General features: G+C 73.7%; 108 protein-coding genes and 3 tRNA genes (1 of these 111 running past the window's edge). 44 read left to right on the forward strand and 67 right to left on the reverse strand.

Annotated elements, in window-relative coordinates:
* Nucleotides 1-372 precede the first annotated feature (372 nt).
* On the reverse strand, nt 373-552 hold the full coding sequence (locus Q0858_RS09010; RefSeq protein WP_299052986.1) for a hypothetical protein: 180 nt from the start codon (nt 550-552) through the stop codon (nt 373-375).
* A gap of 52 nt (nt 553-604) precedes the next feature.
* Here Q0858_RS09010 and Q0858_RS09015 point away from each other — a divergent pair, with 52 nt between their 5' ends.
* Nucleotides 605-1252 carry a hypothetical protein gene (locus Q0858_RS09015; RefSeq protein WP_299052988.1) on the forward strand — a complete coding sequence of 216 codons (648 nt, stop codon included), beginning with the start codon at nt 605-607 and terminating at the stop codon, nt 1250-1252.
* A 17-nt stretch (nt 1253-1269) separates the two neighbouring features.
* Here Q0858_RS09015 and Q0858_RS09020 read toward each other — a convergent pair whose 3' ends face one another.
* The 3 genes from Q0858_RS09020 to Q0858_RS09030 are packed head-to-tail and all read right to left on the reverse strand — an operon-like array spanning nt 1270 to nt 4897.
* Nucleotides 1270-2298, reverse strand: coding sequence for a calcium/sodium antiporter (locus tag Q0858_RS09020; protein WP_299052990.1), 1029 nt, complete (start codon nt 2296-2298; stop codon nt 1270-1272).
* Between the two features lie 26 nt (nt 2299-2324).
* Nucleotides 2325-3539 (reverse strand): MFS transporter, encoded by a 1215-nt coding sequence (locus Q0858_RS09025; protein WP_299052992.1) that lies wholly within the window; start codon nt 3537-3539, stop codon nt 2325-2327.
* On the reverse strand, nt 3536-4897 hold the full coding sequence (locus Q0858_RS09030) for an NAD(P)/FAD-dependent oxidoreductase (protein ID WP_299052995.1): 1362 nt from the start codon (nt 4895-4897) through the stop codon (nt 3536-3538). The genes Q0858_RS09025 and Q0858_RS09030 overlap by 4 nt, the downstream gene beginning before the upstream one ends.
* Before the next feature lie 268 nt (nt 4898-5165).
* Here Q0858_RS09030 and Q0858_RS09035 point away from each other — a divergent pair, with 268 nt between their 5' ends.
* The gene (locus tag Q0858_RS09035; RefSeq protein WP_299052997.1) at nt 5166-7328 is read left to right on the forward strand and encodes a DEAD/DEAH box helicase; all 2163 of its coding nucleotides are present in this window, start codon (nt 5166-5168) and stop codon (nt 7326-7328) included.
* A gap of 71 nt (nt 7329-7399) precedes the next feature.
* Nucleotides 7400-8125 (forward strand): hypothetical protein, encoded by a 726-nt coding sequence (locus Q0858_RS09040; RefSeq protein ID WP_299052999.1) that lies wholly within the window; start codon nt 7400-7402, stop codon nt 8123-8125.
* A gap of 180 nt (nt 8126-8305) precedes the next feature.
* On the opposite strand, the gene Q0858_RS09045 is transcribed toward Q0858_RS09040, so the two are convergent.
* The 4 genes from Q0858_RS09045 to Q0858_RS09060 form a co-directional block, all read right to left on the reverse strand.
* Nucleotides 8306-8587 carry a hypothetical protein gene (locus Q0858_RS09045; RefSeq protein WP_299053001.1) on the reverse strand — a complete coding sequence of 94 codons (282 nt, stop codon included), beginning with the start codon at nt 8585-8587 and terminating at the stop codon, nt 8306-8308.
* Nucleotides 8584-9336 carry an aquaporin Z gene (gene aqpZ / locus Q0858_RS09050; protein ID WP_299053002.1) on the reverse strand — a complete coding sequence of 251 codons (753 nt, stop codon included), beginning with the start codon at nt 9334-9336 and terminating at the stop codon, nt 8584-8586. Before aqpZ ends, Q0858_RS09045 begins: the two co-directional genes overlap by 4 nt.
* A gap of 123 nt (nt 9337-9459) precedes the next feature.
* Entirely contained in the window at nt 9460-9903 is a 444-nt protein-coding gene (locus Q0858_RS09055) for a hypothetical protein (protein WP_299053004.1), read from the reverse strand.
* A 350-nt stretch (nt 9904-10253) separates the two neighbouring features.
* Nucleotides 10254-10337: transfer RNA gene (locus tag Q0858_RS09060), tRNA-Leu, on the reverse strand.
* Nucleotides 10338-10521: 184 nt separating this feature from the next.
* Between Q0858_RS09060 and Q0858_RS09065 the strand changes: the two genes are divergently transcribed.
* From Q0858_RS09065 to pknB, 7 genes are read left to right on the forward strand one after another with little or no spacing between them, the layout of a single operon-like run.
* Nucleotides 10522-11310, forward strand: a complete 789-nt coding sequence (locus Q0858_RS09065; protein WP_299053006.1) for a DUF3662 and FHA domain-containing protein — start codon at nt 10522-10524, stop codon at nt 11308-11310.
* The gene (locus Q0858_RS09070) at nt 11303-11791 is read left to right on the forward strand and encodes an FHA domain-containing protein (protein ID WP_299053008.1); all 489 of its coding nucleotides are present in this window, start codon (nt 11303-11305) and stop codon (nt 11789-11791) included. The genes Q0858_RS09065 and Q0858_RS09070 overlap by 8 nt, the downstream gene beginning before the upstream one ends.
* A gap of 7 nt (nt 11792-11798) precedes the next feature.
* Nucleotides 11799-13415, forward strand: a complete 1617-nt coding sequence (locus Q0858_RS09075; protein WP_299053011.1) for a protein phosphatase 2C domain-containing protein — start codon at nt 11799-11801, stop codon at nt 13413-13415.
* A complete protein-coding gene (locus Q0858_RS09080; RefSeq protein WP_299053012.1) occupies nt 13412-14836 on the forward strand; it encodes an FtsW/RodA/SpoVE family cell cycle protein in 1425 nt (474 codons plus the stop codon). The genes Q0858_RS09075 and Q0858_RS09080 overlap by 4 nt, the downstream gene beginning before the upstream one ends.
* Complete coding sequence (locus Q0858_RS09085; RefSeq protein ID WP_299053015.1) at nt 14833-16290, forward strand: penicillin-binding protein 2; 1458 nt, start codon at nt 14833-14835, stop codon at nt 16288-16290. Before Q0858_RS09080 ends, Q0858_RS09085 begins: the two co-directional genes overlap by 4 nt.
* Entirely contained in the window at nt 16287-17972 is a 1686-nt protein-coding gene (locus Q0858_RS09090) for a serine/threonine-protein kinase (protein ID WP_299053017.1), read from the forward strand. Before Q0858_RS09085 ends, Q0858_RS09090 begins: the two co-directional genes overlap by 4 nt.
* Nucleotides 17969-19864, forward strand: a complete 1896-nt coding sequence (gene pknB, locus Q0858_RS09095; protein WP_366916004.1) for a Stk1 family PASTA domain-containing Ser/Thr kinase — start codon at nt 17969-17971, stop codon at nt 19862-19864. The genes Q0858_RS09090 and pknB overlap by 4 nt, the downstream gene beginning before the upstream one ends.
* Before the next feature lie 11 nt (nt 19865-19875).
* On the opposite strand, the gene Q0858_RS09100 is transcribed toward pknB, so the two are convergent.
* Nucleotides 19876-20673 carry a DUF881 domain-containing protein gene (locus Q0858_RS09100; RefSeq protein WP_299053019.1) on the reverse strand — a complete coding sequence of 266 codons (798 nt, stop codon included), beginning with the start codon at nt 20671-20673 and terminating at the stop codon, nt 19876-19878.
* Nucleotides 20674-20774: 101 nt separating this feature from the next.
* Here Q0858_RS09100 and Q0858_RS09105 point away from each other — a divergent pair, with 101 nt between their 5' ends.
* The gene (locus tag Q0858_RS09105) at nt 20775-21452 is read left to right on the forward strand and encodes a cell division protein CrgA (RefSeq protein ID WP_299053024.1); all 678 of its coding nucleotides are present in this window, start codon (nt 20775-20777) and stop codon (nt 21450-21452) included.
* 315 nt (nt 21453-21767) lie between these two features.
* Here Q0858_RS09105 and Q0858_RS09110 read toward each other — a convergent pair whose 3' ends face one another.
* Nucleotides 21768-22601 (reverse strand): rhomboid family intramembrane serine protease, encoded by an 834-nt coding sequence (locus tag Q0858_RS09110; protein ID WP_299053026.1) that lies wholly within the window; start codon nt 22599-22601, stop codon nt 21768-21770.
* A gap of 113 nt (nt 22602-22714) precedes the next feature.
* Nucleotides 22715-23236: a peptidylprolyl isomerase gene (locus Q0858_RS09115; protein WP_299053028.1), complete on the reverse strand. Its 522-nt coding sequence runs from the start codon at nt 23234-23236 to the stop codon at nt 22715-22717.
* Between the two features lie 146 nt (nt 23237-23382).
* On the opposite strand from Q0858_RS09115, the gene Q0858_RS09120 reads away from it, so the two are divergent.
* Nucleotides 23383-24240 (forward strand): hypothetical protein, encoded by an 858-nt coding sequence (locus Q0858_RS09120; RefSeq protein WP_299053030.1) that lies wholly within the window; start codon nt 23383-23385, stop codon nt 24238-24240.
* A gap of 100 nt (nt 24241-24340) precedes the next feature.
* On the opposite strand, the gene Q0858_RS09125 is transcribed toward Q0858_RS09120, so the two are convergent.
* From Q0858_RS09125 to dnaA, 16 genes are all read right to left on the reverse strand, one after another.
* On the reverse strand, nt 24341-25360 hold the full coding sequence (locus Q0858_RS09125) for a 1-acyl-sn-glycerol-3-phosphate acyltransferase (RefSeq protein WP_299053033.1): 1020 nt from the start codon (nt 25358-25360) through the stop codon (nt 24341-24343).
* Nucleotides 25357-26205 carry a patatin-like phospholipase family protein gene (locus tag Q0858_RS09130; protein ID WP_299053035.1) on the reverse strand — a complete coding sequence of 283 codons (849 nt, stop codon included), beginning with the start codon at nt 26203-26205 and terminating at the stop codon, nt 25357-25359. Before Q0858_RS09130 ends, Q0858_RS09125 begins: the two co-directional genes overlap by 4 nt.
* A gap of 4 nt (nt 26206-26209) precedes the next feature.
* Nucleotides 26210-26617, reverse strand: a complete 408-nt coding sequence (locus tag Q0858_RS09135; protein WP_299053037.1) for a DUF3817 domain-containing protein — start codon at nt 26615-26617, stop codon at nt 26210-26212.
* Entirely contained in the window at nt 26614-27447 is an 834-nt protein-coding gene (locus tag Q0858_RS09140) for an SURF1 family protein (protein ID WP_299053038.1), read from the reverse strand. Before Q0858_RS09140 ends, Q0858_RS09135 begins: the two co-directional genes overlap by 4 nt.
* A 34-nt stretch (nt 27448-27481) precedes the next feature.
* Nucleotides 27482-27928, reverse strand: a complete 447-nt coding sequence (locus Q0858_RS09145; protein WP_299053041.1) for a hypothetical protein — start codon at nt 27926-27928, stop codon at nt 27482-27484.
* Nucleotides 27929-28103: 175 nt separating this feature from the next.
* Nucleotides 28104-28176, reverse strand: a tRNA-Ala gene (locus Q0858_RS09150).
* Between the two features lie 26 nt (nt 28177-28202).
* A complete protein-coding gene (locus Q0858_RS09155; RefSeq protein WP_299053043.1) occupies nt 28203-28334 on the reverse strand; it encodes a DLW-39 family protein in 132 nt (43 codons plus the stop codon).
* Between the two features lie 59 nt (nt 28335-28393).
* Nucleotides 28394-28467 (reverse strand) — tRNA-Ile (locus Q0858_RS09160).
* Nucleotides 28468-28587: 120 nt separating this feature from the next.
* Nucleotides 28588-29295: a DUF3566 domain-containing protein gene (locus Q0858_RS09165; RefSeq protein WP_299053045.1), complete on the reverse strand. Its 708-nt coding sequence runs from the start codon at nt 29293-29295 to the stop codon at nt 28588-28590.
* Entirely contained in the window at nt 29295-32039 is a 2745-nt protein-coding gene (gyrA, locus tag Q0858_RS09170; RefSeq protein WP_299053048.1) for a DNA gyrase subunit A, read from the reverse strand. The genes Q0858_RS09165 and gyrA overlap by 1 nt, the downstream gene beginning before the upstream one ends.
* Before the next feature lie 109 nt (nt 32040-32148).
* Nucleotides 32149-34287: a DNA topoisomerase (ATP-hydrolyzing) subunit B gene (gyrB, locus tag Q0858_RS09175; RefSeq protein WP_299053051.1), complete on the reverse strand. Its 2139-nt coding sequence runs from the start codon at nt 34285-34287 to the stop codon at nt 32149-32151.
* Nucleotides 34288-34621: 334 nt separating this feature from the next.
* Nucleotides 34622-35251 (reverse strand): DciA family protein, encoded by a 630-nt coding sequence (locus tag Q0858_RS09180; protein ID WP_299053055.1) that lies wholly within the window; start codon nt 35249-35251, stop codon nt 34622-34624.
* The gene (gene recF, locus Q0858_RS09185; protein ID WP_299053057.1) at nt 35244-36473 is read right to left on the reverse strand and encodes a DNA replication/repair protein RecF; all 1230 of its coding nucleotides are present in this window, start codon (nt 36471-36473) and stop codon (nt 35244-35246) included. The genes Q0858_RS09180 and recF overlap by 8 nt, the downstream gene beginning before the upstream one ends.
* 26 nt (nt 36474-36499) lie before the next feature.
* Nucleotides 36500-37417, reverse strand: coding sequence for a phosphogluconate dehydrogenase (NAD(+)-dependent, decarboxylating) (gnd, locus tag Q0858_RS09190; RefSeq protein ID WP_299053060.1), 918 nt, complete (start codon nt 37415-37417; stop codon nt 36500-36502).
* 80 nt (nt 37418-37497) lie between these two features.
* Nucleotides 37498-38664 (reverse strand): DNA polymerase III subunit beta, encoded by a 1167-nt coding sequence (gene dnaN / locus Q0858_RS09195; protein WP_299053062.1) that lies wholly within the window; start codon nt 38662-38664, stop codon nt 37498-37500.
* Between the two features lie 381 nt (nt 38665-39045).
* Complete coding sequence (gene dnaA / locus Q0858_RS09200; RefSeq protein WP_366916011.1) at nt 39046-41163, reverse strand: chromosomal replication initiator protein DnaA; 2118 nt, start codon at nt 41161-41163, stop codon at nt 39046-39048.
* A 48-nt stretch (nt 41164-41211) separates the two neighbouring features.
* Between dnaA and rpmH the strand changes: the two genes are divergently transcribed.
* From rpmH to Q0858_RS09240, 8 genes are all read left to right on the forward strand, one after another.
* The gene (gene rpmH, locus Q0858_RS09205; RefSeq protein ID WP_299053066.1) at nt 41212-41349 is read left to right on the forward strand and encodes a 50S ribosomal protein L34; all 138 of its coding nucleotides are present in this window, start codon (nt 41212-41214) and stop codon (nt 41347-41349) included.
* Nucleotides 41350-41700, forward strand: coding sequence for a ribonuclease P protein component (rnpA, locus tag Q0858_RS09210; RefSeq protein WP_299053069.1), 351 nt, complete (start codon nt 41350-41352; stop codon nt 41698-41700). It abuts the gene before it with no gap.
* Nucleotides 41697-41948 carry a membrane protein insertion efficiency factor YidD gene (gene yidD / locus Q0858_RS09215; protein WP_299053071.1) on the forward strand — a complete coding sequence of 84 codons (252 nt, stop codon included), beginning with the start codon at nt 41697-41699 and terminating at the stop codon, nt 41946-41948. The genes rnpA and yidD overlap by 4 nt, the downstream gene beginning before the upstream one ends.
* A 1-nt stretch (nt 41949) precedes the next feature.
* Complete coding sequence (yidC, locus tag Q0858_RS09220) at nt 41950-42999, forward strand: membrane protein insertase YidC (RefSeq protein WP_299053073.1); 1050 nt, start codon at nt 41950-41952, stop codon at nt 42997-42999.
* Between the two features lie 86 nt (nt 43000-43085).
* Nucleotides 43086-43658 carry a R3H domain-containing nucleic acid-binding protein gene (locus Q0858_RS09225; protein ID WP_299053075.1) on the forward strand — a complete coding sequence of 191 codons (573 nt, stop codon included), beginning with the start codon at nt 43086-43088 and terminating at the stop codon, nt 43656-43658.
* A gap of 10 nt (nt 43659-43668) precedes the next feature.
* Entirely contained in the window at nt 43669-44343 is a 675-nt protein-coding gene (gene rsmG / locus Q0858_RS09230) for a 16S rRNA (guanine(527)-N(7))-methyltransferase RsmG (protein WP_299053077.1), read from the forward strand.
* A 53-nt stretch (nt 44344-44396) separates the two neighbouring features.
* Nucleotides 44397-45371, forward strand: coding sequence for a ParA family protein (locus Q0858_RS09235; RefSeq protein WP_366916005.1), 975 nt, complete (start codon nt 44397-44399; stop codon nt 45369-45371).
* Between the two features lie 194 nt (nt 45372-45565).
* Nucleotides 45566-46408 (forward strand): ParB/RepB/Spo0J family partition protein, encoded by an 843-nt coding sequence (locus Q0858_RS09240; protein ID WP_366916006.1) that lies wholly within the window; start codon nt 45566-45568, stop codon nt 46406-46408.
* A 254-nt stretch (nt 46409-46662) separates the two neighbouring features.
* On the opposite strand, the gene Q0858_RS09245 is transcribed toward Q0858_RS09240, so the two are convergent.
* From Q0858_RS09245 to Q0858_RS09255, 3 genes are read right to left on the reverse strand one after another with little or no spacing between them, the layout of a single operon-like run.
* Nucleotides 46663-47430, reverse strand: a complete 768-nt coding sequence (locus Q0858_RS09245; RefSeq protein ID WP_299053081.1) for a lysophospholipid acyltransferase family protein — start codon at nt 47428-47430, stop codon at nt 46663-46665.
* Complete coding sequence (locus tag Q0858_RS09250; protein ID WP_299053083.1) at nt 47423-48424, reverse strand: D-alanine--D-alanine ligase; 1002 nt, start codon at nt 48422-48424, stop codon at nt 47423-47425. The genes Q0858_RS09245 and Q0858_RS09250 overlap by 8 nt, the downstream gene beginning before the upstream one ends.
* A gap of 9 nt (nt 48425-48433) precedes the next feature.
* The gene (locus Q0858_RS09255; RefSeq protein WP_299053086.1) at nt 48434-49753 is read right to left on the reverse strand and encodes a PLP-dependent aminotransferase family protein; all 1320 of its coding nucleotides are present in this window, start codon (nt 49751-49753) and stop codon (nt 48434-48436) included.
* 76 nt (nt 49754-49829) lie between these two features.
* Here Q0858_RS09255 and Q0858_RS09260 point away from each other — a divergent pair, with 76 nt between their 5' ends.
* Nucleotides 49830-50507 (forward strand): GNAT family N-acetyltransferase, encoded by a 678-nt coding sequence (locus tag Q0858_RS09260; RefSeq protein ID WP_299053088.1) that lies wholly within the window; start codon nt 49830-49832, stop codon nt 50505-50507.
* Between the two features lie 9 nt (nt 50508-50516).
* On the opposite strand, the gene trxA is transcribed toward Q0858_RS09260, so the two are convergent.
* The 7 genes from trxA to Q0858_RS09295 form a co-directional block, all read right to left on the reverse strand.
* Nucleotides 50517-50843 carry a thioredoxin gene (trxA, locus tag Q0858_RS09265; protein ID WP_299053091.1) on the reverse strand — a complete coding sequence of 109 codons (327 nt, stop codon included), beginning with the start codon at nt 50841-50843 and terminating at the stop codon, nt 50517-50519.
* Between the two features lie 75 nt (nt 50844-50918).
* Nucleotides 50919-51932 (reverse strand): thioredoxin-disulfide reductase, encoded by a 1014-nt coding sequence (gene trxB / locus Q0858_RS09270; RefSeq protein ID WP_299053094.1) that lies wholly within the window; start codon nt 51930-51932, stop codon nt 50919-50921.
* A 119-nt stretch (nt 51933-52051) separates the two neighbouring features.
* Nucleotides 52052-52810, reverse strand: coding sequence for a hypothetical protein (locus Q0858_RS09275; protein WP_299053097.1), 759 nt, complete (start codon nt 52808-52810; stop codon nt 52052-52054).
* The gene (gene sigM, locus Q0858_RS09280) at nt 52807-53487 is read right to left on the reverse strand and encodes an RNA polymerase sigma factor SigM (RefSeq protein WP_299053100.1); all 681 of its coding nucleotides are present in this window, start codon (nt 53485-53487) and stop codon (nt 52807-52809) included. Before sigM ends, Q0858_RS09275 begins: the two co-directional genes overlap by 4 nt.
* Nucleotides 53484-55583, reverse strand: a complete 2100-nt coding sequence (locus Q0858_RS09285) for a hypothetical protein (protein WP_299053103.1) — start codon at nt 55581-55583, stop codon at nt 53484-53486. Before Q0858_RS09285 ends, sigM begins: the two co-directional genes overlap by 4 nt.
* 152 nt (nt 55584-55735) lie before the next feature.
* A complete protein-coding gene (gene murJ / locus Q0858_RS09290; protein WP_299053107.1) occupies nt 55736-57505 on the reverse strand; it encodes a murein biosynthesis integral membrane protein MurJ in 1770 nt (589 codons plus the stop codon).
* Entirely contained in the window at nt 57502-59823 is a 2322-nt protein-coding gene (locus Q0858_RS09295; RefSeq protein ID WP_299053109.1) for a DUF6049 family protein, read from the reverse strand. The genes murJ and Q0858_RS09295 overlap by 4 nt, the downstream gene beginning before the upstream one ends.
* Nucleotides 59824-59957: 134 nt before the next feature.
* Here Q0858_RS09295 and Q0858_RS09300 point away from each other — a divergent pair, with 134 nt between their 5' ends.
* The 4 genes from Q0858_RS09300 (at nt 59958) to Q0858_RS09315 (ending at nt 64093) form a co-directional block, all read left to right on the forward strand.
* Nucleotides 59958-61376 (forward strand): CCA tRNA nucleotidyltransferase, encoded by a 1419-nt coding sequence (locus tag Q0858_RS09300; RefSeq protein ID WP_299054521.1) that lies wholly within the window; start codon nt 59958-59960, stop codon nt 61374-61376.
* 320 nt (nt 61377-61696) lie between these two features.
* Nucleotides 61697-62191: an SRPBCC family protein gene (locus Q0858_RS09305; RefSeq protein ID WP_299053111.1), complete on the forward strand. Its 495-nt coding sequence runs from the start codon at nt 61697-61699 to the stop codon at nt 62189-62191.
* A gap of 41 nt (nt 62192-62232) precedes the next feature.
* Nucleotides 62233-62901, forward strand: coding sequence for an AIM24 family protein (locus tag Q0858_RS09310; RefSeq protein WP_299053113.1), 669 nt, complete (start codon nt 62233-62235; stop codon nt 62899-62901).
* Nucleotides 62902-63025: 124 nt separating this feature from the next.
* Entirely contained in the window at nt 63026-64093 is a 1068-nt protein-coding gene (locus Q0858_RS09315; RefSeq protein ID WP_299053115.1) for a MerR family transcriptional regulator, read from the forward strand.
* A gap of 109 nt (nt 64094-64202) precedes the next feature.
* Here Q0858_RS09315 and Q0858_RS09320 read toward each other — a convergent pair whose 3' ends face one another.
* Nucleotides 64203-65291 (reverse strand): inositol-3-phosphate synthase, encoded by a 1089-nt coding sequence (locus tag Q0858_RS09320; RefSeq protein WP_299053118.1) that lies wholly within the window; start codon nt 65289-65291, stop codon nt 64203-64205.
* Nucleotides 65292-65361: 70 nt separating this feature from the next.
* A complete protein-coding gene (locus tag Q0858_RS09325; protein ID WP_299053120.1) occupies nt 65362-65976 on the reverse strand; it encodes a PadR family transcriptional regulator in 615 nt (204 codons plus the stop codon).
* A gap of 152 nt (nt 65977-66128) precedes the next feature.
* On the opposite strand from Q0858_RS09325, the gene Q0858_RS09330 reads away from it, so the two are divergent.
* A complete protein-coding gene (locus Q0858_RS09330; RefSeq protein WP_299053122.1) occupies nt 66129-68444 on the forward strand; it encodes a transglycosylase domain-containing protein in 2316 nt (771 codons plus the stop codon).
* 33 nt (nt 68445-68477) lie between these two features.
* Nucleotides 68478-69860: a glycosyltransferase 87 family protein gene (locus tag Q0858_RS09335; protein WP_299053124.1), complete on the forward strand. Its 1383-nt coding sequence runs from the start codon at nt 68478-68480 to the stop codon at nt 69858-69860.
* Between the two features lie 397 nt (nt 69861-70257).
* Here the strand turns inward: Q0858_RS09335 and Q0858_RS09340 are convergent, their stop codons facing one another.
* The 3 genes from Q0858_RS09340 to Q0858_RS09350 all read right to left on the reverse strand — a co-directional run bounded on the left by Q0858_RS09340 (nt 70258) and on the right by Q0858_RS09350 (nt 72966).
* Nucleotides 70258-71340 carry an alanine racemase gene (locus Q0858_RS09340; protein ID WP_299053126.1) on the reverse strand — a complete coding sequence of 361 codons (1083 nt, stop codon included), beginning with the start codon at nt 71338-71340 and terminating at the stop codon, nt 70258-70260.
* Nucleotides 71341-71353: 13 nt separating this feature from the next.
* Nucleotides 71354-72517, reverse strand: a complete 1164-nt coding sequence (locus Q0858_RS09345) for a peptidoglycan bridge formation glycyltransferase FemA/FemB family protein (RefSeq protein ID WP_299053128.1) — start codon at nt 72515-72517, stop codon at nt 71354-71356.
* A 92-nt stretch (nt 72518-72609) separates the two neighbouring features.
* Nucleotides 72610-72966 (reverse strand): hypothetical protein, encoded by a 357-nt coding sequence (locus Q0858_RS09350; RefSeq protein WP_299053129.1) that lies wholly within the window; start codon nt 72964-72966, stop codon nt 72610-72612.
* 71 nt (nt 72967-73037) lie between these two features.
* Between Q0858_RS09350 and Q0858_RS09355 the strand changes: the two genes are divergently transcribed.
* Nucleotides 73038-73952 (forward strand): LysR family transcriptional regulator, encoded by a 915-nt coding sequence (locus tag Q0858_RS09355; RefSeq protein ID WP_299053131.1) that lies wholly within the window; start codon nt 73038-73040, stop codon nt 73950-73952.
* 40 nt (nt 73953-73992) lie between these two features.
* Here the strand turns inward: Q0858_RS09355 and Q0858_RS09360 are convergent, their stop codons facing one another.
* Both Q0858_RS09360 and Q0858_RS09365 read right to left on the reverse strand, forming a co-directional pair.
* The gene (locus Q0858_RS09360; RefSeq protein ID WP_299053133.1) at nt 73993-74793 is read right to left on the reverse strand and encodes a deoxyribonuclease IV; all 801 of its coding nucleotides are present in this window, start codon (nt 74791-74793) and stop codon (nt 73993-73995) included.
* Nucleotides 74794-74803: 10 nt separating this feature from the next.
* The gene (locus tag Q0858_RS09365; protein ID WP_299053135.1) at nt 74804-76141 is read right to left on the reverse strand and encodes a threonine dehydratase; all 1338 of its coding nucleotides are present in this window, start codon (nt 76139-76141) and stop codon (nt 74804-74806) included.
* Between the two features lie 114 nt (nt 76142-76255).
* Here Q0858_RS09365 and Q0858_RS09370 point away from each other — a divergent pair, with 114 nt between their 5' ends.
* Genes Q0858_RS09370 through Q0858_RS09380 form a run of 3 tightly spaced genes read left to right on the forward strand, consistent with a single transcriptional unit; the run spans nt 76256 to nt 79592 of the window.
* Complete coding sequence (locus Q0858_RS09370) at nt 76256-77581, forward strand: hypothetical protein (protein ID WP_299053138.1); 1326 nt, start codon at nt 76256-76258, stop codon at nt 77579-77581.
* Nucleotides 77578-77703, forward strand: coding sequence for a hypothetical protein (locus Q0858_RS09375; protein WP_299053141.1), 126 nt, complete (start codon nt 77578-77580; stop codon nt 77701-77703). Before Q0858_RS09370 ends, Q0858_RS09375 begins: the two co-directional genes overlap by 4 nt.
* The gene (locus tag Q0858_RS09380) at nt 77700-79592 is read left to right on the forward strand and encodes a hypothetical protein (protein WP_299053144.1); all 1893 of its coding nucleotides are present in this window, start codon (nt 77700-77702) and stop codon (nt 79590-79592) included. Before Q0858_RS09375 ends, Q0858_RS09380 begins: the two co-directional genes overlap by 4 nt.
* A gap of 105 nt (nt 79593-79697) precedes the next feature.
* On the opposite strand, the gene Q0858_RS09385 is transcribed toward Q0858_RS09380, so the two are convergent.
* A complete protein-coding gene (locus Q0858_RS09385) occupies nt 79698-80705 on the reverse strand; it encodes a serine/threonine-protein kinase (protein ID WP_299053147.1) in 1008 nt (335 codons plus the stop codon).
* Nucleotides 80706-80946: 241 nt separating this feature from the next.
* On the opposite strand from Q0858_RS09385, the gene rpsF reads away from it, so the two are divergent.
* From rpsF to rplI, 4 genes are all read left to right on the forward strand, one after another.
* Entirely contained in the window at nt 80947-81258 is a 312-nt protein-coding gene (gene rpsF, locus Q0858_RS09390; protein ID WP_299053150.1) for a 30S ribosomal protein S6, read from the forward strand.
* 111 nt (nt 81259-81369) lie between these two features.
* Nucleotides 81370-81987, forward strand: a complete 618-nt coding sequence (locus Q0858_RS09395) for a single-stranded DNA-binding protein (protein ID WP_299053153.1) — start codon at nt 81370-81372, stop codon at nt 81985-81987.
* A gap of 124 nt (nt 81988-82111) precedes the next feature.
* On the forward strand, nt 82112-82348 hold the full coding sequence (rpsR, locus tag Q0858_RS09400) for a 30S ribosomal protein S18 (RefSeq protein ID WP_240234826.1): 237 nt from the start codon (nt 82112-82114) through the stop codon (nt 82346-82348).
* Between the two features lie 34 nt (nt 82349-82382).
* Nucleotides 82383-82829: a 50S ribosomal protein L9 gene (rplI, locus tag Q0858_RS09405; protein WP_299053160.1), complete on the forward strand. Its 447-nt coding sequence runs from the start codon at nt 82383-82385 to the stop codon at nt 82827-82829.
* Here rplI and Q0858_RS09410 read toward each other — a convergent pair.
* Together Q0858_RS09410 and Q0858_RS09415 are read right to left on the reverse strand one after the other, a co-directional pair.
* Nucleotides 82816-83337 (reverse strand): hypothetical protein, encoded by a 522-nt coding sequence (locus tag Q0858_RS09410; protein WP_299053162.1) that lies wholly within the window; start codon nt 83335-83337, stop codon nt 82816-82818. The two genes, rplI and Q0858_RS09410, sit on opposite strands and share 14 nt — an antisense overlap.
* A 9-nt stretch (nt 83338-83346) precedes the next feature.
* Entirely contained in the window at nt 83347-84774 is a 1428-nt protein-coding gene (locus Q0858_RS09415; protein WP_299053165.1) for an MATE family efflux transporter, read from the reverse strand.
* A 624-nt stretch (nt 84775-85398) separates the two neighbouring features.
* Between Q0858_RS09415 and dnaB the strand changes: the two genes are divergently transcribed.
* The 4 genes from dnaB to Q0858_RS09435 all read left to right on the forward strand — a co-directional run bounded on the left by dnaB (nt 85399) and on the right by Q0858_RS09435 (nt 89883).
* Complete coding sequence (gene dnaB / locus Q0858_RS09420; protein ID WP_299054524.1) at nt 85399-88137, forward strand: replicative DNA helicase; 2739 nt, start codon at nt 85399-85401, stop codon at nt 88135-88137.
* Between the two features lie 239 nt (nt 88138-88376).
* The gene (locus tag Q0858_RS09425) at nt 88377-88694 is read left to right on the forward strand and encodes a hypothetical protein (protein WP_299053167.1); all 318 of its coding nucleotides are present in this window, start codon (nt 88377-88379) and stop codon (nt 88692-88694) included.
* A 779-nt stretch (nt 88695-89473) separates the two neighbouring features.
* Entirely contained in the window at nt 89474-89614 is a 141-nt protein-coding gene (locus Q0858_RS09430) for a hypothetical protein (RefSeq protein ID WP_299053169.1), read from the forward strand.
* A 65-nt stretch (nt 89615-89679) separates the two neighbouring features.
* Nucleotides 89680-89883, forward strand: coding sequence for a zinc-ribbon domain-containing protein (locus Q0858_RS09435; RefSeq protein WP_299053171.1), 204 nt, complete (start codon nt 89680-89682; stop codon nt 89881-89883).
* 130 nt (nt 89884-90013) lie between these two features.
* On the opposite strand, the gene chrA is transcribed toward Q0858_RS09435, so the two are convergent.
* The 6 genes from chrA to Q0858_RS09465 all read right to left on the reverse strand — a co-directional run bounded on the left by chrA (nt 90014) and on the right by Q0858_RS09465 (nt 94264).
* Entirely contained in the window at nt 90014-91387 is a 1374-nt protein-coding gene (chrA, locus tag Q0858_RS09440; RefSeq protein WP_299053173.1) for a chromate efflux transporter, read from the reverse strand.
* Nucleotides 91384-91818, reverse strand: a complete 435-nt coding sequence (locus Q0858_RS09445) for a chromate resistance protein ChrB domain-containing protein (protein ID WP_299053175.1) — start codon at nt 91816-91818, stop codon at nt 91384-91386. Before Q0858_RS09445 ends, chrA begins: the two co-directional genes overlap by 4 nt.
* Entirely contained in the window at nt 91815-92318 is a 504-nt protein-coding gene (locus Q0858_RS09450; RefSeq protein ID WP_299053178.1) for a Chromate resistance protein ChrB, read from the reverse strand. The genes Q0858_RS09445 and Q0858_RS09450 overlap by 4 nt, the downstream gene beginning before the upstream one ends.
* 63 nt (nt 92319-92381) lie before the next feature.
* The gene (locus Q0858_RS09455; RefSeq protein ID WP_299053180.1) at nt 92382-93356 is read right to left on the reverse strand and encodes a YihY/virulence factor BrkB family protein; all 975 of its coding nucleotides are present in this window, start codon (nt 93354-93356) and stop codon (nt 92382-92384) included.
* 24 nt (nt 93357-93380) lie between these two features.
* A complete protein-coding gene (locus tag Q0858_RS09460) occupies nt 93381-93707 on the reverse strand; it encodes a hypothetical protein (protein ID WP_299053183.1) in 327 nt (108 codons plus the stop codon).
* Between the two features lie 5 nt (nt 93708-93712).
* Entirely contained in the window at nt 93713-94264 is a 552-nt protein-coding gene (locus tag Q0858_RS09465) for an AAA family ATPase (RefSeq protein ID WP_299053185.1), read from the reverse strand.
* A 34-nt stretch (nt 94265-94298) separates the two neighbouring features.
* Here Q0858_RS09465 and Q0858_RS09470 point away from each other — a divergent pair, with 34 nt between their 5' ends.
* Nucleotides 94299-94991, forward strand: coding sequence for a class I SAM-dependent methyltransferase (locus tag Q0858_RS09470; RefSeq protein ID WP_299053188.1), 693 nt, complete (start codon nt 94299-94301; stop codon nt 94989-94991).
* Between the two features lie 7 nt (nt 94992-94998).
* Here the strand turns inward: Q0858_RS09470 and Q0858_RS09475 are convergent, their stop codons facing one another.
* The 9 genes from Q0858_RS09475 to Q0858_RS09515 all read right to left on the reverse strand — a co-directional run bounded on the left by Q0858_RS09475 (nt 94999) and on the right by Q0858_RS09515 (nt 104386).
* Entirely contained in the window at nt 94999-96381 is a 1383-nt protein-coding gene (locus Q0858_RS09475) for an FAD-linked oxidase C-terminal domain-containing protein (RefSeq protein ID WP_299053193.1), read from the reverse strand.
* Between the two features lie 56 nt (nt 96382-96437).
* Complete coding sequence (locus tag Q0858_RS09480; protein WP_299053196.1) at nt 96438-97385, reverse strand: hypothetical protein; 948 nt, start codon at nt 97383-97385, stop codon at nt 96438-96440.
* A gap of 134 nt (nt 97386-97519) precedes the next feature.
* Nucleotides 97520-98344: a DUF1295 domain-containing protein gene (locus Q0858_RS09485; RefSeq protein ID WP_299053199.1), complete on the reverse strand. Its 825-nt coding sequence runs from the start codon at nt 98342-98344 to the stop codon at nt 97520-97522.
* A 30-nt stretch (nt 98345-98374) separates the two neighbouring features.
* Nucleotides 98375-99433 (reverse strand): hypothetical protein, encoded by a 1059-nt coding sequence (locus Q0858_RS09490; RefSeq protein WP_299053202.1) that lies wholly within the window; start codon nt 99431-99433, stop codon nt 98375-98377.
* Nucleotides 99426-100775 carry a hypothetical protein gene (locus tag Q0858_RS09495; protein WP_299053204.1) on the reverse strand — a complete coding sequence of 450 codons (1350 nt, stop codon included), beginning with the start codon at nt 100773-100775 and terminating at the stop codon, nt 99426-99428. The genes Q0858_RS09490 and Q0858_RS09495 overlap by 8 nt, the downstream gene beginning before the upstream one ends.
* Complete coding sequence (locus Q0858_RS09500; RefSeq protein WP_299053207.1) at nt 100772-101572, reverse strand: TauD/TfdA family dioxygenase; 801 nt, start codon at nt 101570-101572, stop codon at nt 100772-100774. Before Q0858_RS09500 ends, Q0858_RS09495 begins: the two co-directional genes overlap by 4 nt.
* Entirely contained in the window at nt 101572-102444 is an 873-nt protein-coding gene (locus tag Q0858_RS09505; RefSeq protein ID WP_299053209.1) for a class I SAM-dependent methyltransferase, read from the reverse strand. Before Q0858_RS09505 ends, Q0858_RS09500 begins: the two co-directional genes overlap by 1 nt.
* Nucleotides 102441-103685, reverse strand: a complete 1245-nt coding sequence (locus Q0858_RS09510) for a sedoheptulose 7-phosphate cyclase (RefSeq protein ID WP_299053211.1) — start codon at nt 103683-103685, stop codon at nt 102441-102443. Before Q0858_RS09510 ends, Q0858_RS09505 begins: the two co-directional genes overlap by 4 nt.
* Nucleotides 103686-103720: 35 nt before the next feature.
* Nucleotides 103721-104386, reverse strand: coding sequence for an HAD-IA family hydrolase (locus tag Q0858_RS09515; protein ID WP_299053213.1), 666 nt, complete (start codon nt 104384-104386; stop codon nt 103721-103723).
* Nucleotides 104387-104600: 214 nt separating this feature from the next.
* On the opposite strand from Q0858_RS09515, the gene Q0858_RS09520 reads away from it, so the two are divergent.
* The 3 genes from Q0858_RS09520 (at nt 104601) to Q0858_RS09530 (ending at nt 107592) form a co-directional block, all read left to right on the forward strand.
* Nucleotides 104601-105677 carry an NAD-dependent epimerase/dehydratase family protein gene (locus tag Q0858_RS09520; protein ID WP_299053216.1) on the forward strand — a complete coding sequence of 359 codons (1077 nt, stop codon included), beginning with the start codon at nt 104601-104603 and terminating at the stop codon, nt 105675-105677.
* A gap of 10 nt (nt 105678-105687) precedes the next feature.
* Complete coding sequence (locus Q0858_RS09525; RefSeq protein ID WP_299053219.1) at nt 105688-106317, forward strand: hypothetical protein; 630 nt, start codon at nt 105688-105690, stop codon at nt 106315-106317.
* A 75-nt stretch (nt 106318-106392) separates the two neighbouring features.
* Nucleotides 106393-107592 (forward strand): NAD(P)/FAD-dependent oxidoreductase, encoded by a 1200-nt coding sequence (locus Q0858_RS09530; RefSeq protein WP_299053222.1) that lies wholly within the window; start codon nt 106393-106395, stop codon nt 107590-107592.
* On the opposite strand, the gene Q0858_RS09535 is transcribed toward Q0858_RS09530, so the two are convergent.
* The 3 genes from Q0858_RS09535 to Q0858_RS09545 all read right to left on the reverse strand — a co-directional run bounded on the left by Q0858_RS09535 (nt 107570) and on the right by Q0858_RS09545 (nt 109941).
* Nucleotides 107570-108367 (reverse strand): alpha/beta hydrolase, encoded by a 798-nt coding sequence (locus tag Q0858_RS09535; protein ID WP_299053224.1) that lies wholly within the window; start codon nt 108365-108367, stop codon nt 107570-107572. The two genes, Q0858_RS09530 and Q0858_RS09535, sit on opposite strands and share 23 nt — an antisense overlap.
* Nucleotide 108368: 1 nt before the next feature.
* A complete protein-coding gene (locus Q0858_RS09540; RefSeq protein ID WP_299053226.1) occupies nt 108369-109166 on the reverse strand; it encodes an SDR family oxidoreductase in 798 nt (265 codons plus the stop codon).
* Between the two features lie 136 nt (nt 109167-109302).
* On the reverse strand, nt 109303-109941 hold the full coding sequence (locus Q0858_RS09545; protein WP_299053228.1) for a fasciclin domain-containing protein: 639 nt from the start codon (nt 109939-109941) through the stop codon (nt 109303-109305).
* 186 nt (nt 109942-110127) lie between these two features.
* Here Q0858_RS09545 and Q0858_RS09550 point away from each other — a divergent pair, with 186 nt between their 5' ends.
* Nucleotides 110128-111258: a 5-methyltetrahydropteroyltriglutamate--homocysteine S-methyltransferase gene (locus Q0858_RS09550; RefSeq protein WP_299053231.1), complete on the forward strand. Its 1131-nt coding sequence runs from the start codon at nt 110128-110130 to the stop codon at nt 111256-111258.
* A 9-nt stretch (nt 111259-111267) separates the two neighbouring features.
* On the opposite strand, the gene Q0858_RS09555 is transcribed toward Q0858_RS09550, so the two are convergent.
* Both Q0858_RS09555 and Q0858_RS09560 read right to left on the reverse strand, forming a co-directional pair.
* Nucleotides 111268-111903, reverse strand: a complete 636-nt coding sequence (locus tag Q0858_RS09555; RefSeq protein WP_299053233.1) for a fasciclin domain-containing protein — start codon at nt 111901-111903, stop codon at nt 111268-111270.
* Nucleotides 111904-112130: 227 nt separating this feature from the next.
* Nucleotides 112131-113432, reverse strand: the 3' portion of a protein-coding gene (locus Q0858_RS09560) for a CocE/NonD family hydrolase (RefSeq protein WP_299053236.1). It continues 585 nt past the right edge of the window; the window shows 1302 of its 1887 coding nt (coding positions 586-1887); its start codon lies beyond the right edge, outside the window — the gene reads right to left on this strand; it ends in the stop codon at nt 112131-112133.

Here is a 113432-nt window from a genome sequence, read left to right on the forward strand (position 1 = left end):
GGTCTCGAGGCTCGGGCCTGGCGGCCCTCACACCTCGACCACCGACCGGCACCGGAGGTCGAGGTGCGACGAGCCCCGGCGAGGAGCCACGAGACCCCGCGACGGTGTCGACAAGCCCGACCACCGACGGTACGAACCGACGTCCACCCACCGGGTCTCGAGGCTCGGGCCTGGCGGCCCTCACACCTCGACCACCGACCGGCACCGGAGGTCGAGGTGCGACGAGCCCCAGCGAGGAGCCACGAGACCCCGCGACGGTGTCGACAAGCCCGACCACCGACGGTACGAACCGACGTACGACCCACCGGGTCTCGTGGCTCGGGCCTGGCGGCCCTCACACCTCGACCACCGGTGATGCCGGGCGCGCGGGAGCTACTCGTCCTGCGGAGGGGTCTGCGCCTCGGCCTGCTGCGCGGCGAGGCGCTCGTGCAGGCGCTCGCGGACCTCGTCGGGGGTGAGGTGCGAGCGCCGCCGCTGGTCGCGCGCCACGACTGCGCCCGTGGCCGCCACCCCTGCCAGGCCCGCGAGACCGAGCCACCTCCACGCCTTCACGCGCGCCAACCTACGCCCGCGCCGCCGGCGTCCGCACTGCTTGACTGGCCTGGTGACGCAGCGCCTGTTCCGCCCGGAGGGCCTCGAGCTCGACGAGGCCCTCGACCTCACCCGCACCGGGGACCTCTGGCTCTTCCGCGGCTCCAGCGGCGCCGACCACGCCATCCGCATGCTGACGAACGCGCCGGTGAACCACGTCGGGATGTCCGTCGTCCTCGACGACATGCCGCCGATGATGTGGCACGCCGAGCTCGGCAGGGGTCTGGTCGACCTGTGGACCGGCAGCCACCACCGCGGCGTCCAGCTCCACGACCTCGGCGCCGCCGTCCGGCGCTGGCACGACGACTACGGCCAGCGGGCCTGGCTGCGCCAGCTGCAGCCCGAGGCCACCGGGGCGATGGAGGCCGCGGTGCTCTCGACCATCGCCCGGCTGGACGGCACCCCGTTCCCCCACACCGCCTCGCTGCTGGGCCGCTGGGTCCGCGGTCGCGTACGACGGCCCGCCGGGGTCGAGGAGACCTACTGCGCCGAGGTGGTCGCCGCGACGTACACCGCGATGGGACTGCTGGACGGCGCCCGGCCGACCAACTACTACGACCCGGGCCGGTTCTGGTCCGGCGACGAGCTGGAGCTCGTGGGCGCGGAGCTCGGCTGGGAGGTCGACGTCCGGGTGCCCCCCTCCGGAGAGGCTCGTTCCTAGGGCGTGTCCCTCCCTGCCTAGAGCACCTCGCGCAGCAGGTAGGTCAGGTAGACGAGGTAGGTCACGACGAACACGCCGCCCTCGGCCCGGCTGAGCCGCCGCCCGGTGACGAACGCCGGGACGGCGAGCAGGCTGACGGCGACGAGCAGCACCAGGTCGACGGCGAGGATCTCCCCCGGCACGGTGATACGGCCCGGGGCGAGCAGCACGGTGGGCCCGAGCACGAGCGCGACGTTGATGATGCTGGAGCCGACCAGGTTGCCGATCGCGAGGTCGCGCTCGCCTCGCAGGGTCCCGACGACGGTGGTCACCAGCTCGGGCGCCGAGGTGCCGATCGCGACGACGGTCAGCCCGACGAGGACGTCGCTGGCGCCCAGGGTGGTGGCGATCTCGACGGCCCCGCCGACGAGCATCTCCGAGCCGACGACCACCACGACGAGACCGGCGACCAGCACCAGCACCCGGCGCCCCGGCCTGCCCTCCGCCCTGGTGTCGGCGTCGGCCTCGGTGTGGGTGCCCGGGTCCGCGCCCGCGTCCTCCGACCCGAGGGCGGCCGCGAGACGCGGACCCACGAGCTGCGGGGCCACGGTCGGGACGACGACGACGGCGAGGTAGGCCACGCCGTACCCGGTGAGCAGCAGGCCGTCGAGGCTCGACAGCTCACCGTCGAGGCACAGCACGAGGAGCAGCACCGCCGCGCCGATCATCGCGGGGAGGTCGACGCGCAGGGTCCGGCCGTCGACGTCGACGGGCACCAGCAGCGCGGCGAGCCCGAGCACCAGCAGCAGGTTCACCAGGTTGGTGCCGACGATGTTGCCGACCGCGAGACCGGCGGTGTCGGCCAGCGCCGCGTTCACCCCGACCGCCAGCTCGGGCAGGCTCGTCCCGACCGACACGATCGTCACCCCCACCACGAACGGCGAGATGCCCCAGCGGGTGGCGAGGGCGGACCCCTCCCGCACGACCAGCTCCGCACCGACGACGAGCAGCGCGAGCCCGAGCACGAGCACCACGCCGGCGGCGACCGGCGAGAGGGCGGGCAGCATGGCGGGAGTCGACCACACCGGAGCCCTCAGGCGGTCCCCGACCCGCGCTCGCGGACACCGACCACGACCACGGCGACGAGCGCGAGGACGACGAGCGCGCCGACCCCCGCGGCCACGCCCGGCCAGGCTGCCGACTCCCAGGCGAGGCCGAGCAGGGCGCCGAGGACGCTCGACCCGCCGTAGTAGGCCATGACGTAGAGGGCGCTGGCCCGGTCGGGCCGCTCGCCACCGACGACCTGGGTCCAACCGCTGGCCGTGGCGTGGGCGGCGAAGAACCCCCCGGTGAGCACCAGGACGCCGAGCACGACCAGGCCGAGGACATCGGGCAACGTCAGCGCGACGCCGAGGCCCATCACCACCACGCCCGCCAGCAGCACCGGGGCGCGGCCGTAGGTGTCGGCGAGGCGGCCCGCCCACGTGGAGGTGACGGTGCCGACGAGGTAGGCGAGGAAGACCAGCCCCGCCAGCGCGGCGGGGAGCGAGAACGGCGCGGACTGCAACCGGTAGGTGAGGAAGTTGTAGACGCCGACGAAGCCACCCATCACCAGGAACGGGACGGCGACCAGCGCGAGCACGGACGGGTCCCGCAGCAGCCGCAGGGTGCTCGCCGCGGCCGGGGCGTCGGGTGGCCTCGCCGGGGTCGGCACCGCCGCCGGGAGCGCCCACCAGAACAGCGCGGTCGTGAGCGCAGCGAGCACCGCCACCGCGAGGGTGGCCCACCGCCAGCCCGCGAGGTCGACCACCGCCGAGCCGACCAGACGGCCGGTGACGCCACCGATGGAGTTGCCGGCGACGTACATGCCCATCGCGGCGCCCAGCCCGGCCGGGTGCACCTGGGTGCCGACGTGGCTCATCGCGACGGCGACGATCGCGGCCAGCGCGAGCCCGGCGGCGCCGCGCGCCCCGACCAGCACGCCGTACGTCGGGGCGAGGGCGCCCAGGGCGGTCAGCACCGTCGCGACGACCAGGGCCCCGCGCATCGCGCGCACGGGTCCGAGCCGCACCGCGAGGGCCGTGGCGGGGACGACGGCGAGCGCCACGGCGCCGGTGGCGGCGGAGACGCTGAGGCTGGCGGTCTCGGCCCCGATCCCGAAGTCCGCCGACAGCGCCGGCAGGAGCGGCTGGGAGGAGTAGAGGATCCCGAACGCCGCGAGCCCGGCGCACACCATCGCGGCGTTGAGCCGCCGGTAGCCGGGGGTGCCGGGCCGGTGCCGCGGGTCGTCCCCGGCGGGGGACGTCACCCGGCCGTGCCGCGCGGGGCCCCCAGCTCGGCGAGGACCGCGCGGGCCACGCGGTCGCCGCTGACCAGGGCGCCCTGGATCGAGGCGGTGTCGCGGTGGTCGCCCGCGAGGTGCAGGCCGCGGCGTCCCGGGACGGCGGTCGGCCGGTGCGTCGACAGCGGCGCCGGCTGCGCGGGCAGCGCGAGGTCGACGACGTGGCGGACCACGAGCTCCCAGCGGTCCTCCGCGCCGGGCCGGGCGCCGAGCAGCCGTGCCGCGTGCCGTCGTACGTCGGCCTCGGCGGGCTCGCGACCGGCCCGGCGGTCCGCGAGGGCCGAGGCCTGCACCAGGTGCCGGCCGGGCGGGGCGTAGCTGGGGGCGGCGTGGCTGACGACGGCGGTGTTCACGACCGGGCCCGACGCGGGCTCCCCGCCGTCGACGTGCAGCAGCGCGCTGTCGGTGGGGGCCTCGTCGGTGGCCCACCAGCAGGTGACGACGCCGCGGGTACGCGGGGCGGGAACACCGGTGAGGGTCCCGGCGGTCCTCGGGTCCGTGGCGACGACGACCGCCCGGGCGCGCAGGGCGCCGCCGGCGGTGCGGACCAGCGGCCCGGCGCCGCCGCGGTCCTCGAGGGCCGCGACCGAGCACCCCAGCCGCACCCGCTCGCCGAGCGGTGCCGCGAGCTGCGCGGGCAGCGCCGCCATGCCGTCGCGGGGCAGCGAGGGCCGGCCGGTCAGGAACGAGCGGAGCAGGAGCAGGACGAACTGCGACGACGTCGCGCCCGAGTCGTCGAGGACCACCCCGGACAGGAAGCGCTCCAGCACCCGCCGCAGCTCGCCGCGGGCGCCGGCGGCGTCGAGGGCCTCGGCCAGCGGGCGGTCCCGGGCCGGGTCGAGGCGGGAGGCCAGCGGCCGGCCGCCGGGGGCGCCGCGGGACACCAGCTCGCGAGCGGTGTGACGCAGGAGGGGCGCGGCCCAGCGCGCGAGGGCGACCGCGTCGCGGGGCGCGCGGCCGGCGCCGAGGGCGCCCCACAGCGTCGAGGGGAGGGTGCCGGGCTCGCGCAGCGGGTCACCGAGGGTGAGGGAACGGCCCGTGGCCGCGTCGCGGGCGACGACGGCCGCGCCGAAGGGCTGCACGCCGAGCGCGTCGACGTCGACCCACCGTCGTACGGCGGGGTAGGCGGGGTTCAGCAGCTGGAAGCCCCGGTCGGCGAGGAACCCGTCCACCCGGTCGGTGGCCACCCGCCCGCCGACCACCTCGCCCGCCTCGAGGACGAGGACGTCCCGCCCCGCGTCCTGCAGGGCCCGGGCGCAGCGCAGGCCCGCCAGCCCGGCCCCCACGACGACGACCTCGGCGTCCGCGCCGCTCGTTCGCTCCACGCCCCCATGCTCCCCCATGGCTCGTCGTCGCGACCCGCAGGACGGGCGGGACGGGTGATATCGTCGGTGGTGGTCGACGGTTCGCCGTCGGCCGAGGCCGCCCGAGCAGCGGGCGTGCCGCCAGGGGGAAGCACATCGCGGGCCCACGTGCCCAGTCCTCCCCGCGAGGAACAGGCGTCGGCTCGGCGCCGCGACCAGACCCGCGCACGACGGCCCGTCCGAGGGAGCACCTCGGGGACGGACCGGGCGTACGCGGAGGAGGAGCCAGGTGGCTCGGACACAGGAGAACCGTGCGGGTGGCGGTGCGCGGTCGAACACCCGCAGCAACGGCAACGGCAACGGCAACAACGGCAAGCAGCGCCGCAACGGCAAGCCCCGCGACGAGGAGGGCATCCTCCCCGTCCTCGCCCGCGCCGTGCGCGAGGTCGAGTCCCGGGCGCAGCGCCGGCACCTGAACTCGGACCAGCGGACGACGTTCCAGGTCGTCGCCCTGCTGGCCCGCGAGGAGCGGACCCGCGTCAAGGCCGACACCGAGCTGACCGAGGCCCGCCGCGCCGAGCAGCTCAAGCGCCTCGACGGGATCGCCACGATCCTGGCCAAGACCGCCACGACCGACAGCACGCTGTTCACCCTGCTCGGCGACGACGCCGAGATCACCGCCGACGCCCGGGCCCTGCGTCGCGAGATGCTCGAGTCCGCCGGCCTCGCCGTGGCCGACGACCGCCCTGCCGTCGACGCCTCCGGCGACCCCGACGCCCTCGTCGACCGTCAGGTCGTGCCGCGCTCGGTGGTGCGCCGCCAGCTCGCGAACCCGTTCCAGACCCCCGAGTACATCGACGTCACGGACCTCCCGACCCCCGCCCGCCGCCTGGCGTCGTGGGAGCTGCTCGGACCCCTCTTCGAGTCCTTCGAGCGCGCCACCGACGGCCGGGCGTCGTCGATGGAGCTGCCCGAGGACGCCTCCCGCCGTACGCCGGCCGGCCCGGAGCTCATGGAGCACCAGGCCGCGCTCGTGGCCGCCGCCGACGCCGGTCACCGCACCTTCCTCCTCGCCGACGAGCCGGGCCTGGGCAAGACCGCGCAGGCGCTGCTGGCCGCGCGGGCCGCGAAGGCCTTCCCCCTGCTGGTCGTCGTCCCGAACGTCGTGAAGTCCAGCTGGGTCCGTGAGGCCCGGCGCTGGACCCCGGGACACCCGGTGACCGCGATCCACGGCGACGGCCACGACCTCGACGCGTTCGCCGACATCGTGGTCGTCAACTACGACGTCCTCGACCGGCACGTCGGCTGGCTCGGCGAGTTCGGGTTCCGCGGGATGGTCGTCGACGAGGCCCACTTCATCAAGAACCGCTCCTCCCAGCGCTCGCGCAACGTGCTGAGGCTCTCCGAGCGCATCCGCGAGCGCCGCGCCCGGCCGCTGCTGATGGCGCTGACCGGCACGCCGCTGATCAACGACATCGAGGACTTCCGGGCGATCTGGCAGTTCCTCGGCTGGATCGGCGAGAAGGCGCCCACGCCGTACCTGCTGGGCAAGCTCGAGGACACCGGCCTCACCCCGATCGACCACCAGTTCTCCGGAGCGGCCCGCCGCTGCGTCATCGACATGGGCATCGTGCGTCGCCGCAAGGTCGACGTCGCCAGCGACATCCCGGCGCGCCGGGTCGCGGACCTGCCGGTCGAGCTGGACGGCGAGGTCGGTCGCTCCATCGCCGCTGCCGAGCGCGAGCTGGCGACCCGCATGGTCGGCCGCTACGACGCCGCCATGGCGGCGCGCGGCACCCCGTCGGCCGAGATGGACCTCGACCTGGTCCACGCCATCGCGGTCAGCGAGCGCAAGGACTCCGAGGGCTCGAAGACCGGCGAGAACGTGTTCGGCATGATGCGCCGCATCGGCCGTGCCAAGGCCGGCCTGGCGGCGGACTACACCGCCCAGCTGGCGCGCAGCGTCGGCAAGGTCGTGTTCTTCGCCAAGCACATCGACGTGATGGACGCCGCCGAGGAGGCCCTCGCGTCCCGCGGGATCCGGTACAGCTCGATCCGCGGGGACCAGACCGCGGCGCAGCGCCAGGCCGCCATCGACGGGTTCACCGGCGACCCCGAGGTGCAGGTCGTGGTCTGCTCGCTCATGGCCGCCGGCGTCGGGCTGAACCTGCAGGTCGCCTCGGACGTCGTCCTCGCCGAGCTGTCGTGGACCGACGCCGAGCAGACCCAGGCGATCGACCGCGTCCACCGCATCGGCCAGGACCGTCCCGTCACCGCGTGGCGCATCATCGCCGCGCAGACGGTCGACGCCCGGATCGCCGAGCTGATCGACGCGAAGGCCGGCCTCGCCGCCCGCGCGCTCGACGGCTCGGACACCGAGGCGGGCTCGTCGGCCGACGTCCAGGTCCAGGCGCTGGAGGCCATGCTCGTCGAGGCGCTGCGGGCCCGCTGAGTCCCGACGTCGCGGGCGGGTCACGTGGTTGGATGTGGCCTCGCTGGGACGTCGACTCGGGGGGCTGCCGGATGACCAGGACGACAGGAGCGACGCGCGGGCGTCGTACCGCCGCGGCGGGAGCGCTGCTGGTGCTCACCGGCGTGCTCGCCGCCTGCGGCGGCGGTGACGCCGAGGAGGAGCCCTCCGGGACCGCGTCGAGCGGGTCCGCGGAGAGCCCCGACGCCGAGGCGTCCGACGGGTCCTCGGAGGAGTCGTCGGAGGAGTCGTCCGAGGAGTCGTCCGAGGAGTCCGACGAGCCGAGCGCCGACTCCGAGCCGACGCCGCCGGGCACCGTCCTGGACGCCGACGAGCCCGCGGTGGTGGAGCTGCCCTACACCGGCGGCGGGCGCGGCCTGTACGCCGTCGACCTCGTCTCGGTCGAGGAGCAGCCGCTCTCCCAGCTCCCGCCGGACGTCCCCACGCAGCCCGGCGACACGCTCTACTACGTCACCCAGGACTGGACGATGCTCGACAAGGGCGACGGCTCGGTGACGGGCATGAACCTGCTCAACCACACGTCGGTCTCGGTCGGCGACGACTTCCAGATCACCTCGGTGCTCTTCGCCGACACCTCCGGCTGCGAGGTGAACCAGTTCGTCCCCGCGGACGGCGACTCCGGCAAGACCCGCACCAGCTGCACGGCGTACCTGGTCCCGCGGGGCGAGTCCATCGAGCAGGTCTGGTTCTTCGAGTTCACCTCGAAGTTCGACTACTCCACCGGCGGGAACCCGGTGCGCTGGCGCGTCGACGTCTGAGTCGCGAGGACCCGGGATGACCCGGGATGACCCGGGCGGCCTCGTCGCCGCGGCCGGGCTGAGAACCAGCCCGGCACCCGCGGCACCGGCCGCGGCGACGAGGAGGAGGAAGGGACACCGTCGTCCCCACCTCGTGCTTCCATGATGACGCTGTTGCAACCAATGCGCAACAAGGCGCGCTCAGGCGGTGGCGAGCCGCCGTCCCGGTGCCCCCGGCCGCGCCGCCAGGAGGCACGCGGCCGCGGGGGCGTTCAGCACGGGGACCAGCACCTCGGCCACCGCCTCGACCATGGCCTCCACGACGCCCGGCCGCAGCCGCTCGCGGGCCAGCTCGGCGCGCAGCAGCCGCAGGTCCAGGCGCAGGTCCGCGCTGTCGCGGGCGCTGAGCCCGGTCGCGGTCGCGGCGATCTGGGCGACGTGGGCGAACACCTCCGCCTCGCCCCGCAGCACGTCGTGGGTCACCGGACCGCCTCGGACTCGTCGCCGTCCACGTCCGTGCCCTCGCGGCGCACGCCCGTGACGGCCCCGTACGTCGCCCCGGCCAGCAGGGCGCCCACGACCGGCGCGACGAGGAACAGCCACACCTGGCCGAGCGCGGAGGGGTCGAAGAAGGCCACCGCCAGCGACCGGGCCGGGTTGACCGAGGTGTTCGAGACCGGGATCGAGACCAGGTGGATGGCCGTCAGCGCGAGCCCGATGGCCAGCGGGGCGAAGCCGACGGGGGCGCGGCGGTCGGTCACGCCGAGGATCACGTAGAGGAAGCCGAAGGTCAGCACGGTCTCGACGACGGCCACCGCCAGGAGGCTGTAGCCCGCGGGCGAGTCCGCGCCGAAGCCGTTGGTGGCGAACCCGTCGGCGGTGGTGAAGCCGGAGCGGCCGGAGGCGACGACGTAGAGGACCGCCGCACCGAGCGTGCCCCCGACGACCTGCGCGACGACGTACGCCGGCACGTCGCGCCACGCGAAGCGACGGGCGACGGCCAGGCCGACGGTGACCGCGGGGTTGAAGTGACCGCCGGAGACGTGGCCGACGGCGTACGCCATCGTCACGACCGCGAGGCCGAAGGCCAGCGCGACACCTGCGAAGCCGACCTCGTCCCCGGCAAGCACGGCGGTGCCGCACCCGATCAGGACGAGCCAGCCGGTGCCGACGGCCTCGGCGGCGACGCGGTGGGTGAGACGGGGCGTGGTGGTCGCAGCAGCGCGACTCATCGGGTGTCCTCCTGAGATCCGGCGTCCCGGTGGTCCGGGACGCTCCAGGACATCAGTCGCGCGGCGGGAGGAGATCGGCACGCTCGCGGGGCGGTGACACCCGTCTCACCTGACCCGCCCGCCTCAGGTCAGGCAGGGGGGACCGAGGTCGGGCACCGGGTCGGCGGCGGGGCTGGACCCCGCTCCGGGCTCGGGTCGGGCATCGGAGAGGCTGCGGGCCGCGCTCTCGGGCAGCGCGGGGGTGAGGACCTCGAGGACCGAGTCGACGACGGCGTCGACGACCTGCGGCCGGAGCCGGCCGCGGTCGCACTCCAGGCGGAGGACCGCGAGATCGCTCTGCACCTCGTCGCGGCGGCGCGCGGGAAGGCTCGAGAGCGTCAGGGCGACCTGGGACAGGTGCGCGAACAGGAGGACCCGCGTACGGAGGTCGGGACCCCCGGTGGAGGCCGACTCCGGCCCCCCGGCGGTGCCGTCGGGCTCTGCTCCCGGGCACGGCTGCCGGGTCCGCCGCGTGCGGAGGGCAGGCCTCGAGGACCGACGGTTGTCCCGGCGGTCCGGCTGGTCCATGCGTGCGACGGTGATGGTTCCTCCCTGTCCACAGTTCCGTTCGACACCGGAACCACTCACGGATTGGTCGTGACGGGCTGCGGACTCCTCACAGGTTCCACCCCGTGACCTCGGTCATGCGTGCCTCCCCGCGACCGCCGTCCGTGCCCGGCGCGCGGACCTGGTCGGCGCACGCCCCGGGCCCACGAAACGCCGTCTGGGCGGACGAAACTTCGTGGGCCCGGAGGGGGTTTCACCAGCCGACCGGTGAAACCCGAGGCGGGTGAGGCCCCTGTGACCACGGCCCGACACGCCCCGCCCGCAGGGACGACGAAGGCCCCGGTCCGATGGACCGGGGCCTCCGCACCACGTGCGCGAGGGGGGAGTTGAACCCCCACGCCCTTTCGGGCACACGGACCTGAACCGTGCGCGTCTGCCTATTCCGCCACTCGCGCCAGAAGCCTGGTGAGAGTATCCCAGCGCTTCCGACATGCCCAAACCGGGCCGAGTGCACCCGCGCCGACGACCCGGACCCCGATACGATCGCCCCCGACCCGGCTCGACCCGGGCGCCAGCGTGCTGCCCGACTCACCCGACGGTCGGCACCATGACGCGGAACCAGGACGAGGAGGAGGTGCGATGGGACGCCTGCAGGACTTCGAGAACAAGCTGGAGCAGGCCATCTCGGGCGTCTTCGCCCGCGCCTTCCGCAGCGCGGTGCAGCCGGTGGAGATCTCGGCGGCCCTGCAGCGCGAGGTCGACAACAACGCCCAGATCCTCAGCCGCGACCGCCGACTGGTGCCCAACGACTTCCACGTCGAGCTGTCCGCGACCGACCTGGAGCGTCTCGCGCCGTACGACTCCGCGATGGCCCGCGAGCTGACGGACACGCTGCGCAAGCACGCCGAGCAGCAGAGCTACGTCTTCCCCGGCCCGGTCTCGATCGCGTTCGAGTCGGCCGAGGACCTCACCACCGGCCGGTTCCGCATCCGCAGCCGCGCGCAGGCCAAGGTCACCGGCCGCGACGACTTCCCCGCCGACGGCTACGCCGAGCACGGCCAGGGCGAGGGCGGGTACGGCGGGCACGACCAGGCCCAGGGCGGCCGCCGCGCCACCCGGGCGGTGCTCGAGGTGAACGGCACCCGTCACGCGCTGCGTTCCCCCGGGCTCGTGGTGGGCCGCGGCACCGACGCCGACGTCCGCATCAACGACCCCGGCATCAGCCGCCGCCACATCGAGTTCCGCGTCGGCGAGGGCCGTGCGGACCAGGGCAGCCCGCTCCACCTGTCGGTGCGCGACCTCGGGTCGACCAACGGCATGACGGTCGACGGCGTCCGCGTCGCGCAGTCCCCCCTCGGCCACGGGTCGACGGTGAAGATCGGCAACACCACGATGACCGTCATGGTCGAGGACGGCCCCCGTGTCTGAGCTGACGCTGTTCCTGATCCGCTTCGCCTACCTGGCGATCCTCTGGATCTTCGTGCTCTCCGCGATCTCCGTGATCCGCTCCGACATGTTCGGCGCCCGCGTGCCCGACACCGGCCGCGGCCGGCTCGGCCGCAAGGAGAAGGCGGCGCGTGCGCCGAAGGCGACGAAGGGCCCGTCGCGACGTCGCGGCGCCCCCACCCACCTGCTGGTCGTCGAGGGCAGCAACGCCGGCGAGCGCGCCGAGCTGGCCGACGCGCCGCTGCTGATCGGCCGCGGCAACGACGCGGCGATCCGCCTCGACGACGACTACGCCTCCACCCGCCACGCCCGCGTCGCGGCCTTCGAGGACGACTGGTTCGTCGAGGACCTCGGGTCCACCAACGGCACCTACATCGGCAGCGCCCGGATCACGCAGCCCACCACCATCACGCTCGGCGTGCAGGTGCGGATCGGCAAGACGATCCTCGAGCTGAGGAAGTGACGCCCCGATGACCTCGGTCCCCCCGGGCACCCCCGGCCCGCCGCCCCCGGGCGACGGCGAGCAGGTGGCACCACCCCAGCCCGCACCCCAGCCGACCCAGCCGCTCCCGGCGCAGGCCGCCCCGCAGCCGCGCACGGAGCCGCTCGAGGTGCCGCCGTCCCCCGACGACGACACCGCGCAGTCGGCCGGCGGCCTGGTCACGCCGGGCTCGCTGCGGCTGTCGTTCTCCGCCGTCTCCGACGTCGGGCGCGTCCGCAAGGACAACCAGGACTCCGGGTACGCCGGCGCGTGGCTGCTCGCGGTCTGCGACGGCGTCGGCGGCGGCGCGCGGGGCGACATCGCCTCGTCCACCGCGGTCTCGCAGCTGCGGCGCCTGGACGAGCCCCCCGGCGAGGACCTGCTGGGCCTCGTGGCCGGGGGCCTGCACCGCGCCCACGACCGGATCGCGGAGCTCGTCGACGAGGACCCCGCCCTCAACGGCACCAGCACCACCGCGACCGTCGCCCTGTTCGACGGGACCCGCGTCGGCGTCGCGCACGTCGGGGACAGCCGCGCCTACCTGATGCGCTCGCGGACCCTGACCCAGCTCACCCGCGACCACACCTTCGTGCAGAGCCTCATCGACGAGGGACGCATCACCGAGGCCGAGGCCCGGACCCACCCCCACCGCAACCTGATCCTCAAGGCGCTCGACGGGATGCGGGACCCCGAGCCCGACCTGTTCGTCGTCGACCTCGCGGTCGGCGACCGCCTGCTGCTGTGCAGCGACGGCGCCTGCGGCGTCCTGGACGACGACACGATGCTGGGCATCCTCGCCGACGGCACGCCGGACTCCGCGGCCCTCGAGATGGTGCAGGCCGCGCTCGCGGCGGGCAGCACGGACAACGTGACCTGCGTCGTCGCGGACGTCGTCCCCGTCGACCTGCCACCCGAGCCCGGCTCGGCCGCCGTCGACGAGCACGGCGCGCTGACGCCGCTGCTGGTCGGCGCCGCCGCGGAGCTCCCGCGGCGCGGCGGCGGCCAGACCCGCTCCATCGGGTTGTTCCGCGGCCACCGCTCCGGCGGCGACACGACGACCGAGGAGCGGGACCTCCCGCCCGAGGCCCCCGACGCCATCTCCTCGGACCCCATCGACCCCGAGCGCGCCCGCTACGCCCCGCGACCCCCGCGCCGGTTCCTCTGGCTGCGCCGGCTCCTGGTCGCCGCCGTGGTCGTGGGGCTGCTGTGGGCGGCCGGCGCCGCGCTGTGGTCCTGGAGCCAGTCGCAGTACTACGTCGGGGACTCCGACGGCGTCGTCACGATCTATCGCGGCCTGAACGCCGAGGTCCCCGGCGTGACGCTGTCCAGCCCGCTGGAGGAGAGCGACGTCCCCCTCGACGAGCTGCCCTCCACCGACGCCCAGGCGGTCCGCAACGGCATCGAGGCCGACGACCTGGACGACGCCCGCGCCACCGTGGAGGACCTCGCGACCCGCCGCTCCGACGGCGAGGGCAGCGGCGGTCTCGCGCCGGAGGACGACCCCAGCCAGAACCCGAGCGGCGACCCGAGCCAGGACCCGAGCAGCGACCCCAGCCAGCAGCCCACCGGCCAGCCCTCGGGCGGCCAGCAGGGGGGCACCACGTGAGCCGGACCGACGCCGCCACCGGCACCGGGTCGGGTGAGTTCGTCCACCGCCGCCGGCGAGGAGCGGAGCTGTTCCTCCTGGTCGTGGCCCTCCTGGTCGGCCTCGGCGCGTACGCCGCCGTGGGCCTCGGCATGGAGGGCGAGATCCCGGCGGACATGTTCACCTACGGCGGCGGGCTGACGGTGATGATCGTCGCCTGCCACCTGGTCGTCCGCTTCGTCGCGCCGTACGCCGACCCGGTGCTGCTGCCCGTCGTGGCCGCCCTCAACGGGCTTGGCCTCGCAGTCATCCACCGGCTCGACCTCACGTACGGCGAGATCGGCCAGAAGGACGACTACGCCCAGCAGCAGCTGATCTGGATGGCCCTCGGCGTCGTCCTGTTCCTCGCCACCCTGCTGCTGCTGCGCGACCACCGCACGTTGCAGCGGTTCACCTACACCTCGGGGCTGCTGGCGATCGTCCTGCTGCTGCTGCCCCTGATGCCGATCATCGGCACCGAGATCAACGGTGCCCGGATCTGGATCAACGTCGCCGGCTTCAGCTTCCAGCCCGGCGAGGTCGCCAAGGTGCTGCTGGTCGTCACGTTCGCCGGCTACCTCGTGCTGCACCGCGACGCGCTGGCGCTCGCCGGTCGTCGCCTGCTGTTCGTCGACCTGCCCCGCGGGCGCGACCTCGGCCCGATCCTCGCGATGTGGCTGGTCAGCCTGGGCATCCTGGTCTTCCAGCGCGACCTCGGCTCCTCGCTGCTGTTCTTCGGCCTCTTCCTGGTCATGCTGTACGTCGCCACGGAGCGGCCCGGCTGGCTCGTGGTCGGCGGCACCCTGTTCGCCGCCGGCGCGTTCGCCGGCTACCAGGCGTTCGGCCACGTCCGGCAGCGCTTCGACCTGTGGCTCGACCCGTTCGCGTTCTACGGCGAGGGCACCAACGACCTCGGCCGGCAGTCCGTCGAGACCCAGTTCGGCATGGGCTGGGGCGGTCTCATCGGCCGCGGCTTCGGCAACGGCCGGCCCGAGCTGATCCCGTACGCCAACTCCGACTTCATCTTCGCCGCGATCGGCGAGGAGCTCGGCCTGACGGCGGTCATGGCCATCATCGTCTGCTACGGCCTGATCGTGGAGCGGGGCCTGCGCACCGCCGTGACCTGCCGTGACGGGTTCGGCAAGCTGGCGGCCACCGGCCTGGCGGTCACCTTCGCGCTGCAGGTGTTCGTCGTCGTCGGCGGCGTGACCGGTCTGATCCCGCTGACGGGCCTGACCACCCCGTTCCTGTCGTACGGCGGGTCGTCGCTGGTCGCGAACTGGGTCATCGTGGCGCTGCTGCTGCGGATCTCCGACCAGGCCCGCCGGCCGCTGCCGTCGATGCTGAGCACGGAGCCCGACCCCGAACCCGACGCCGAGGAGACCCAGGTGGTGAAGCTGTGAACCGCCCGATCCGCACCCTGGCCGTCTTCTGCCTGCTGCTCTTCGGCGCGCTGATGGTCAACGCCACCGTCATCCAGTACGTCGAGGCCGGCGAGCTGAACGCGAACCCGTCGAACCGACGCGTCGTCGACGCCACCTTCGCCCGCGAGCGCGGCGACATCCTGGTCGGCCGGGAGCCGATCGCGACGTCGGTGCCGAGCGACGACGAGTTCGAGTACCAGCGCGAGTACCTCGCGCCCTTCCGGTACGCCCACGTCAGCGGCTACTTCTCCTACTTCAGCCAGACCGGCATCGAGCGCACCCAGAACTCGGTGCTCTCCGGCGACGACTCCCGGCTGTTCGTGACCCGGCTGGTCGACATGGTCTCCAACTCCGAGCCCGTGGGCGGGTCCGTCGAGCTCACGCTCGACGACGGCGCGCAGACCGCGGCGTACGAGGGCCTCGAGGCGCTGGGCCCCTCGACGGAGGGCGCGGTCGTGGCGATCGAGCCGTCCACCGGCAAGGTGCTGGCGATGGTCTCCTCCCCCTCGTTCGACACCAACCGCTTCGCCGACCACGACTTCGCCGCGCTGAACGACACCTTCGAGGAGCTGGACGCACGCGAGGACGAGCCGCTGCTGAACCGGGCGATCCAGACCACCCTGCCGCCCGGGTCGACCTTCAAGCTCGTCACCGCGGCCGCGGCGCTGGAGAACGACATCGCCACCTCCGCCGACGACCCGGTGCCGGGCGGGCCGTCGTACCAGCTGCCGCTCACCGACATCTCGGTCGAGAACGGCGGGCGCGACTGCGGGTCGGGGGACATCCCGTTCACGCAGGCGATGGAGCAGTCCTGCAACACCACCTTCCTGGCGCTGGCCGACGAGATCGGCGTCGAGGACATGCAGGAGCAGGCGGAGAAGTTCGGCTTCAACTCCTCCTACCTCGACGACCTGCCGCTGCAGGCCGAGTCCCGCTACCCCGGCGACCTCGACGAGCCGCAGACCGCACTGTCCGGCATCGGCCAGTCCGACGTCGCGGCGACGCCGCTGCAGATGGCGATGGTCGCCGCCGGCATCGCCAACGACGGGACCGTCATGAAGCCGTACGTCGTCGACGAGGTCCGCTCCCCCGACCTCGACGTCCTCGACCGGACCGACCCGAGCGAGCTGTCCGAGGCCACGAGCCCCGAGACCGCCGAGGTGATCACCGAGATGATGGTCAACACCGTCAGCGTGGGGACGGCGACGCCCGCCGCCATCCCCGGCATCGACGTCGCCGGCAAGACCGGCACCGCGGAGAGCGCCCCGGGCCGGCCGCCGTACGCGTGGTTCGTCTCCTTCGCGCCCGCCGAGGACCCGCAGGTCGCCGTCGCCGTGCTGGTGGAGGCGCCCGGCGGCCAGCAGGAGATCGCCGGCGGCACCCTGGGCGGCCCGATCTCCCGCGCGGTCACCGAGGCGGTGATCGACCAGTGAGCGGCTACGACGGCACGGGCGGCCCCGGGGACACCGGCCAGCAGGTCCCCCACCCCTCCGACGGGTACGCCGACGACGCGCACCGCTACCGCCTCGACTCCCGCATCGCCACCGGCGGCATGGGCGAGGTGTGGCTCGCGACCGACGAGACCCTCGGGCGCCGGGTCGCGGTGAAGCTGCTGAAGAACGAGCTCGCCGACGACGCCGGCTTCCGCACCCGGTTCGAGACCGAGGCCCGCAACGCCGCCCGCCTGCAGCACCCGGGCGTGGCCGGCGTCTTCGACTACGGCGAGGGCGCACCCCGGCAGGGGTCGGCGAGCCCCCGGCCCTACCTGGTCATGGAGTACGTCGACGGGCAGCCGCTGTCGGCGCTGCTGCGCCCCGACGCGCCGATGCCCGCGCCCGTGGCGGTCGAGCTGCTGGCGCAGACCGCCGACGCGATCGGCGCCGCGCACGCCGCGGGGATCGTGCACCGCGACGTGAAGCCCGCCAACCTGCTGGTGACGTCGGACCGGAAGATCAAGATCACCGACTTCGGCATCGCCCGCGCCGCCGAGGGGGTGGCGCTGACGCAGACCGGTCAGGTGATGGGCACCCCGCAGTACCTGGCGCCCGAGCAGGCCGAGGGCAAGCAGGCCACGCCCGCCTCCGACGTCTACTCGCTGTCGTGCGTCGCCTTCGAGTGCCTCACCGGACGACGCCCCTTCACCGGGGAGTCCTCGGTGTCGGTCGCGCTCGCGCACCTCCGCGAGCCCGTCCCGTCGCTGCCCGACTTCGTGCCGGCCGACCTCGCGGCCGTGGTGACGCGTGGGCTGTCGAAGAAGCCCGAGGAGCGCTACGCCGACGGGTTCGAGTTCGCCCGCGCGCTGCGCGACCCCGCGTCGTACTCCGGGCCCGCCGGGGCCACTGGTCCTGTGGGGGCCGGTGCCGGGGGCGCCCGGGGCGCCGGGGTCGCGGGGGCCGCCCTCGCCGGAGGCGCCGCCGGGCTCGCCGCCGGTGGGCTGGCCGCAGCGGCCGGTCGGGACGACGGTGCCGGGGGCGACGTCAACGAGCGCACGTCCGTGATGCCCGCGACCGGGGCGAACCCGGCCGCCGGTGGCGCCGGGGGTCCCGGGGCGCCGACCTCGGCGACCCAGGTGGACCCCGACGGTCCCTCGCAGCGACCGGTGCCGCCGCCGCCCTCGGCGTACCGGACGACGACGACCGACGAGCGCGCTCCGGACCGGCGGAGGAAGAAGGTCCCGGCCTGGCTGCCGGTCGCGGTCCTGGTGGCCGCGGCGCTCCTCGCGGTCCTCGTGCTGGCGCTCGTGTTCGGCGGCAACGACGACACGGAGCAGCCCACCGAGCGACCGTCGGACCGGAACACCCAGCAGACGGAGGAGCCGGAGACCCCGGAGCCGAGCTCGGAGGAGCCGCCGCCCACCACCGAGGCGCCCCCGACGACCGAGGCCCCGCCCACCACCGAGGCGCCCCCGACGACCGAGGCCCCGCCCACCACCGAGGCCCCGCCGACGACCGAGGCCCCGCCCACCACCGAGACCCCGCCCGAGGAGCCGACGGAGGACCCGGCGACCGACCCGGAGATCGAGGACCCCGAGGACCTGTCCGAGGACGCGAGCGGCACCACCGGCCCGGGCCAGGGGTCGGGGCCGATCGCCCCGGAGCCGGGCGGCGGGCCGTGACCCCCACCGGGTCCTCCGGCGGTCCCGTCGTCGGCGGGCGCTACGAGCTCGGTGAGCTGCTCGGCCGGGGTGGCATGGCCGAGGTGCGCAAGGGCACGGACTCCCGTCTGGGTCGCGTGGTCGCGGTGAAGCGGCTGCGCACCGACCTGGCGAGCGACGCGACGTTCCAGGCGCGCTTCCGGCGCGAGGCGCAGTCGTCGGCCTCGTTGAACCACCCCGCGATCGTGTCGGTCTACGACACCGGCGAGGAGCTGTCGACCGACGGCAGCGACGTCGCCCAGCCCTACATCGTCATGGAGTACGTCGCGGGCCGGACGCTGCGTGAGGTGCTCTCCGAGGGCCGCAAGATCCTCCCCGAGCGCGCCCTCGAGATCACCTCGGGCGTGCTGTCGGCGCTGGACTACAGCCACCGCGCGGGGATCATCCACCGCGACATCAAGCCCGGTAACGTGATGCTCAACCCCGCCGGCGACGTCAAGGTCATGGACTTCGGCATCGCCCGCGCCGTCTCGGACGCGTCCTCGACGATGACCCAGACCGCGGCCGTCGTCGGCACCGCGCAGTACCTCTCCCCCGAGCAGGCCCGCGGCGAGACCGTCGACTCCCGCTCCGACGTGTACTCCACCGGCTGCCTGGTCTACGAGCTCCTCACCGGACGGCCGCCGTTCGTGGGCGACAGCCCGGTGGCGGTCGCCTACCAGCACGTCCGGGAGCCGGCGACGCCGCCGTCGCAGTTCGAGGAGGACCTCGACCCGGAGATCGACCAGATCGTCATGAAGGCGCTGGCGAAGCGGGTCGAGGACCGCTACCAGAGCGCGGCCGCGATGCGCTCGGACATCGAGCGCTACCTGGCCGGCCGGCCGGTGCAGGCGCCTGCGGTGGTGGTGGCGCCGCCGCCTCCCCCCGTTCAGGACGTCTCCACCGCGAGCATGGCCGCCACCGGCGGACCCCTCGAGGAGAGGGAGGAGAGCTCCCGCGCCCGGACGGCCTGGTTCGTGCTGCTGGCGCTGCTCCTCATCGCCCTCGTGGGGGTCGGCGCCTACTTCGCGCCCCGCCTGTTCGAGCGCGAGCCCGATCCCGTGACCGTCCCCAACGTGGTCGGCATGACCGAGGACCGGGCCCGCCAGGAGCTCGGCAACGCCCAGCTCGGCGTCGCGGAGCCCGACTACCAGCCCGACCCGGACGTGCCGGCCGACCGCGTGATCAGCCAGGACCCCGGTCGCGACGAGGACGTCGAGCTCGGCACGGAGGTCACCCTCGTCATCTCCGAGGGTCCGCCGGACGTCGACGTCCCCAACGTCGTCGGGCAGAGCCGTCAGGCCGCCCGTCAGACCCTGCGCAGCGCGGGCCTCGACCCCACCTTCGTGGTCGTCGACTCCGACGAGGACCAGGGGGAGGTCATCAGCACCGACCCCGAGGCGGACGAGACCGTCACCGAGGGCACGGAGGTGACCGTCAACGTCTCCGACGGGCAGAACCAGATCCCGAACGTCGTGGGCCAGCAGCAGGAGACCGCCCAGCAGGCGGTCGAGGCCGAGGGGTTCACGGTCACGATCGCCATCGACGCCGAGAGCACGGAGCTCGCGGGGACCGTCGTCCGGATGTCCCCGGAGGCCTTCACCCCGGCGCCCCAGGACTCCGAGGTCGTGCTGTTCGTGTCGGCCTACGAGCCGCCCCCCGAGGACGACGAGACCCTCGAGCCGCCCGGCGACGGGAACGGCAACGGCAACGGCGGGGGCAACGGCAACGGCGGAGGAAACGGGAACGGCGGCGGCAACGGCGGCGGCAACGGCGGCGGCAACGGGAACGGGAACGGCGCCAACGGGCCGGGCGCAGACGGTCCGGTCGGCGGCGGTCCCGGTGGTGGGCCCGGAGCGGGGCCCCTCGGCTAGGGCGTGGGGCTCTAGTCCATCGGCTCGGCGTACGAGGTCGTGACGACGCCCTCGTACGGCGGTGCGGTGAGCAGGCTGTCGAGCTGCACGTCGTACCCGACGGCGACGTCCGGTCGTGCGGCGTCGACCCGGAAGGACGTCACGGCGTCGTCGGCGTCGAGCGAGGCGACCATGTCGTAGGCCGGGCCGACAGCCTCGATCGTGTACGGCTCGGGGAAGACGAGCCCCTGCAGCTGGACGACGCTGCCGGCGCACTTGATGCCGGTCGTGGACACGATCCGCCGGCCCTCGAGCGTGATCGCCTCCGCCCCGCCGCGCCACAGCGCGTTGACGACGGCCTGGAGGTCCTGCTGGTGGACGACGAGGCGGTTGGGCTCGATCTCGGAGGTCTCGGCGACCTCGTCGGGTGCGTCGGCGAGCGTCACGGTCACGCCCTCCCCGGTGACCGGCTCGAGGCCGGCGACCCCCCGGACGCGGGCGGAGCGGTCGCGGTAACGACGCGCGGTCCGGTCCCCGCCGGCCCTGCCCAGGTCGGCGACCTCCTCGGTCAGGTCGCGGGCCCGGTCCTGCAGCGCGTCGACCTCCCGGTTCTCGGCGCGCACCACCGACCCGAGGTCGGCGTACCGGCCCGGGCGGAGGTCGGTGCCGTCGCTGTTGGCGGCACTCGTCACCACCAGTCCCCCGCAGACCGCGAGGGCCAGCGGGGTCGCCCAGCGCCAACCCGACCGCCTCGGGGTCGCTGGGCCGTCCGAGAACCCGGAGTCGGGCTCCGGGCCCGTCTTCGGGGGCTTCTCGGGTTCGGCTGGCACGACGACTACGCTAGCCGCACGGGTGTGACGTGCGCCCAGGGCGCCGGAGCGCGCCGCGCCGTACCCCGCCGCCCGCCGCCGCACCGAGGAGTCACCCAGGCATGTCCGACGAGAAGGCCGACAAGACCACCGACGACGAGACCCCCACGGGCTCCACGACCCCGGCGGCCGCGGCGGCCCCCGTGAAGCGCACCACGGCGACCAGCAAGGGCGCCTCCGGCAACCCCGCCAAGGCCGGCCGCACGGCCGGGTCGGACGCACGGGTGGACAAGAAGGCCGACAAGGTGGCGGACAAGAAGGCGGCGCGGTCGGCCCGCCGTCCCCAGCAGGAGAAGCTGAACCTTTCCGGCAACGACCCGCTGAGCGGCCGCGTGTGGCGCTCGCCCCGCTTCGTCCTCGGCACCGTGATGGCGCTCGGCGGGATCGCCTGGCTGGTCTTCTACTACCTCCGGGTCCGCCCGGACGGCACGGGCGCCGAGCCCGGCGGCCCGGCGTTCATGGGTGACCTCGGCCAGTACAACTACCTCATCGGCTTCGGCCTGATCATGGTCGGGCTGGTCGTGCTCGCCCACAAGTCGACCCCGCTCGGCCGCGGCCGCGGCGTCGTGGTGGGGATGCTCGGCTGCTTCCTCGTGGGCCTCCTGTGGATCTGCACGTTCTACGTCATCACCGACGACCTCTCCGCGATCCCGGTCTTCAACGACCTCGGCCAGTTCAACCTCATGGTCGGCATCGCCTTCATGGCCGTGGGCTTCACCTTCGCCACCAAGTGGGAGTGACCCCACCCGCCCGTCTCACAGCGGTGTAGTTCTCCACAGCGGTGGATGAACCTGTGGAGGACTACACCGGTGTAACTCCTCCACAGCGGTGGACAACCCTGTGGACAACTCGCGACGTGCCGAGCTGGGGTTTCACGGGTCGACCCGTGAAACCCCGTCTGGGCTGACGAAGTTTCGTCAGCCCGGAGGGGGTTTCACCAGCCGGCTGGTGAAACCAGAGGCAGCCGGGACGCCCGAGACAGCCGGGGCGCGCGGGGCGGCGGGGACAGCAGAGACCCCAGAGACCCCAGAGGCGCCTGGGAGCAACCGGACCGGTCAGGCCAGCAGCAGGACGCGCGCGACGATCAGCCCGGCGAGGACCAGCGTGACGAGGGCCAGGCCCGCGACCTGGTACGTCGTGCGGCGGGTGCGGGGGGCGTACACGAGGACCGCGGCGACGGCGACGCCGCCGAGCAGACCGCCGAGGTGCCCCTGCCAGGAGATGAAGCTGCTGCCGACGACGGTGATGAGCACGTTGATGCCCAGCAGCGTCAGGATCGGCCGGACGTCGCCGCCCACCTTGAGGCCGACGACCAGCAGGGCGCCGAAGAGCCCGAACACCGCGGTGGAGGCGCCGACGGTGCCTCCGAGCGGGTCGGACAGCCACAGCACCGCGGTCGAGCCCGCGAGGCCGGACAGCAGGAACAGCGCGACGAAGCGCGCCCGGCCGAGCGCGAGCTCGAGCTGGGGGCCGATCACCCACAGCGCCAGCATGTTGAACGCGATGTGCCACCACTCGACGTGGGTGAACATCGACGTCACCAGCTGCCAGGGGGCGCCGCCCGCGACGCCGGCGACCCAGTCGCCGTCCCCGTTCAGCTGGGCGCAGGCACCCGACGACGTGATCGACGGGTAGTAGTCCGACGGGGCGCTCACCGAGCGGCAGAGGCCGTCCGGCATCAGGGCGAGCAGCTCGTAGAGCCGCCCGCCCCGACCGCCGGTCACCAGGAGCGCCAGCCAGACCACGACGTTGATCCCGATCAGGACCGCCGTCGTCAGCGTCGGGTTGCCCGGCCGGGTCCCGCCGTACGGCGTCCGCGCGCTGCGGGTCGCCTTCACGCCCTCACGGACGCAGTCGGGACACTGGAAGCCCACCGACGCGTCGCGCATGCAGTCGGGACAGATGGGCCGGTCGCACCGCTGGCAGCGGATCCAGGTCTCGCGGTCGGGGTGCCGGTAGCAGGCCGGCCCGGCGGGCGCCCCGGGCGAGGGGGTGGGCTCGGTCAGCTGATCTCGACCGACTCGATCACGACTGCGTCCTTCGGGCGGTCCATCGCCCCGGTCGGGGTCGTGGCGATGGCGTCGACGACCTCGCGGGAGGCCTGGTCCGCGACCTCGCCGAAGATCGTGTGCCGGTTGGTCAGGTGGGGGGTGGGCCCCACGGTGACGAAGAACTGCGAGCCGTTGGTGCCGGGCCCGGCGTTCGCCATGGCGAGCAGGTAGGGGCGGTCGAAGGAGAGCTCGGGGTGGAACTCGTCCTTGAACTGGTAGCCCGGACCGCCGGTGCCGGTCCCGAGCGGGCAGCCGCCCTGGATCATGAAGCCGTCGATGACGCGGTGGAAGCCGAGGCCGTCGTAGAACCGGCCGGTCGTCGTCTGGCCGGTCTTCGGGTCCTTGTACTCCTTCGTGCCCGACGCGAGGCCGGTGAAGTTCTCGACCGTGGCCGGGGCGTGGTTCCCGAACAGGTTCACCACGATGTCGCCTTTGTTCGTCCTGAGCGTCGCGGTGGCGGTGCCGTCAACCATGTCGTCCTCTCGATGCGCGGGCCGCGCCCGGTTCGGGGCGCGACGAGTACGCCGCGATCCTCCCACGCACGACAAGGTGCGAGCGTCCGCGGTGCGGTGGGGTACGGCATGATCTAGGCAGCCACCGACGTCACCGAGGAGGGCCCATGGGTCTGCGTACGAAGAAGTCCCCGCTCGAGCAGGCGAAGGGGCAGGCGAGCGACCTCGCCGACGCCGTCCGCCCGAAGCTCGCCGACGCCCGCGAGAAGGCGGTCGAGAAGGCCACCGAGCTGAGCGTGGAGGCCCGCAAGGCCGCCACCCCGGTGCTCGAGGAGGCGCGCCATAAGGCCGCCGACCTGTCGGAGGCCGCGCGTGAGCGGGCCTCCAGCGTCGCCGACGACGCCCGCTCCGCCGCGCAGTCGCGCGTGGACGACGCCCGCTCCGCGGCCGACCCCTACGTGAAGGACGCCCGCAAGAAGGCGAAGAAGGCCCGCAAGTCGGCCAAGAAGAACGTCGGGCCGTACGCCGACCTCGCCCGCGCCAAGGCCGGCCCGCACGTCGAGCACGCCCGCGAGGTCGCGGCGCCGCACGTCGCCGAGGCCAAGGCGTCCGCCGCCGAGCGTGCCGCCGCCGGCGCCGCCTTCCTGGCCACCAAGGCCGACGAGCGCAGCGACCTGGCGGGCAAGACCGCCAAGAAGCTCCGCAAGGAGGCCACCAAGGCGCAGAAGGGCGGCGGCAGCAAGCTCAAGAAGCTGCTCGTCCTCGGCCTCCTCGCCGGCATCGGCGCGGTCGTGTTCAGCAAGCTCCGGAGCTCCGGCGAGGACAACTGGCAGTCGTCGTACACCCCGACGCCCCCGCCGCCCGCCCCGCGCCCGGTGCCGACCCCGGCCGCCGGCACGCAGGACGACACCGCCGGCGCCGACCCTGCCGAGGCCGCCTCGGACTCCGCCGACGCCCCTCACCCGGTGACGGACCCCGACCACCCGGCCACCGAGGTCGACGTGTCGGACCCCGACCAGCGCTGACGCACGACCCGCACCGCTCGCACCACAGCTCCACCCCACGGACGGCCCGCCGCGAACCCGCGGCGGGCCGTTCGTCGTCCCGTGACCCCCGCTCCCCGCGTCAGCGCAGCGGCTCGGGGCGGTGGTCGTCGATCCAGTCGTCGATGCGGTCCCACCAGTCGTAGAGCCAGGTGATGCGCTCGTCGGCGTCGGTCGGCACCTCGTGGCTCGGCACGTGCCACCACCGCATGACCAGCCGCTTGTCCATGGGGAGCTCACGCCACATGTCGGCGACGCCGAGCATGTGGTCGAGGCCGGTGTGCGCGACCCAGACGACGTCCGCGAGGGGGGCGGCGTCCAGCGCGGCCGTCAGCCCGCCGGGGCGGGGCGCCAGCACGTGCTCCATGTCGGCGGCCCGCTGCGCCATCCCGTGGAGCCCGAGCCCCTGCAGGCGCTCGATGGCGCGGGCGCGCCGCTGCGCGGTGAAGTTGCCGCCCTCGGGGAAGATCACGAACGCGTCGTTGGAGTCCAGCCCGTCGACGAGCCCCCGGATCTGCGACTCGAGGTCCGCCCCCGGTGCGGGGTTCGGGGTGATGAACCGGGCGTGCAGCCGGTTCAGGACGACGTCGATCGTGGGGTCCCACGCGAGGGTGTTCTTCAGGACCACGCGCGGCTCGCGGGCGTACCAGTGCATGAGGGCGTACATGAGGATGAACGAGTCCCCCGGCCCCGCGTGGCGGCAGCACACCACCAGCGGCCGCCCCGGGTGCGCGTCGGGCGCCGGGCCCTCGGTGACGACGTCGAGGTGCAGGACCCGCCGCGCGGCGCGGTAGAAGGCCCACAGCAGGCCCTCCACCAGGTCGTAGTGGACGCCCTCCCAGTACGGCGTCCGGATCCGCGCCCCGAAGCCCGCCGCGACCCACCACCCGAACATCACCAGCAGCATCACCGAGGAGCACGTCGCGTAGACGAAGCCCAGCCAGAACAGCCGCAGCGCCCGCCAGTGCCCGGGCACGAACGGTGACACCACGGCCGCGAGGAGCAGCCACAGCGGCAGGGTCACCCACAGCAGCGCGGTGAGGGCGAGCACGAACGGCGCGAGCACCGTCCGTCGTACGACGACCACGAGCGCGGACCTCACGCCCGCACCCCGGCGTCGTCGAGGTAGGCGCCGGCCGCGATGCGGGTGGCCTCGATGCGGTCGGCGACGTCGGTGAAGTCGCGGTGCGACAGCAGCCGGTCGTCCTTCTCGGAGGTGCCGGCGGCGGGGAGGACGTGGACCTCCACCCGGCCCGGCGGGTCCTGCGCCTCGGCGAGCTCGCGGTGGAAGCGGTGGCGCCGGGCGATCTCGAACGACACCCGGGCCACCTCCCACGGCCGTCGCGGCACGGTCAGGGGTCGGTCGATCCGACCGACCTGGAGCACGAAGACCCGGGTGGCGCCCCGCGACACGGCCCGGCCGAGGGGGATCGAGTTGGTGATGCCGCCGTCGAGGAAGTGCTCGTCCCCCACCCGCGCGGGCGGCAGCAGTCCCGGGACGGCGGCGCTGGCGATCACCGCGTCGACGACCGGGCCGGTGGTGAACCAGTGCTCCGCCGCGCGCTCGATGCTGGAGGCGCAGACCTCGAGGGGGACGGGGAGGTCCTCCAGGCGCACGTCGCCGAGCTCGGTGCGCAGGCGCCGGGTCAACGGGTCGGCGGAGTAGAGGTGGGTGCCGGTGACGACCGCGCGGCGCACGGTCGCCAGTGGGCCGTCGCCGTACACGTCGCGGGTGGTGGCGGCCTCCCGCCACAGGGCGGTCAGCCGCTCGACGACCGCCGGGACGGGGTCCTGGGCCAGCAGCGCCCCGTTGAGCGCGCCGACGCTGGTGCCGAGCACCAGGTCGGGGACCACACCGCGGTCGAGCAGGGCGCCGAGCATCCCCACCTCGGCCGCGCCGAGGACCCCGCCGCCGCCGAGGACGAAGGCGGTCCGCGGCGCGGTCACGGGCTCAGGCCACCGGCGGACGGGCGGGCGCCACGAGCTCGTCGGCGTGCTCGTGCCGCACCCGCCGGGTGGCGCGGTGCTCGGCCCAGAAGGACAGCACCGGGACCGTGCCCATCACCAGGGTCACGAGGGTGAAGGTCAGGTCCCAGCCGGCCCTCCGGGCCAGCAGGAACGCGCAGACGAGGAAGATCATGTAGAGCCAGCCGTGCAGCACGCCCAGGATCTCGCTGACCGACGCCCCGAACTCCTGCACCGGGCTGCCGGGGGTCACCCAGTCCGGCGTGGCGGGGATGAATCTCCACATGCTGCTGCCGTCGAAGTTGGACAGAGGGGTGGCGACGAAGAACAGCACGATCAGCAGGACGCCCACGACGGACGCCATCACCCGGTACCTCAGCAGCGCGCCCCTCACGACGACGAACCTACCCGCGCCGTCCCGGGATCGAGCTCGGGGTCGACCTCGGGGCCGACGTCGGGGCCGGCGTCGGAGTCGGCGTCGGGGTCGAGCCGCGCGGCCTGCACGGCGTCCCGGGTGAAGCGCCACCACACGAAGGCGGCGAACCCGCCGAACACCCACCACTCGACGGCGTACAGGAGGTTCTGCAGGCCGGTGAAGGTACCGACCTCCTCGGTGGCCGGCACCTCGACCGGCTCCAGCCCGGCGGTGGGCTCCGCGGCGACCGCGTAGCCGCCGTACAGGTCGGCGGTGGTGAGCTGGACGGCGTCCGCGATCCGCAGCTGGGGCAGCTCCCGGTCGCCCGGGTCGGGATCGACCAGGGCGGCGTCGGCCTGCGAGGGCTGCATGCGGACGACGAGGTCGACCGGCCCGCTCGGCGCCTCGGGCAGGTCCGCGGCCGAGGGCGCCCACCCGCGGACGACGAGCAGCTCGGCCCCGGCGCCGTCCACGGCCACCGGCGTCACCGCCCAGACGCCGTCCCCGGTCTCGTCGCTCGCCGGGCCGCGGCCGGTGATCGTCAGGCTCCCGTCGGGCACCCAGGAGCCGCTCACCTTGAGCGGACGACCCAGGGCGTCGGCCGGGAACCCGTCGTCGGGGCCGACGACGTCCGCGATCGGCTGCGGCGTCTCCTGGGTGAGGTCGACGGCCTGCGCCTCGCGCTCCGCGGTCCACGCGCCGAGCTGCCAGAACCCGAGGGCGACGGCGATCGCGACGAGCACCAGCGCGACGGCGTGGGCGAGCAGCAGCCGGGGGGCGAGGACGCCTCGGAGCACGCTGCTGGACACGTCTCCGAGTCTACGAACGCCCCCCGGCCCGGGCTCAGCGGTCGGAGCGACCCGGCGTGCGGGCGAGCACGACCAGCGCGCCCGTCAGGAACAGGTACAGCGCGGCCGAGGCGAGGGGACGCGTGTCGGCGGCCGGGTGGCTGACCCAGCCGATGAGGAACCACGCCCCCATCACGGCGAAGCAGCCCACCGCGACGCCGTAGCCGAGGCGCACCGTCGTGGGCTGCACGGCCAGGCCGAGCGTGACCGCCCCCGCGGCCGACAGGAGCCACCCGAAGGTCCGCGGGGTGACGAGCTGCAGCGGCAGCAGGGTGCGGGCGGTGCTGACGGGCACGTCCCCGAGCACGTAGCCGAAGACACCCACCGCGAGCATCAGCAGACCGGCGGCGACCAGGACGAACCGGCGCTCCGTGACCGCCCGCTGCACGGTGGCCCCGCGACGGTCCGCCCGGCCGAGGTCGTCCTTGCCGCGCCCGCGCATGTCGCCTCCCCGGTGGGTCCTGGACGCCACGGCGGGTGCCGGACCGGCGTGCACCGGCGTCGTCGCTGGTTCGAGGGTAGGGGAACTTCGGCCCCCACCAGCAGCCTTTCCACAGACCGCTCGGAGCAGGACAGGAGGACGTGAGGACCGCCGGTCAGGAGACCGACCGGGTCGGTGGAGCCTAGGGGACTCGAACCCCTAACCCCCTGCTTGCAAAGCAGGTGCGCTACCAATTGCGCCAAGGCCCCGCAGGGTGCGGTGGGTGGAGGGTACGTCAGCGGCGAGCGGGGGCGACCGGGTCTGTCGCCTCGGCCCACAGGGCCTGCTCGGCGCGGCCGTCGTCGTACTTCTTCTTCGCGAACGCGACCCCGATGCCGGCGAGGACGAGGACCATCAGCTTCTTCACTCGGGCTCCCGGTGCTGGGGTGGTGCTGGCGGTGGTGCGTGGTGCGGACACGACGAGGGTGGGCCTAACAGGACTTGAACCTGTGACCTCTTCCTTATCAGGGAAGCGCTCTAACCGTCTGAGCTATAGGCCCGCCGGGACCGGGCGCGATGCGCCGTCGATCACCAGGCGGTGACACTACCGCACCGTTCCGAGCCGCCCCAAAACGGGCCCGGGGCGGGCCATCTCGGGCTGTGGCGCCGGCCGTGGCGGCCTACTTCTCGTCCTCCGCCAGGGTGACCTCGATGCCGCCGAGCAGGGCGGCGGCGAGGTTGTACATGAACGCGCCGAGGGTCGCGACGGCGGTGATGAGGAAGACGTTGAGGATCGTCACCAGCGTTGTGAAGGCGAGGATCCGGGACGTCCCCACGTAGTTCTCGACGTCGAAGCCGGAGGCGGACTCGCCGTCCAGCACGCTCGCGACCGTGGCGTTGATCGACTCCCACACGCCGGCGGCGCCGAGCACCGACCAGACGATGAGGACGGCGACCAGGGTCACGATCCCGAAGGCGATCGACAGCAGGAACGACGTCTTGGTCACCGACCAGGGATCGACGCGGGTCAGCCGGAGCCGCGCCCGGCGCGGCGCCCGCCCGGGGGCGTTGCGGCGCGGCTGCACCGCACGGTTCTCGCCGGTGACCAGCGCGGCACCCGCGCCGCGGGACTCCCCCTTCTGCGGGGGCCGGGCGGCGCTGCTGACCGCGGCGGCGACGCGCTGGGTGAAGGGGCGCACCGCCGTGTCCTCGCGACCCTCGTCGCGCGCCGGCGTCGGCTGCGTCGGCGCGGACGCCGACGGCTGCTGCGCCGCGGACCGCTGCTGCGGGGCGGGCGTCGGAGTGGGCGCCGGCGGCCGGGGAGGACGCTGCGCCGTCTGCTGTCCCGGCCCGGGCGGGGCCGTCCGGTCGTCGCGACCTGCAGCCATCAGTCCTCATCCTCCACAGTGGCGTCGTCCTCGGTGGCGTCCCCGGTGTCCTGGGTGACGTCGTCGCCGGTCGAGTCACCGATTGTTGCATCCGGGGCCGAGCCGTCCGCATTCGTGAGCTCGTCCGACGCGTCGTCCGCCGGCTCGCCGGTGGCCTCCTCGACGACGGCGGCCTCCACGGAGCGGGCGACCACGGCGACGGCGTCGTTGCCGCGGGGGGTGACGAACCGGACCCCCATGGTCGTCCGGCCGGTCGGCCGCAGGTTCTCGTCGACCGGCGTCCGCACGACCTGCCCGGCCTGGGTGATCGACAGGATCTCGTCACCCTCCTCCACGATGAAGGCGCCCACGAGGGACCCGCGGTCGGAGTCGGAGAGCTGCATCGTCCGGATCCCGAGGCCGCCGCGGGACTGCAGGCGGTAGTCGGTGATGCGGCTCCGCTTCGCGAACCCGCCGTCGGTGATGGTGAAGACGTACTGGGGCTTGACCAGCGCCGGGTCCACGGAGGTCGCCGGGGCGTCGGGCACCTCCGGGGTGTCCTCCGCCGAGGTGTCCTCGTCCAGCCCGGCGGCCACCTCGGCGGCCACCTGCGCCGCGCGGATGACGGACATCGACAGCAGGGTGTCGTCGGCGCGGAACTTCATGCCCGTCACGCCCGACGTCGCCCGGCCCATCGGGCGCAGCTGGGTGTCGTCCGCGCGGAAGCGGATCGCCTGGCCCTTGCGCGAGACGAGCAGGATGTCGTCGGCGCCGTCGACCAGCTCGGCCCCGATCAGCTCGTCGTCGTCCTCGCGGAAGTTGATCGCGATGACGCCGGCCTGACGCGGGGAGTTGTAGTCGGCGAGCCGCGTCTTCTTCACCAGACCGCTGCGCGTCGCCAGCACCAGGTACGGCGCCTGCGCGTAGTCGCGGATCGCCAGCACCTGCGCGATCTGCTCGTCGGGCTGGAAGCTCAGCAGCCCGGCGACGTGGCCGCCCTTCGCGTCGCGCGACGCCTCCGGCAGGTTGTAGGCCTTGGTCCGGTAGACCCGGCCCTGCGTGGTGAAGAACAGCAGCCAGTGGTGGTTCGAGGTCGCGATGAAGTGCTCGACCACGTCGTCGCCGCGCAACGAGGCGCCGCGCACGCCCTTGCCGCCGCGCCGCTGGGTCCGGTACGCCGCCGCGAGCGTCCGCTTGGCGTAGCCACCCCGGGTGATGGAGACGACGAGGGCCTCGTCGGGGATGAGGTCCTCCATCGACATGTCCCCGGCCGCGGCGATGATCTGCGTACGGCGGTCGTTGCCGTACTTCTCGACGATCTCGGACAGCTCCTCGGCGACGATCAGGCGCTGGCGGGAGACGTTGGCCAGGATGTCCTTGAGGTCGGCGATGGTCGCCTCGATCTCGGCGAGCTCGTCGATGATCTTCTGGCGCTGCAGCGCCGCGAGCGAGCGGAGCTGCATGTCGAGGATGGCGGTCGCCTGCAGCTCGTCGATCTCGAGCAGCTCGATCAGGCCGGCCCGCGCCTCCGCCACGTCGGGCGAGCGCCGGATCAGCGCGATGACCTCGTCGAGCGCGTCGAGCGCCTTCACGAGCCCGCGCAGGATGTGCGCCCGCTCCTCGGCCTTGCGCAGCTGGTACTCGGTGCGCCGTCGGATGACCTCGAGCTGGTGCTCGACCCAGTTGGAGATGAACTGGTCGATCGACAGCGTGCGGGGCACACCGTCGACGAGCGCGAGCATGTTGGCGCTGAAGTTGGTCTGGAGCTCGGTGTGCTTGAGGAGGTTGTTCAGCACGACCCGCGCGACGGCGTCCCGCTTGAGGACGACGACGAGGCGCTGACCGGTGCGGTCGGAGGTGTCGTCGCGGACGTCGGCGATGCCCTGGACCTTGCCGGAGTCGGCGAGCTCGGCGATCTTCAGCGCGAGGTTGTCCGGGTTCACCATGTACGGCAGCTCGGTGATGTTGAGCGTCGTACGCCCGCGGGCGTCCTCGTCGACGTCGATCACCGCACGCTGGGTGATGGAGCCGCGGCCGGTGCGGTAGGCCTGCTCGATGCCCTGGGTGCCGACGATCAGGGCGCCGTTGGGGAAGTCCGGCCCCTTGATGCGCTCGATGAGGGCGTCCTGGAGCTCCTCGCGGGTGGCGTCGGGGTGCTCGAGCGCCCAGGTGGCGCCGGCCGCGACCTCGCGGAGGTTGTGCGGCGGGATCGAGGTCGCCATGCCGACCGCGATGCCCGCCGAGCCGTTGACCAGCAGGTTGGGGAACCGGCTGGGCAGGACGACGGGCTCGGAGGAGCGGCCGTCGTAGTTCGGCTGGAAGTCGACGGTCTCCTTGTCGATGTCGCGGACCATCTCCATGGCCAGCGGCGCCATCCGGCACTCGGTGTACCGCATCGCCGCCGCGGCGTCGTTGCCCGGCGAGCCGAAGTTGCCCTGGCCGTTGACCAGCGGCGCCCGCATCACCCAGGGCTGCGCGAGCCGCACGAGGGTGTCGTAGATCGCGGTGTCGCCGTGCGGGTGGTACTGCCCCATGACGTCGCCGACGACGCGCGAGCACTTGGAGAAGCCGCGGTCGGGGCGGTAGCCGCCGTCCCACATGGCGTAGAGGACGCGCCGGTGGACGGGCTTCAGCCCGTCGCGGACGTCGGGCAGCGCGCGACCGACGATGACGGCCATCGCGTAGTCGATGTAGGCGCGCTGCATCGAGGTCTGCAGCTCGACGGGCTCGACGCGTCCGCCGGGCGGGGTCTGGGACTCGGTCATGAAGTGGTCTCTCGTCTCACGGGGTCTCGTGGCTCGTCACTTCGACAAGCTCAGTACAAGCGCACGCTGCTCGCACCTCGACCTCCGGTGGGGTCGGGTGCGGGAAGCGTCAGATGTCGAGGAAGCGGACGTCCTTGGCGTTGCGCTGGATGAAGCCGCGACGCTGCTCGACGTCCTCGCCCATGAGGATTGAGAAGATCTCGTCGGCGTGGGCGGCGTCGTCGAGGGTGACCTGCAGCATGAGCCGCTGGTCGGGGTCCATGGTGGTCTCCCACAGCTCCTTGGCGTTCATCTCGCCGAGGCCCTTGTACCGCTGGACCGGGTTCTCCTTCGGCAGCTTCTTGCCCGCCTCCTGGCCGGCGCGCAGCAGGGCGTCGCGCTCGGAGTCGGAGTAGACGAACTCGTGCTCGTGGGGCTTGTTCCACCGCAGCCGGTAGAGCGGGGGCTGCGCCATGTAGACGTTGCCGTGCTCGATCAGCGGGCGCATGAAGCGGAACAGCAGCGTCAGCAGCAGCGTGTTGATGTGGTGGCCGTCGACGTCGGCGTCCGCCATCAGCACGACCTTGTGGTAGCGCAGCTTGTCGGGGTTGAACTCCTCCTGGATCCCCGTGCCGAGCGCCGAGATGATCGACTGCACCTCGGCGTTGCCGAGGACCTTGTCGATGCGGGCCTTCTCGACGTTCAGGATCTTGCCGCGGATCGGGAGGATCGCCTGGATGCGGGGGTCGCGGCCCTGGCGGGCGGACCCGCCCGCCGAGTCGCCCTCGACGATGAAGACCTCGCACTCCTCGGGCTTCGTCGACTGGCAGTCCGACAGCTTGCCGGGCAGTCCGCCGCCGCCGAGGAGGCCCTTGCGGGACCGGGCCAGGTCGCGGGCCTTGCGCGCCGCGACCCGGGCGTGGGCCGCGGCCTGCGACTTGCGGACGATGTCGCGGCCCTCGTTGGGGTTCTGCTCCAGCCAGGCGCCGAGCTGGTCGTACATGATCTTCTGCACGAACGAGCGGGCCTCGGTGTTGCCGAGCTTGGTCTTGGTCTGGCCCTCGAACTGGGGCTCGCCGAGCTTGACCGAGATGATCGCGGTGAGGCCCTCGCGGACGTCGTCGCCTGAAACCCGCTCACCCTTCTTGATCAGGTTCCAGGTCTCGCCCCAGGTGTTGACCAGGGAGGTCAGCGCGGAGCGGAAGCCCTCCTCGTGGGTGCCGCCCTCGTGGGTGTTGATCGTGTTCGCGAAGGTGTGGACCGACTCGGTGAAGCTGGTGTTCCACTGCATGGCGACCTCGAGGCTCATGTGGTTCTCCACGTCGCCCGGTGTCTCCGCCTCGAAGGAGATGACCGTGGGGTTGGCGTGGTCCTTGCGCTTGTTGAGGTGCTCCACGTAGTCGACGAGGCCGCGGTCGTAGCGGAAGACGAACTCCACGGCGCTGCCGTCGTCGGCCCGCTGGGGGGCGTCGCCGCCCTTCGCGACCGCGTCGGACTCGGCGTCCATCGGCTCCTCGTCGACGACGTCCACGACCTCGGCCGCGGCGGGCCGCTCGTCGCGGACGACGATCTCGAGGCCCTTGTTGAGGAAGGCCATCTCGCGGATGCGCCGCGTGATCGTCTCGCGGTGGTGGACGACGGTCTCGAAGATCTCCTCCGAGGGCCAGTAGGTGACGGTGGTGCCGGTGCCCTCGCCGTCCTCCAGCGCGCGCACCTGCTCGAGGTCGCCGTCGGGGACGCCGAGGCTGAAGGACTGGCGCCACAGGTGGCCGCGGTTCCTCACCTCGACCACGAGGTGCGACGACAGCGCGTTGACGACGGAGACGCCGACGCCGTGCAGACCGCCGGAGACCTTGTAGCCGCCGCCACCGAACTTGCCGCCGGCGTGCAGCATCGTCAGCGCCATCGTCACCGCGGGCATGTCCTGCCCGGGCGCGGTGTCGGTGGGGATGCCCCGGCCGTTGTCCTCGACCCGGACGGCGCCGTCCTCGGTGAGCGTGACGACGATGCGGTCGCAGTGACCGGCGAGCGCCTCGTCGACGGCGTTGTCGACGATCTCCCAGATCAGGTGGTGCAGGCCGCGCTCGCCCGTGGACCCGATGTACATGCCCGGGCGCTTGCGCACCGCCTCGAGGCCCTCCAGCACCTGGATCGCCGAGGCGTCGTAGTCCGCCGTGACGCGGTTGTCCGAGCCCGACGGGACGGGGACGACGGCCTCGTCCGTGGGCTCGTCGGGGGCGTCGTTCGGGACGTCGTCGATCTCGGGCACCTGGGCCGACCTCTTCTCGCTGGGCCGGACCTCGCCTCCGGCACGACAAGAGTCGCGGCACGTCCGCCGCGCCGGGCTCGCCCGGGCGGTCTCGTCACCTGCGACTCCGAAGCGATCCTAGCGCGTCTGAGGGCCTCAGACACGTCACACCGCCTGTGGAGGCAGGGTGGCGCACCGCTCGGATGGCCCTCAGCGGCCCGGAAACGGCTCTGAGGCCGCCGCGGAGCGCCGCCTCCGGCCCCCGGTACGGGTCGACGGCTCTCCGAGCCGTCTGACGGGCTCCCCGGGCGTTCCTGTCAAGACCCTCGCGGGCCGGCCGCCGCGACGGGCCGGCTCAGCCGTACGTGTCGCGGGGCCCCCGGGACCCGCGCACCGAGCGGCGGCCCCGGGTCCACGACGGGAGGTTGGGTCCCTTGACCTCGATCAGGGTCACCGCGCCGTGCCCGAGCTCCTCGTTCAGCCGCCGCAGGATGGTGGGCGCCAGCAGCCGGAGCTGGGTGGCCCAGGCCGTGGAGTCCGTGCCGACCACCAGCGTGCCGTCGGTGAAGGCCTCCGGGCGGCTGTGGGCACCGACCTCCGCGCCCACGATCTCGGACCAGCGCGCGAACGCACCGTGCGCGCGGAGGTCGCCGGCCCAGCCGTGCTCGGCGACGAGCCGCGACAGCGTGGCCTCGACCGTCTGGGGGTCCCGGTCGTCCGGGTGCGCCCCGGTCCCCCGCAGGTCGGCGCCCGGGGACCGGCGTCGGCCCCGGCCCCACGAGCCGCCGCCACCGCCACCGGGACGACGGGGGCCGCCGGTGGCCGGCCGGCCCCGCGTCGTCCGCATCAGCGAGCGGGCCAGGTCGAGACCCGTCACGTCGTGCTCGGGCCCGGAGTCCCGGTCCTGGTCCCGGTCCTCGTCCTCGTCGGGGTCGGGACCGTCGGCCTCGGGGCCGTCGGGGACGTCCTGGTCGTCGTCATCCATCGCCGCCCCCCTCCCCCACCTCGGGTCTCGTGCCGGGACCCACGTCCGGACCAGCCTCGCGAGCCACGCTGACCGTGCCCCCGGCGACGTCGTGCCGGCGGCCCCGCAGGCCCGGGGGCACGTCCTCGGCCACCGCGGCGGTGACGAGCACCTGCTCCGCACCCGCCACCAGGTCAGCCAGCTGCGTGCGCCGCTCGGCGTCGAGCTCGGCGAACACGTCGTCCAGGATCAGGATCGGGTCGTCGCCGTCGTCGCGCAACAGGTCGTAGGAGGCGAGCCGCAGCGCCAGGGCCGTCGACCAGGACTCACCGTGGGAGGCGTACCCGCGCACCGGCAGCCGCACCGCGTCGGGACCCGGGCCGGTGCCGAGGGTGAGCAGCAGCTCGTCGCGGTGCGGACCGACGAGGCTCACGGCACGGTCGATCTCGTCGCGGCGCCGTCGCGCGACCTCCGCGAGCAGCGTCGCCGCCAGGGCGTCGACGTCGGTGGCGCCGTCCAGCTCCAACGAGGGTTGGTAGGTCATCCGTGCGTCCTCGCGGGTCGCCCCCCGCGCCACCGCGGCGTACGCCGCGCCGACGTGGTCCCGCAGGTCCTCGACGAGGCGCAGGCGCGCGGCCAGCAGCTCGGCGCCGGTGCGGGCGAGGTGCTCGTCCCACACCTCGAGGGTCCCGAGCGCGGCGTCCCCCGACGCCGTCCCGGGCCGGTGGCCCCCGGCCCGCAGGTTCTTGAGCAGGGCGTTGCGCTGCTTCAGCACGCGCTCGTAGTCGGAGCGGACGCCCGCGAACCGCGGCGCGCGGAGCACCAGCAGGTCGTCGAGGAACCGCCGGCGCTCGGACGGGTCGCCCTTCACCAGCGCCAGGTCCTCCGGGGAGAACATCACCGTCCGGACGAGGCCGACCAGGTCCCGCGGGCGGGGCAGGGTCGAGCGGTTGACCCGGGCCTTGTTCGCCCGGCCGGGGTGCAGCTCGACCTCGAGGGTCGCCTCCCGGCCGTCCTTCACCACCACCGCGCGGACCAGGGCCCGCTCGGCGCCCGCCCGCACCAGCGCCTGGTCGCTCGAGACGCGGTGGGAGCTGAGCCGGGAGAGGTAGTCGATCGCCTCGACCAGGTTGGTCTTGCCCTGCCCGTTGCGCCCCACGAACGCCGTGGCACCGGGTCCCAGCTCCACCTCGACCTCGGGGTAGGACCGGAAGTCGACGAGGACGAGGCGGACGACGTGCACGGGCGGTCGCGGGGTCGGCGTACGGGCTAGGGGGCGTCGGGCTCGGGCCCGGTGTCGCCACCGGGGTCCACGGAGCCCTTGACGGCGTGGCCGCCGAACTGGTTGCGCATCGCGGCGATCGCCCGCATCGCCGGGGAGTCCTCCTGGCGCGACACGAAGCGCGCGTAGAGCGCCGCGGTGATCGCGGGCGTTGGGACCGCGTTCTCGATGCCCGCCTCGACGGTCCACCGGCCCTCGCCCGAGTCGTCGGCGTACCCCGCGATGGACGACAGGCCCGGGTCGTCGTCGAGCGCCGCGACCATGAGGTCCAGCAGCCACGACCGGACGACGGTGCCGCCGCGCCAGGACCGGAACACCTCGGTGACGTCGTCGACGACGTCGACCTTCTCGAGCAGCTCGAAGCCCTCGGCGTAGGCCTGCATCATCGCGTACTCGATGCCGTTGTGGACCATCTTGGAGAAGTGCCCCGCGCCCACCGCGCCGGCGTGGACGCTGCCGAACTCGCCCTCGGGACGCAGCGCGTCGAGGACCGGCTGGACCTGCGCGATGGCCTCGGCCTCGCCGCCGTACATGAGGGCGTAGCCGTTCTCGCGACCCCAGACGCCGCCCGAGACGCCGCAGTCGACGAACCGGATGCCGCGCTCCGCGAGGTCCGCGGCGTGGGCCTGGTCGTCGGTCCACCGCGAGTTGCCGCCGTCGACGACCAGGTCGCCGTCCGCGAGGAGGTCCTTGAGGGCGGTGACCGTGTCGTGGGTGGGCCCGCCGGCCGGCACCATCACCCACACGGTGCGCGGCGCCTCGAGCCGCTCGACGAGCTCGTCGAGCGAGCCGACGTCCGAGAGGGACGGGTCGCGGTCGTAGCCGACGACGTCGTGGCCGGCGGCGCGCAGCCGCTCGACCATGTTGCCGCCCATCTTGCCGAGGCCGATCATGCCGATCTGCACGCGCGCTCTCCCAGGTGTGTCGGGGTCTGTCGGAGGTGTCTCGGGTGGTGCCGCGGGTGGTGACGTGGCCGCCGGGCGGGTCAGGACAGCAGGCGGCGCGGCATCAGGAGGTAGCGGAAGTCGGACGGGCCGCCCGGGGCCGCCGCGGCCTCCGAACCGTCACCGTCGCGGGGCACCCCGCTCATGACGACCGGCTTCGAGGCCTGGGTGAAGGCGAGCTCCACGACCGGCTCGTCGATCGCGGTCAGCCCGTCGAGGAGGAACTGCGGGTTGAACCCCGTGGTGAGCGGTTCTCCGGTGACGTCGGCCTGGATCGACTCCGAGGCCTGCGCCTCGTCGCCCGACCCGGCGTCCAGCGTGAGGACGCCGTCACCGAAGGCGAGCTGGACCGCGGTGTTGCGCTCCGCCACCAGGGCGACGCGCTTGACCGACTCGACGAGCTCGGCCTTGTCGACGCGGGCGGTCGTGAGGTGCTCGGAGGGGAACAGGCTGCGGACCTTGGGGAACTCCCCGTCCAGCAGTCGGGTCGTCGTCCGGCGGACGCCGCCGGGTCCGGTGCCCTCGAAGCCGATGATCCCCTCCCCCGCGCCGCCGGTGGACAGGGCGATGGTGACCTCGGAGCCGACGGTCAGCGACTTCGCGGTGTCACCGAGGACCTTGGCGGGGACCAGGGCGGCCGCGGACTCGTCCGGGCTGTGGGGGTCCCACCCGAGCTCGCGCTGGGCGAGCCGGAAGCGGTCGGTGGCGAGCAGGGCGATCGAGGAGCCCTCGATCTCCACGCGGACGCCCGTCAGCACGGGCAGCATGTCGTCGCGGCCCGCGGCGGTGACGGCCTGGGCGACGGCGTGCGCGAACGCGTCGCTGGCGACCGTCCCGGTCGCGGAGGGCATCGACGGCAGCGAGGGGTAGTCCTCGACCGGCATCGTCTGGAGGCTGAACCGCGCGGAGCCGCAGGTGAGCTGGACCCGGGAGCCGTCCAGGACCATCTCGACCGGCTTCGCGGGCAGGCTCCGGCAGATGTCGGCGAGGAGCCGGCCGCTCACCAGCGCGGTGCCGGTGTCGCTCACGTCGGCGTCGAGGCTGGCGCGGGCCGAGGTCTCGTAGTCGAACGTCGACAGCAGCAGCCCGTCGTCCGCCGCCTCGATCAGCAGGCCGGCGAGGACCGGGACGCTGGGCCGCACCGGCAGGCTGCGGGCCGCCCACGCCACGGCGTCGGCGAGCACGTCGCGCTCGACACGGAACTTCACGAGTCCTCCTCGGGTGCACTCGCGGACCGTCTCGTGCGGTCGCGGGGCTCACGATCCTGCCATGGCGAGTCGCTTGTCCACAGGGCGCGGTCCGTTCGGGGATTCCGCTCTCGCAGGTCGATGTACGGGGTCTTCGTCGTCATAGCGTCGGTGGAAACTGTGGAGAACTCGCCGGTGCGCCGCAGCACCGGGCCACGTGTCCGTCGGAGCCTGTGGGGGACCCTGTGGATCCGGCCGGGGTGGAACTACACGATCGTGTGGACCCGGAGGCCGTGGGCGTGTGGTTCGTCGGTCCACCACAGGCTCCGGGTCGCGTCGCCCGGCGTGGCGCACAGGTCCCTGTGGAGGACGAGGCGGCCCACGCCGGCGCCGGCTGCTGGCTCAGCTGCTGCGGGCCTGCAGCTTGATGCGGTTGGTGAGCTCGGTGACCTGGTTGTAGACGGAGCGTCGCTCGGCGAGCAGGCGGCCGATCTTGCGCTCGGCGTACATGACCGTGGTGTGGTCGCGCTTGCCGAACTCCTGGCCGATCTGGGGCAGGGACATCGGCGTGAGCTCCCGGCACAGGTACATCGCGATCTGCCGGCCCTGCACCAGGTGGCGGCCGCGGCTGGGGCCGCACAGGTCCTCGATCGAGACGCCGAAGTAGCCGCAGGTCTGCGCGATGATCGTCGCCGCGGTGATCTCGGGCTCCCCACCCTCCGGGATCAGGTCCTTGAGGACGATCTCGGCGAGCGTCAGGTCGGCGGGCTGCCGGTTCAGGTTCGCGAAGGCCGTGACGCGGATGAGGGCGCCCTCGAGCTCGCGGATGTTCGTCTGGATCTTGCTCGCGATGAACTCGAGGACGTCGGCCGGCACCGTGAGGCCCTCGATGGCCGCCTTCTTGCGGAGGATGGCGATCCGGGTCTCGAGGTCGGGCGGCTGGACGTCGGTGATCAGGCCCCACTCGAACCGGTTCCGCAGGCGGTCCTCCAGTGCCTCGAGCCGCTTCGGCGGGCGGTCGGAGGTCAGCACGATCTGCTTGTTGTTGTTGTGGAGCGTGTTGAACGTGTGGAAGAACTCCTCCTGCGTCTGGGTCTTCCCCTCCAGGAACTGGATGTCGTCGATCAGCAGGACGTCGACCTCGCGGTAGCGCCGCTGGAAGCGGTCGGCGCGGTTCTCCCGGATCGCGTTGATGAACTCGTTGGTGAACTCCTCGCTCGACACGTAGCGGACCCGGGTGCGCGGGTAGAGGTTGCGCACGTAGTGGCCGATGGCGTGGAGGAGGTGGGTCTTGCCCAGCCCGGAGTCGCCGTACACGAGCAGCGGGTTGTACGCCCGGCCCGGGGCCTCGGCGACGGCGATGGCGGCGGCGTGGGGGAACCGGTTCGAGGAGCCGATGACGAAGCTCTCGAACGTGTACTTGGGGTTGAGCCGCGTCTCGTGGGCGGCGTTGCGGGCCCGCAGGTCGGCGGCCTCGGTCTGCCGGTCGGCGGCACGCTCCGGCGCGCGGTCTCCGAGGGCGTCGGTCCGGGGCCCGGTCCCGGGCTCGGGGTGGGTGCCGGCGCGCTGCTGGCGGGACTCGTCCAGCGACACCACCACGGCGTCCTGCCCGGCCCGGGCCCGGGCGCGGTCGCGGTCGTCGGCTCGGTGGTCGAACCGGTCGTCGGTCTCCCGGGTGCTGTCGGAGCCCCGGGCGGCCGACGGCCCGGACAGGTCGGCGTGCCGGGAGGTCGGTCGAGATGTCGACATGTCGTCGAAGCCGTTCGTCGACCCGGGGTTGCCGCTCACGACGACGATCGGCTCGTCGCCGTCGCCGTCGTCGTCCCGCTCGAGGTCGGGGTCGACGGTCACCGCGATGCGGATGTCGCGGCCGAGGACGTGCGAGAGCCGCTCCTCCAGGTTGGTGCGCAGGCGGCTCTCGAGCCGGTCGCGCGTGAAGTCGTTCGGGACGGCGACGACGGCGGTGTTCTTCTGCAGCACCACCGGTGCGCTGGCGTGCAGCCAGGCCCGCTGGTTGGGCTCGAGGTCCGCGAGGATGCTGCTCCACACGGTGTCCAGGTCGGCCTCGTCGTCCACGGCTCTCCTCGTCGGGTCTGGCTCCACCCGCGGCTCCGGATCGGGCTCCGCGGTGACCACCTCGGCGTATTCTGCACAACCTTCTCCACAGGCTGTGCAACGACCGTCGAGGGGGCGTCTGACTCTCGAGACAGCCCGTCGTGACGCGGATTCTGGCTGCGTCGGCCGGTGGGTCGGGGGAACCTCGAAGGCGTCGAACCTAACAAGGAGGCTCGACGCGGAGCAAGGCGTCATCCACAGGCTCGGCGCCCGTGCCGGCGACCCGCCGGACGGCTGCCCCGGCACCGGGGCGACGGAGGTTTGACCCTCCTTTCCGCCGCCGCGTACCGTGGTGGACCACGCCCCGTGCCAGGGGTGCCTGCCGTCCTGCTCGGTGCCGGTCCGTCCGCGGTCGTCGTCGCAGTGGTGCGTCCGGGCGCCCGGTGCAGCCAGCACCCAGCCCATCACGGTCGGCGCCCTTCCTCGCACCACGCACCGACAACGGAGATCCTCGTGAGCAAGCGCACGTACCAGCCGAACAACCGCCGCCGCCACCGCGTGCACGGCTTCCGCCTGCGCATGCGGACCCGCGCCGGCCGCTCGATTCTGTCCTCGCGCCGCCGCAAGGGCCGCAAGAGCCTGTCGGTCTGAGTGCTCCCCGCAGCGAACCGCCTGACGAGCTCCGCGGGGTTCGACGCCGCGGTGCGGGGCGGCCGTCGCTGCGGCAGCAGGACCGTCGTCCTCCACGTCGCCCCGGGTGACGGGTCCGGGCCCGTCCGGGTCGGCATGGTCGTCAGCCGAGCCGTCGGCGGGGCCGTGGTGCGCAACCGCGTGCGGCGGCGGCTGCGTCACCTGGTGGGCGAACGCCTCTCCGGCCTGTCCCCCTCGACACGGCTGGTGGTGCGGGCGCTGCCCGCGTCGGCCGCAGCGTCGTACGACGACCTCGGCCGTGACGTCGACCGTTGCCTGCGCCGGGCCGGCGAGGTCGGGGGCTCCGCGTGAGGCACGTGCTCGTCGCCCTGCTGCGCCTCTACCGCGCGGTGATCAGCCCGCTGTACGGGGAGGTGTGCCGCTACCACCCGTCGTGCTCGGCCTACGCGCTCGGCGCCGTGAGCGAGCACGGCAGCCTCCGCGGCACGTGGCTGGCCACCCGCCGTCTGCTGCGCTGCCACCCGTGGGCCGCCGGTGGCTACGACCCCGTCCCCGTCCGCGCCGAGCACGCGGCCGTCCCCCGCACCCCAGGAGCCTGACGTGATCGAGTTCTTCAGTGCCATCGGCGGCTTCATCATGACGCCGCTGTACTACGTCGTCTCGTTCATCATGGTCGGCTTCCACACCGTGCTGAGCACCTTCCTGGACCCCGCGGGCGGTGCCTCCTGGCTGCTGTCGATCGTGGGCCTCACGATCGTGATCCGCGCGGCGCTGATCCCGCTGTTCGTCAAGCAGATCCGCTCGAGCCGGAACATGCAGCTGATCCAGCCGCAGATCCGCGAGCTGCAGAAGAAGTACGGCCACGACCGGGAGCGCTTCGCCCAGGAGTCGATGAAGCTGTACAAGGAGACGGGCACCAACCCGTTCGCCTCCTGCCTGCCGCTCCTGGTGCAGATGCCGATCTTCTTCGCGCTGTTCCGCATGATCGACCGGGCCTCGAAGGGTCAGCCGCGTGGCGTGCTCGACGCTGTCCAGGCCGAGCAGTTCGGCAACGCCGACCTGTTCGGGTCGATCCCGATCGCCGGCACGCTGGTGAACCCGGAACCCGGTGGGATCGAGGTGCGCATCCTCGCCGTGGTCCTCGTGCTGGCGATGACGGCGACGACCTTCCTCACGCAGCGCCAGCTGATGAGCAAGAACATGCCGCCCGAGGCGCTGAACGGCCCGTACGCCCGGCAGCAGAAGATGCTCCTCTACGTGCTCCCGCCCGTCTTCGCCATCGGTGGCGTGGCGTTCCCGATCGGCGTCCTCGTCTACTGGACCACGACGAACCTGTGGACGATGGGCCAGCAGTTCTACATCATCCGTCGCAACCCCGCCCCCGGCACTCCGGCCTTCAAGGCCAAGGAGGAGCGGGAGCGCGAGAAGAAGCTCCGCAAGGGTGGTGTGGTCGACCCGGTCACCGAGACCGGCGGGACGACGACCGCAGTCGTGGAGTCCGACGCGCCGGCGCCCGGCTCCCCCACGGGGCGTCAGCAGCCCAAGCGACAGACGCGCAGCGAGCGGACGCGAACCAGCGCAAACGCTCCCAAACCGTCGGCGTCGACGCCGCCGCGCAAGCACCCCCAGAAGTCCAAGAAGCGGCGCTGAGCGCCGTCCGCCCCCGGGCGGACCCCGTTTCTCCGTCCCGTAACCCGGTCGCCCGTCCCGGCGGCCCTGACAGCGCAGGAGCCCCCATGGCCACGGACCCCTCCCAGGTCGACTCCCCGGTCGACGCCGACCTCGACGCCGGCGACTCCCCCACCCCGGAGCACGACGGCGGCACGGACGCCCCGGGCCGCCCGTCCCGGGCGCAGCGGCTCGAGGCCGAGGGCGACACCGCTGCGGACTACCTCGAGGAGCTCCTCGACATCGTCGACCTGGACGGCGACCTCGTGATCGGCGTCGAGGGGGACCGGGCCGTGGTCTCCATCGTCGGCGAGGGGCTGGAGCACCTGGCCGGCCGCGACGGCGAGGTCCTCGAGGCCCTGCAGGAGCTCACCCGCATGGCGGTCCACCGTGAGAGCGGTGAGCGTTCGCGTCTGATGCTGGACGTGGCGGACTACCGCGCTGAGCGCCGTGCCGCTCTCGTCTCGCTGGCGGAGAAGGAGATCGAGTCCGTCCGCTCCTCGGGCGAAGCCGTGTCGCTCGAGCCCATGTCGGCCTTCGAGCGCAAGGTCGTCCACGACGCCGTGGCCGCTGCGGGGCTGGTCTCGGAGTCCGAGGGTGCCGAGCCGCGTCGCCACGTGGTCATCCTTCCCCCGCGCTGAGTCCCCTGCGGTGACTTCGTCCGCCGGCGGGGACGTGCCCGGGGCCGCGGAACGCCTGTTCGGTGACCGCCTGCCGCTCGCTGCGGCGTACGTCGAGCTGCTGGCGACGGCCGGGGTGGAGAGGGGTCTCATCGGGCCTCGCGAGGCCGATCGGCTCTGGGATCGGCACGTGATGAACTGTGCGGTCCTCACCGAGCTGCTGGCGCCGGGGGTCCACGTCGTCGACGTCGGTAGCGGTGCGGGGCTGCCCGGCATCGTCCTCGCCATCGCCCGCCCCGACCTGCGGGTGACCCTGGTGGAGCCGCTGGAGCGCCGGACGGTCTTCCTGGGCGAGGTGGCGGACTCCCTCGGCCTGACCGGTGTGGTCGTCGCCCGTGGCCGCGCCGAGGATCACGCGCCGGCCAGGGCCGACGTGGTGACGTCGCGCGCCGTCGCCCCACTCCCCCGTCTCATGGGCTGGAGCCTTCCGCTGGCTCGCCTGGGCGGGGAGGTCCTGGCGTTGAAGGGTGCGCGGGCCTCGGAGGAGGTGGAGGCCGTGCGCCCGGCGTCCTGGGCGCGCAGCGGTGCGTCGGAGCCCGAGGTCCTCCAGGTCGGTGTCGGCGTGGTCGATCCGCCGAGCACCGTGGTCCGGGTCGTGCGTCTGCGCGAGTCCCGAGTACGTTTGACCGGCCGCACGTCGGCCTGACCAGGCGCTCCCCCGCGCCCGCTCGTCCCATTCCGACCGGAGGAGATCTCCGCGTGGTTTCACGTGAAACACCGTCCCGCCCGGCGCCCGTCCCGACCGCGGCCGACCTCGCCGCCGGCGTCCCGAGCCTGCACGACGAGACGACGCCGCTCGCACGAGCGGCCGAGCACAGCGTGCTGGCCCGTCAGGACGCGGCGTCCCGCCCCATCGCTGAGCGGCCGACCTCGACCCGGGTGGTCGTGGTGGCGAACCAGAAGGGCGGGGTGGGCAAGACCACCACGTCCGTGAACCTGGCGGCAGCGCTCGCGCAGCTGGGGCAGCGGGTGCTCCTGGTCGATCTCGACCCGCAGGGCAACGCCTCCACCGCCCTGAACGTCGCGCACGCGCGCGGTACCGTCGGCACCTACGACGTCCTGGTGGACGGCGTGGACCTGCAGTCGGTCGAGCAGCAGTGTCCTGACCTCGAGCTCCTCCGGGTGGTCCCGGCGACCATCGACCTGGCGGGCGCCGAGATCGAGCTGGTCTCGTTGGACAGCCGGGAGCGTCGCCTCCGGGCTGCGATCCTGGACCACCCGAGGGTGGGCTCCGAGGAGGCCGTGGGCGAGGAGCGGTACGACTACGTGCTCGTCGACTGTCCCCCGTCGCTCGGTCTGCTCACCCTGAACGCCCTGGTCGCCGGCGCGGAGATGCTGATCCCGATCCAGGCCGAGTACTACGCCCTCGAGGGCCTCGGTCAGCTGCTGGAGACGGTGCGGATGGTGCACGAGCACCTCAACCCGGAGCTGGTGGTGTCCACGATCCTCATCACGATGTACGACGCCCGCACCCGCCTCGCCGCCAACGTCGCGCAGGAGGTGCGGGAGCACTTCGGGCCGCAGGTCCTGAAGACCTCGATCCCCCGGTCGGTCCGGGTGTCGGAGGCGCCGTCGTACGGTCAGTCGGTGATGACCTACGACCCGGGCTCCCCCGGCGCCCTGTCGTACCTGGGTGCTGCCAAGGAGATCGTGGAGCGGGGGGCCCCGGCGTGACCGCGAAGCAGCCGCCCCGCCGCGGCTTGGGCCGTGGACTGGGCTCGCTCATCCCCACGGCACCTGCTGCAGACCCTTCGGATGGCTCCGGGGCCGACGTGACCACTGTTTCACGTGAAACAGAGTCCGAACGGACGGGTAGCGAGCCGCGAGACACCGCCGCTGACGTGGTTTCACGTGAAACGTCGGCCGCCGTGTCCACCGAGCCGGCCCTGGTCGACGACACCGGGGCCTTCTTCGCCGAGCTGCCCATCGGTCAGGTCGTGCCCAACCCTCGTCAGCCGCGTGCGGTGTTCGAGGAGGAGGCCATGGCCGAGCTGGTGCACTCCATCGGTGAGATCGGCCTGCTGCAGCCGGTCGTCGTGCGTCCCACCGGTGACGAGACGTACGAGCTCGTCATGGGGGAGCGCCGCTGGCGCGCCAGCCAGGCCGCCGGTCTGGAGCGCATCCCGGCGATCGTCCGTGAGACCGACGACGACGACATGCTGCGCGACGCGCTGCTGGAGAACCTCCACCGCTCCCAGCTCAACCCCCTCGAGGAGGCCGCGGCGTACGGGCAGCTCCTGGAGGACTTCGGCTGCACCCACGACGAGCTCGCGCAGCGGATCGGCCGGTCCAGGCCCCAGATCAGCAACACCCTCCGGCTGCTCCGTCTCAGCCCGGCGGTCCAGCGCCGCGTCGCTGCCGGCGTGCTGTCCGCCGGCCACGCGCGGTCGCTGCTGTCGGTCGACGACCCCGCCCTCCAGGACCGTCTCGCGTCGCGCGTCGTGGCCGAGGGCATCAGCGTGCGCGCGCTGGAGGAGATCGTCGCCGTGGGGGAGCCGGGAGGGACGACTCGCCGCCCCAGGCGACGTACGGAGCCCGACCCCGACCTGGCCGAGGTGGCCGACCGGCTCGGCGACCGTCTCGAGACCCGGGTCAAGGTCGACATGGGTCGCAGCCACGGCCGCGTCACGATCGAGTTCGCCTCGGTCGACGACCTCCGACGCATCGCGGACGTCATCGACCCCCGCAACCGCACCGACCGCCCGATCTGACCGCTCTCCGGGCGGTCTCGGGCACGGTCGAGGCTTCACGCAGCGCTGCCGTTTTGTGCGAAACGGCAGCGTGGGAGGCCGGAGAGCTGCCGTTTGTGCAGAAACGGCAGTCCAGAGAGCCGTGACCGCTACCGCGTGCGGCCCATCGACAGCGGATGTCGACCAATCCACTCGTCGACGTGTCGACAAAGCGACAGGTCGCCATGACGACAGGGCGACAACGATCCGTGAGCACCCAGGGGAGACGGGGCTGATCAGCCCTTCTTGGCGCGCTTCTCGGCCCGGCGGCGGGCGCGTTCGCGCTTCTCCTCGGCATCGAGACGCAGGGCCTCGTCGGGAGTGGGGGCGCCGCCGCCGTACGACGCGGGGAGCCACCAGGCGCCGGGCGGGCGGCCGTCGGGGTAGGCCTCGATGGTGTCGGCGAGCATCTCCTGCATCCGGGAGCGGAGGGCGGCGGTCTCCCCGGCGGGGTCGGTGCCGTCCGGGTGGAGGGGCTCGCCCACGGTGAGGGCGATCGTCTTGCCGCGCGAGAAGTCCTTCTCGTGGTCCTTCGTCAGCATCCGCTGGGTGCCCCACATGACCACCGGGACCAGCGGGACGCCGGCCTCGGCCGCGAGACGCACGGCTCCGGTCTTCAGCTCCTTGATCTCCATCGACCGCGAGATGGTGGCCTCGGGGAAGATACCCACGACCTCGCCGGCCCGGAGCATGTCGATCGCGGCCTGGTACGACGCCAGGCCCTCGGCGCGGTCCACCTCGATGTGGTGCAACGAGCGCATCAGGGGGCCGCCGACCGGGTGGTCGAAGATCTCCCGCTTGGCCATGAAGCGGACCAGGCGCTTGGACGGTTGCGCGGCGAGGCCACCGTAGATGAAGTCGACGTAGCCGATGTGGTTGTAGGCCACGAGGGCGCCGCCGGTGCGGGGGATGTGCTCGGCGCCGGTGATCACGAACTTCTGCCCGAGCAGGCGGAACGCGGTCTTCGCCGCCACGACGATCGGCGGGTAGGTCAGGTCACGCACGGTGCACCCCCCGGGCGACGGCGGTGTCCACGAACCGGGAGAACAGCGCCCCGAGGTCGAGCCCGTCCGCGCTGACGGCGAGCGGGACCGTCGAGGTCTCGGTGAACCCGGGGGCCACGTTGGCCTCGAGGAACCAGACGGTGCCCTCGTCGTCCACGATCAGGTCGGAGCGGGAGACGTCGCGCAGGCCCAGGGTCTCGTGGACGAGTACGGCGACCCTCGCGCACTCCTCGGCGAGCTCGGGGGACAGGGTCGCGGGGACCTGGAACTCCGTCGAGCCGGCGGTGTAGCGCGCGGTGTAGTCGTAGACGCCGCCGTCGGGGTGGATCGAGACCGGCGACAGCGCCCGCGGTCCGTCACCGGTGTCGACGACGCCGACCGCGACCTCCGTGCCGGAGACGAAGCGCTCGGCGAGGGCCAGCGCGCCGTACGCGAAGGCGTCGACCATCGCGTGGGGCAGGTCGGCGGGGGTGCGGACGACGCTGCAGCCCAGGGCCGAACCGCTGCGGGCCGGCTTGACCATGAGGGGCAGCCCGAGCCGGTCCGTGAGGGCCGACATCACCGCGGCGGCCCCCAGCTCCCGGAAGGTCTCGTGCGGCAGGCAGACCGACGCCGGGGTGTGGACCCCGGCGCGGCTGACCATCGCCTTCGCGGTCGGCTTGTCGAACGCCGCGCGGCAGGCGGTGGGCACGGCGCCGACGTACGGCAGGTCGAGGAGCTCGAGGACCTCGCGGATGGCGCCGTCCTCGCCGGTCTCGCCGTGCAGCATCGGGACGACGCAGGCAGGCGGGTCCTCGGCGAGCCGGGGCAGGAGGGTGGCGTCGGCGTCGAGCTGCTCCACCTCGAGGCCCGCGCTGCGCATGGCGTCGGCGACCCGGCGCCCGGAGCGCAGCGAGACGTCGCGCTCGTGCGACAGACCGCCGGCGACGACGACGACACGGCCGACAGCCGGGGGAGTGGCCGGGGGAGGGGTGCTCGGGGGATCGGTGGTCATGACCGCCTCTCAGGCCTGGTCGCTGCCGGGTCCGTCGTACCGGCTGCGGGTGAGGGCCTCGTGGCTGCCGGTGGCGCCGAAGGTCGCACGGAGCTCCATCTCCTCCTCGAGCACGCCCGCGAGGCGTCGGACGCCCTCCCGGATCCGCTCGGGCGTGGGGTAGCAGAACGACAGCCGCATGGCCGAGGAGCCGAAGCCGTCCGCGAAGAACGCGGTGCCCGGCACGTACGCGACCCGGGCGGTCACGGCGCGCGGCAGCATCGCCTTGGTGTCGACCCCCGGGGGCACCGTGAGCCACACGTAGAAGCCGCCGGACGGCACGGTCCAGCTGCAGCCGGGGGGCATGAGGTCCTCGAGGGCGTCGACCATGGCGTCGCGGCGCTCGCGGTACATCTCCCGGAACGACTTCACCTGGCCCTGCCAGTCGTGCTCCCGCAGGTACGAGGACACCGCCATCTGCGAGAACGACGGCGGGCAGAGCGTCGCGGACTCCTGGGCCAGCACGAGCTTCTCCCGCACCGCGTGCGGCGCGAGCGCCCACCCGACCCGGAACCCCGGGGCGAAGGTCTTGGAGAACGAGCCCAGGTAGATGACGCCCTCGGCCTCGTCGGCCCGCAGGGCGCGCATCGGGGCCTGGTCGAAGCCGAGCAGCCCGTACGGGTTGTCCTCAAGGATCAGGACGTCGGCCTCCCGGCAGATCTCGAGGATCTCCGGGCGCCGCTCGGCCGACAGCGTGACGCCGGCCGGGTTGTGGAAGTTGGGGATCGTGTAGAGGAACTTGATCCGGCGACCGGACGCCTGGACGGCGGCGATCGCGGCGCGCAGGGCGTCCGGACGCAGGCCGTGCTCGTCCATCTCCGCGTGGACGACCTCGCACTCGAACGCCTTGAAGACGCCCAGCGCCCCGACGTACGACGGCGCCTCGCAGATGACGACGTCGCCCGGGTCGCAGAAGATGCGGGTCACGAGGTCGACGGCCTGCTGGGAGCCGACGGTGACCACCACGTCGTCCGGGTGGGCGGAGATGCCCTCGAGCGCCATCACCTCGCAGATCTGCTCCCGCAGCTCCGGGGTGCCCTGGCCCGAGCCGTACTGCAGCGCGGTGGGTCCGGACTCCGAGATCAGGTCGGCGATCGCGCCGCCGACGACGTCGAGGGGCAGGCCCGAGATGTTCGGCATGCCGCCCGCGAGCGAGACCACCTCGGGCCGCGAGGCGACCGAGAACAGCGCGCGGATCTCCGAGGCGGTCATGCCGGCCGTGCGGGCGGCGTAGCGGTCGACGTAGGAGTCGAGGCGCGTACGTCCGGCGGGGGCTGGGGTGTGGTCCATGACCCTCCTAGCATGGACGATGACGGCCCACCCCGCACGCGCGGGTCGCGGGCCGGACCGCGGAGGTGAGAAGCCGGTGGCGCGCAGGACGGTCGACCTGGAGCCTGCGCACGTCGACGCGCTCGCGGCCCTCGCCGGGTGCACGGGCTGGCTCAGGACCCCGGGCGGTGGCGTCGTGGACAAGGCCGCCTGGATCGCCGAGGTCCGGGAGGCCTGGGGTGGCTGCGGGCTCGTCAGCCGTCTCGACGGCGTCCCCGTGGCGTACGTCGTCTACGCCCCGCCGGCCCACCTGCCCGGGCTCGGCCGGGTGCCGACCGCGCCGGTGTCGCGCGACGCCCTCGTCCTGGCCGAGCTGTGGGTCCACCCCGACCACCGCGGGGGAGGGCTGGGCCGGCACCTCGTGCGCTCGATGGCCCGCGAGCTGGTGGACCGTCACGGCCCGCGGGTGCCCGCCGTCGAGACGTTCGCCGGGTCGGCCACCAGGACCGCGGACGCGACCGAGCCGTGCCTGCGGCCGCCGGGCTTCTGCGCGGCGGTGGGCTTCACCGAGCGGCGGGCGCACCCGGTGGTGTCGCGCTGGCGGCTCGAGCTCCGGGCCGCGGTCGACTGGCGCGGCGGTGTCGAGCAGGCCTGGGAGCGACTGCGCGCCGGCGTACGCCCGTTGCCGGGGCGGGCCGCCCCCGCCGGCCGGACGTCGCGGGAGGCCCCACGCAGCACGAAGCCCCGGGAGGCGGACCTCCCGGGGCTGTCGTGACGCTGCGGATCAGGCGATGAAGGAGTCGAGCTCCTTCAGCATCGCGGCCTTGGGCTTGGCGCCGACGATGCTCTTCACGACCTCGCCACCGGAGTAGACGTTGATCGTCGGGATGCCCGTGACGCGGTAGGACGCCGGGGTGACCGGGTTCTCGTCGACGTTCATCTTCAGGAAGGTGATCTTGTCGCCGTGCGCGTCGGCGATCTCGTCGAGGATCGGGGCCACCTGGCGGCAGGGGCCGCACCACTCGGCCCAGAAGTCGACCAGCACGGGCTTGTCGGACTGCAGGACCTGGGTGTCGAACTCGGCGTCGGTGACGGCGGAGATGTTGGCCATCGGATGCTCCTCGGGATGTCTCGGGTGTTGCGGGGTGTGGTGTCAGAACGCCGGGGGTACCCGGTTTCTTCCGCCTCAGGCGTGGAGGCCGACCTGGTCCTCGGTGGTCTGCGCCGAGTCGGTCGCCGGGGCGCCCGCCTGCTCGTGGGCGGCGAGGAAGCGCTCGGCGTCCAGCGCCGCGGCGCACCCCGTGCCGGCGGCCGTGATCGCCTGGCGGTAGCGGTGGTCGACGAGGTCGCCGGAGGCGAAGACGCCCGGGACGTTGGTCGCCGTCGAGTCGGGGGCGACCAGCACGTAGCCCTCGTCGTCCAGGTCGACCTGGCCGGTCAGCAGCTCGGAACGGGGGTCGTGCCCGATCGCGATGAACAGGCCGGTGACGGCGAGGTCACGCTCGGTGCCGTCGGTGGTGGAGCGCAGCGTGAGACCCTCGAGCCGGTCGGCGCCGTTGATGGCGGCCACCTCGGTGTCCCACACGATCTCGAGCTTCGGGTCGGCGAAGGCGCGGTCCTGCATGATCTTGGAGGCGCGCAGCTCGTCACGGCGGTGGAGCAGGTACACCTTCTTCGCGAAGCGCGTCAGGAAGGTGGCCTCCTCGATGGCGGAGTCGCCACCACCGACCACCGCGATCTCCTGGTCACGGAAGAAGAACCCGTCGCAGGTCGCGCACCAGGACACGCCGCGGCCGGAGAGCTCGTCCTCCTTCGGCAGGCCCAGCTTCTTGTACGCCGAGCCGGTGGCGAGGACGACCGCGTGCGCGCGGAACTCGCCGTCGGCGGTCCGGACGACCTTCACGTCGCCGGTCAGGTCGAGGTCGACGACGTCGTCCGCGACCAGCTGGGCGCCGAAGCGCTCCGCCTGGGCGCGCATCTCGTCCATGAGGGCCGGCCCCATGATCCCGTCGCGGAAGCCGGGGAAGTTCTCCACCTCGGTGGTGTTCATCAGCGCGCCGCCGGCGGTGACCGAACCCTCGAAGACGAGGGGCTCGAGGTTCGCCCGGGCGGCGTACACGGCCGCGGTGTAGCCGGCGGGACCGGAGCCGACGACGATCACGTTGCGGGTCTCGGCGGCCTGCGCGGTCTGCTCACTCATGGGGTGCTGCTCCTCGGATCGGGTGCTCGCCGGGCTGTCCTGGCCGGGCGGGAGGGTTCACGGGGCTCAACCGATGCTAGGGCAGCGATGTTCCGCGGCCCCCGGGCCGACGCCGGCGCTCAGCCGGCGGGGACGGTGAGGGTCGCGAGGGGGGTGTCGGCGGTGCCGTCGGTGTCGGCGGCGCAGGAGTAGAGGGCCGCCTCGCGGCGGCCGCCGGACGCGGGGGAGGCCACGAGCTCCGCGCGGGCGCCGTCGGCCCGGACCGCGACGACGTCGACCCCGGCGCCCCCGACCTCGACGCCCGGTGGCGTGCAGCGGACGCCGCCGGCCCCCAGGGCCTCGCCGGTGCGCAAGGCGCGGGTGACGTCGGCGGCGAGGGTCGCGCCGGTCCGGACGGTCGGGAGCGGGGCGCGGGCACCCATCACGTCGGGTGCCGACTCCTCCTGCTGCCGCTGCGCGGGACCCGGCGCCTCGGAGGACGCGCCCGCGTCGGACTCGGCCCCGGAGTCGGCGGCCGAGCCACCGGCGGTGGACTGCTCGCCGCCGCCGTCGAGGGGGAGCCCGCCGTCCAGCCCGACGGCCCCGAGGCCCACCCCGGCCACGACGACCGCGGCGGCCGCCAGCAGGCCCGCACGGCGGCGCCGGCGGCGTCGGGCCGCGAGGTCGACCACCGCGGCCGTGCCCACGGGTCCGTGATCGCTTCCGGGCCCGGGGGCCTCGGCGGGACCCGGCCGCCGGGCGGCCTCGGCCGCGAGGGCGGCGTCGAGGCGCGCGACGACGTCGGGGGGAGCGGGCTCGTCGTGGCGCGCGGCGGCGAGCAGGCGGCGTACCCGTTCCTGCTCCTCGGCGTCCCGGTCGACTCCGGGCTCGTCGGTCACGACGTCGTCCTCCCCTGCTGGTGGTCCCTGTCTGTGACGGCCGGGGCGTCGGTCCGGTTCCCCACGCCCAGCAGGACGGCGAGGCGTGCGCGGCCGCGGGAGCAGCGGGACTTCACCGTCCCGGGGGCGCAGTCGAGGACCTGGGCGGCCTCGGCGACCGAGTAGCCCTCCATGTCGACCAGGACGAGGCTGGCCCGCTGCTCGGGGGGCAGCGTGGCCAGCGCGGCGAGCACGGTCGCCCGCTGCTCGGAGGCCTCGGCGGCGCTCGCGGGGTCCACCGGCGCGGAGCGCCCCTGCGGACCCGCGTCGAGGGGGACGAGGCGGTCGGCGTCCTCGCCGGTGGGCAAGGGGTCGGCGGCACGGACCTTCCGGGCCCGGAGCCGGTCGAGGCAGGCGTTGACGACCACGCGGTGCAACCAGGTCGTCACCGCCGCGTCGCCGCGGTAGGACGCCGCCCGCCGGTACGCCGCGACGAGACCGTCCTGGAGCCCGTCGGCGGCCTCCTCCGGGTCACCGGTGGTGCGCAGCGCCACCGCCCAGAGCCGGTCACGGTGACGGGCGACGAGCACGCCGAACGCGTCGGGGTCACCCGCGACGTGGGCGGCCAGCAGCGCCTTGTCGTCCGTGCGGTCGGTCCCGTCGGCCGGGTCGTCCCCGCTGCCGGGGGTGGGCGTCATCCCAGGACCGTGATCTCGGCGATCTCGGCCCGGAAGCCGTCGTCGACGGGAGGCAGGGCGTCGATCCAGACGACCACGAAGCGGCCCGTGTCCGGCTGGTCGAGCCGCATCTCGACCGTCCCGTCGCCGGTGGCCTCGGCGAGACGCGGGAGGTCGGCCACCCCGGTCGGCTCGGTGTCGGCCACGTACGTCGACAGTGCGGTCTCGCCGACGACCTGGACCCGCACGGCGGAGACGTCGCGGAACTCCCCGAGGTCGACCAGCAGGCCGACGCCGGACTTGAGGCCCGTGGGGCCGAACTGGTCGAAGTACGTCGAGGTGCTCCACACGGTCCCCGGGTCCCCGTCGACGGCGAGCGGCGCCTCCTCCGGGCTCTCCTCCGGCGGGTCGCCCTGCGGGTCGAAGTCGCGGACGCCCTCGATCGGCAGCGGCTCCGCGGACGGCGCGGCCTGCGTCGGGGAGGGCTCGGCACTGGGCTCGTCGTCGCCGTCGCCGCTGCTGCCGACGTCGAAGACGAGGACGCCGCCGACCCCCACGAGGACGGCGAGGATCAGGGCGACCCCCAGCACCAGCCAGCGGCGGCCGGGGACGTCGTCGGTCTCGTCGTGGTCCGCGTCGTCGTCGTACGGCGGCGGGGGGGCGGACGGTCCACCCGACCCCGTGTCCCACGGCCAGAACGTGCCGGTGGCCGGGTTGCGGTAGCCCTCCTCGCGGCGGCCGCGGTGCTTGCGGGCGTCGTCCGGGGGCCCGGGGGCGAACAGGGGACGCTCCGGCGGGTCCTCGAAGGGTGGGGGCGGAGCCGGGGCCTCGGTGTGGTGGCGCAGCCACTCCACCTCGTCGGCCTCGTCGTCGAAGATCGGCATGCCGGCCTCGGTGGGCGGTCCGGGCTCCGCGGCCCGGTCGTACGAGGGGGCGGGCGGGGCAGGGACCGGCTCCTGGCGGACACGGGTCTCGGGCGCGGTCTCGGGCGCGGCCCCAGGGGTGGCCCCGGCGGACGGTGAGGCGGCGTCCCGGCGGTCGGCGACGACGGTGTCGGTGCTGGTCGTCGAGCCCCCGGCCGCGGCCGCGGCGAGGCCCGCCGCGGGGGCGGAGGGGCTGGCGACGGGCCGGACGGCGGTCCCGTCGGTGGTCGGCACCGGCTCGGTCGGCCCGACGGCGAGCGGCGCGGTGGCCGGGCTCGCCGGGCTCGCCGGGGTCCCCGGCTGCAGCGGCGGCTCGTCCGGGTCCGACTCGCGGGTGGCCTCCCTCGCCCGGGTGGCCCAGGCGGGAGCGCCGCGGCCGTCGGGCTGGGCGTCGAGGGCCGTGCGGTGCCGGGCGGCCTCGGCGGCGGCCATGCCGCTGTCGTCGCCGACGACCTCGCCGAGCGCGGCGGCCAGCCGGGCCGCGTCGTAGCCGCCCTCGAGGTGGGTGCCCGCCGGGTTGAGGATCTCGTCGCAGACGGTGTCGAGCGCGCGGGTGATGCCGGCGCGGACCTGTCGTGGTCGCAGGACGGCGTCACCGTCGCGGGGGGCGTCGGGGACCCGGGACGGCGGCGGGCCGGGCCAGCGTCCGGTGAGGGCGGCATACAGGAGCCCGGCGAGGGCCCGGACGTCCGACTCCCGGCTCGCCTCGAGCCCGCGCAGCGCCCCGTCGACGGCGAAGCCGATGAGGCGGACGGCGCCGCTGCGGTCGATCAGCAGGTTCTCGGGGACCAGGTTGCCGTGGGCGACGCCGGCGGCGTGGCCGACCCCGACGCCCTCGGCGGCCTCGCGGACCAGCCAGGCGGCCCGACGGGGGGTGAGGGGGCCCTCGGCGCCGAGGACGATGTCGAGCGAGCGCCCGTGGCCCCACTCGTTGACCACGTAGCAGAGGCCGTCGCGCTGCTCGGCGTCCAGGACGCGGAGCAGGTGGCGGTCCGCCACCGTGGCCGAGCGACGGGCGGCGTCGAGCAGGTCCGGGGCGCGCGGGTCGTCCTCGGCGACGACGTGCATCGCGACGTGGCGGGCGAGGACGCGATCATGGGCCCGCCAGAAGCGACCGCCGCCGCTCTCGGTCAGCAGGTCGACCAGCAGGTAGCGGTCGGCGAGCACGTCGCCGGGCCGGACCCCCTGGTGCACCTCGATGGCCCCTTCTGCTCACACTCGACTCGGACGTGGTGGCCGGCCGACGACCCGGTTCGTCGACCTGCGGCCATGGTAAGGGTCGACGGGGCACGACCGGGCCCGTCCGTGGCGGGTCGGTGGCCCGTCAGGGTCCCGCCAGCGGCCCGTCAGCGGCGGCGCCGGAGCCGTCGGGTGAGCAGGCCGGCGACGTCGGCGAGCTCGGAGACCCGCAGCCACCGCCCGAGCACGAGCAGCAGACCGAGGTCCAGCACCGTGAGGCCCGCGGCGCGCAGCGCGGCGAGCGCCTGGCCGGGGTCGGGGGCCAGGTCGCGCAGCAGCAGCGCCACCCCGAGCGTGACTCCCGTCGAGACCGCCACGGCCGTCCCGAGGCGTACGAGGAAGCCCAGCAGCGCGCGGGTCTCGAGGCCGCCGAGGGTGCGGCGGAGGACCGAGTAGGAGATCAGCGACCCCACGGCGTACGACGCGCCGTAGGCGACCACGAGCGCGGGGGAGGTGTACTCCGCCGGGACGAGGGCGACGCCCGTGACGGCGACGGCGACGTTGGTCGCCGCGACGAAGCACTGGACGAAGAAGACGGTCCGGGTGCGCTCGAGGGCGTAGAAGCCGCGCAGCACCAGGTAGTGGACGGTGAACAGGACGACCGCGGGCCCGAACAGCGCGAGGGTCGGCACGAACAGCTCGTAGGACTCGCTGACGGCGCCGAACGCGGCGGCCCGGGCGGCGTCCGGCGCGAGGACGGGCAGCAGCAGACCAAGGGGCAGCATCAGCGACAGGGCCCGCCGCAGGACCGACGCGAGGGTGGTGGCCACCGACCGCAGGTCGCCGTCCGCCGCGGAGGCCGACAGGGTGGGCAGCGCGGCGGTGGCCAGCGAGACGGTGATGACCGAGTGCGGCACCATCGCGACGAGGAACATCGTCGAGTACACGACGTACCCGGTCCCGGCCCCCTCCGCCCCGGCCCCGGAGCCCACGGAGGCGGCGGAGCCGCTGGAGGCCAGCCGGACGACCATCGTGGCGGTGAGCTGGTTGACCAGGACGAAGAGCACCGTCCAGCTGCCGAGGCGCAGGGTGTGGCCGAGCCCGGAGCCGCGGAAGTCGAAGCGGGGGCGGAAGCGGAAGCCGGCCGCCCGCAGGTAGGGCACCAGGATCAGCAGCTGCGCGACGATGCCGAACGTCGAGCCGACGCCGAGCAGGACCTCCTGCGGGCCGGTGTAGGCGCCGTTGACGGCGTCGCCGCCGGCCGGGCCGTACAGCACCAGGTAGGCCAGCAGCACCCCGATGGCGATGGCGTTGTTGGCGATCGGCGCCCACATCATCGGGCCGAAGCGGCCGCGGGAGTTCAGGATCTGCCCGACGAGGACGAACATCCCGTAGAAGAAGACCTGGGGCAGGCAGTAGCGCGCGAACGCGATCACCGACGCCCGCTGGTCGGCCAGCTCCGGGGTCGACCAGGAGGGGTCGAGGTAGACGGCCATCACCCAGGGGGCGCCGAGCACCAGCAGGACGGTGACCACGCCGAGGAACAGCCCGGCGAGGGTGACGACGCGGTTCGTGTACGCCTCGCCGCCGTCGTCGTGCGAGCGCATCGCCCGCACCAGCTGCGGCACCAGGACGGCGTTGAAGACGCCGCCGGCGAGCAGGATGTAGACCATGTTCGGGATCGTGTTGCCGATCGCGAACTGCTCCGCGAGCAGCTGGTTGCCCAGCGCCGCGGCGAGCAGCAGGGCCCGGATGAGGCCCGACAGGCGGGAGAACACGGTGCCCGCGGCCATGATCGCGCTCGACGCGAGCAGCGAGCGACCCGCGGACTTCGGGGGCGGCGGGGGCGGCGGGGGCGGTTCGGTCGGCGGCGTCGGCGGGGTGGGTGCGGGCTCGGGGGCGGACGGCGGCCGACCGGCGCGGTGCCTGCCGCTCATGCGGCGGAGGTACGTCGCGAGGCGCGGACCCGGCGTACCAGCCGGAGGACGACCGCACCGAGGAGCAGGGCGCCGCCGACGCCCATGATCAGCCAGATCACGTTGCCGATCTGGACCGAGCGCAGCGGCATCTGGTCGGAGGCCCCCAGGGGCCGGCCGCGGCTGTCGACGACCTCGACCTCCACGTCGGAGACCCCGAGGCGGTCGGTGGCGGCCGTGAGCCGGACCGAGGTGCCGGCCTCGGCGGGCACCTCGACGGCGTCGGGACCGGTGATGTCGAGGCCGCCGTCGGTCAGGGCCCGCAGGCGGACGACGACCGGCTCGGGCAGGCCGTTGCTCACCTGGAGCGAGAAGTCGCCGCTCTCCCCGGAGAGGGTCACCGACGGCGGGGCGTCGACCTCGACCCGGCCGAGGAGGTCGCGCACGGCGTCGGCGGCGGCGGAGGCGGTCTCCTCGGCGGCGGCGGGGTCGGTGCGGGCGTCGTACGAGAGGGAGACGAGGGCCTCGTCGAGGGCGTGCCGGGCGACGGTGTCGTTGAGGGGCAGGACGTCCTGGAGGACGGTGGCGGAGTCCACCAGCCCGCGGGCCTCGGCGAAGGCCGACGGGGGGACCTCGGTGGCGCGCAGCTCCTCGGGGTAGTCCACGTCCTCGGGGGCCACCCGGAGCGAGGGCCGGACGCTGGAGGACTCGGTGGCGTCGTCGAGGCCGGTCAGCTCCATCCAGTCGACCTCCGCGATCTCGGCGAAGAAGTCGGTGCCGGCGGCGGGCGACCAGTCCTGGGGGAGCGTCACGACCGACTGGGGGTCGCCGTCGCCGTCGACGAGCGACGGCCCGGACCCCACGTCCTCGGGGGCGAGCAGCAGCAGGGCGGCCTCGCTCAGCAGGCGCTGGCGCAGCGCGAGCGGGGTCAGGGGGTCGTCGGGGCCGGGGCCGCCCTCGGCGGCGCCCGAGTCGGTGAGGACGACCGGGCGGCGTCCCACCTGTCCGAGGGTGCCCGGGTCGCCCTCGTCGGCGGCCGCCCGGACGGCGCGGTCGCTGAGCAGGACGGTGTCGGCGCGCGGCACCTTCGCGATCGTCTCGGGGTCGAGGTAGCCGGACGGCGAGGTGATCACGCGTCCCGCGCCGCGGAGCCCGTACTCGGCGGCGACCGCACGGGCGCGCACGCGGGCCCGCTGCAGCATCCGCGAGCGTCCGCGGAGCGCGGCGTCGGCGTCCACGTCGCCGTACGGGAGCGTGAGCACGGAACCGGCGCCCAGCACGGAGCGCAGCTGTTGCAGCCACTCCCCGCCGTACTGGGTGACGAGGCCCTGGGTGGTCCCGGTCGCGTCGCCGGGCGTCGACCCGCCGCCGGCGCTCGAGCCCTCGTCGTCGCCGTCGGTCGGGGAGGCGTCCGGGCTCGGCGCGTCGTCCCCGCCGTCGTCCTGCTCCTCGTCGTCGCCCTGGCCGTCGCCGTCCTGTCCGCCGGTGGTGCCCTGGCCGGTGGTGGGTCCGATGCTGCGGCCGGGGTTGCCGGCGACGACCTCCGCGACCGTGTCGGGCACGGCGGGGTCGAGCAGCCAGGTGACGGGGACGCCGTCGGCCTCGGCGCCGAAGTCGAGGATGCGGTCGAGGCGTCCGCCGGGGGAGAGGTCGTCGGCCCAGGCCTCGAGGTCGGTGACGCGACCCTGCTCGTCGAGGCGGACCTCGTGGCGCAGGGGCAGGACGAGGGCGGTGTCGACCTGGCGGTCGCGGCCGGCCTCGGAGACGAGGGGGATGAAGGTGCGGGCCCGGCCGTCGGCGGTCCCGTCGCGGCCCGCGTCGGACGCCCCCAGGGCCTGGACGCCGAGCCAGTAGACGCCCTCGGAGCCGTCGATGCTCTCGTCGATCACCCGGCGGGGGAGCGTCACGGTGAAGGAGCGGCTGGCGCCCGGGGTGAGGTCCCCGACGTCCGGGAACGTGCCGGGCTCGGTGATCCGCTCGCCGACCACGAGGTCGTCCGCGGACCCCGCCGCCTCGGCCAGCGCGTCGGCGTCGGTGATCGGGGAGCTCGAGGTCAGGCCGTAGAGCTGGACGTCCTCCCAGGTCTCGATGCTGTCGTTGCTCACCGTGCCGGTGATCCGCAGCGGCCCGCTCTCGGGGATGACCGCGGGGCTGACACCGGTGATGGTCACGTCCAGGGGGTCGTCGGACACCACGGCGGTGGGGGCCGCGGTGGGGCTCGTGGTGGGGCTCAGGGCGGGGCCCGCGGCGGCGGCCCCGGTCGCCGCGCCCAGGGTGGGCACCACGACGGCCGCGACTGCGAGGAGCGCGGCGACGACGCGGGGGTGGGCACGGGACACGGCTCGCAGCCTAGGGCGCGGCCGGGCACCGCCCGGGCACGCCCGCCGAGCCACCACTACGATCATCCGTCGTGCCCGAGCCGTCCTCCGCCCCCGCCGGCGATCCTGCCGAGCCCTCGGCCGACGGCATCGACATGGTGGCGGCGCAGGCGTCGGTGACGGCGGAGCTGGACCGCCTGGGCTCCGTCCTGGAGCCGCTGGGGCGGGCGTTCGTCGACGCCGGGGAGACCCTCGCGCTGGTGGGCGGCCCGGTCCGCGACGCGATGCTCGGACGCCGTCACACCGACCTCGACTTCACCACCTCCGCGCGGCCCGACACCACGGAGCGGATCCTGCGCGCCTGGGGCGACGCGACCTGGGACATGGGGCGCGCCTTCGGCACCATCGGTGCGCGGAAGGGCGACTGGCAGGTCGAGGTCACGACGTACCGCTCGGACGCCTACGACTCCACCTCCCGCAAGCCGGCGGTCGACTTCGGCGACACCCTCGCCGGTGACCTGGGGCGTCGTGACTTCACCGTCAACGCGATGGCGGTGACCCTGCCGGACCGCGCCTTCGAGGACCCGTACGGCGGGGTCGTCGACCTCGCGCACCGGCGCCTGCGGACGCCGTCCTCGCCGGAGCAGTCGTTCTCCGACGACCCGCTGCGGATGCTGCGCGCCGCGCGCTTCGCCGCGCAGCTGGGCTTCACCGTCGACGACGACGTCGCGCGCGCGATGACCGAGATGGCCGACCGGCTGGAGATCGTGTCGGCGGAGCGGGTCCGCGAGGAGCTCGTGAAGCTCGTGTGCGCGCCGTACCCGCGGCGGGGGCTGACGCTGCTGGTCGAGACCGGCCTGGCCGAGCGGGTGCTGCCCGAGCTGCCGGCGCTGCAGCTCGAGCGCGACGAGCACCACGCCCACAAGGACGTCTACGAGCACACCCTGACGGTGCTGGAGCAGACGATCGAGCTGGAGCACCGGCTCGGGCGGGGCCCGGACTTCGTGGCGCGCTTCGCCGCGCTGATGCACGACGTGGGCAAGCCCCGCACCCGGCGCTTCCAGCCCGACGGGTCGGTGACGTTCCACCACCACGACGTGGTCGGCGCGAAGCTGACCCGCAAGCGCATGCAGGCGCTGCGGTTCTCGACCGACACCACCGACGCGGTGAGCTCGCTGGTCGAGCTGCACCTGCGTTTCCACGGCTACGGCACGGGGGAGTGGACCGACTCCGCCGTCCGCCGCTACGTGCGCGACGCGGGCCCGCTGCTGGAGCACCTCCACGTGCTGACCCGCGCCGACTGCACCACCCGCAACCGCCGCAAGGCGGCCCGCCTCGCCGCGACGTACGACGACCTCGAGCAGCGCATCGCCCGCCTCGAGGCCGAGGAGGAGCTCGCCTCCCTCCGCCCGGCGCTCGATGGGAACCAGATCATGGAGACCCTCGGTATCGCCCCCGGCCGCGAGGTCGGGCAGGCGTACGCGTGGTTGCTCGAGCTCCGCCTCGAGGAGGGCCCGCTCGACGAGGACACCGCCCGCACCCGTCTCCGCGCCTGGTGGGCCGACCGCGGCTGAGCGCCCGCCGCGTCGCCGAGCCGCCCTCCGCGTCATGTAACGCGGTGTTACTGCCACTGGAGTGGGCGCTGGCGGCCCCTGACGCGCAGTCTGACCGCGCCAGATCCGCCGGACCGCGGTAGAACGCGCCGATCGCGCCGCCACCACCCGTCGTACGACGCCGCGGCGCCGGGCCGGTCGACGGGCCGGGTCCCGCGGCACCACCGCGGTGAAAGGGCGCCGCACGGGCCGCCAGCGCCCACTCCAGTCGCTGTCACACCGCGTTACATGGGCCACAGCGGGCTGCGCCGGACGGTTACCGACCGGTAACGTCAGGGGGCATGAGTACGACGAGCAGCAACGCCGGCAGCCCGACCGACACCGAGCTGGAGGTGTCGACCGAGATCGCGGCCAGCCCCGCGCAGGTGTGGAAGCTCGTCTCCGACCTGCCGCGGATCGCGGAGTGGAGCCCGCAGGTCGTGCGCACGCTCGCGCGGCGCCCGCTCCGGGTGGGCAGCCGGATGGTCAACCTCAACCACCGCGGCCCCCTGGTGTGGCCCACCACCGCGAAGGTCGTGGACCTCGAGCCCCACCGGCGGGTGGCGTTCCGGGTGACCGAGAACTGGACCGTGTGGTCCTTCACCCTCGAGCCGGTCACGGTCGACGCCGCCGAGGGCACCCGGGTCGTGCACCGCCGCGAGACGCCGAAGGGCATCAGCCCGCTGTCGAACACGCTCGTGGACCGCCTGCTCGGCGGCCGGGCGCAGTTCACCGACGAGCTCCGCGCGGGCATGGGGCAGACCCTGCAGCGGCTGAAGGCGGCCGCTGAGGCCTGATCCTCCCCACGGGGCGTCCCGACAGGGCATCATGCAGCCCCATGAGAAGCGATCTCTTCGCGAGGGAGAACCTCGAGGTCCAGAGCCAGGAGCGCTGGACGCTCCAGAACCCGCAGATGCTCCGCGTGGGCCTCGGCCCCGACGTGCTCGCCACCAAGGGCTCGATGGTGGCCTACCAGGGGCAGGTGCAGTTCCACCACGAGAAGTCCGGCAGCCTCGGCAAGCTTGCGAAGAAGGTGCTGACGAGCGAGAACGTCAGCCTCATGCGCGTCTCGGGCCAGGGCGAGGTGTTCTTCGCCGACGAGGCTGGCTACGTCCACCTGCTGCACCTCGAGGGTGAGGGCGTCAGCATCAACAGCCGCAACATCCTCGCCTTCGACGAGTCCCTGACCTGGGACATCAACCGCACCAAGGGCGCCGGCATCGCGACCGGCGGGCTGTTCAACACCACGATCGGCGGGACCGGCACGGTCGCGATCAACGTGGTCGGCAACCCGGTCGTCCTCGACTGCTCCCAGCAGCCGACCTTCGTCGACCCCCAGGCCGCGGTCTGCTGGTCGGCCAACCTCACCCCCGGCATCCAGAACTCGATGAACGTCGGCTCCGTGCTGCGCGGCGGCTCCGGCGAGGCCATCCAGTACTCGTTCCACGGGCCCGGGTTCGTCGTCGTCCAGGCCTACGAGTGGAAGCCCCCGCCGCCCAACGCCTGAAAGGGGAGGGGTCGGGGGGTCGGCAACCTGGTGGAGCTCCTGCCGGGGACTTGAGTCTCCCCCTGCGGCAAGGCCCAGCGTGATGCGCACCGGCGGACCGACCGCCGGGACGAGGAGGCCGGCCATGACGCTGCTCACCATCGGTGACTTCGCCCGCGCGAGCGGTCTGAGCCCCAAGGCGCTGCGGCTGTACGACGAGACCGGGCTGCTGGAGCCGGCGGAGGTGGACCCGTTCTCGGGCTACCGCCGCTACCACCCCGACCAGCTCGGCCGTGCTCGTCTGGTGGCGCGCCTGCGGCTCGCCGGGATGCCGCTCGCGCGGATCCGGGTGGTCGCGGACGCCGACGCCCGTGGCGCCGAGGCCGAGCTGAGGTCGTACGCGCGCCAGGTCGACGCCGACGCGCGCTCGGCCCGGGCGCTGCTGGCGGACCTCCTCGTCGAGCTCGCCCGACCCGACCGGGAGGAACCACCCATGAGCACGACCACCGCGTCCCGACCGCCCGCCACCGTCGCCGTCCGCGGCGGCCAGGGCGGTCGCGCGACCCAGCAGGACGCCGTCCACCTCGGGAGGCGCCTGTACGCCGTCGCCGACGGCCTCGGCACCGCCGAGGGGCTGTCCGCCGACCTGCTCGCCGGGATCGCCTCGGCGCTGGCGGACGTCGACGACCCCGGGCTGGACGACCTGGACGGCGCCGTCACCCGCGCCGCCGCCGAGGTCGCCACGACGTACGCCGGGCACCCCGACTCCGGCTCGACGCTGACCGCGCTCCTGCTGACCGGCGACCGTGCCCTGGTCGCGCACCTCGGGGACAGCCGCCTGTACCGGGTCCGCGACGGGCACGTCGAGCGGCTGACCCGCGACCACACCGTCACCCAGACCCTCGTCGACGAGGGGCGGCTCACCGCGGAGGAGGCCGCCGCCGACGAGCGCCGCGTGCAGCTGAACCGCGCGGTCGCCGTGCAGTCGCGCGGCGACGTGGCCGACCTCGGCTCGTACGACGTCCGCGCCCGGGACCGCTTCGTGCTCACCACCGACGGGGTCCACGGCCGCCTGGCGCCCGAGGTGCTGGCGGCCCACATGACGACCGCCGCCGACCCGGAGCGGGTGGCGGCGGCGGTCGCTGCTGCGGTGGAGGGGGCCGGGGCCGACGACAACTACCAGGTGGTGGTCGTCGACTCCCCGGCTCGCTAGAGGCCGACTCCCGCCTCACCGGGTCTCGACCCGCCCTCGCGACCTCGTTCCTCGGTCGCGGGCTCGCTCGACCTGCGGGCGGTAGGAGCCCCAGCGCTCGTCCCTCGCGCTAGTGCTCCTCGCCCTTGATGAAGGCCTCGACGCCCTCGCGGCCCTCGTCGTCCGGACGCTGCACCGGCGGGGACTTCATCAGGTACGTCGACGCCGGGTGCACCGGGCCACCGAGGCCGCGGTCCTTGGCGATCTTCGCGGCGCGCAGGGCGTCGATGATGATGCCGGCGGAGTTCGGGGAGTCCCAGACCTCGAGCTTGTACTCGAGGTTTAGCGGGGCGTTGCCGAACGCGCGGCCCTCGAGCCGGACGTAGGCCCACTTGCGGTCGTCGAGCCACTGCACGTAGTCCGAGGGACCGATGTGCACGTTCTTGTCGTGCACCTTGCCCGCCAGGGAGCCGGTGACGTTCGAGGTGACGGCCTGGGTCTTGGAGACCTTCTTGGACTCCAGGCGGTCGCGCTCGAGCATGTTCTTGAAGTCCATGTTGCCGCCGACGTTGAGCTGGTAGGTGCGGTCCAGCGCCACGCCGCGGTCCTCGAACAGCTTGGCCATCACGCGGTGCGTGATGGTCGCGCCGACCTGCGACTTGATGTCGTCGCCGACGATCGGGACACCGGCGGCCTCGAACTTCGCGGCCCACTCGGGGTCGGAGGCGATGAAGACGGGCAGCGCGTTGACGAAGCCGACACCCGCGTCGATCGCGCACTGCGCGTAGAACTTGGCGGCGTCCTCGGACCCGACCGGCAGGTAGCAGACGAGGACGTCGGCCTGCGTCTCGCGCAGGACGGCGGTGACGTCGACCGGCTCGGCGGAGGACTCCTCGATCGTCTCGCGGTAGTACTTGCCGAGGCCGTCCAGCGTCGGTCCGCGCTGGACCTCGATGCCGAGCGTCGGCACGTCGGCGATCTTGATCGTGTTGTTCTCCGAGGCGTTGATGGCCTCGGACAGGTCCTTGCCGACCTTCACGTCGTCGACGTCGAACGCCGCGACGAACTCCACGTCACCGACGTGGTAGTCGCCGAAGCGGACGTGCATGAGACCGGGGACGGTCTCGTTCTCGTCGGCGTCGGCGTAGAAGGTCACTCCCTGGACGAGGGAGCTCGCGCAGTTGCCCACCCCCACGATGGCCACTCGTACCGCACTCATGTGATTCCTCTTCCTGTGTGGATCGCCCCGGTGGGGCTGTCTGTGCCCCGGTGGGGGTCTGTGGTCGTGCTCAGCTCTCGCCGGTCGTGGTGGCGGTCGTGCTGGACCCGGTCTCCCGGGTGGTCTGCTCGTCACGCGGCATCGGCGTCCCGTTCCGCTCCGCGCTGATGAGGTCGGAGAGCCAACGGACCTCGCGCTCCACGGATTCCATCCCGTGGCGCTGCAGCTCCTCGGCGTACCGGTCGACCTCCTTCTGCGTGCGCTCCAGCTGGGTCTGCACCCGCTCGAGCCGCTCCTGCAGCCGCGTACGACGGCCCTCCAGCACCCGCAGCCGGCTCTCGAGGTCGGTGCGGGAGAAGAAGGAGAAGCGGACGCCGAAGCTCTCGTCCTCCCACGCGGTCGGACCGACCTCCGACATCGCCCGCGCGAACTGTGCGCGTCCGTCGTCGGTCAGCCGGTAGACGATGCGCAGGCGCCGCGTCGCCGGGAGCGGCGAGACGACCTCCTCCTCGATCAGGGAGGCGCGCAGCATCCGCTTCAGCGTGGGGTACAGGGAGCCGTACGACAGCACGCGTCCCCATCCCAGCATCAGGTTGAGGCGCTTGCGGAGCTCGTAGCCGTGCATGGGTGACTCGTCCAGCAGCCCCAGGACCGCCAGCTCGGTCGTCTCCGCACGTCGTGACATCACGACCTATCGTAGCGATACATCGGGAACAAGCAGAAACGCGTGTGCTCCGACGACGACGTACGCCTCCGGGTCCGCCTCGTTACCCTGGTTGACCGGCCCGCCCCCGGGGCGCGGTCCGTCATGCCGTCAAGGAAGCCGGAGAGCAACGAGTGACCGGGAAGCGCAAGGCCGCGAGCGCGGGCACCGCCAAGGGCGGGGCCGGCGCGAAGGCCCGTGGGAGGACCGCGAAGAAGAAGCGCGGGATCCTCGCCCGACTGGCCCTCTGGACCGCCGGGGGGACGGCGATCCTCGTGATCATCGGCGCCGTCGCCTTCGTCGTGCTCTACACGACGACCGAGGTGCCCGACCCCAACGCGGACTTCCAGACGGAGACGAGCTTCGTCTACTACCGCAACGGCGACAGCGAGCTCGGGGAGTTCGCGACGCAGAACCGCGACTCGATCGACCTGGCCGACATGCCGGCCGACCTCAAGGACGCCGTCGTCGCCGCGGAGAACCGGACCTTCTGGACCGACAACGGCATCGACCCCCGCGGCATCCTGCGGGCGGCGTTCTCCAACGCCCGGGGCAACTCCACGCAGGGCGCCTCGACCATCACCCAGCAGTACGTGAAGATCCTCTACCTCTCCCAGGAGCAGACCCTGAGCCGCAAGGCGAAGGAGGCGCTGCTGTCGCTGAAGATCCAGCGCCAGCAGAGCAAGGAGGAGATCCTCGAGGGCTACCTCAACACCATCTACTTCGGCCGCGGCGCGTACGGCGTCGAGGCCGCGGCGCAGGCATGGTTCGGGATCCCGGCGGCCGAGCTGAACCTGCGCCAGTCGGCGTTCCTCGCCAGCGTGCTCAACAACCCCGGCAACCTCGACCCGACCACCGGCCGCGACAACAAGCGCGACCTGCGTGAGCGCTACCGCTACACCCTCGACGGGATGGTCGAGATGGGCACCGCGTCGCAGGCCGAGGCCGATGAGGCGTCGTCCTCGCTGCCCGACGTGCCGGAGCAGGAGGCCGAGAGCCAGTACGGCGGCCAGCGCGGCCACATGCTGGAGCTCGTCCGGTCCGAGCTCAACGGGCTGGGCTTCGACGACTCCGACATCGACGGCGGTGGCCTCCGCATCACCACCACGTTCGACCAGCAGGTGATGGACGCCGCCGCCGAGGGCGTCGCGGCCCAGCGGCCCGAGGGGTTCAGCGACAAGGACCTCCACATCGGGGTCGCGAGCGTCGAGCCCGGCACCGGCGCGCTGCGCGGCTTCTACGGCGGCCAGGACTACCTGGAGTCCCAGCTGAACTGGGCCCGCTCCGGCGGCCAGGCCGGCTCGACGATGAAGGCGTTCGCGATCGCGGAGGGCATCGACCAAGGCTTCGCCCTCACCGACGTCTTCGAGGGCAACTCGCCGTTCGTGCTGCCCGACGGCGGCGAGGTCGGCAACCAGGGCGACACCGACTACGGCTCGGCGATCACCCTGGAGCAGGCGGCCGAGGACTCGGTCAACACCGCCTTCATCGACCTGACCCTGGGCATGAACAACGGGCCGGAGTCGATCATCGAGCGCGCCAACGCGATGGGCGTCCCGCCCGCGCAGGCCCCGGCCCGCGAGCGCGACCGGTTCGGCATCCCGACCGAGAGCCCCGGCCTGGAGCCGGTCACCGGCGTCGCGCTGGGCAACGCGACCGTCAGCCCGATCAACATGGCCAACGGCTACGCCACGATCGCCGCCGAGGGGCAGACGGCCGACGTCCACGTCGTCGAGCGGGTCGAGGACGCCGACGGCAACGAGCTCTACCAGCGGGAGAACACGACGGAGGAGGGCCTGCCGGCCGACGTCGCCGCGGACACCAGCTACGCGCTGCAGCAGGTCGTCTCCTCCGGGTCGGGCACCGCCGCGCTCAGCCTCGGCCGGCCGGCCGCCGGCAAGACCGGCACGGCGACGAACGAGGACGACGAGGTCTCCTCGTCCTGGTTCGTCGGCTACACCCCGCAGCTCGCGACCGCCGTCATGTACGTGCGCGGCAAGGGCAACGAGCAGCTCGAGGGCTGGCTGCCGGAGTACTTCGGCGGGTCCTACCCGGCCCGCACCTGGACCGACGTGATGGGACGCGCCCTGGAGGGCACCGAGGTCCTCGACTTCCCCGAGCCCGCCATGCTCGACGGCGACGCGCCCGACAGCTCGGCGGAGGTCCCGACCGCCCCGCCGACCACGACGGCCCCCGAGCCGGAGCCCGAGCCCCAGCCGCAGCCCCAGCCGGAGCCCGAGGAGCCGTCGGACCCGCCGCCGAGCATCGCCCCGCCGGAGCCCGAGCCGGAGCCGACCGACCCGCCGGAGACGACCGAGCCGCCGCAGCCGACGGACCCGGTGCCCGTCGAGCCGACGGAGCCCGGCGGCGGTGGCGGCGGCGGTGGCGGCGGTGGCGGCGGTGGCGGCGGCATCAGCCCCGGCGGCCCCGGCCGCGACCGTGACGGGTAGCGGACGCTGAGCGCTCCCGGCGACGTCCGCCGCGTGCACCCCACGCACGACGACCGGGTCGTCGCCGGCCTCGCCGACGGGATCGGAGGACCGCTCGGCACCCGCGCCGGCCCCGGTGGCTGGTGGACGCCGATGCGCGTCGTCCTGCTCCTGACGGCGGTCTGCTTCGCGCTCGGCATGGTGCAGAAGGCGCCGTGCTTCGCGGACTCGTGGAACGACGGCGAGGCCCGCTACACCGCGATGTGCTACTCCGACCTGCCGTACCTCTACACCGAGCGGGGGTTCGCCGAGCAGGCCTGGCCGTACGACGACGACCCGGCGGTGCGGGAGCGGTACGAGGTCATGGAGTACCCCGTCGCCACCTCGTACCTGGTGTACGGCGTCGCCGTCCTCACCCACCTCGTCGCGGGCCCCGACGACCTCGCGGAGCGCGCGGACCGACCGGTCGACGACCTGGCGGCGCCCGAGGTGATCGACCGCGAGGTCCGGTGGTTCGTCGCGGTCAACGCGCTGGTGCTGGCCCTGCTGACCCTGGGGGCGGCGGCCTTCCTGGTGCGGGTGAACCCGGGACGGCCGTGGGATGCGGTCGCCTTCGCCGTCTCCCCGGCGCTCGCGCTCACCGGGCTCGTGAACTGGGACCTGCTCGCCGTCGTCCTCGTCGCGGGGGCGCTGTGGGCGTTCGCGCGGGACCGGCCGGTGCTCACGGGTGTCCTGGTCGGGGTGGGGGTCGCGGCGAAGCTGTACCCCCTGTTCCTGCTGGGCGGGGTGCTGGTGGTCCTGCTGCGGCGCCGGGCGTGGTCGGACCTGGCGGGGTGCGGGCTCGCGGCGCTGCTGGCCTGGCTCGCGCTGAACGTCCCCGCGGCGCTGTCGTCCCGCGACGCGTGGGAGCGGTTCTGGTCGTTCAACGCCGACCGCGGACCCGACCTCGGCTCGCTGTGGCTCGTGTGGGACCAGGCGACCGGGTCGAGCACGTCCGCCGACACCGTCAACCAGGTGTCGCTCGTCTTCTTTGCGCTGTGGTGCGTGGGGGTGCTCGTCGTCGGCCTGAGGGCGCCGTCCGAGCCCCGGTTGGCGCAGCTCGCGTTCCTGGTCGTGGCGGGGTTCCTGCTCGTCAACAAGGTCTACTCGCCGCAGTACGTGCTCTGGCTGCTGCCGCTCGCCGTCCTCGCGCGGCCCCGCTGGCGCGACCTGCTCATCTGGCAGGCCGGCGAGGTCCTCTACTTCGCGTGCGTCTGGTGGTACCTCGCCGGGATCCTCGAGGCCGGCAGCGGCGGCGACAGCCCCTTCTACTGGATCGCGATCCTCGTGCGGGTCGCCTGCCAGCTGTGGCTGGTCGCGGTCGTCACCCGTGACGTCCTGCGGCCGGCGCACGACCCGGTCGTCCGGCCCGCGCCGGTCGAGGTGCGGACGGCGTGAGCCGCGCGACCCGGTGAGGGTCGGGGCGATCGCCACCCCCGGTGGTCGAGCTTGTCGAGACCTCACGGTCTGCAGGGTCTCGACGAGCTCGACCGTCGCGGGTCGAGGTCGGCGTACGTCGTGCGGGATCTCGTGGCTCGGCCGTGGCCGGCCTCGCACCTCGATCTCCGGGGAGCCTCGGAGGTCGAGGTGCTCCGAGCCCTGGCGAGGAGCCACGAGACCCGGTGAGGGTCGGGGCGATCGCCACCGCCGGTGGTCGAGCTTGTCGAGACCTCACGGTCTGCAGGGTCTCGACAGGCTCGACCGTCGCGGGTCGCGGTCGGCGTCCGTCGTGCGGGATCTCGTGGCTCGGCCGTGGCCGGCCTCGCACCTCGATCTCCGGGGGCGGCGCGACCCGTCAGCTGATGGTGACGTCGTCGAAGGTCGTGGTCGTGTAGCGGACCCGGACGCCGACCTGCTCGCCGACCTCCGGCACGCGGGAGCCGGCGGGCAGGAACAGCATCGAGGCCTGCATGTGGGGCGGCTCGGCGAAGAGCCGCTGCTTGCCGTCGATCGAGAACGGCGAGCGGGTGAGGCCGGTGGCGTCCAGACCGCCGCGGGCGATCGTGGCGGCCCGGGACTTCAGGGTCAGCTCGCCGGGGGGCGCCTCGAGTCCGATGCCGTGGGCGGTGCCGCCCGAGACCACGAGCAGGGTGCCCGAACGCGGCACCGAGCGGCCGCGGTAGCCGAAGAGGGCGCCCCGCTCGACCGGGTGGACGTCGAGCACGGTCGCCTGCGCGGTCAGCGCGTCGCGGTCCCCGAGCCACAGCGCGGTGCCGGTCCGCGGCCGGATCCGGAAGTCGGCGTACGACGCCCGCAGCTGGGTGAGCTCCTCGGGCGTGAGGTGGCTGACCCAGACGGTCCGGCGGGCCGGGTCGTTGTCGGTGCCGCCGAAGCCGGCGGCGACGACGTCCGTCATGAGGCGGTGGAACTGCGAGACGTGGGAGCCCTGCGCGAGCGGCAGGTGGAACGCGGCGCCCTCGAGCCGGGCGCGGGGGAACTCGCGGAGCGCGGCGGCGGCCTCGCGCAGCCCGGCGGCGTCCAGGCCGTGGCGCAGCATGCTCGTCATCCGCTCGAGCACGAACCGCGCCTGCGGGTCGTGGCCGAGCAGGGCGCGGAGGTCCTCGACGCGGGAGACGGTGTGCACGAGCCGCGGGTCCGGCGTGCGGTCGGCCACCGAGGCCAGGGAGTGGCCGAACGGGCGCCACGGGGTGAGGACGAGCATGGAGCCGCCGAAGCGCTTCTCGACCTCGCCGATCTCGGCGTACGTGCCGACGGCGACGGTGTCGACGCCGAGCCAGTCGGCCTTGCGGGCCAGCCGCCCGACCCCGAAGCCGTAGCCGTTGCCCTTGATCACCGGGACCAGCCCGGGGTTGGCGTCAGCGTGCGCGCGCAAGTGGCCGCGCCAGCGCTCGCCGTCCACGACGAGGGACAGACTCATGAGCTCGCCTCCTTCACCGGCGCCGCTTGAGGTAGGTCTGGAACGCCCGGTAGAGCACCCGGTTGACCGGCAGGTCCCACTCGCCGGCGTACTCGACGGCCTCGCCGCCCGTACCCGCCTTGAACTGGATCAGACCCACGTGGGAGTCGTCGGCGTCGAGGGTGTCGGTGATGCCGCGCAGGTCGTAGACGTCGGCGTCGGCGGCGAGCGCGTCGCGGATCATCGCCCACTGCACGGCGTTCGACCCGCGCACGTCGCGCTTCTCGGTGGACGACGCGCCGTAGGAGTACCAGGCGTGGGCGCCCACGCGGATCGCGATGGTCGCGGCGACGAGGTCCCCCTCGTGGCGTGCGGTCCACAGAGCGATGCGGTCGGGGTCCTCGCCGGTGAGGGCGTCGACCATCCGGGTGAAGTACGACGCCGGGCGGGGCGTGAAGCCGTCGCGCTCGGCGGTGTGCACGTACAGGGTGTGGAACTCCGCCAGCTGCGGGCCGAGGTCCGCCGCGGTGGCGCGGGCCACCTCCACGCCGGCCTTGTCGGCCTTCTTGATGTTGCGGCGCCACAGCTGGTTCATGCCCTTGAGGACCTCGTCCTCGCTGCGGGCGGTGCCGTCGGGGTGGCGCAGCGGCACCTGGAAGACGAAGCGCGGCTGCCCGGCGGCGAACCCCGCCTCGGTGCCCTGCGGGCGCCACCCGAGCTCGTGCAGCTGCGAGACGACGCGTGCGCCGGCGGTCTCCCGGGAGGTGGGGGCGAGCTCGCCGAGGCGGTGGACCTCGGGGTCGGCGACCCCGGCCTTCACCGCGGCCGCGTCCCAGCGCCGTACGACGACGGGCGGGCCGATGCGGATGCCGAACGCCCCCCGGCGCTTGAGGTGGGCGACCATCGGGCCGAGCCAGGCGCCGAGGTCCTCGCCGACCGAGGCCTCGGTCCAGTCGAGCACCGGGCCCTCGGGCAGGTACGCCAGGGACCGCTTCACCCGCGGCAGGTCGCGGTAGAGCACGAGCCCGGCACCGACGGGAGTGCCGTCGCGCTCCCAGAGCAGCGACTCGTGGCGCCACTCGCTCTTCACCGCGGCCCACGCGGGGGTCTGCAGGAAGCTGGCCGATCGCCGCGAGCCGAGGAGGGCGAGGTGCTCGGCGGGCGCCGCCGTCCGCACGGTCAGGTCGCTGGTGCTCACCGGAGCCACGGTATCGGCCCGGCGCGGGGGACCCGGACGAGCACCGGGACACCACCCGCCCGTGGTCGTCCGCACCGGGGGACGCGCGGGGTTCAGCCGACCCGCGCGCCGGACGACGCGGTCCGGGTCCCGCCGGCGAGCACCGGCGTCGACGGTGCGTCCGCGGCCGTCGGGGTCGAGGGCCGGTCCGGCTGGGCGACCCGCCCGGCCCCGACGAGGGCCGCCAGGCCGATCAGCATCCAGGTGAGGTTGACGGCGGTGGAGGGCCAGGAGGAGTGGGTGGCGGCGCTCAGGGCGAGCAGGGCCGCCCCGGCGGCGTTCAGGCCCTGGAAGGTCCGGGAGCGGGCGGCGATCCGGTCGGTCGTGAGCAGGGTGTACGCGACGACGGTGCCGCCGGCACCCAGCCAGCCGGCGGCGGTGGCGAGGGTGGTCGCCGAGAGGTGGTCCATGCCTCCAGCCTGGGCATCCCAGGGGTCCATCTCAAGAGAGTCTTGTCGACGGACGGGTTTAGCATTGCTACATGCAGCTCGACCCCCGGCGACTGGCGGTGCTCCTGGCGGTCCACCGCGCGGGCGGGGTGCTCGCGGCCGCCCAGGCGCTGCACCTGACGCCGTCCGCGGTCTCCCAGCAGATGGCGCGGCTGGAGGCCGAGGTCGGCCGCCCCCTGCTCGACCGGCGCCCGACGGGGGCGCAGCTGACCGACTCCGGCCGCCTCCTGGCGGACGCGGCGGCGCGGATCGAGATCGAGCTCACGGAGACGCGGCGGTCCCTCGCCGCGCTCACCGACGACGTCCACGGCACGGTGACGGTCGGGGCGCTGGCCTCGGTGGTCCGGGCGGTGCTCGTCCCCCTCGTGCCCGTCCTCTCCGAGGCCCACCCGGACCTGGAGCTCCGCGTCGTCCAGGCGGAGGGCAGCGACGCGGACCGCCAGCTGCGCCGCGGGGAGATCGACCTGCTCGTGCTGGAGGCGGACAGCCCGTCCGGGCGCAGCCGACCCCAGGGCACCCGGGACGTGGCGGTCCTCGACGAGCCGTGGCTCGTGACGCTGCCGGCCTCCGTCCCCACGCCGTCCACGCTGGCGGACCTCGCGCACCTGACCTGGCTGGGCGTCGACCCGACGGCGGCGGCGTACGCCGCGACCGAGCGGGTGGTGGACACCTTCGAGGAGCGGCCGCCGGTCGGCCACCGCTACAGCAGCTACGACTCCGCCACGTCGATGGTGGCCGGGGGTCTCGGGGTGGCGCTCCTGCCGGCGCTGGCCGTGCACTCGCTGCCCGTCGAGCTGGTGCAGGTCGTCGCCGTCCCCGGGACCGGCAGCCGCCACCTCGTCGCGCGGCACCGGTCGTCGCGCGCGGGCAGCAGCCGCGAGATCGCGACCGTGCTCGACGCCCTCGTGCGCGCCTGCCGCGACGTCGTCCACGAGGTCACCGGCTGAGCCCGACCGGGGGCACCCCGAGCCCGCGGACGGCGTGCGCTCAGGCGCCGCGCTCGCGCAGCCAGGCGAAGTCGGCGCGGTGCTCGTCGGCCCCACCCGGGGTCTCGCAGATCACCGGCGCGTCGGCGTCCTTCACGACCTGGGCCAGCAGGTCGGGGTCGATCCGGCCGGCGCCGAAGTTCGCGTGGCGGTCGGCCCCGGAGTCGAAGTCGTCACGACTGTCGTTGGCGTGGACGAGGTCGATGCGGCCGGTGATCGCCAGCACGTCCTGCACCACGGTCTCCAGGTCGTTGCCGCCCGCGTGCGCGTGGCAGGTGTCGAGGCAGAAGCCGACCATGTCGGCCTGCTCGGCCGACGAGATCGCGTCCCAGACCCCCGCGATCGCCGACAGGTAGCGGGTCATGGCGTTGTCGCCGCCCGCGGTGTTCTCGATCAGCAGCGGCAGGGTGAGGTCGGTGGCCTCCACCGCCTTGCGCCAGTTGTCGTAGCCGACGGCCGGGTCGTCGTCCTTCGCGAGGTGCCCGCCGTGGACGATGAGCCCCTTCGCGCCGATCGCCGTCGCGGCGTCGACGTGCTTCTGCAGCGTCTTGCGCGACGGGATGCGCAAGCGGTTGTTCCGCGTCGCGACGTTGACGATGTACGGCGCGTGGACGTACAGGTCGACCCCGGCCGCCTCGGCGTCCGCCCTCAGCTGCTCCGCGCCGCCGGCGCGCTCGACGGCCGGGCTCGCCTTGAAGTCCTGCGGGTCGGCGAGGAAGAACTGCACCGCGGTGGTGCCGCGGGCCTGCGCCTCGGCCACCGGGTCGCTGCTGGACACGTGGGCCCCGATCACGAGCGTCATGCGCCCGAGTCTAGGAACGAGGTCCGACACCCGCGCCGGTCGCCGCCGCCAGCACCTCGAGGTCGCAGTTGCCGCCGGTGTGGACGACGGCGACGCGGCTGCGGGCCGGGTCGCGGGCGGTGTCGGCGAGCAGGCCCGCCAGCGCGAGGGAGCCGGCGGGCTCCGCGAGGTTGTGCGTGGCGCGGTACATCAGGACCATCGCCCGCTGCGCGGCCTCCTCGGAGACCCGCACGATCCGCGCGGCGCCGGCGTTGACGAGGCGGACGGCGTCGGGGTCGGGCACCCGGCAGGCCACCCCGTCGACGAGGGTGTCCGCCGACTCCGAGGCGACCGGACGGCCCGCGTCCCAGGACAGCGCGTACGCCGGTGCACGCTCGGCGACCACCCCGACGACCTCGCAGTCGAGGCCCAGCAGGTCGCGGACGGCGAGGTTCGCGCAGATCCCCGACCCGAGCCCGACCGGCACGTACACGACGTCGAGGCCGGGGACCGAGGCGTGCAGCTCCGCGGCGTACGTCGCCACCCCGGCGACCAGGTCGGGCGCGAACGACGGGACGAAGAGCAGTCCCTCGCGCTCGGCGAGTCCCGCGGCGTGCTCGCGGGCGGCCTGGAAGTCGTGCCCGGCGACGACCAGGCGGGCGCCGTACGCCGCCATGGCCTCGTTCTTGTCCGGGCTGTTGCCCTCCGGGACGACGACGGTGACGGGCAGCCCGCCCGCGGCGCCGGCGTACGCGACGGACTGGCCGTGGTTGCCCCGGGTCGCGGTGATCAGCCCGCGCACCTCGCGACCCGAGGCGAGCAGGCGGTCGACCATCACCAGTCCGCCACGCACCTTGAACGCGCCCGTGGGGCAGTGGTTCTCGTGCTTGACCCAGGTCTCCACCCCGGTCGCGGCCTCGAGCAGCGGCCACCGGCGCGCCGGCGTCGGGGGGACGTGGCGGCGGACGACGCGCGCGGCGTCGCGGAGGACGTCGTCGGTGAGGGCGAACGGGTCGGCCGGCCCCGCAGCCGGCGCCGGTCCGGACGCGGCCGGCGGGGGAGCGGTGGCGACGCGGATCTGCTCGAGCGCGAGCGGCACGTCCCCGGGGGCGGCGCGGCCCGCCCGCAGGTGGCCGCACAGGTCGCGCAGCAGGCCGAGCCGCACGGTCGCGACCGGGTTGCCGAGGCGCGAGCGACGGGCGGCCCGCACGTCCTCGAACATCGGGGCCGAGACGCCGAGGACGCCCGCGACCCCGCGAGGATCGAGACCGAGGAGCGCGGCCATGTCCGCCGCGAGCGCGTCGACCGGCGCGCCGTACAGCTCGGCCTGGAGCGCGCGGCGCTCGTCGGCGGGGTCACCCGGGGACACGGGGCGACGCTACCGGGCCGGAACCGTCCGCACCGGTGTGACGGATGTGGTTTCATCGCAGCCCGGTCGGGGGATGACCCCGCTGACCATCCCGACCACCTCGACGGAGGCCCCGTGCGACCCTCGTCCCGCACCGTCCGCGCGACGGTCCTGACGCTCGCCGCCACGCTGCTCGCGGGGCCCCTCGCCCTGGGGCCCGCGGCCCTCGCCGACTCCGAGGCCCCCGGGCTCGAGCGCCCCTACGGCGACGAGCTCGAGCCGGGCACCTCGTTCTCCGACACCGCCGAGGTCGGACCCGGCACCTACACGCTCAACGTCCCCGCCGAGGGCGAGGACCACTACTTCGAGATCCCGCGGACCGACCCGGACGCCGTGATCTGGTACGGCGTGACCCTCCAGCTGGAGGACACCGCCGACGAGCTCTCGAGCTTCACCGTCGAGGGGACCGCCGAGGGGGACTCCACCGTCCCCTGCAACAGCTCCTTCGTGGAGACCGGGGAGCTGTCGTACATCACGGCCCTCTTCAGCGCGAACCGCACGGGCGAGTGCCGCGCCGCGGACAGCATCACGCTGCGGATCGCCAACGGCAGCCTGGGCGAGGACGGCGAGGCGCTGCCGACCGACGCGTTCTACCAGCTCGTGGTCTGGACGGAGCCGCCCGTCGAGGACACCAGCCAGCTGCCCGCGCCGAACGAGAACAGCCCCTGGGTCCCGGTCGAGGAGACCGAGGCGGAGCCCACCCCGGTCGAGGGGGCCCGCACGTTCACCGACGCGGAGGACCTCGCCGACGGCTACTACTCCGTGACGGTGGAGAAGGGCCGGCCCTCGATCTTCGCCTTCCCGCTCACCTACGGCCAGCACGTGCAGGTGCTGGCCGAGAACGACGGGGCCGCCGACACCTTCGAGACCCTCGACGCCGTCTGGGTCTCCCCGCTCGGCGGGCGGCTGCGCGACGTCGAACCGTCCGGGGGACCTGGGTCGGGCCTCGGGCTGGCGCGCGGCGACCAGGCCGGGTGGTCGACCCCGATCGTCACCTACACGAACCGGCAGCGCGCCGGCGGCGTCGGCGCCTCGCAGGGCGGCACCGGCTTCGGGCAGATCCAGGCCGCCCCCGCCGCGTTCGCCGGCACCTACTACCTGGTCGTCGAGCTGCCGCGGACCTTCAGCGACCCCTTCCCCGACGAGCTGCCGCTGCTGCTCGACGTCCGCACGATCACCGACTACGAGGGCAGCCCGCCGGACTACGCCACCGAGCCCGCCGCCCTGCAGTCGCTGGACGGGTCGGGGTACGTCGCCACCGAGGAGGAGCGCCAGGAGGCCCAGGAGGCCGACGCGGAGCCCGCCCCCTGGCTGCTGGTGGTCGGCCTGTTCGCCGGCGCCGCCGTGCTCGCGGCGGTCGGCGGCGTCGCGGTCGGCCGCGTCGTGCGGAGCCGTTCGTGAGCGCGCTCGTCGTGGGGTCGTGGGCCCTGGTCGTCACCCTGATCGGCCTCGCGGCCGTTCTCACCGCCCTCGGCCTGGTCGCCCTGGCCCGGTCCCGTCGTCGGACCGGAGGTCCCCGATGAGCACCCGTCGTCCCCGGCTCGGACTGGCCGCCGCCCTGCTCGTGGCCGGAGTCCCCGTCCTCGGCGCACCCGCCGTCGCCGCACCCGCCGTCGCCGCCCCGGTCACGGCCTCGGACGAGGAGTCGGCGGCCCCGGAGGACGCCGAGCCGCCCGAGGTGCCCGGACTCGAGCCCATCGACGGGGGTCCCGACGGCGACAGCGCCACCGACATCACCGCGGGCCGCTACGTCGACGTCATGCCCGAGCAGCCCCGCAACCCCGAGGACGCCGACGCGGTCGGCTTCAACGTCTACGACTTCCAGCGCACGATCCCCGGCTCGATCGTCCGCTGGGGGCTGACCTTCCAGGGCGAGGACGTCCGGGCGTCGTCCCGGGTCCGGAGCATCCTGGTGCGCCCCATCGGGGAGGACGAGACCCAGCAGTGCGGGGCCGTCGTCCGCTCGCCCGACCTGTACGCCACCGCGATGCCGATGGCCACCTTCGGCGGCACGTCGTACCCGAACGTCGACGCCTGCGCGGAGGCCGACGAGCTGCGCATCGGCGTCTTCGCGCCGGGCTCGGCCGCGCCGCCCCCGGGCACGCCGTACGAGCTGAGCGTCTGGGAGGTCCCGGCGCCGGACAACCTGCAGGACCTCACGTTCCCCTCACAGGTCGTCGGGGCCGAGCGGGTCGAGCCCGTCGCCCCCGAGGAGGTCACCACCGCGATCGAGCCCGGGCCGACCAAGCAGGAGGCGACACGCCTGCCCGACGAGGACGGCGGGGTCCACGTGGACCTGCCCCTCGGGCAGGTGTCGTGGTTCGCGGTGCCGGTGGCGACCAACGCCCTGCTCGGCGTCGACGCCGCCGTGGAGGACGTGGAGCGCGTGAACCAGGGCGCGGCCCTGGAGGTCAAGCTCGTCGCCCCCGAGGGCGGGTTCGTCGGCGAGACGATCCGCGGCACCGAGGGCACGGCTGGCACCTTCGACCCGCTGTACGGGCAGGCCGGCGTCGTCGGCACCGGGGTCTCCCAGGTGCAGGCGCAGACCTACACGGTCGGTCCCGGCGCCTACAAGGACCTCGACCCGCCCGCCTTCCGCGGCGGTGGTCTCGTCCCCTCCGGTCCCTCGATCGGCGAGGGCGGCCTCTACTACGTCGCGGTGTACGCGCAGGACCTCACCGACGGGGCGGCGGAGACGCTGCCGGTCACCCTGACGATCGGCCGCCCGCAGCCGGAGTCCGGCGACATCTTCGGCGTCGAGCCCCGCTACGACACCGACTACCCCGACGCCCTGCCCGGTCCGGTGAGCGACGTCGAGCCGACCGAGTACGACGGCGCCGCGGCCGCCGAGGAGCTCCAGCAGCAGGCGACGCAGGAGGAGCAGACCGAGGAGGAGGCCGTCGAGGACGGTTCCATCCCGTGGTGGGCCTACGTCCTCGGGGCGCTGGTCGTGCTCGCCATCGCCGCCGGCGCCTTCCTGCTGGCCCGCCGGGGTCGGTCGTCGCGACAGCAGCGGGGGCCGCAGGGACCGCCGTACGGGCAGGGACCGCCGTACGGGCAGGGACCGGCGTACGGACAGGGACCGCCGTACGGACAGGGACCGCAGGGCCACCCGGGCGGCCCGGGGCCGTACGGGCCGGGTCCGTACCAGCAGGGTCCGCCGCCCGGCTGGGGTCCGCCGCCGGGTCCGGGTGGTCCGCCGCAGGGACCGGGCGGCCCGCCGCCGGGTCCGCGTGGCCCCTCCGGACCGCCGACGCCGCCGACCCAGATCCGTCCCGGCCCGCACCCCGGTCAGTCGGGGGAGTGGTCAGGACGACCCGGGCAGCCCCAGCGGCCCCCGGAGCAGTCGCCCCCGCCGCAGCAGCCCCAGCAGCCCTGGTCGCCGCCCGACCGGGGTGACGAGGGTCGCTGACCGCTCCGCGCGCCCCGACCACCCAGCACGCGACCGAGGCCGCGACACGCCGTACCGACGGCGCGTCGCGGCCTCGTGCGTGTGCCCAGGGGCGTCAGCCCGGGCTCAGCCCAGCGTCAGGAACAGCGCGACGCCGGCGAGCACGATCGCGAGGACGAAGCAGACGATCGCGACGGTGATCGCGGACGACGACCCGGCCGCGGCGGGGGCGGTCGAGCCGGCCGGCGGACGGCCCTCGGGTGCGGTCGGGCTCGGGCCGGTGCCGGCCGAGGCGGCCCACGCGGGGACCTGGGCGTCGCCGAGCTGGTCGAACACCTCGGGGGGCTCGGGGGAGTCCCGCCACGGTGCGCCCGGGGGGACGCCGACCCGCCGCAGGTAGTCCAGCGCCGCCGAGGCGGACGGCGGGCGGTTCGCGGGGTCGGGGTCGACCATCGCCCGCAGCAGCGGGGCGAGGACGCCGTCGGGTACGCCGTTCTGCTGACGGGGCTCGAGGCCGGTGAGCATGTAGGTGCCGACCACGCCGGCGGCGTACAGGTCCTGCGCCGGGTCCGGGGGTGCGCCCTGCGCCTGCTCGGGCGACATGTAGCCGTCGGTGCCGATGGCGCCGGGGAAGCGGGTGAGCCGCACGTCCTCGACGAGTGCGGCGATGCCGAAGTCGGAGAGCCGCACGTGGGGGCGTCCGGTGCCGGTCGCCTCGAGCAGGATGTTCGCGGGCTTCACGTCGCGGTGGACCACGCCGGCGCCGTGGACGGCGACGAGCGCCTGCAGCAGCTGGTCCATGAGGACGACGGCGTAGCTCTCGGGCAGCGGCCCGTGGTCGCCGACGAGGGTCTGGACCGACCCGCCGCGCACCAGGTCCATCGTGAAGACGACCAGGTTGTCCTCGGCGGCCCAGCCGCCCGGGGCGACCACGTGGGGGTGGCGGATCCGGACGGACTGCTCGCGGACGAAGCGCAGGAGCATCCCGCCGTCGTGCTGGCCGAGGACCTTGGCGGCGAGGAACGTCTCGGTCCGCAGGTCCCAGGCACGCCAGACCGAGCCCATGCCGCCCGCGCCGATCTGGTCGACGAGCACGTAGCGGCCGGCGAGCGGGTGGTTGGCTGGCAGACTCATGGCAGCGGTCACCCTACCCACGGACCGGCCCCGCGAACCCCGTCCTGCCCGCTTCGGCCGTGGACCGCGATTTCGTCCCCGGCGCGGCGCCGGGCTACGGTGACCTGTCGTCGTCGCGACCGTCCCACCGAGCGGACCGGATCGTGCGACGGACCGTCGCGGCCCAGTCCGCCGGCGGACGCAACGCCCTCCTGCCACGGAAGTTCCGTGGCCGCCGAGTCCACAGGAGGTGGGGACCCGCGTGCGTGCCTACGAAGTTCTGATCATCCTCGACCCGTCCCTCGACGAGCGCACCATCGCGCCGTCGCTCGACCGCTACCTCACGCTCGTCCGCAACGGCGGCGGCACGGTGGAGCAGGTCGACGTCTGGGGCCGTCGTCGCCTCGCCTACGAGATCGACAAGCACAGCGAGGGCATCTACGCCGTCCTGACGCTGAACACGACCCCGGCCACCGTCGCCGAGCTCGACCGCCAGCTGACGCTCAACGAGTCGATCCTGCGCACCAAGGTCGTCCGGCCCGTCGTCACCACTCCCGCTCCGGCGGCGTCCTGACCCACGCCGTACGGCGTCAGCGGCCGGGCCCCCTGTGGACAACAGGGTTCCCGCTGTCGGCGCCAGGCGTGAGCATGGGACACCCACCCGGATCCTGAGAGGACCTGACACATGGCAGGCGAGACCCTCATCACCGTCGTCGGCAACCTGGTCGACGACCCCGAGCTGCGCTTCACCCCGTCCGGCGCCGCGGTCGCGAACTTCCGCATCGCCTCGACGCCGCGCACCTTCGACCGCCAGAGCAACGAGTGGAAGGACGGCGAAGCGCTGTTCCTGTCCTGCTCGATCTGGCGGCAGGCCGCGGAGAACGTCGCCGAGTCCCTCGTGAAGGGCATGCGCGTCGTCGTCCAGGGGCGGCTGAAGCAGCGCTCCTACGACACCCAGCAGGGTGAGAAGCGCACCGTCTTCGAGCTCGAGGTCGACGAGGTCGGCCCCTCGCTGCGCTACGCCACGGCCAAGGTCACCCGCACCCAGCGCTCCGGCGGTGGCGGCGGGTACGGCGGCGGCCAGGGTGGCGGCCCCCAGCAGGGCGGCGGCCAGCAGGGCGGCGGTCAGCAGGGCGGCGGCTGGGGCGGATCCGGCGGCGGCCAGCAGGGCGGCCAGTCCGGTCCCGTCGACGACCCGTGGGCCACTCCGGCGCCGCAGGGCGGCGGTGGCGGTCGACCTCCCGCCAACGACCCGTGGGGAGCCCCCGGGGTCGGTGGCGGCAACGACGACCCGCCGTTCTGATCCTCGCCCCACCCCCGGTCCCGCGGGACCAGCACCACCCCATCCATCCAGTCACCATTCCGGCCCAGCCCCGGCACGCCCGTGCCGGGCGCCGAGGGCCGGGCTCGCACGAAGGAGCACCACAATGGCGAAGGCAATCGTCCGGAAGCCCAAGAAGAAGGTCTGCCAGTTCTGCAAGGAGAAGGCCGACGGTGTCGACTACAAGGACACCACCCTCCTGCGGAAGTTCATCTCCGACCGCGGCAAGATCCGCGCCCGTCGGGTGACCGGCAACTGCGTCCAGCACCAGCGGGACGTGGCCATCGCGGTGAAGAACGCCCGCGAGGTCGCTCTGCTGCCCTACACCGCCACCGGTCGCTGAGCCCGGACGCACGGACACAAGGAGCGCTAGACCAATGAAGCTCATCCTGACCCAGGAGGTCTCCGGCCTCGGGAGCCCCGGCGACGTGGTCGAGGTCAAGGACGGCTACGGCCGCAACTACCTCATCCCCCGCGACCTCGGCGTCCGCTGGACCCGCGGCGGCGAGAAGACCGTCGAGACCATCAAGGCCGCCCGCGCCTCCCGCTCGGTGCGGGACCACGGTCACGCCGAGGAGGTCCGCACCAAGCTCGAGGCCGAGACGGTCAACGTGCAGGTGCGCGCCGGCGAGGGCGGTCGCCTGTTCGGCGCCGTCTCCGTCACCGACATCGCCGACGCGGTCAAGGCCAGCACGGGCGAGTCCGTCGACAAGCGGACCATCGCCATCGAGCAGCCGATCCGCTCGCTGGGCGCCCACACCGTGGGTGTCCGCCTGCACGACGAGGTCGTCGCCTCGCTCTCGCTGAACGTCATCCCGTCCTGACGGAGGGCGCCCAGCTCCGCCTCGCGTAGGCGAACAGCAGCACGATCACCAGCACGATCGCGAAGCCGGCGGCGACGTACGTCGCCGCGGCCAGCGAGGCCACGCCCCCGCCGAACACCACGGCGGGGGCGAGGCCTATCACCACCACGGCGACCAGCGCGGTCCGCAGCCAGTTCATGGCGCGGACGTCGCCGCTCGCCCGCGCGTCGGCGCGCAGCCGCCACAGCAGCGCCGCCGTGAACGCCAGCTGCGGCAGGTTGGCCCCCCACGTCAGCGCGGGGTCCCCGCCCACCAGCGGCTCCCGCACCGCCGGGAACCACAGCGCCGTCGCGACGACGAGCGCGATCCCCGCCAGCGCCAGCAGCGGGCCGCGGCCCTCGGGGACGCGCGCGACTCCGAGCAGCACCAGCACCCACCCGAGCGGGTCGGCCAGGACGTCGTACCCGCCGGCGGGCGCGCTGAGGGCCACGACCAGCAGGCCCATCGCGATGCTCTGCAGCGGCAGCACGCGGCGAGCCTAGGACGCCCCGTGCGGCCGGCCGGCCTCGCCTCGTCCGGGGTCCGCCGCACCGGTCACCAGCCACGCCGAGCCGCGCGCCCGGTGGAGCAGGACCACGCCGCGCCCGCCCATGAAGACGGTCACGAACACCACCCAGGTGGCGACGAGACCACCACCCGCGCCGGCGACGACGAGGGCGACCGGGGCGTGGAGCAGGAGCACGAGGAGACCCGACCACGCGAGGTAGGTGCCGTCACCGGCGCCGATCAGCACCCCGTCGAGGACGAAGACGACCCCGGCGAGCGGCTGCGCGAGAGCGGCGACGAGCAGGACGGGGACGAGGAGCTCCCGGACGGCGGCGTCCGGGCTGAACAGCGGGCCGAGGACGGGTGCGGCGAGGGCGAGCAGGACACCGGTGACCACGCCAGACCAGACGCCCCAGGTGACCATCCGGCGGGTCACGGCGCGGGTGCCGTCGACGTCCCCGGCGCCGAGGAAGCGCCCGGTGATGGCCTGCGCCGCGATGGCGACGGCGTCGAGGGCGAAGGCGGTGAACGTCCACAGCGTCATCGCCAGCTGGTGGGTGGCGAGCTCGACGTCGCCGGTCCCCCCTCCCGCTCCCGCGGAGGCGACGCCGAGCGTGACGGCGTACGTCGTGACCAGCAACGAGGCCCGCAGCGTCAGCGTGCGGACCAGCAGGGGCACGGACGCGCGGGCCGCGGCGACGACCGCTCCGCCCCGCGGCCGCAGGGACGACCGGGCCCGGCGTGCGGCCCGGACGACCACGGCCACCAGGACGAGCGCGGACAGCGTCTGCGCGACGACGGACCCGATCGCGGATCCGGCGATGCCGAGCGGCGGCAACGGTCCGACGCCGTACACGAGGACGACGTTGAGGACGACGTTCAGCAGGTTGCCGCCGATCGCCACGAGCAGCGGCGTCCGGGTGTCCTGCAGGCCGCGGAGCACCCCGGTCCCGGCGAGGACGAGCAGCAGCGGCGCCACCCCGAGGAGCGCGGGCCGCAGGTAGTCCCCGGCGTACGCCGTGACCGCGGGTGAGGCCCCGAACGCCTCGACCACCGGTCCGGCGACGGCCAGGCCGACGGCGGTGAGCACGACCCCGAGGGCGACCGCGAGCCAGAGGCCGTCCACACCGGCCGACAGTGCCCCCGCCCGGTCGCCCGCTCCCAGGCGACGGGCCACGGTCGCGGTGGTGCCGTAGGCGAGGAACACGCACAGCCCGACGACGGTCTGCAGCACGACGCCCGCGATGCCGAGGCCGGCGAGCTGGGCGGTGCCGAGGTTGCCGACCACGGCGGCGTCCGCGAGCAGGTACAGCGGCTCGGCGACGAGCGCGAGGAAGGCGGGGAACGCCAGGCGCACGATCTCCCGGTCGTGCTCCCTGCCCGGCCGGCGGGACCCGGCGCGGCGCTGCTCGCGGCCCACGTGCGGTCACTCTAGGCCCGGGTCCGCCGCGCGGCGGGGCCGGTGGACAGCCTGTGGGTAACTCGGCCCACGCGCCTCTACAGGGCTGACCGGGCCGGTGGCAAGGGGGCGATCCGCAACTTTACTTTCCGTGACCACCAGGTGAACGAGATCGTTACCCACGACTTTTCCTCCACACGGTCGTGAAGATGTCTCCGCAGGTCAGAGCCCTTTGGATCGTGCCAAGGGAGTCTTCCTCCACAGGGCTGTCCCCAACCTGTTCACATCGGTACGGCGCGTCGTCCACCGTTCCGCCGAGTTGTCCCCAGGGGGCTGTGGATAACCGGGCGTCGCCAACTTCCCCCGACCTCGGGAACGGACCTAGTGTCGGTGGCTCGAGGGACCGTCCGCGCTTTTCGCTCGCCTCTTCTCGTGCCGCCGGCCCGGTGTCGGTGGTCCCGTCCAGAGTGCTGTCGAACGGCAGCTCGACATCGTCACGGAGAAGGGTGGAGCCGCGTGAGCGTCACCGACCAGGACCCCCAGGTCTTCGGGCCCCCGGACGACGGGTGGGGCGACGGCCCCGCGCCGTACGCACCCGGCGAGGCGCCCAGCGGCGGCGCCGGCGACCGGACCCCGCCGCAGGACATGGCGGCCGAGCAGAGCGTGCTCGGGTCGATGATGATCAGCAAGGACGCGATCGCCGACGTCGTCGAGGCGATCAAGGGCACGGACTACTACCGCCCGAGCCACGAGATCATCCACGACGCGATCATCGACCTCTACGGCCGTGGCGACCCGGTCGACCCGATCACGGTCGCCGACACCCTCGGCCGTCGCGGTGAACTGCAGCGCGTCGGCGGGGCGCCGTACCTGCACACGCTGACCTCGACCGTCCCCATCGCGCTCAACGCCGGCTATTACGCGGAGATCGTGCGGGAGAAGGCGATCCTGCGCCGCCTCGTTGAGGCCGGCACGAAGATCGTGCAGATCGGGTACGCCGGCGAGGGCCAGGTCGACGCCGTCGTCGACGAGGCCCAGGCCGAGGTCTACAAGGTCACCGAGCGCCGCGCGGCGGAGGACTACGTCCCGCTGTCGGCGATCATGGAGGGCGTCCTCGACGAGATCGAGGCGATCGGCAACCGGGAGACCGGGCTGTACGGCGTCCCCACCGGTTTCGCCGACCTCGACGGGCTGACGAACGGTCTGCACTCCGGGCAGATGATCATCGTCGCCGCGCGTCCCGCGATGGGGAAGGCGCTGGCGCTCGGGACCCCGCTGCCCACCCCCGAGGGGTGGACCACGATGGGCGAGGTCGCCGTCGGCGACCAGCTGCTCGACGGCGCCGGCGACCCGACCACGGTCGTCGCCACGACCGAGGTGATGGAGCGGCGTCCCTGCTACGAGGTCGTCTTCTCCGACGGCTCGCGCATCGTGGCCGACGCCGAGCACCTGTGGCTCACCACCATCGCCGGCTCCGGCCGCTCGCGGGTGCGGACGACGGACCGCATCCGGCGCTCCCTCGACAGCACCCACGTCGTCGCGATGCCCGACGGCTCGGAGATGAAGATCGAGAACGTCTACCGCGTCCGCTCCGTGCCCGTGCGGTGCGTGCAGGTCGACAACGACGAGGCGCTGTACCTCGCCGGCCACTCGATGATCCCGACGCACAACTCGACGCTGGCGCTCGACCTGTGCCGGGCGGCGTCGATCGCGAACAACATGACCAGCGTCTTCTTCTCCCTGGAGATGAACCGGTCCGAGATCACCATGCGCCTGCTGTCGGCGGAGGCGATGGTGCCGCTGAACTCCATCCGCACCGGCCAGCTCACCGACGCCGACTGGCAGAAGCTCGCCCGCAAGATGGGCGAGGTCTCCTCGGCGCCGTTCTTCATCGACGACAGCCCGAACATGACGATGATGGAGATCCGCGCGAAGGCCCGCCGGCTCAAGCAGCGCCACGACCTCAAGCTGATCGTCATCGACTACATGCAGCTGATGAGCTCGGGCCGCAAGGTCGAGTCGCGTCAGCTGGAGGTCTCGGAGTTCTCCCGCCAGATCAAGCTGCTGGCCAAGGAGCTCGAGGTGCCGATCATCGCGCTGAGCCAGCTGAACCGTGGCGCGGAGCAGCGCAGCGACAAGCGCCCGATGATGAGCGACCTGCGTGAGTCGGGTTGCCTGACCGCGGAGACCCGGCTGATGCGCGCAGACACCAACGCGGAGGTCAGCCTCGGCGAGCTGCTCGCCTCCGGCGCCACCGACGTCCCGGTGTGGGCGCTCGACGACCGGCTCGCGCTGGTTCCCCGCACGCTCACCCACGCCTTCCCGTCGGGCACCAAGCCGGTGTACGCCATGACTACGGCGTCGGGCCGCGTGGTCCACGCGACGGCGAACCACCGCTTCCTCACCGTCGACGGCTGGCGCCCGCTGGGGTGCCTGCGCCTCGGCACGCCCATCGCCGCCGCCCGCCACGTGCCGCCGCCGAGGATGGTCAGCCCCCGTCCCGACGCGGAGGTCGAGCAGACCGCACGGCTGCTGGGCCAGGAGTCACTCCGGCGTCGCTCGCTGCTGCCCGAGGGCCTGCGCCGGGTGCGGAACCGCGACAAGTTCGTGCCCGACTGGGTCTTCGGGCTCCCGTCCGCCCAGCTGACGGCGTTCCTGCGGCACCTGTTCGCGACCCCCGGCACCGCCGGCTTCGCGGACGGCCTGCGCCCGCTCACGTCGTACGGCGCGGTGAGCCGTCGCCTGGTCGACGACGTCGCCCGGCTGCTGCTGCGCTTCAACGTCACCGCGAGCGTCACCCGGGTCCCGCGCGAGGGCCTCCGCGACGCCTGGTGCCTGGCGGTCGACGACGCCGACGACCAGCTCCGCTTCCTGGAGAAGGTCGGCGTCACCGGGTCCCGCGAGACGGAGGCCGCCTTCCTCGCCGCGATGCTCCGCGCGAACCGCCCCGAGCCCGAGGACGCCGACACCCCGCTCGCGGACCGCCTGTCGGCGGCGGCCACGGAGGTCGCCCCGGGCGGCACCGCCACGCTGCCCCGGGTCGTGGACGTCCTGGAGGACGAGGACCTCGAGGTCGTCGCCACCAACGACGTCCGCTGGGACCCGGTCGTCTCGATCGAGGCCGTCGGTGAGCAGCCGGTGTACGACGCCACCGTCATGGGCCTGCACAACTTCGTCGCCGACGGCCTCGCCGCCCACAACAGCCTGGAGCAGGACGCCGACATGGTGATCCTGCTGCACCGCGAGGACGCCTACGAGAAGGAGTCCGCCCGTCCCGGCGAGGCCGACGTGATCGTGGCCAAGCACCGCAACGGCCCGACGCGCGACATCGTCGTCGCCTTCCAGGGCCACTACTCCCGCTTCGTGGACATGGCGCACGGCTGAGCGTGCTGCCGGTGTCGGTCGGATCCCTCAGTAGCAGAAGCTCGGACGTCACGTACGCAACGACTTCGGAAGCTTGACTAGAGCCCGTGGCCACCGAACTGCCCCCACCTGCAGCTCCCCAGCCGACTGCTCGCCGCAGCCGCTTGGACCTTGGTGCATCACTTTGCTTGGTGGGCATTGTTGGGCTCGCGGTGGGTGGCTGTGGGGGTACGAGCAGTCCGGAACCCACCTCCGACTCCGTGGTCAGCAAGGTTGAGTCGGTCTGCGAACTTCTCAATCCGCACAGACCCCGAGACCTGTACGCCGCGGGGCCACCGGAGACGCAGTGGAAAGAGTATGCGGATTACCTTGAAACAGCGGTCGACGAGGACGACCCCGCACAGGTCGAACTCCGCAACTTGACCAGGCAGATGATCCGCATTGCGCCGGCGCCCGAACGACCGGGCCGCAGGATCATCGTGCTGACTATTTCCATCGACGACGTTTCATCAGAGGGTGGTTGCAACAAGTTCCGGGGCTACGTCAAGCCCGTCCCCCCGAACCCGAGTCAGCATTGAACGCGCCGCATTCGTGATGTTGCCCGGCTCGCCCGCACGCGTGTGTGGGCATTGACGTCGACCACCGAGCAGTCGGCTCACCGCGCAGCTTAACGAGAACTCCCGCGAGGGCCAGACGCTGTGCACATCGCGGTCAAGGACAAGATCCCATGTGGCTACTGAATGGCGCTCGCTCCCTACGCCGACGGGATGGGAGAGACGGGCCATGTCACCGATCGAGAGGGGTCAGGGTCCGCAGATCGCAGCCGTTCATGGATGGTCTGGATAGCGCTCTTTCGTCACCCTCAACTTGATCTGGTATCTCTCCTACGCCGCGTACCTGGCCCTGTTGGCCAGCGAGGGGCCTGTTCCGCCGACTGGCGCGACCCTGCTATTCCCGCAGGCGCCGAGGTCGCCTCGGTGACGGAGCACTGCAGCAACGGGCCCTGTTGGCGCGAGATCCGAATCCGGCCCGCCGACGGTCAGGATGTCGAGGACCTCGTCGCCGAGATGGGCCTTGACGGCAACGGGTCCCGGTCATACGGGTGGCGGCCAACGAACCCAGCTAGCGTCGAGGTGTTCCTGCCGTACGGCTACCGCGGCCAAACCTCGCTCAGGGTCGCGGTGCAGTACGACAGCCCGTTCCCGTACTAGGCCCAGGGTGCCCAGGCGCGCAGAAACCACAGTGCTGCGCAGCCGTGTCTGTGCCGCCGGGCCGCAGTCTCGGTGTCCTGTCCACCGTGGCGGGGCGCAAACCGTCCGAGGCCCGCGCAGCCCGTCCGACGCAGCCGGCCGGTGGGGTGCGTAGGCGAGTCGTCCTGACCTACGACTGGAGCGGCACGCCGGAGGCGAACATGCTCCGTTTCGGCGTGCCGTTGTTCGACGAGAGACAGATGGCGGCGTCCTTGGCGCTCCTGGCCGGGGTCGTCGAGCTGCCCTGACCGCGACCGGGTCGGGCCCGGGGGGACGCAGCCGACTGCGGCCCGGCCCCGCCTAGGCTGGCGAGGTGTTCTTCCTCTTCGGCCTCGGGACCAAGCGCCAGCACGTGGGGGCCGGGTCGACGAGGACCTGCCCCCGCTGCCACAACCAGACCCAGTGGGGTCGGGTGAAGGAGTTCAAGCAGTTCACGCTGTTCTTCATCCCCGTCGCGCGGTGGAGCCGCCGCGAGATGGAGGTCTGCGGGATCTGCGGGGCCTCCGTCGTGCTCTGAGCTCCGGCCGCGCCCGCGCCACGGGCTGGCCGGTGCACGGAGGACAGGAGAGATGCGCTCCGAAGGCCCCTGATCAGCCCGTCGAAGCCGATCTCTCCTGTCCTTCGCGCCACGGTGCGTAGCGGCGGGGTCAGGCCAGACCTGACAGCCCCACGACGACGCCGACCAGCGCGCAGACGCCGAGGGTGCGCAGCACCGACCACCCGCGCCAGAAGATCAGCACGCACGCCAGCGCGGTGATGGCGAGCGGCGCCCACTGCAGGGAGTCGAGCACCGGGTACTCCACGTCCAGGGGACCGGTGGTCAGCCGGCCGGTGTCCGCGAACAGCGTGTGGACGGTGAAGAACACCGCCAGGCTCGCGATCACGCCGACGACCGCCGCGGTGATGCCGGTGAGGGCGGTCGCGAGGGTGCGGTTGCCGCGCAGCCGCTCGACGTACGGCGCCCCCAGCAGGATGAACAGGAAGCTCGGCACGAACGTCACCCACGTCGTCAGCAGCGCCGCGATCGTCGCCGCGACCCAGGGGTCGAGGGAACCGGGGGAGCGGTAGGCACCCACGAACGCGACGAACTGCACCACCATGATCAGCGGACCGGGGGTGGTCTCCGCGAGCGCGAGGCCGCGGACCATCTCGCCGGGCGCCAGCCAGCCGTACACCTCGACCGCCTGCTGGGCGACGTAGGCGAGGACGGCGTACGCCCCGCCGAAGGTGATGATCGCGGCGCCGGAGAAGAACACCCCCTGGTCGACGAACACGCTGGCCCGGCCGAACAGCACCGCCGCCGCGACCACCGGCGCGACCCAGAGCAGCAGGCCGACCACCAGCGTCAGGGTCGTACGGCGACCCGAGGGGCGCTCGGAGTGCAGCGCGTCGTCGCTGACGAGCGGGGTCGGGCCGTCGTCCGCGGCGGCCGCCTTGGGGGCGCGGGTGAGGTCGGGGATGACGCGCCCGAGCACCCAGCCGAGCAGGGCGGCGGCAGCGACGACGGCGGGGAACGGGACGGCGAAGAACGTCAGGGCCACGAAGGACGCGGCGGCGACGGCGACGAGCGCGGGGTGGCCGAGGCCCTTCCGGCTGACCTTGATCACCGCCTGCACGACGATCGCGATGACCGCCGGCGCGAGCCCCAGGAAGACCGACGCGACGAGGTCGGTCTCGCCGTACGCGACGTAGATGCCGGACAGCACGAGCAGGGCGACGACCCCGGGCAGGACGAACAGGATCCCGGCGACGAGCGCACCCTTCACACCGTTCAGCAGCCACCCGACGTACGTCGCCAGCTGCTGGGCCTCGGGGCCGGGGAGGAGCGTGCAGTACGACAGCGCGAAGAGGAACCGCTGCTGGCCGATCCACCGCTTCTCGTCGACGAGCGTCCGCTGCATGACGGCGATCTGGCCGGCCGGTCCGCCGAAGGTCTGCAGCGAGATGGCGAACCAGGCACGGGTGGCCTGGGCGAGGGGGATGACGTCGCCGCTCTGCGGGCGGTCGGGGGCGTGGCTCATGCGGGGGCGCTCCTGTCGAGGACGTAGCCGCGGCGGAAGTAGTGGGCGAGGCCGTCGAAGAGCGGAGCGGTCAGCTCCAGGACGGCGTGGTCGTCCTGGGTCATGGACAGCCCGCGCAGGACGACGTCGAGGCCCGGGGCCTCGGGGGCGTCGTACCGGTCGTCCTCGAGGTCGGCCTCGTGGACGATCGCGGCGAGGCGCCACAGCACCGGGTCGTCGAGGTCGTGGCGCCGCAGGATCGTCTCGAACGTGCAGTCGTCGCCGTGGTGGCCGTAGTCCACCCCCCGCATGTCGAAGGGGGTCGCGTCGTCGGGAACGTCCGCGGGGTCCTCGACGAAGAGGAAACGTGCCTCTTTGTCGACATGTCGCTTGATCAACCAGGCGGACGCCGCCCGGTCGATGTGGATGCCGGCGCGCGTGGCCCACCTCATCGCGGTGCTCCCACACGGGCGGACCCGGTGGCGCGGGGCTTCAGCGCGCGGACGGCGGCGGCCGCGTCGTCGCGCTCGGGCGGGGGGAAGTAGTCGCGCCGCTGGATGGCCCGCAGCGTCCGCCGGAGGCGTCGGACGACGCGCGGGTCCAGGTCCGCCGGACCGAGGGAGAGTGCCTCGCGGGCGAGGTCGCGGTACTCCTCGGCGCGGGCCGCGGCCATGCCGCGGACGATCCGCTCCTCGTCGGCGCGGGTCAGGGTCTGGGCCCGCAGCAGCAGCGCGCTGCCGTCGGCCTCGAGGACGCGGTCGGCCACCCACTCGAGGTGCTCTCGGGTCCGGGGGTCCTCCGGGAGGGCCACGGCGCCGTCGCCCAGCTGGGCCACCCCCAGGGCGCGCAGCTTGCGCCACACGGCGATGCGCGGCGTCGAGGGCTCACGGGGGACCCGGTAGAGCAGGCAGACCCACGGGACGGGTTCCGCGCGGGCGGACGATGTAACCACGGTTGCAAGGTAGACAACGACCCCTGACGGGTCAACCGGACTCGCCCCCGGGGAGCGGACCGCCTAGACGTGCTTCGACACCGACTGGTGGTGGGGCCGACCGGGGTCGTCCAGTGCCGGCTCGGGCTCGTGGCCGCGGATGGCCTCGAGCTGCGCGCACACGGCGATCCCGTAGAACAGCCCCATCGAGGACAGCAGGCTCCACAGCAGCAGCGCGATGATCCCGCCGAGCGGCCCGTACGTCGTGTCGAACGACGCGCTCACGCGGACGTAGAGCGCCAGACCGGCGGCGGCGACCATGCTCAGGGACACCGCGACCGCCGAGCCCAGCGCGAGCCAGGACAGCGCCGGCTGCCGTCGGCGCGGGGAGTGGTTGAACAGCGTCGCGATCGCCACCACGAGGAGAGCCAGGCCGGCGGGCCACCGCGCGACGTCCCAGACGAGGTGGGTGGTGTCGGACCAGCCGTACTCCGCGACCATCGCGTCGGCGAAGGCGCCGCCCGCGACCAGCAGCACGAAGCCGGTCCCGACGGGGACCGCGAGCAGGACGGTGAAGACGGCGGCGCGGCCGTACTTCCAGGGTGCGGGCCGGTCGCGCCGGATCCCGTAGATCCGGTTGCTGCCCCGCTCGATCTGCGCCATCGCCGTCGTCATCGAGATCGTGGAGAAGAGCAGACCGATCACGAGCGCGACCTCCCCGGACTCCTCGGAGCCCTGGGCGGCCCGGGCCAGGGCGTCGTCGCTGCCGCCGCCGGGGGCGACGGCGTTGACGGTCGCGCCGATCACCCGCGACCAGGCGTCGTCGTCGATGTCGGCGGCGAGCCCGGCCACCGCCAGCAGGAACGGGACGACGGCCAGCGCCGCCTGCAGCGCGAGCGCCCGCGAGTTGGTGAACCCGTCGCCGTACCGGAACCGCCGGAAGGACTGGACCGCGATCTCCTTGAGCCCGTGGCGGCGGACGAGGTGCCAGGCGTCCTCGGCGTCGAGCTCCTCACCGTCCATCTCGACGGTGACGGGCACCAGTCGGGCGGTGGTCATGAGCGGAGACTAGGGCAGGCCCGCTCAGCGCAGATCCCGGAGCAGCGCGGAGGCGTCGCCGTACGCGGCGTCGAGGAGGCCCATGAGGGTCCGGTTGACCGCGTGCACCTCGTCGGGCGCGACGGTGTGGCCGTTGACCGGGGTGAGGACGAGGTCGTTCAGGCTGCCCGTCCCGCCGAACGCGCCGCGCAGCCGTCGGAGTCCGTGGGCGTCGTGGGCGCGCACCTCGGTCTCGACCCGTGCGAGCCACTGCGCCCAGCGGGCCTCACCGGCCCGCTCGAGGAGGTCCCGCGCGTCGACGAGCGCCGTGAGCAGTCGCGCGTACCGCTCGTCGGCCTCCCGCTCGTCCATCGCCGTCAGCGCGCCAGGGTCGCGATCAGTGCGGAGTAGGTGCCCTCGACGTCACCCTCCCGGCTGGGGACGGCGATCGCGCCGGTCCGCTCCCCGAGCAGGCGGGTCAGCACCGCGTGACGGTCCCGGAGGTGGGCGTCGCCGCCCTGGCCCGCGACGATCGCGCGGACCTGGTCGTGCCACGGGTCGGCGCCGTCCGACCCCCGCCGGTGGAAGCGCGCGACCGTCGCGTCGGCGTCGTCCATCAGCACCCGCTCGAGGAAGTCCGCCCCGGCCTCCGTGGCGGCAGCCTCGAACCGCGCCAGCTCGGCGGGGTCGGCGAGGAGCTGCGGCAGGACGACGTCCTGCCCGCCGCGGAGGTAGGCGGTGATCATCGCCAGCGCCGCCGGGCGGATGAGGGCGCCGGCGCCACCGAAGTCGTCCTGCCAGCCGCCGATCAGGGTCCGGAGCACGTCGACGTCGCACACGAGGGTGCCGGGACGGTCGGCGGCGTACCGGCGGGCGAGCGTCGACTTCCCGATCCCCGGCGGGCCGTTCAGCAGCAGCAACCGGGCCATGGCGCCGAGGGTAGCCAGCGGGTTGGATGGGGTGGTGGCGGACGAGCGCGACCAGATCGACTGGGCCGAGTGGCACCGCGGGTACGACGACCCGCAGGGTCACCTCGCCGGCCGTCTGGCGGTGGTCCGGCAGCTCGCCGCGAAGACGATCGACCTGGCGACCGCGCGGCCGCCGTACGTGACGAGCCTCTGCGCGGGCGACGGTCGCGACCTGTTGCCGGTGGCCGCGGTGAGTGCGCGGCTGCCGCGGGTCACGCTCGTGGAGCAGGACCCGCGCCTCGCGGAGGAGGCCCGCCGGCAGGCCGTCCGGCTCGGGCTGGGGGACACGGCCCGCGTCGTGGAGGGTGACGCCGGCGACCTCGCGACGTACGTGGGGGTGCCGCCCGCCGACGTCGTCCTCGTGTGCGGGGTGCTGGGTCACCTGAGCGACGACGACGTCGAACGGCTGGCGGTCTCCCTGCCGCAGCTCGCGACCGCGGGCGCCCGGGTGGTCTGGACGCGGGGGCCGTGGGCGACGGCCGACGCCGGACCGAGGGTCGAGGAGACGGACGACGAGCACCCGGCGGAGGGCATCCGGCGCGCGTTCGCCGCGCACGGCCTCGTCGAGGAGGACCTCGTCACCCCCGAGGGCACCGACTTCTGCGTCGGCGTCCACCGCCTCACCCGCGACCCGGCGCCGCGACCGCCGGTGGGGAGGCTGTTCCGGTTCGGCTCGGCGAGCGGCTAGCCGCTCCTCACAGCACCTTGCCGGGGTTGAGGATCCCGTGCGGGTCCAGCGCCGCCTTGACCGCGCGCTGCATCGCGACCACCTCGGGGCTCAGCTCGGCGTGCAGCCCGTCGCGCTTGAGCAGCCCGACGCCGTGCTCGCCGGTGACGGTCCCACCGAGCTCGAGGGCGTCGGCGATGATCTCCTCGAACGCCGCCTGGGCCCGCTCGCGTGCGGCGTCGTCCCCGGGCGGCGTGATGATCAGCGGGTGCAGGTTGCCGTCACCGGCGTGGGCGATGTTGGCGATGAGGACGTCGTGGGCGGCGGCGGTCCTCTCGATCCGGCCCAGCATCTCCGGGACGGCGCCCTTCGGCACGCAGACGTCCTCGGTGAGCAGCGGGCCGAGCCGCTCCAGCGCGGGGTAGGTCATGCGGCGGGCCACGAAGAGCGCCTCCGCCTCCTCCTCGTCGGTGGACGCGGCGGCGAAGGTCGCCCCGCCCTCCTCGAAGCAGCGGACGAGGGTGGCGGCCTCCTCGTCGCCGGCGGCGCCGGGTGCGTCGGTGCGGCCGAGCAGGACGACGTCGGCGTCGGCCGACAGCCCCATGTTCTTCCAGTCGTCGACGGCCTTGAGGCAGTGGTGGTCGATGAGCTCCAGCGCTGACGGCGCGATCCCGCTCGCCCCGACGGCCTCGACGGCGCGGCCGGCGTCCACGACCGAGTCGAAGTAGCCGACGACGGTCCGCTCGGCGGGCCGCGCGGCGCGGAGCCGGACGGTGATTTCGGTGACCACGCCGAGCGTCCCCTCGGAGCCGACCATCAGGCCGACCAGGTCGTAGCCGACGACGCCCTTCGCCGTACGACGCCCCACGCGGACGACCTCGCCCAGGCCGTTGACCAGCTCGAGCTCGAGGACGTAGTCGCGGGTGACCCCGTACTTCACGCAGCACAGCCCGCCCGCGTTCGTCCCGACGTTGCCGCCGAGGGTCGACCAGGGGGCGCTGGCGGGGTCGGGCGGGTACCAGAGGCCCTCCTCGGCGCACGCCGCCCGCAGGTGGTCGTTGACGACGCCGGGCTGGACGACGGCGAGCCGCTCGAGGTGGTTGATCTCGCGGATCTCGGTCATGCGCTCCGTCGACAGCACGACGCAGCCGTCGACCGCGTTCGCGCCGCCCGACAGACCCGTGCCCGCCCCGCGCGTGACGAGCGGGACCTCGTGGGCCAGACACGCCCGCACGGTGGCCTGCACGTCCTCGGTCGTCCGCGCGCGCACCAGCGCGACCGGGTGCCCGTGCGGGGCCCACTCGGCCTCGTCGTGGGAGTACGCCGCGAGCACGTCCGCGTCGCTCGCCAGCCGGTCGGCGGGGAGGGCGTCGGTGAGCGTCGCGAGGACCGGGTGGGCCGTGAGCGTCATGCGTCGATCCTCACTCGCGGTGCAAGCGAGCGCCAGGGGAGTCCTGCGGTGGGCGCTCACGCGCACCGAGGGCAGGGGTGCGGCGAACCGGTCCATCCGCGGTTCTGCAGCAGCCGGCCGATCCGGACGGCGGTCGTGCAGGGGCGACCGAGCACCTGACCGTGGCCGAGGCGTGCGGTGACGAGGCCGTCGACCACCGCGTCGAGGTCGCGATCCAGGTCGCGGTCCCGGTCGGCCCGATGGGTGTGGTCGGCGCGTCCGTCGAGCTCGACCACGACGCCGAAGGCGCGGTGGAGGACGTCACGGAAGACCGTGCCTCGCGCCGAGGCACGGACCTGACGTCCGGCTCGTGGGAGACCGTGCGCCAGCTCGACGTCGCGGAGATAGGCCCGCTCGAGGACGGAGCAGGCCCCGCGCCCGAGGTCGTCGAGCGCGGCGGTGAGGAACGCCCGACGCCGCTGGCGCAGGCGCGCCTGCAGGGCCGCGGCGAGGCGGTCCGTCGTCGTCCGGCGGGCCGACACCACCTCGGCGAGCACGGCGAAGGCCGTCATGTCGTCCCCGGCCTCGCCGGCGACGTCCAGGACCGCCTCCTCGAGGCGTACCCGTGGGGGACGACGGTTCCACTGGACACGGCCGTCGAGGCCACGGGTCTGACTGATGCGGACGCCGGGCGGCTCCTCGAGCGTGCGCCCGTGCTCGACGAGGACGCGGATGGAGGCGCCCGCGCTGAGCTGTCGCGACGTGCCGAGGGTGGCTAGGATCGAGGAGGGTCCCGCGAGGGCGGCCGGCGCGGCGTACAGCACCGCCGCCCACGCCCGCTGGCACCAGGTCGGCTCGCCGCTGTGGACGACGTACACGCCGGGGTGGATCGGGACCAGGAGGCGGTGCCGCAGCCAGCAGCGCAGGTCGGACCCCGTCGCGCCGAGGGAGACCAGCTGCCGGCGCGCGACGACGCCGTCCTGCTCGGCCGCGAGAGCGGCGGCGACGGGAGGAAGGCTGGGCACGGCACCAGCCTCGCCGTCCTTGGCCGACGAGGGCGTGGCTCCTCCACAGGCCGGGGCCGAACGCATCAACGGAGGTGATCGCTGTCTCTCACAGACAGCGATCGCCTCCGTTGACCACGTGGGTCAGGACGGGGTCAGGACGTGAGCGTCTTCTTCGGCCAGGGCACGAAGAAGGCGACGCGCTTCTGGTACTCCCGGAACGCGGGCCGCTCCTGCATGCGCCGCTCGGTGCGCTTGGCGCCGGTCGCGTAGATGAGGAAGTACGACATCGCGACGGGGGCGGGGAAGGTCCAGGCAGTCGGCGCGGAGGCGGCGCCCGCGAGGTACAGGCCGTCCCAGACGACGGAGTCGCCGAAGTAGTTCGGGTGGCGCGACCAGCCCCACAGCCCGGTGTCGAGGATGTCGGGCGGGTTGGCGTCCCCGCGCTCCTTGGCCGCCTTCTTCTCGGCCGTGAAGCGGTCCTTCTGACGGTCGGCGACCGCCTCGATGACGGTGCCGGCCACGGCGGTGGTGAGGCCCAGGGGGAACAGCCACCGGCGACGACCGGACGGCAGCTCGCTCGCCGCGGCCATCTGGATCGGCAGGGACACCAGCATCTGCGCCGCGCCCTGGGTGAGGAACACCTTGGTGAGCACCTGCCCGGTCGAGGCGTCGCCGAGGAACTCGGTGTAGCGCTCGTCCTCGGTGTCCTTGCTGCGCAGCCGCCCGAGCATCAGCGTCCCGAGGCGGGCGCCCCACACGGTGGTCGCGGCGGCCATGGACCACCGGCGGGCGGCGTCCCCGTTGCCGGCGACGGCGCTGGTCACCGCGACCGCGGCCAGGCCGGGGCCCCAGATGCCGTCGACGTAGTCGCGGCGCTCCCTCGGGATCGCGACCGCGGCGGTGGCCCCCTGGATCGCGGCGACGACGAGCGCGGAGCGCCCCATCACCCGCCGGAGGTTCTTCGTGTCGATGCTCATGCCAGGAATCGTGACACCCTCCGCGAAGCCTCAGGCGCCGCGGGCCGCAGCGGCGGCGACCTGCTCGGCCAGCAGCTCCGCCAGGTCGGTGCCCGCGGCGGCGGCCATCATCACGACGACGCTGCTCGGAGCGAACGAGCAGTAGAGGCTCGCCTCCAGGAAGTACGGCGTCCCGTCGGGGTCGATCCGCACGTCGACGAGGCTGTGGTCCCGGCAGCCGAGCGCGACGTGCGCGCGGCGGGCGAGCTCGTGCACGGCGGGGACGACGGGGTCGTCGAGCGGGACGATCCAGGCGTGGTCGGCGTCCTTCGCCATCAGCCGGAGGTCACCACCGCCCTCGCCGTCGTCGTCGGAGCGGGTGATCTTGTCGGCCGCGTCGCGGACGGGCTTCGTGTCGGCGTCGACGGCGTACTCCTCGAGCGGCAGGCAGACCAGCTCCACCCCGTCCGGCGTCGTCCGCTCGACGATGCCGCAGCGGACCTCCCGGCCCAGCTCGACGTAGCTCTCGACGAGCACCTCGGAGGCGTGCCCGAAGGCGGCGGCGAGCGCGGCGTCGTACTCGTCGACGGAGCGGACCAGCGTCACCCCGTGGGAGTTGTCGGCGTCGACCGGCTTCACCACCACCGGCGGCGCCAGCGTCGGGACGTCCCCGGGCCGCAGCACCTCGCCCTCGGGGACGGCGACCCCGGCCGCGGCGACGATCGCCCGCGCGCGCTGCTTGTGAGCGCCGAGCGCCATGGTCTCGCCGGTGTTGCCGACCATCCCCACGCCGAGGACGTCGGTCAGCAGGGACCGGTACGCCGTCATCCCGGGCCGGCAGAACATCTGCGGCAGCGCGACGTCCACCTCGAGCGAGGCGAGGACGGCGAGCCCCTTCGCCCGCGACACCACCGGAGCGGCCGCGACGGCCTCGCGCGACAGGTCCGCGGGGAACCGCCACCCGCCGCCCGGCTCGACCCAGGCGATCACGTGCTCGTACGGACCGTCCGACGCGGCGGCCAGCGCGCCCGCGGCGTACAGCCGCGAGAGGTCGGCGAGGAACGCCGACTCCGCCGACCCGGCGAGGTGGAGCAGGCGGGTCCTAGTCACCCCCCACCTCCACGAGCTTGCCGATGTTGAAGTCGATCCGGATCCAGTCGCGCCCGGTCACCAGCGCGCGCAGCAGCAGCGACGGGATCTGGAGGTGGTGGACCAGCAGGAACGGCAGCGGGTCGCGGGTGTCGAGGATCGCGTCCCGTCCGCCGCGCAGCACCCGCCACCGCTCGCGCGCGGACGACGGACGGCTCAGCAGGCGCCACAGCTCGTGGTAGGTCCAGTACGTCGGCCGGTAGTCCGGCAGCGGCACGACCGGGCCCGCGTCACCACCACCGTCCTCGTCGGCCAGGTACGTCGCGGCGAGGCCCGGGTGCCGGTGGAACATCGTGATCGCGGAGTGGGTCCGCGGGTTGCACTCGATCGCCGTGATGCTGCCGTCGGCGCGCTCGAGGAAGTCGAAGGAGACCTGCCCGGTGAGCTTGCGCTCCTCGACCAGCCGCGTCACCCACGCCTGGATGTCCGGGCGGTCGACCATCGTGTAGTTGACCTGGAACGCCGAGGACTCGCAGCACGCCCACACCCGCAGCCGGCCGTCGCGCGCGGTGCCGTGGGTGCAGTACTCCCTGCCCTCCACGAGCTCCTGCAGCAGCCACGGGTTGTCGTCGGAGATCGGCTTGGAGCGGGCGAACGCCGCGGTGTCGGCCGGGGTGGCGAGCGGGAGCGGCGTGAGGTCGAGACGGTTCACCGGGTCGTACGCGATCGACTTCAGCACCCACCGCACCCCGGGGTGCGCGGCGAAGTCGAACTCCGCGACCTGGGTGGGGTCGGTGAGCCGGTGCGTCAGCGGCACGGGTAGGTCGAGCGAGGTCGCGAGCGCCGCGAACGCCGCCTTGTCGTCGAGGGCCTCGAGGTCGTCGGGGTCGAGGTGGACGACCTCGCAGTGCTCGGCGAGCCGGGCCTTCGCCAGTGCGTCGTGGCGGCTGGACGCCGGGCTGCACACGGGCACGTACACGTCGACCCCCTCGCGGCGCACGACGTCGACCAGCGCGTCCACGTACGACGCGTCACCGGAGGGGGGCACCACGTGGAAGGCGTCGACGGCGCGGGAGAACCGGTGCCCGGAGAAGCGGTAGCGCCCCGACTCGACGAGCACGACCCGGTGACCGGCGGAGTGGAAGGACCGCGCGAGCTGCAGCGCCTTCGTCATCTTCCCGCCGGACAGCAGGACCGTCCGTCGTCCGCCCGCAGGGGTCGGCGAGGGAGCGGTCGGCGCGGCCAGCCCGACGAGCGCCGCCCCGGCGGTGACCGCCAGGTTCGCGGGGAACGCCGTGCCCAGCAGGGCCAGCGCTCCGAGCGTCCTCAGGCGGGGCGGGAGGCCCGAGCGGGTCGGAGTCACTCCGACAGCGTCCCCGACACCGGGTCGCCGTACCCGGTCGCCATCCCGCGGTGCATGACGCGGTCGCCGACGACGCCGGAGTGGTCGGCGGCGTGCAGGACGGTCCCGTTGTCCCACATCACGACGTCGCCGGGCGCCCAGGTGTGGCGCAGGCAGTTCTCCGGCGCGGTCGAGTGGGCGTGCAGCGCGGCGACGGTCTCGGCCGTCTCGTCGGCGTCCATGCCCTCGATCTCGGCGCACCGGGCGGGGGTCGTCAGGTAGAGCGTCTCCCGGCCGGAGACGGGGTGGGGCCGCACCAGCGGGTGCCACGCCTCCTTCTCCTGGCCGTCGCCCGGGTCGACGCCGGTGACGACGTGGCGCATCCGGCGGCCCTCGATGCGGGCGCGGAGGTCGGCGGGGAGGGTGTCGAGGGCGCGGTACTGGTTGCTGAACACCGTCTGCCCGCCCGCCTCCGGGATGGTGACGGCACGCAGCGCCGTGTACGCCGGCGGCGAGGACACGTAGCTGGTGTCGACGTGGAAGGTCGAGCGCGGCGGCGTCGTCCGGCCCACGTTGGAGATGACGTTGAGGTCGTCGAAGCCCGGGACGGGCGTCTCCCCGACGGTGAAGACGGGGTCGCCGAAGCAGCGCAGGAACGCCGCGAACGCCGTGTCGTCGATGTCCTGGGCGGGCACGACCACGACGCCGTGGTCGGCGAGCAGCCCGACGATCGCCTCGGCGGTCGCGTCGTCGGGCGGGGCGTCGAGCGACAACCCGGTCACGCGGGCCCCGAGGGGCTCCAGCACCTGTGCGTCCATCAGTCCTCCTGGGTCGGGGCGGCCGCCCACTGGACGAGGGTGACCCCGTCGCGGAGCGGCAGCAGGACCTGCTCGACGCGGTCGTCGTCCGCGAGCAGGCGGTTGACGTCGGCGATGGCGCGGCCGTTGTCGCTGAGCACCCCGGCGCCGTAGGGCTCGCCCTGGAGCAGCGTGTTGTCGAGCGCCAGCAGCCCGTCGGGCGCCAGCAGCGGGGTGTCGAGCACCCGGCGGACGTAGTCGGCGTACCCGGTCTTGTCCGCGTCGACGAAGACGAGGTCGAACGACGCCCCCTCGTCGGCCAGGGCGGCGAGGGTGTCGGACGCCGGGCCGACGCGGACGTCGATCCGACCGCCCACCTCGGAGGCGTCGAAGCACTCGCGGGCGAAGGCGGCGACGCCCTCGTCGAGCTCGCAGGCGACCACGCTGCCGGCGCCGCTGCCGTCGGGCAGCGCCTCGGCCATCGCGAGCGCGGAGTAGCCGGTGAACATGCCGACCTCCAGCACCCGGCGGGCACCGGTGGCGCGCACCAGCGCGCGGAGGAACCGGCCCTCGACGTGGCCCGACAGCATCTCCGCCTCGAGCGGGGACTCCTCGCTCCAGGCGGCCTCCCGGGTCCGGGCCGCGAGCGCCGCCAGCGCCGGGGACTCCGGGCTCGTCGACGCCGCGACGTACGGCTCGAGGCCGGCGGCCAGCTCGTGGGCGCGGGTGAGGTCGGTCAGCATCGAGGCGGCGTCCTCGCCGGCCTCGGCCCGGCGGACGAGGTCGCCGAGCCGCTCCGCGAGGATCCCGGCCGGCGTCACCGGCCGGAGACCCGTCTCGGGGCCCACCGCGGGGCCCAGGGTCCCGGGGAGGGTGCCGGAGGTGGCTGTCACGCGGGCAGGCCCTCGTCGACGAAGGCCTGCACGCCGGCGCCGCCGCGGGGCAGCTCGGCCACCAGCGTGCGGTGCTTGTCCAGCGCGCTGACGAGCTCGTCGAGGGTGACGTCGTCCAGGAAGGCGCACTCGCCGACCGGGGCGGGGACGGCGGCCCGGAGGCGCCCGTCGCGGGTCTGCAGGATCGCGGCGGTCGAGCGCTCCAGCAGCTCGGGGGTGAGGTGCTCGGAGTCCAGCGACAGCCCGATGCGGCTCATCAGCGACAGGACCCGGTCGCGCTCGGTGGCGTCGATGTGGCCGCGCTGCTCGGCGAGCGTGGTCGACAGGGCCATGTCGATGCAGATGGCGTGACCGTGGAAGAACGGCACCGCCGGTGCGAGCTCGAGCGTGGGGCTCCAGGTGTGGCCGAACGCGATCACCCGGTCGAGGTCGAGCTCGTGGAGGTTCGGCACCTCCAGCTCGAGCATGCGCTGGATGGCGCGGTAGGTGATCTCGTGCGCCGTGTCGCGCAGATCGGCGCTCGCGGCGTGCCACTGACCGTCCACCTCGCCGTCGACGTGGCCGAAGTGGGTCGCCAGCAGGGCCTCCCCGTGGGCGTCCATCAGGTCGAAGGTCCGCTTGTCGCCGACGGTGCTGATCTTGATGATCTCGGCCATGCCGTTGCGGACCTGGTCCACGGGCAGGGTCGCGAGGAAGCCGAAGTCGAGCAGCACCGTCGAGGACGCGTGGTAGGCGCCGAGGCGGTTCTTGTACTTGCGGTGGTTCACCCCGACCTTGATCGACACGCTCGCGTCGATCAGGCCGATGAGGGTCGTCGGGATCCGCACGTACGGCGTCGAGCGGCGGAAAGCCGCGCAGGCGAAGCCGGCGACGTCCGTGCCGAGGCCGCCACCGACGATCAGCGGCTGCTCCTTGCGGACCAGGCCGAAGACGGTGAAGGCGTCGACGATGCCCTCGACCGTCGTCCACGCCTTGGTGGTCTCGTCGACGACCAGCCGGTACGTCGTCAGCGCGATGTCGTGGGCGGCGAAGTAGGCCTGCGCCCGCTCGCCGTACAGGTCGTCCACCACGTCGTCGATCACCATCAGGCACCGGCCCCAGGGCCGGTAGATGTCGGCGAGGTGGGTGTTCGCGGGGTCGAACACGCCGTCGACGTAGGTCAGCGTGTAGTCGATCTTCTCGTAGGCCTCGACGTGGAACGTGGTGGCGTCCGCGGTCAGGCTGGATTCGACGATGGCCATGGGGGCGTGGCTCTCTTTCTCGCGGTGTTTCGGTCTCAGGCCTCGAGCAGCCCGGTGACGTCGGCCGGGTCGAGCCGGTCGACGCGGCTGTCCGCGGCGGAGAAGTCGTGGTCGGCGGTGTTGGCGTTGGGGAAGGCGATGCACGCGACGCCCGCGGCCTTCGCCGCCTGGACGCCGCCGACGTTGTCCTCGATGGCGACGCACGCGCCGGGCTCCTCGCCGAGCTCGGCGAGGGCCTTGGCGTAGACGGCGGGGTCGGGCTTGGTGGTCTCGACCGCGGTGGTGTCGAGGACGAGGTCGAAGTCGTCGCGGCCCAGCGCGGGGGACAGCGCGGTCAGCAGCGCCTCGACGTTCTCGGGGGAGGTCGTGGTGACGAGGCCGACCCGCATGCCGAGGGACTTGGCGGCGGACACGGTCTCGACGACGCCGGGGCGCGCCTCGGCGCCGTCCTTGCGGAGGGAGTCGCGGAAGGCCTCCGACTTGGCGGCGTGGATCGCGTCGGCGTCGACCTGCTCGCCGCGCTGCTCGGCGTACTGGCGCACGCGGTCGGCGCCGCCGTTGCCGCGCAGCATCTCGCGGTAGTCCTCGCGGTCCCAGGACCAGTCGAGGCCGTGGTCGGCGAAGGCCTTGTTGAAGGCCCAGCGCTGGAGCTCGGAGGTGTCCGCGAGCGAGGAGATGGAGCCGAACAGGATCGAGGTCATGGGGATCTGCTTTCGGAGGTCGTGGTCGTCCGGGTGGGACGGGGGTGGAACGGGGAGTGGTGCCGTGCGGGTACCCCCCAGCCCCCCTCGCAGTCACCCCGTCCGGGTGGTCGCCCGAGCCGTCACCCGTTGTTCGCCGCCACGTCGTCCGCCGCGGACGGGGTACGGAGGGGCGGCAGGTCCGGCGAGCGGAGGGCACGACATGCGGGTGGCGGTGACCGGTGCGACCGGGAACGTGGGCACGGCGGTGCTGCGGCGCCTGCACGACGTCGAGGTCACGGGGGTCGTGCGTCGACCCCCGGACCTCGGCCGGGCCGGTCGTACGGCGGCCGGGACGACGGGCACCCCCGCCGGGGTGCGCTGGGTGGCCGTCGACCTGGCCTCCGACGACGCCGAGCGGGTGCTCGCCGAGGCGCTCGAGGGCCTCGACGCGGTGGTGCACCTGGCGTGGGGCTTCCAGCCCGGCCGGGACGACGCGCGCCTGCGGGCCACCGCCGTCGACGGCACGCTCAACGTCGCCCGGGCCGCGGTCCGCGCCGGCGTCCCGCACCTGGTGCACATGTCGTCGGTCGGCGCCTACGCCCCCCGGACCTCGCTGGTGCCGGTCACCGAGTCGTACCCGACCACCGGCGTCCCCGGCTCGGCGTACTCGCGTGACAAGGCGGACGTCGAGCGCATCCTCGACGGCATCCAGGAGCAGCACCCGGAGCTCGCCGTGGCGCGGCTGCGCCCCGGCCTGGTCGGCCAGGGCGACGCGGGCAGCGCGCTCCTGCGCTACTCGCTGCCGGCGCTGGTGCCGAAGGTCGCGGTGCGGCTGGTGCCGGTGCTGCCGATGGACCGCGGCACCGTCGTCCCGGTGGTGCACGCCGACGACGTCGCGGACGCCGTACGGCGGGTGCTCGACCGGCAGGCGACCGGCGCGTTCAACCTCGCGGCCGAGCCCCCCGTCGACGCCGCCGCGATCGCGACCGCGCTCGGCGCGAGGCTGGTGCACGTGCCGGCCGCCGTGGTCCGCGGTGCCGCGGCTGCCGCCTGGCACGCCCGGCTCAGCCGGCTCGACCCGGGCTGGCTCGACCTGGCCCACGTGGTCCCCCTCGTGGACACCACCCGCGCCCGCGACGAGCTGGGCTGGACGCCGCGGGTCTCCGCCACCGACGCCCTGGCCGAGGCCGTCGAGGGCATGGCCGACGGCCCCGACGGCGGCACTCCCGTGCTCCGGCCCCGGACCGTGGCCGCCGAGGCCCGCCGCCTCCTGACTGGCCTGTCGACCAGCCGGCGCCCGACGCCGTGAGCGCTCGCTGATGGCGCTGGTCGACACCGACGCCGGGCTCGTCGTCACCGCCGCGCCGGGCACCGCCAGCACCGCGCTGCGCGAGGCGCTGCTGACGCGCCCGGGCGTCCGGGAGGTGCCGCCGCCGGGTGCCGTGCGGACCGCGGGCGTCGACGCCAAGCACGGCACGGTGACCGAGCTCGTGGCCGCCGGGCTGCTGCCTGCCGACCACGGCCTGCGCGTGGTCACGACGACGCGCAACCCCTTCGACTTTTACGTCGCCGAGCACGAGCGGACCCGGACCCGGTGGGTCGAGGAGCTGCGGGACCCCGACTCGTGGGTCCACGTCACCCCCGGCATGGTCGACCGCATCGTCGACGCCGTCACCCACGACTTCGACGCCTGGCTGGAGCTGGTCGTCCCCGACCCGTCCGTCCCGCGACGGATCAACCCCGGGCACGTCGACGAGGCCGACGTCGTCCTGCGCATGGAGCACCTCGAGGCCGACCTGCGCGACCTCCTCGGCCTGGACCTCGCCGTCCCGCCGACCAACGTCACCGACCGGGACCGCGCCTGGTGGACGGCGTACTCGCCGGCGAGCCGGCGCCTCGTCGAGCAGGCCCACGCCGCGGACCTGGAGCGGTTCGACTACCGGTTCTGAGACCCGCGGACGGTCGTGACCGACGGCGTCGGCGGATCAATCATCTGACTCCAGCGGGTCCGGGTACGGGCGGGCATGCACCGTGACTTCGACTACGTCATCGTCGGCGGCGGGATGGTCGCCGACTCCGCGGCCCGCGGCATCCGCGAGCGCGACGAGACCGGCTCCATCGCCATCCTCGGCGAGGAGCCCACCGCCCCCTTCCCCCGTCCGGCCCTGTCCAAGAAGCTCTGGACCGACCCCGAGTTCACGGTGGAGAACACCGCGCTCGGCACCGACGAGGACACCGGGGCGACCCTCGTGCTCGACACCCGGGTCACCGCGATCGACACCGAGGCCAAGCAGGTGACGGCGGGCGAGGACACGGTCGGGTACGGCAGGCTGCTGCTCGCCACCGGCGGCCACCCGACCCAGGTCGAGGGCCTCGAGGCCGGCGACCGGGTCGTCTACTTCCGCACCCTCGGCGACTACCTGCACCTGCGCGAGCTCGCCGACGACAAGCCACGGGTCGCGGTCATCGGCGGCGGCTACATCGGGACCGAGATCGCCGCCGCCCTGGCCTGGGAGAAGTGCGAGGTCGTGCTCGTCCACCCGGACGCCGTGCTCAACGGCACGAAGTTCCCCGCCGAGCTCGCCTCGGCCTTCGAGGCGCTGTTCACCGACGCGGGCATCGAGATCCAGGCCGAGCGCGCCGTGGTCGGCGGCTCCTCCGGTCTCGACGGCGTCACCCTGGCCATCGACGACGGCTCGACGCTGAACGTGGACGTCGCCGTCGTCGGCCTCGGCATCGAGCCCGCGACCGAGCTCGCGGCGGCGGCCGGACTCACCCTCGGCGACGACGGGGGCATCGTCGTCGACGAGCACCTCGCCACGAGCGCGCCGGACGTGTGGGCGGCGGGTGACGTCGCGTCGTACCCCGACCGCATCCTGGGCCGCAGCCGCGTCGAGCACGTCGACAACGCGACCACGATGGGCGCCGCGGTGGGCCGGATCATGGCGGGGTCGGACGAGACCTACGACCACACGCCGTACTTCTACTCCGCGGTGCTCGGCACCCGCTACGAGGCCGTCGGCACCCTCGACAGCACGCTGGAGACCGAGGTCGTCGACGGTCCCGAGGACGGCGCCCGCACCGTCCACTACCGCGACGGCGACGCCGTCGCGGGGGTGCTGCTGTGGAACGTGTCCGGCGAGGACGCCGAGGCCCGGGACGCCGCGCGCGAGGCGATCCGGACCGGCAGGACCGACAGGGTCAGCGCCGGGTCCAGCGCCTGAGCAGCGCCGCCACCTCGGCGGGCCGCTCCAGCGCGGTGAGGTGACCGGTCGCCGGCAGGACGTCCAGCCGGGCGTCCCGGCCGGCCCCCCGGCGTACGTCGCGCATCCGCTCGCCCCGGGACGGCGGGGTGGCCTCGTCCTCGGCGCCGAAGACGAGCTGCACCTCCCCGGCGTACGACGCGAGGACGGCGGTGCGGTCCTCCCGGGCGGCGATGGCCCGGGCCATCCAGGCCACCCCGGCGGGGTCGGTGGCCGCGATCAGGGCGGCCAGCTCGGCCTCCAGGGCCGGCCGCTCGCGCCGGGCGGTCACGCCCAGGCCCTCCTGCGCGCTGCCCGCGACGGGCTCGGTGCTCCCGCGGGCCTCGACCTCGTCCGCGACGGCACGCCGGTCGGCGGGGACGTCGGGCTCGACGAGCTCGGTGGTGGTGCTGCCGAGCACGAGCCCGGCCAGCCGGTCGGGGTGGCGGGCGGCGAGCTCGAGGGCGGCGTACCCGCCGGTCGAGACCCCGAACGGCACGCACCGCCCGACCCCGCAGGCGTCGAGGACGTCGACGAGCGCGTCGGCGACGTGGGCCATCGACGGCCCCGAGTCGGGCACCGCCGACGCCCCCAGGCCGGGCAGGTCGACGGTGACGACCCGGGCCTCCTCGGCGAGGAGCGGGACGAGTCGTCGCCACATCCGCGACGACAGCGGGAACGCGTGGAGCAGCAGGAACGTGGCGGCGTCGTCCCGTCCGGCCCCGGTGTCCCGGTGCGTGTCGTGGTGGGCCAGCACCTCAGATGGTCGCGACGGAGCCGGAGTCGACGCGGTACTCCGAGCCGTTGACGAAGCTCGCGCGGTCCGAGCAGAGGAACGTGATGACGGACGCGACCTCCTCGGGCAGGCCGCGGCGGCCGAGCTCCATGAACGGGCGCTCCTCGTCGAGGAACGAGTCGATGGCCTCGTCGAACGACACCCCGAGCTCGTCGGCGCGCTTCTCCATCATCGCGTCGGTCATCGGGGTGCGGATGAAGGCCGGCGACACGCAGTTCACGAGCAGCCCCTCCTCGGCGTACGTGCGCGACAGGCCCTTCGCGAACGACAGCACCCCGGCCTTCGCGGCGCAGTAGGGCAGCTCGTCGTCGTACGGCTGGGTGGCGTCCTCGGAGGTCAGGTAGACGATGCGGCCCCACCCGCCGCGCAGGTCGTCGATGAACGCGCGGGTCAGCCGCACCGGCCCGAGCAGGTCGATGGCCAGGGTGTCGACCCAGCCCTCGTCGTCGATCTCGTGGAACAGCCCCTGCGCACCGGTCACCCCGGAGCACTGGACGAGGATGTCGATCTCCCCGACGGCGGAGCGCACGGCGTCGCGCAGCGCCTCGATCTCCTCGACGGAGCGGACGTCGGCGGCGTGGTGGTGCAGCCGGCCCTCCGGGGCGTCGAGCTTCGCGGCGGCCTCCGCGAGCGCGTCGGCGTCGATGTCGGAGATGACCACCGTGGCGCCCTCGTCCAGCAGCATGCGGGCGGTCTCCCACCCGATGCCGGAGTCGCCGCCGGTGACGAGCGCCTTCTTGCCTGCGATGCCGAGATCCACGTCGTGCCTTCCCTGGGGCCTGTCGTACCGGTCGCTGGAGGGAGTACCCACTGACGGGCGGAGCAGGTGGCACGCCACGAGCCGACGCCCCGCGGCTGCGGGACGCCGGCTCGTGGCGGTCGCGTCGTGCTCGGGCTCAGCCCTTCCGGCTCTCGGAGAACGAGAAGGGACGGAGCACGCGGTTGACGGCGTGACCGACCTGCTTGTTGCCCCGGTTGATGTCCAGGACGGTGACCTCGGGGTTCGTGGCCTCCTGGTCGCGGTCGCCGAGGAACACGCGACCCTTCCTGACCACGACCCGGACGCTGTCGCCGTTGGCGACGTCGACGCGGGTGCCGCGGGCGGCGAGGACCTTGTCCGAGGTCAGCGTCTTCCCGGGGACGACGTGGTACAGCAGGATCTCCTCGATCGTCTCGGCGCCCAGCGAGCGGGCGGTCTGCCAGGCCTGTCGCTCGTTCGCCGGCTTCTCACCGGTCAGCGAGGTGACGAGCCGCGAGAAGGCCAGGTCGGTCGGCAGGAACGCCGTGGCCCGCTGCTTGCCCCGGGTCAGCAGGCCGACGGGGCTCTCCGGGTTCTTGTCCAGGACGAACAGGACGGCCTTCTCGAGGGCATCGAAGTCCTTGGCGTTGCTGTCGAAGCCCGAGTCGGCAGCGAGGACCTTCGCCAGGCTGCGGTTGCCGGTCTCGGCGGACGCGGGGGCGGCGGTGGCGACGCCGGCGGAGACCAGGGCGGCGGCCGCGGCGGTGGCGGTGAGGGAGCGGAGGGTCTTCTTCATGGGGGGTCCTTTCCGGGGAAGAGCCCGGCGGCCGGCGCGGGTGCGCCGGCTGCGCCGTGTGACACAGGTACCCCACAGGCAGGTCGGGGTGACCTGCCTCACTGAACCGCGTGCGCCCGACGCGTCGGCGTCCGACGTGCGCGGTACGCCCTGACCCCCTGATCACCGGGGACTACGGTCGGGGACATGAGCCAGCGCACCCGACCGCCGTACCGCGCCGACCACGTCGGGAGCCTGCTGCGCCCGCCCGCGCTGCTCGACGCCCGGAAGCGGCACGCCGCCGGCGAGATCGAGGCCGCCGAGCTGCGGGGTCTCGAGGACGAGGCCGTCGAGCAGGTCGTCGCCCTGCAGCGTGACGCCGGCCTGACGACCGTGACCGACGGCGAGATGCGCCGCGCGTCGTGGCACATGGACTTCCTCTACCAGCTGCGCGGTGTCTCGAGCACCGACGAGAAGATCGCCGTCCACTTCCGCAACGCCGCCGGCGACCTCGACTTCGAGTCCGCGGCCGTGAAGGTCGGGGAGCGCATCGGGCTCGACCACACGATCTTCGGCGACGACTTCTCCTTCCTCGCCGAGACCGCCGGGCGCCTCGCGCCGGACATGACGCCGAAGCTGACGATGCCGTCGCCCAACATGCTCCACGCGCGGGGCGGTCGCGCCGCGCTGGACCCGTCGGTGTACCCGGACGAGGAGCCGTTCTGGACCGATCTCGCCGCGGCGTACGCCGAGCAGCTGCGCCGCGTCGCCGACCTCGGCTGCACCTACGCCCAGCTCGACGACACCTCGCTGGCCTACCTCAACGACCCGGAGCAGCGGCGCGCGATGACCGAGCGCGGGGACGACGCGGAGCACCAGCACGAGCGCTACGTCCGCACCCTCAACGCGGCGATCGCGGACCGCCCGGACTCTCTCGCCGTGACCACCCACCTCTGCCGTGGCAACTTCCGCTCGTCGTGGGCGGCCGAGGGCGGCTACGACTTCGTCGCCGAGGTCCTGTTCAGCGAGCTCGCCGTCGACGGGTTCTTCCTCGAGTTCGACGACGAGCGCTCCGGCGGCTTCGAGCCGCTGCGGTTCGTGCCACCGGGCCGCCAGGTCGTCCTCGGGCTCGTCACCACGAAGTCCGGGGTCCTGGAGGACGCCGACACCCTGAAGCGCCGCATCGACGAGGCCGCGCAGCACGTGCCGCTCGACCAGCTGTCGCTGTCGCCGCAGTGCGGCTTCTCGTCCACCTCGGAGGGCAACGACCTCACGTGGGACGAGGAGCGCGCCAAGCTCGAGCTGATCGTGCGTGTGGCCGAGGACGTCTGGGGCTGAACCGAGGCGTCACCGTCTCCCGGCGCGGTAGGCACCGGAGCCGTACGGGCGCATCACGCGGTCGATCGCATGACCCACCTGCTTGTTGCCGCGGTTGAGGTTGCTCGCCGTGACGACCGCGTTGCGCGCCTTCAGGTTCCGGTCGCCCAGGACCACTTGGCCGTCCCGGACGTACACGGCCACGTTGCCCCCGTTCAGGACACCGACACGGGTCCCGCGGGCGGCCAGGAGGCCGTTGCGGGTGATCGTCCGGTCGAGGACCACGTGGTAGATGATCCTGCGCTCGACGTTGTAGAGGCCCAGGCCGCGCACGGCCCGCCAGGAGGCGCGTTCCGAGGTCGGCGTGCGACCGGTCACGGACCTGACGAGGCGGGAGAACGCCAGATCGGTGGGCAGGAACGCCGTCGCGCGTCGGTCCCCGTCGGCGAGGTATCGCAGCTCACCGTCGGGATTCACGCGCGAGATGGCGCGGATGTATCGGTCGAGGACGTCGAAGTCCTGCGGGTTCCTGTCGAACCCGGAGTCGGTCGCGAGGAACTCGATGAGGCTCCTGGTGCCGGGAGCGGCGGGAGCCGGCGCGGCGACGGCCGCGGTGGGTGTGAGGGACGCGAGGATGCAGACGAGGGAGAGGAGTGTCTTCCTCATGGGTATCGGGTCCTCTCCGGGTGCTGGATGATCGTCGCGGGAGCAGACGGCCGCGCGGTCGGTCCCCGTCGTCGTCCACAGTCGGGTGTTCCGGGCCGCTCCGGCCACCCAACCACCACGGCCACTCCAGGGGAAGGTCGCCGAGGACGTCCGGGACTGAGCCACCCCACGGATCCCAGTGACCGATCGGTGTCGCTGAGCGACACCGATCGGTCACCGGAAGTGGATCAGGGAGCCGGGACCGTGAACGTCCCGGCCGGGCCCTTCCCGCTGGGGATGGTGTTGTCCTCGAGGTAGCGCGCCAGCCAGGGCGACGCCGAGCCGCGGGTCGCGCGGTCGTCCTCGGTGGACTGGGTGCTGAGCAGCAGCTGCGCGTCCCGGACGGTCACGACCCGGCCGCTGGGCAGGCTGTTCCAGCTGCCACCGGAGATGGTGCCGATGCCGACGGCGAGCCGGTGGCCCTTCTCCAGCGTCCAGTCCATGCCCTTCAGGTCGAAGGTGCGGCCCGACGCGGTGAGCTCGGCGACGTTCTCGTTGATCAGCGTCGCCGTGCCGGCCCTCGGGTCGACGTCCCACATCGACACGTAGACCTGACCCTCGCCGCTGGTGTTGAGCACGACGCGGGGCGTCCCGGTGATGCGGGTGTCGGCGCCGACGGGCTTCGACCAGGTCTGGTACGACGTCGGCACGGTGCCGGCGGCGGCCAGCGAGGTCGCCTCCCGCTCGGCGGCGGTGCCGAGGGCGCTGCGGACCTGCTGGTCGACGTCCCCGCCGGAGCGGCGGGTCACCCGCGGCGGCACCTGCTTGGCCTCGACCTGTCGCTCCTGCGCGGCGTCCAGGCCGCGGGCCTCGTCGAGCGGACCGGCGTCGATGTAGCGACCGCTGCCGAGGGCGACGAGGTCACGGGTGTCGACGACGGGCCACGTCTTCTCCGCACGCCACTGCCCGAAGTTGTCCTGGATGGCGAACGCCGGGTCGTTGCGGCTGGGCTCGATCCCCTTGAGGTGCTCGTCGTAGAAGCGGACGACCTCGCCGAAGAAGCCGGTCCGGCCCTGCGACAGCTCGCCGGTGTCGGCGTCGACCTCGTTGCCGCGGACGTGCTCCCACGGGCCCATCCAGCCGCGGGTCTCGCCGCGGTGGTTGCGCAGGTAGGTCTCCATCTGCTCGGGCTTGGTGTTCGACTCGGTGAAGCCCTGGGTCAGGAACAGCGGCGTCGTCGCGCCCCTCGCCTTCACGGCCTGGTTGCGCAGCCGCCAGTACGGGTCGTCCTGGCTGGTGTTGACCACGTTGTCCCGCAGGTTGCGGGTCAGGCACTCGGGGTGCTGCTGCTCGTAGTCCGCCGCCTGCTTGTAGCGCGCGGAGTCGCCCTGCGTGCCGCCGAGCGAGGCGATCGAGTTGTACGCCTGCGGCGTCCCGACCTGGTTGTAGCGCGGGACGTCGTTCGAGTAGAGGTACGGGTACATGTTCCACAACGGCTCCTGCGCGACGACCGCGTCGAGCCCCTCGGGGTCGAGGTCGGCGCCCCACAG

Source organism: uncultured Nocardioides sp., from assembly GCF_947489365.1.
Taxonomy (GTDB): domain Bacteria; phylum Actinomycetota; class Actinomycetes; order Propionibacteriales; family Nocardioidaceae; genus Nocardioides.

What these genes read in the sequence shown, in the direction of transcription:
- Q0858_RS09020 (WP_299052990.1), bottom strand. Translation starts at nt 2,298, where the DNA reads ATGCTGCCCGCCCTCTCGCCGGTCGCCGCCGGCGTGGTGCTCGTGCTC.
- Q0858_RS09040 (WP_299052999.1), top strand. Translation starts at nt 7,400, where the DNA reads ATGACCAGGACGACAGGAGCGACGCGCGGGCGTCGTACCGCCGCGGCG.
- aqpZ (WP_299053002.1), bottom strand. Translation starts at nt 9,336, where the DNA reads ATGAGTCGCGCTGCTGCGACCACCACGCCCCGTCTCACCCACCGCGTC.
- Q0858_RS09055 (WP_299053004.1), bottom strand. Translation starts at nt 9,903, where the DNA reads ATGGACCAGCCGGACCGCCGGGACAACCGTCGGTCCTCGAGGCCTGCC.
- Q0858_RS09065 (WP_299053006.1), top strand. Translation starts at nt 10,522, where the DNA reads ATGGGACGCCTGCAGGACTTCGAGAACAAGCTGGAGCAGGCCATCTCG.
- Q0858_RS09075 (WP_299053011.1), top strand. Translation starts at nt 11,799, where the DNA reads ATGACCTCGGTCCCCCCGGGCACCCCCGGCCCGCCGCCCCCGGGCGAC.
- Q0858_RS09105 (WP_299053024.1), top strand. Translation starts at nt 20,775, where the DNA reads ATGTCCGACGAGAAGGCCGACAAGACCACCGACGACGAGACCCCCACG.
- Q0858_RS09110 (WP_299053026.1), bottom strand. Translation starts at nt 22,601, where the DNA reads ATGCGCGACGCGTCGGTGGGCTTCCAGTGTCCCGACTGCGTCCGTGAG.
- Q0858_RS09115 (WP_299053028.1), bottom strand. Translation starts at nt 23,236, where the DNA reads ATGGTTGACGGCACCGCCACCGCGACGCTCAGGACGAACAAAGGCGAC.
- Q0858_RS09120 (WP_299053030.1), top strand. Translation starts at nt 23,383, where the DNA reads ATGGGTCTGCGTACGAAGAAGTCCCCGCTCGAGCAGGCGAAGGGGCAG.
- Q0858_RS09145 (WP_299053041.1), bottom strand. Translation starts at nt 27,928, where the DNA reads ATGCGCGGGCGCGGCAAGGACGACCTCGGCCGGGCGGACCGTCGCGGG.
- Q0858_RS09165 (WP_299053045.1), bottom strand. Translation starts at nt 29,295, where the DNA reads ATGGCTGCAGGTCGCGACGACCGGACGGCCCCGCCCGGGCCGGGACAG.
- gyrA (WP_299053048.1), bottom strand. Translation starts at nt 32,039, where the DNA reads ATGACCGAGTCCCAGACCCCGCCCGGCGGACGCGTCGAGCCCGTCGAG.
- Q0858_RS09180 (WP_299053055.1), bottom strand. Translation starts at nt 35,251, where the DNA reads ATGGATGACGACGACCAGGACGTCCCCGACGGCCCCGAGGCCGACGGT.
- dnaA (WP_366916011.1), bottom strand. Translation starts at nt 41,163, where the DNA reads ATGGGCTGGGTGCTGGCTGCACCGGGCGCCCGGACGCACCACTGCGAC.
- Q0858_RS09225 (WP_299053075.1), top strand. Translation starts at nt 43,086, where the DNA reads ATGGCCACGGACCCCTCCCAGGTCGACTCCCCGGTCGACGCCGACCTC.
- Q0858_RS09250 (WP_299053083.1), bottom strand. Translation starts at nt 48,424, where the DNA reads ATGACCACCGATCCCCCGAGCACCCCTCCCCCGGCCACTCCCCCGGCT.
- Q0858_RS09255 (WP_299053086.1), bottom strand. Translation starts at nt 49,753, where the DNA reads ATGGACCACACCCCAGCCCCCGCCGGACGTACGCGCCTCGACTCCTAC.
- trxA (WP_299053091.1), bottom strand. Translation starts at nt 50,843, where the DNA reads ATGGCCAACATCTCCGCCGTCACCGACGCCGAGTTCGACACCCAGGTC.
- trxB (WP_299053094.1), bottom strand. Translation starts at nt 51,932, where the DNA reads ATGAGTGAGCAGACCGCGCAGGCCGCCGAGACCCGCAACGTGATCGTC.
- sigM (WP_299053100.1), bottom strand. Translation starts at nt 53,487, where the DNA reads ATGACGCCCACCCCCGGCAGCGGGGACGACCCGGCCGACGGGACCGAC.
- murJ (WP_299053107.1), bottom strand. Translation starts at nt 57,505, where the DNA reads ATGAGCGGCAGGCACCGCGCCGGTCGGCCGCCGTCCGCCCCCGAGCCC.
- Q0858_RS09300 (WP_299054521.1), top strand. Translation starts at nt 59,958, where the DNA reads ATGGTGGCGGCGCAGGCGTCGGTGACGGCGGAGCTGGACCGCCTGGGC.
- Q0858_RS09305 (WP_299053111.1), top strand. Translation starts at nt 61,697, where the DNA reads ATGAGTACGACGAGCAGCAACGCCGGCAGCCCGACCGACACCGAGCTG.
- Q0858_RS09310 (WP_299053113.1), top strand. Translation starts at nt 62,233, where the DNA reads ATGAGAAGCGATCTCTTCGCGAGGGAGAACCTCGAGGTCCAGAGCCAG.
- Q0858_RS09315 (WP_299053115.1), top strand. Translation starts at nt 63,026, where the DNA reads ATGACGCTGCTCACCATCGGTGACTTCGCCCGCGCGAGCGGTCTGAGC.
- Q0858_RS09320 (WP_299053118.1), bottom strand. Translation starts at nt 65,291, where the DNA reads ATGAGTGCGGTACGAGTGGCCATCGTGGGGGTGGGCAACTGCGCGAGC.
- Q0858_RS09325 (WP_299053120.1), bottom strand. Translation starts at nt 65,976, where the DNA reads ATGTCACGACGTGCGGAGACGACCGAGCTGGCGGTCCTGGGGCTGCTG.
- Q0858_RS09340 (WP_299053126.1), bottom strand. Translation starts at nt 71,340, where the DNA reads ATGAGTCTGTCCCTCGTCGTGGACGGCGAGCGCTGGCGCGGCCACTTG.
- Q0858_RS09350 (WP_299053129.1), bottom strand. Translation starts at nt 72,966, where the DNA reads ATGGACCACCTCTCGGCGACCACCCTCGCCACCGCCGCCGGCTGGCTG.
- Q0858_RS09355 (WP_299053131.1), top strand. Translation starts at nt 73,038, where the DNA reads ATGCAGCTCGACCCCCGGCGACTGGCGGTGCTCCTGGCGGTCCACCGC.
- Q0858_RS09360 (WP_299053133.1), bottom strand. Translation starts at nt 74,793, where the DNA reads ATGACGCTCGTGATCGGGGCCCACGTGTCCAGCAGCGACCCGGTGGCC.
- Q0858_RS09380 (WP_299053144.1), top strand. Translation starts at nt 77,700, where the DNA reads ATGAGCACCCGTCGTCCCCGGCTCGGACTGGCCGCCGCCCTGCTCGTG.
- Q0858_RS09385 (WP_299053147.1), bottom strand. Translation starts at nt 80,705, where the DNA reads ATGAGTCTGCCAGCCAACCACCCGCTCGCCGGCCGCTACGTGCTCGTC.
- Q0858_RS09395 (WP_299053153.1), top strand. Translation starts at nt 81,370, where the DNA reads ATGGCAGGCGAGACCCTCATCACCGTCGTCGGCAACCTGGTCGACGAC.
- rpsR (WP_240234826.1), top strand. Translation starts at nt 82,112, where the DNA reads ATGGCGAAGGCAATCGTCCGGAAGCCCAAGAAGAAGGTCTGCCAGTTC.
- rplI (WP_299053160.1), top strand. Translation starts at nt 82,383, where the DNA reads ATGAAGCTCATCCTGACCCAGGAGGTCTCCGGCCTCGGGAGCCCCGGC.
- dnaB (WP_299054524.1), top strand. Translation starts at nt 85,399, where the DNA reads ATGGCGGCCGAGCAGAGCGTGCTCGGGTCGATGATGATCAGCAAGGAC.
- chrA (WP_299053173.1), bottom strand. Translation starts at nt 91,387, where the DNA reads ATGAGCCACGCCCCCGACCGCCCGCAGAGCGGCGACGTCATCCCCCTC.
- Q0858_RS09445 (WP_299053175.1), bottom strand. Translation starts at nt 91,818, where the DNA reads ATGAGGTGGGCCACGCGCGCCGGCATCCACATCGACCGGGCGGCGTCC.
- Q0858_RS09455 (WP_299053180.1), bottom strand. Translation starts at nt 93,356, where the DNA reads ATGACCACCGCCCGACTGGTGCCCGTCACCGTCGAGATGGACGGTGAG.
- Q0858_RS09460 (WP_299053183.1), bottom strand. Translation starts at nt 93,707, where the DNA reads ATGGACGAGCGGGAGGCCGACGAGCGGTACGCGCGACTGCTCACGGCG.
- Q0858_RS09465 (WP_299053185.1), bottom strand. Translation starts at nt 94,264, where the DNA reads ATGGCCCGGTTGCTGCTGCTGAACGGCCCGCCGGGGATCGGGAAGTCG.
- Q0858_RS09475 (WP_299053193.1), bottom strand. Translation starts at nt 96,381, where the DNA reads ATGACGCTCACGGCCCACCCGGTCCTCGCGACGCTCACCGACGCCCTC.
- Q0858_RS09485 (WP_299053199.1), bottom strand. Translation starts at nt 98,344, where the DNA reads ATGAGCATCGACACGAAGAACCTCCGGCGGGTGATGGGGCGCTCCGCG.
- Q0858_RS09500 (WP_299053207.1), bottom strand. Translation starts at nt 101,572, where the DNA reads ATGGACGCACAGGTGCTGGAGCCCCTCGGGGCCCGCGTGACCGGGTTG.
- Q0858_RS09510 (WP_299053211.1), bottom strand. Translation starts at nt 103,685, where the DNA reads ATGGCCATCGTCGAATCCAGCCTGACCGCGGACGCCACCACGTTCCAC.
- Q0858_RS09515 (WP_299053213.1), bottom strand. Translation starts at nt 104,386, where the DNA reads ATGACCTCGATCCTGTTCGGCTCCATCTCCTCGCTCGCGGACACCTCC.
- Q0858_RS09525 (WP_299053219.1), top strand. Translation starts at nt 105,688, where the DNA reads ATGGCGCTGGTCGACACCGACGCCGGGCTCGTCGTCACCGCCGCGCCG.
- Q0858_RS09530 (WP_299053222.1), top strand. Translation starts at nt 106,393, where the DNA reads ATGCACCGTGACTTCGACTACGTCATCGTCGGCGGCGGGATGGTCGCC.
- Q0858_RS09545 (WP_299053228.1), bottom strand. Translation starts at nt 109,941, where the DNA reads ATGAAGAAGACCCTCCGCTCCCTCACCGCCACCGCCGCGGCCGCCGCC.
- Q0858_RS09550 (WP_299053231.1), top strand. Translation starts at nt 110,128, where the DNA reads ATGAGCCAGCGCACCCGACCGCCGTACCGCGCCGACCACGTCGGGAGC.
- Q0858_RS09555 (WP_299053233.1), bottom strand. Translation starts at nt 111,903, where the DNA reads ATGAGGAAGACACTCCTCTCCCTCGTCTGCATCCTCGCGTCCCTCACA.